The organism is Paenibacillus daejeonensis DSM 15491 (assembly GCF_000378385.1).
GTDB lineage: Bacteria > Bacillota > Bacilli > Paenibacillales > Paenibacillaceae > Paenibacillus_D > Paenibacillus_D daejeonensis.
Window position 1 is genome coordinate 1 of the sequence record NZ_KB899659.1, and the last position, 89317, is coordinate 89317.

General features: G+C 50.7%; 79 protein-coding genes and 2 pseudogenes. 14 read left to right on the top strand and 67 right to left on the bottom strand.

The genetic code is table 11. The annotated features are described in order from the left end of the window. The 9 genes and pseudogenes from F556_RS38510 to F556_RS0100045 all read right to left on the bottom strand — a co-directional run. A pseudogene (locus F556_RS38510) lies at positions 1 to 187 on the bottom strand (transposase); the annotation flags it as partial. A 273-nt stretch (positions 188 to 460) separates the two neighbouring features. Further along, positions 461 to 1177, bottom strand: coding sequence for a 3-ketoacyl-ACP reductase (locus tag F556_RS0100010; RefSeq protein WP_020614814.1), 717 nt, complete (start codon positions 1175 to 1177; stop codon positions 461 to 463). Positions 1178 to 1279: 102 nt separating this feature from the next. Continuing rightward, a complete protein-coding gene (locus F556_RS0100015) occupies positions 1280 to 2074 on the bottom strand; it encodes an SDR family NAD(P)-dependent oxidoreductase (RefSeq protein ID WP_020614815.1) in 795 nt (264 codons plus the stop codon). Between the two features lie 54 nt (positions 2075 to 2128). After that, the gene (locus tag F556_RS0100020) at positions 2129 to 3157 is read right to left on the bottom strand and encodes an AraC family transcriptional regulator (RefSeq protein WP_020614816.1); all 1029 of its coding nucleotides are present in this window, start codon (positions 3155 to 3157) and stop codon (positions 2129 to 2131) included. Between the two features lie 70 nt (positions 3158 to 3227). After that, on the bottom strand, positions 3228 to 4199 hold the full coding sequence (locus F556_RS0100025; RefSeq protein ID WP_020614817.1) for an aldo/keto reductase: 972 nt from the start codon (positions 4197 to 4199) through the stop codon (positions 3228 to 3230). 4 nt (positions 4200 to 4203) lie between these two features. Beyond that, positions 4204 to 4638: a MerR family transcriptional regulator gene (locus tag F556_RS0100030; RefSeq protein WP_020614818.1), complete on the bottom strand. Its 435-nt coding sequence runs from the start codon at positions 4636 to 4638 to the stop codon at positions 4204 to 4206. 175 nt (positions 4639 to 4813) lie between these two features. Continuing rightward, positions 4814 to 6442 (bottom strand): hypothetical protein, encoded by a 1629-nt coding sequence (locus tag F556_RS0100035; RefSeq protein WP_020614819.1) that lies wholly within the window; start codon positions 6440 to 6442, stop codon positions 4814 to 4816. After that, positions 6435 to 7169, bottom strand: a complete 735-nt coding sequence (locus F556_RS0100040; RefSeq protein WP_020614820.1) for an ABC transporter ATP-binding protein — start codon at positions 7167 to 7169, stop codon at positions 6435 to 6437. The genes F556_RS0100035 and F556_RS0100040 overlap by 8 nt, the downstream gene beginning before the upstream one ends. Positions 7170 to 7249: 80 nt before the next feature. Further along, the gene (locus F556_RS0100045; protein ID WP_020614821.1) at positions 7250 to 7723 is read right to left on the bottom strand and encodes a DinB family protein; all 474 of its coding nucleotides are present in this window, start codon (positions 7721 to 7723) and stop codon (positions 7250 to 7252) included. A 151-nt stretch (positions 7724 to 7874) separates the two neighbouring features. On the opposite strand from F556_RS0100045, the gene F556_RS0100050 reads away from it, so the two are divergent. Together F556_RS0100050 and map are read left to right on the top strand one after the other, a co-directional pair. After that, entirely contained in the window at positions 7875 to 8477 is a 603-nt protein-coding gene (locus F556_RS0100050) for a TetR family transcriptional regulator (RefSeq protein ID WP_020614822.1), read from the top strand. 5 nt (positions 8478 to 8482) lie between these two features. Beyond that, positions 8483 to 9229, top strand: coding sequence for a type I methionyl aminopeptidase (gene map, locus F556_RS0100055; RefSeq protein WP_020614823.1), 747 nt, complete (start codon positions 8483 to 8485; stop codon positions 9227 to 9229). Positions 9230 to 9828: 599 nt separating this feature from the next. On the opposite strand, the gene F556_RS0100060 is transcribed toward map, so the two are convergent. After that, on the bottom strand, positions 9829 to 10680 hold the full coding sequence (locus F556_RS0100060; RefSeq protein ID WP_020614824.1) for an aldo/keto reductase: 852 nt from the start codon (positions 10678 to 10680) through the stop codon (positions 9829 to 9831). Between the two features lie 171 nt (positions 10681 to 10851). Between F556_RS0100060 and F556_RS0100065 the strand changes: the two genes are divergently transcribed. Next, complete coding sequence (locus F556_RS0100065; protein ID WP_020614825.1) at positions 10852 to 11322, top strand: MerR family transcriptional regulator; 471 nt, start codon at positions 10852 to 10854, stop codon at positions 11320 to 11322. Between the two features lie 261 nt (positions 11323 to 11583). Here F556_RS0100065 and F556_RS0100075 read toward each other — a convergent pair whose 3' ends face one another. The 5 genes from F556_RS0100075 to F556_RS0100095 form a co-directional block, all read right to left on the bottom strand. Continuing rightward, positions 11584 to 12132, bottom strand: a complete 549-nt coding sequence (locus tag F556_RS0100075) for a P-loop nucleotide/nucleoside kinase family protein (protein WP_020614827.1) — start codon at positions 12130 to 12132, stop codon at positions 11584 to 11586. Positions 12133 to 12160: 28 nt separating this feature from the next. After that, on the bottom strand, positions 12161 to 12595 hold the full coding sequence (locus F556_RS0100080; protein ID WP_020614828.1) for an NUDIX hydrolase: 435 nt from the start codon (positions 12593 to 12595) through the stop codon (positions 12161 to 12163). Position 12596: 1 nt separating this feature from the next. Continuing rightward, positions 12597 to 13202, bottom strand: coding sequence for a histidine phosphatase family protein (locus F556_RS0100085; RefSeq protein ID WP_020614829.1), 606 nt, complete (start codon positions 13200 to 13202; stop codon positions 12597 to 12599). A gap of 96 nt (positions 13203 to 13298) precedes the next feature. Continuing rightward, complete coding sequence (locus F556_RS0100090; protein WP_020614830.1) at positions 13299 to 14177, bottom strand: pyridoxamine 5'-phosphate oxidase family protein; 879 nt, start codon at positions 14175 to 14177, stop codon at positions 13299 to 13301. After that, the gene (locus F556_RS0100095) at positions 14177 to 14614 is read right to left on the bottom strand and encodes a VOC family protein (RefSeq protein WP_020614831.1); all 438 of its coding nucleotides are present in this window, start codon (positions 14612 to 14614) and stop codon (positions 14177 to 14179) included. The genes F556_RS0100090 and F556_RS0100095 overlap by 1 nt, the downstream gene beginning before the upstream one ends. A 155-nt stretch (positions 14615 to 14769) precedes the next feature. Here F556_RS0100095 and F556_RS0100100 point away from each other — a divergent pair, with 155 nt between their 5' ends. Further along, positions 14770 to 15342 (top strand): CGNR zinc finger domain-containing protein, encoded by a 573-nt coding sequence (locus tag F556_RS0100100; protein ID WP_020614832.1) that lies wholly within the window; start codon positions 14770 to 14772, stop codon positions 15340 to 15342. A gap of 75 nt (positions 15343 to 15417) precedes the next feature. On the opposite strand, the gene F556_RS0100105 is transcribed toward F556_RS0100100, so the two are convergent. Then, positions 15418 to 15897 carry a hypothetical protein gene (locus tag F556_RS0100105; RefSeq protein ID WP_020614833.1) on the bottom strand — a complete coding sequence of 160 codons (480 nt, stop codon included), beginning with the start codon at positions 15895 to 15897 and terminating at the stop codon, positions 15418 to 15420. Positions 15898 to 16041: 144 nt separating this feature from the next. Here F556_RS0100105 and F556_RS0100110 point away from each other — a divergent pair, with 144 nt between their 5' ends. Then, positions 16042 to 17088 (top strand): CobW family GTP-binding protein, encoded by a 1047-nt coding sequence (locus F556_RS0100110; protein ID WP_020614834.1) that lies wholly within the window; start codon positions 16042 to 16044, stop codon positions 17086 to 17088. A gap of 198 nt (positions 17089 to 17286) precedes the next feature. Here the strand turns inward: F556_RS0100110 and F556_RS0100115 are convergent, their stop codons facing one another. Together F556_RS0100115 and F556_RS35960 are read right to left on the bottom strand one after the other, a co-directional pair. Then, on the bottom strand, positions 17287 to 17868 hold the full coding sequence (locus F556_RS0100115) for a YdcF family protein (RefSeq protein WP_020614835.1): 582 nt from the start codon (positions 17866 to 17868) through the stop codon (positions 17287 to 17289). A 313-nt stretch (positions 17869 to 18181) separates the two neighbouring features. Beyond that, positions 18182 to 19084: a helix-turn-helix transcriptional regulator gene (locus tag F556_RS35960; protein WP_020614836.1), complete on the bottom strand. Its 903-nt coding sequence runs from the start codon at positions 19082 to 19084 to the stop codon at positions 18182 to 18184. A 106-nt stretch (positions 19085 to 19190) separates the two neighbouring features. On the opposite strand from F556_RS35960, the gene F556_RS35965 reads away from it, so the two are divergent. Next, entirely contained in the window at positions 19191 to 21068 is a 1878-nt protein-coding gene (locus F556_RS35965; RefSeq protein ID WP_020614837.1) for an ADP-ribosylglycohydrolase family protein, read from the top strand. 189 nt (positions 21069 to 21257) lie between these two features. On the opposite strand, the gene F556_RS0100130 is transcribed toward F556_RS35965, so the two are convergent. Further along, on the bottom strand, positions 21258 to 21812 hold the full coding sequence (locus F556_RS0100130; protein WP_020614838.1) for a hypothetical protein: 555 nt from the start codon (positions 21810 to 21812) through the stop codon (positions 21258 to 21260). Positions 21813 to 21983: 171 nt separating this feature from the next. Further along, entirely contained in the window at positions 21984 to 23213 is a 1230-nt protein-coding gene (locus F556_RS0100135) for an RNA polymerase sigma factor (RefSeq protein ID WP_020614839.1), read from the bottom strand. A gap of 413 nt (positions 23214 to 23626) precedes the next feature. On the opposite strand from F556_RS0100135, the gene F556_RS32925 reads away from it, so the two are divergent. Next, positions 23627 to 24007: an NUDIX hydrolase gene (locus F556_RS32925; protein WP_020614840.1), complete on the top strand. Its 381-nt coding sequence runs from the start codon at positions 23627 to 23629 to the stop codon at positions 24005 to 24007. A gap of 229 nt (positions 24008 to 24236) precedes the next feature. Here F556_RS32925 and F556_RS0100145 read toward each other — a convergent pair whose 3' ends face one another. Beyond that, on the bottom strand, positions 24237 to 25127 hold the full coding sequence (locus F556_RS0100145) for a LysR family transcriptional regulator (RefSeq protein ID WP_020614841.1): 891 nt from the start codon (positions 25125 to 25127) through the stop codon (positions 24237 to 24239). 131 nt (positions 25128 to 25258) lie between these two features. On the opposite strand from F556_RS0100145, the gene F556_RS0100150 reads away from it, so the two are divergent. After that, the gene (locus F556_RS0100150; protein ID WP_020614842.1) at positions 25259 to 26281 is read left to right on the top strand and encodes an alpha/beta fold hydrolase; all 1023 of its coding nucleotides are present in this window, start codon (positions 25259 to 25261) and stop codon (positions 26279 to 26281) included. A 41-nt stretch (positions 26282 to 26322) separates the two neighbouring features. Here F556_RS0100150 and F556_RS0100155 read toward each other — a convergent pair whose 3' ends face one another. The 15 genes from F556_RS0100155 to ppsA form a co-directional block, all read right to left on the bottom strand. After that, a complete protein-coding gene (locus tag F556_RS0100155) occupies positions 26323 to 27675 on the bottom strand; it encodes an FAD-binding oxidoreductase (RefSeq protein WP_020614843.1) in 1353 nt (450 codons plus the stop codon). 585 nt (positions 27676 to 28260) lie between these two features. After that, positions 28261 to 29997 (bottom strand): Rieske (2Fe-2S) protein, encoded by a 1737-nt coding sequence (locus F556_RS0100160; protein WP_020614844.1) that lies wholly within the window; start codon positions 29995 to 29997, stop codon positions 28261 to 28263. Positions 29998 to 30123: 126 nt separating this feature from the next. Next, positions 30124 to 31467 (bottom strand): purine-cytosine permease family protein, encoded by a 1344-nt coding sequence (locus tag F556_RS0100165; protein ID WP_020614845.1) that lies wholly within the window; start codon positions 31465 to 31467, stop codon positions 30124 to 30126. 48 nt (positions 31468 to 31515) lie between these two features. After that, positions 31516 to 33132, bottom strand: a complete 1617-nt coding sequence (locus F556_RS0100170; protein ID WP_020614846.1) for an ABC transporter substrate-binding protein — start codon at positions 33130 to 33132, stop codon at positions 31516 to 31518. Positions 33133 to 33179: 47 nt separating this feature from the next. Beyond that, positions 33180 to 34199, bottom strand: coding sequence for an ABC transporter ATP-binding protein (locus tag F556_RS0100175; RefSeq protein ID WP_020614847.1), 1020 nt, complete (start codon positions 34197 to 34199; stop codon positions 33180 to 33182). Continuing rightward, on the bottom strand, positions 34162 to 35193 hold the full coding sequence (locus F556_RS0100180) for an ABC transporter ATP-binding protein (protein WP_020614848.1): 1032 nt from the start codon (positions 35191 to 35193) through the stop codon (positions 34162 to 34164). The genes F556_RS0100175 and F556_RS0100180 overlap by 38 nt, the downstream gene beginning before the upstream one ends. 39 nt (positions 35194 to 35232) lie before the next feature. Next, complete coding sequence (locus F556_RS0100185) at positions 35233 to 36156, bottom strand: ABC transporter permease (protein WP_020614849.1); 924 nt, start codon at positions 36154 to 36156, stop codon at positions 35233 to 35235. Positions 36157 to 36173: 17 nt separating this feature from the next. Continuing rightward, a complete protein-coding gene (locus F556_RS0100190) occupies positions 36174 to 37091 on the bottom strand; it encodes an ABC transporter permease (protein ID WP_020614850.1) in 918 nt (305 codons plus the stop codon). A gap of 43 nt (positions 37092 to 37134) precedes the next feature. Next, positions 37135 to 38487 carry an LLM class flavin-dependent oxidoreductase gene (locus F556_RS0100195; protein WP_026297013.1) on the bottom strand — a complete coding sequence of 451 codons (1353 nt, stop codon included), beginning with the start codon at positions 38485 to 38487 and terminating at the stop codon, positions 37135 to 37137. A 253-nt stretch (positions 38488 to 38740) separates the two neighbouring features. Beyond that, positions 38741 to 39562 carry a FadR/GntR family transcriptional regulator gene (locus F556_RS0100200; protein ID WP_020614852.1) on the bottom strand — a complete coding sequence of 274 codons (822 nt, stop codon included), beginning with the start codon at positions 39560 to 39562 and terminating at the stop codon, positions 38741 to 38743. 432 nt (positions 39563 to 39994) lie between these two features. Then, positions 39995 to 42052: an alpha-amylase family protein gene (locus F556_RS0100205; protein ID WP_020614853.1), complete on the bottom strand. Its 2058-nt coding sequence runs from the start codon at positions 42050 to 42052 to the stop codon at positions 39995 to 39997. Positions 42053 to 42082: 30 nt separating this feature from the next. Continuing rightward, positions 42083 to 42757, bottom strand: a complete 675-nt coding sequence (locus F556_RS0100210; RefSeq protein WP_020614854.1) for an LrgB family protein — start codon at positions 42755 to 42757, stop codon at positions 42083 to 42085. After that, complete coding sequence (locus F556_RS0100215; protein ID WP_020614855.1) at positions 42750 to 43109, bottom strand: CidA/LrgA family protein; 360 nt, start codon at positions 43107 to 43109, stop codon at positions 42750 to 42752. The genes F556_RS0100210 and F556_RS0100215 overlap by 8 nt, the downstream gene beginning before the upstream one ends. Before the next feature lie 210 nt (positions 43110 to 43319). Next, entirely contained in the window at positions 43320 to 44177 is an 858-nt protein-coding gene (locus tag F556_RS0100220; protein ID WP_020614856.1) for a PhzF family phenazine biosynthesis protein, read from the bottom strand. A gap of 20 nt (positions 44178 to 44197) precedes the next feature. Further along, the gene (ppsA, locus tag F556_RS0100225; protein ID WP_020614857.1) at positions 44198 to 46801 is read right to left on the bottom strand and encodes a phosphoenolpyruvate synthase; all 2604 of its coding nucleotides are present in this window, start codon (positions 46799 to 46801) and stop codon (positions 44198 to 44200) included. Positions 46802 to 47095: 294 nt separating this feature from the next. Here ppsA and F556_RS0100230 point away from each other — a divergent pair, with 294 nt between their 5' ends. The 3 genes from F556_RS0100230 to F556_RS0100240 all read left to right on the top strand — a co-directional run bounded on the left by F556_RS0100230 (position 47096) and on the right by F556_RS0100240 (position 49169). Then, positions 47096 to 47623: a GNAT family N-acetyltransferase gene (locus F556_RS0100230; protein ID WP_020614858.1), complete on the top strand. Its 528-nt coding sequence runs from the start codon at positions 47096 to 47098 to the stop codon at positions 47621 to 47623. Positions 47624 to 47648: 25 nt separating this feature from the next. Further along, on the top strand, positions 47649 to 48461 hold the full coding sequence (locus F556_RS0100235; RefSeq protein ID WP_020614859.1) for a MerR family transcriptional regulator: 813 nt from the start codon (positions 47649 to 47651) through the stop codon (positions 48459 to 48461). A 132-nt stretch (positions 48462 to 48593) separates the two neighbouring features. Beyond that, positions 48594 to 49169, top strand: coding sequence for a sugar O-acetyltransferase (locus F556_RS0100240; RefSeq protein ID WP_020614860.1), 576 nt, complete (start codon positions 48594 to 48596; stop codon positions 49167 to 49169). Positions 49170 to 49220: 51 nt separating this feature from the next. On the opposite strand, the pseudogene F556_RS32930 reads toward F556_RS0100240, so the two are convergent. The 8 genes and pseudogenes from F556_RS32930 to F556_RS0100280 form a co-directional block, all read right to left on the bottom strand. Then, a pseudogene (locus F556_RS32930) lies at positions 49221 to 49828 on the bottom strand (FMN-binding negative transcriptional regulator). Between the two features lie 67 nt (positions 49829 to 49895). Then, positions 49896 to 50879 carry an alpha/beta fold hydrolase gene (locus tag F556_RS0100250; protein WP_020614861.1) on the bottom strand — a complete coding sequence of 328 codons (984 nt, stop codon included), beginning with the start codon at positions 50877 to 50879 and terminating at the stop codon, positions 49896 to 49898. A gap of 108 nt (positions 50880 to 50987) precedes the next feature. Next, entirely contained in the window at positions 50988 to 52346 is a 1359-nt protein-coding gene (locus F556_RS0100255; protein ID WP_020614862.1) for a sensor histidine kinase, read from the bottom strand. Next, a complete protein-coding gene (locus F556_RS0100260) occupies positions 52343 to 53017 on the bottom strand; it encodes a response regulator transcription factor (RefSeq protein ID WP_020614863.1) in 675 nt (224 codons plus the stop codon). The genes F556_RS0100255 and F556_RS0100260 overlap by 4 nt, the downstream gene beginning before the upstream one ends. A gap of 168 nt (positions 53018 to 53185) precedes the next feature. Continuing rightward, positions 53186 to 54847, bottom strand: a complete 1662-nt coding sequence (locus F556_RS0100265) for a type 2 periplasmic-binding domain-containing protein (RefSeq protein ID WP_020614864.1) — start codon at positions 54845 to 54847, stop codon at positions 53186 to 53188. Between the two features lie 48 nt (positions 54848 to 54895). Further along, positions 54896 to 55789: a carbohydrate ABC transporter permease gene (locus F556_RS0100270; RefSeq protein ID WP_020614865.1), complete on the bottom strand. Its 894-nt coding sequence runs from the start codon at positions 55787 to 55789 to the stop codon at positions 54896 to 54898. Positions 55790 to 55805: 16 nt separating this feature from the next. Then, on the bottom strand, positions 55806 to 56768 hold the full coding sequence (locus F556_RS0100275; RefSeq protein ID WP_020614866.1) for an ABC transporter permease: 963 nt from the start codon (positions 56766 to 56768) through the stop codon (positions 55806 to 55808). 245 nt (positions 56769 to 57013) lie between these two features. Then, the gene (locus F556_RS0100280) at positions 57014 to 59284 is read right to left on the bottom strand and encodes an AraC family transcriptional regulator (RefSeq protein ID WP_020614867.1); all 2271 of its coding nucleotides are present in this window, start codon (positions 59282 to 59284) and stop codon (positions 57014 to 57016) included. A gap of 484 nt (positions 59285 to 59768) precedes the next feature. Between F556_RS0100280 and trhO the strand changes: the two genes are divergently transcribed. Beyond that, positions 59769 to 60680, top strand: a complete 912-nt coding sequence (gene trhO, locus F556_RS0100285) for an oxygen-dependent tRNA uridine(34) hydroxylase TrhO (RefSeq protein WP_020614868.1) — start codon at positions 59769 to 59771, stop codon at positions 60678 to 60680. A gap of 67 nt (positions 60681 to 60747) precedes the next feature. Here trhO and F556_RS35970 read toward each other — a convergent pair whose 3' ends face one another. The 12 genes from F556_RS35970 to F556_RS0100345 all read right to left on the bottom strand — a co-directional run bounded on the left by F556_RS35970 (position 60748) and on the right by F556_RS0100345 (position 75545). Then, positions 60748 to 61743, bottom strand: a complete 996-nt coding sequence (locus F556_RS35970; RefSeq protein ID WP_020614869.1) for a VanZ family protein — start codon at positions 61741 to 61743, stop codon at positions 60748 to 60750. A gap of 25 nt (positions 61744 to 61768) precedes the next feature. Next, positions 61769 to 62458, bottom strand: coding sequence for a ferredoxin--NADP reductase (locus F556_RS0100295; RefSeq protein WP_245582996.1), 690 nt, complete (start codon positions 62456 to 62458; stop codon positions 61769 to 61771). 34 nt (positions 62459 to 62492) lie between these two features. Then, positions 62493 to 64748 (bottom strand): ATP-binding cassette domain-containing protein, encoded by a 2256-nt coding sequence (locus F556_RS0100300; RefSeq protein WP_020614871.1) that lies wholly within the window; start codon positions 64746 to 64748, stop codon positions 62493 to 62495. 22 nt (positions 64749 to 64770) lie between these two features. Further along, entirely contained in the window at positions 64771 to 65169 is a 399-nt protein-coding gene (locus F556_RS0100305; RefSeq protein WP_020614872.1) for an SRPBCC family protein, read from the bottom strand. Then, positions 65166 to 65435: an ArsR/SmtB family transcription factor gene (locus F556_RS0100310; RefSeq protein ID WP_425413999.1), complete on the bottom strand. Its 270-nt coding sequence runs from the start codon at positions 65433 to 65435 to the stop codon at positions 65166 to 65168. The genes F556_RS0100305 and F556_RS0100310 overlap by 4 nt, the downstream gene beginning before the upstream one ends. A gap of 223 nt (positions 65436 to 65658) precedes the next feature. Then, entirely contained in the window at positions 65659 to 67443 is a 1785-nt protein-coding gene (locus F556_RS0100315) for a glycoside hydrolase family 2 protein (protein ID WP_020614874.1), read from the bottom strand. A 40-nt stretch (positions 67444 to 67483) separates the two neighbouring features. Continuing rightward, the gene (locus F556_RS0100320; protein WP_020614875.1) at positions 67484 to 69850 is read right to left on the bottom strand and encodes a family 43 glycosylhydrolase; all 2367 of its coding nucleotides are present in this window, start codon (positions 69848 to 69850) and stop codon (positions 67484 to 67486) included. A 106-nt stretch (positions 69851 to 69956) separates the two neighbouring features. Continuing rightward, entirely contained in the window at positions 69957 to 70793 is an 837-nt protein-coding gene (locus F556_RS0100325) for a carbohydrate ABC transporter permease (protein WP_020614876.1), read from the bottom strand. A gap of 11 nt (positions 70794 to 70804) precedes the next feature. Beyond that, positions 70805 to 71698: a carbohydrate ABC transporter permease gene (locus tag F556_RS0100330; protein WP_020614877.1), complete on the bottom strand. Its 894-nt coding sequence runs from the start codon at positions 71696 to 71698 to the stop codon at positions 70805 to 70807. A 72-nt stretch (positions 71699 to 71770) separates the two neighbouring features. Then, positions 71771 to 73144: an ABC transporter substrate-binding protein gene (locus tag F556_RS0100335; protein WP_020614878.1), complete on the bottom strand. Its 1374-nt coding sequence runs from the start codon at positions 73142 to 73144 to the stop codon at positions 71771 to 71773. A 96-nt stretch (positions 73145 to 73240) separates the two neighbouring features. Then, positions 73241 to 74326, bottom strand: a complete 1086-nt coding sequence (locus tag F556_RS0100340) for a substrate-binding domain-containing protein (RefSeq protein ID WP_020614879.1) — start codon at positions 74324 to 74326, stop codon at positions 73241 to 73243. Positions 74327 to 74456: 130 nt separating this feature from the next. Beyond that, positions 74457 to 75545 (bottom strand): GntR family transcriptional regulator, encoded by a 1089-nt coding sequence (locus F556_RS0100345; protein ID WP_020614880.1) that lies wholly within the window; start codon positions 75543 to 75545, stop codon positions 74457 to 74459. 140 nt (positions 75546 to 75685) lie between these two features. On the opposite strand from F556_RS0100345, the gene F556_RS0100350 reads away from it, so the two are divergent. Continuing rightward, positions 75686 to 77722: an RICIN domain-containing protein gene (locus tag F556_RS0100350; RefSeq protein ID WP_020614881.1), complete on the top strand. Its 2037-nt coding sequence runs from the start codon at positions 75686 to 75688 to the stop codon at positions 77720 to 77722. A 57-nt stretch (positions 77723 to 77779) separates the two neighbouring features. On the opposite strand, the gene F556_RS0100355 is transcribed toward F556_RS0100350, so the two are convergent. The 5 genes from F556_RS0100355 to F556_RS0100375 all read right to left on the bottom strand — a co-directional run bounded on the left by F556_RS0100355 (position 77780) and on the right by F556_RS0100375 (position 84032). Beyond that, positions 77780 to 78151 carry an iron chaperone gene (locus F556_RS0100355; RefSeq protein ID WP_020614882.1) on the bottom strand — a complete coding sequence of 124 codons (372 nt, stop codon included), beginning with the start codon at positions 78149 to 78151 and terminating at the stop codon, positions 77780 to 77782. A gap of 439 nt (positions 78152 to 78590) precedes the next feature. Continuing rightward, complete coding sequence (locus tag F556_RS0100360) at positions 78591 to 79529, bottom strand: NADP-dependent oxidoreductase (protein WP_020614883.1); 939 nt, start codon at positions 79527 to 79529, stop codon at positions 78591 to 78593. 39 nt (positions 79530 to 79568) lie between these two features. Beyond that, positions 79569 to 80591, bottom strand: coding sequence for an NADH:flavin oxidoreductase/NADH oxidase (locus F556_RS0100365; RefSeq protein ID WP_020614884.1), 1023 nt, complete (start codon positions 80589 to 80591; stop codon positions 79569 to 79571). A 183-nt stretch (positions 80592 to 80774) separates the two neighbouring features. Further along, complete coding sequence (locus tag F556_RS0100370) at positions 80775 to 81206, bottom strand: MarR family winged helix-turn-helix transcriptional regulator (RefSeq protein WP_026297014.1); 432 nt, start codon at positions 81204 to 81206, stop codon at positions 80775 to 80777. A gap of 432 nt (positions 81207 to 81638) precedes the next feature. After that, complete coding sequence (locus F556_RS0100375) at positions 81639 to 84032, bottom strand: ABC transporter ATP-binding protein/permease (protein WP_026297015.1); 2394 nt, start codon at positions 84030 to 84032, stop codon at positions 81639 to 81641. A 223-nt stretch (positions 84033 to 84255) separates the two neighbouring features. Here F556_RS0100375 and F556_RS0100380 point away from each other — a divergent pair, with 223 nt between their 5' ends. Further along, a complete protein-coding gene (locus F556_RS0100380; protein ID WP_245583020.1) occupies positions 84256 to 84594 on the top strand; it encodes a ribosomal protein L7/L12 in 339 nt (112 codons plus the stop codon). Between the two features lie 99 nt (positions 84595 to 84693). Here the strand turns inward: F556_RS0100380 and F556_RS32940 are convergent, their stop codons facing one another. Genes F556_RS32940 through rpsN form a run of 6 tightly spaced genes read right to left on the bottom strand, consistent with a single transcriptional unit; the run spans position 84694 to position 88905 of the window. Continuing rightward, positions 84694 to 85212: a GNAT family N-acetyltransferase gene (locus F556_RS32940; RefSeq protein WP_020614888.1), complete on the bottom strand. Its 519-nt coding sequence runs from the start codon at positions 85210 to 85212 to the stop codon at positions 84694 to 84696. A gap of 15 nt (positions 85213 to 85227) precedes the next feature. Continuing rightward, positions 85228 to 86847 carry a nucleoside recognition domain-containing protein gene (locus F556_RS0100390; RefSeq protein ID WP_169447537.1) on the bottom strand — a complete coding sequence of 540 codons (1620 nt, stop codon included), beginning with the start codon at positions 86845 to 86847 and terminating at the stop codon, positions 85228 to 85230. A 20-nt stretch (positions 86848 to 86867) separates the two neighbouring features. After that, complete coding sequence (locus F556_RS0100395) at positions 86868 to 87995, bottom strand: NAD(P)/FAD-dependent oxidoreductase (protein ID WP_020614890.1); 1128 nt, start codon at positions 87993 to 87995, stop codon at positions 86868 to 86870. Continuing rightward, positions 87982 to 88263: an AbrB/MazE/SpoVT family DNA-binding domain-containing protein gene (locus F556_RS0100400; protein ID WP_020614891.1), complete on the bottom strand. Its 282-nt coding sequence runs from the start codon at positions 88261 to 88263 to the stop codon at positions 87982 to 87984. The genes F556_RS0100395 and F556_RS0100400 overlap by 14 nt, the downstream gene beginning before the upstream one ends. 34 nt (positions 88264 to 88297) lie before the next feature. Beyond that, positions 88298 to 88630 carry a DUF3024 domain-containing protein gene (locus F556_RS0100405; protein WP_020614892.1) on the bottom strand — a complete coding sequence of 111 codons (333 nt, stop codon included), beginning with the start codon at positions 88628 to 88630 and terminating at the stop codon, positions 88298 to 88300. A gap of 5 nt (positions 88631 to 88635) precedes the next feature. Beyond that, positions 88636 to 88905, bottom strand: coding sequence for a 30S ribosomal protein S14 (rpsN, locus tag F556_RS0100410; RefSeq protein ID WP_020614893.1), 270 nt, complete (start codon positions 88903 to 88905; stop codon positions 88636 to 88638). Between the last annotated feature and the right edge of the window lie 412 nt (positions 88906 to 89317).

Consider the following 89317-nt stretch of genomic DNA (forward strand, 5'->3'; position numbering starts at 1 on the left):
TCAACGAAGGGGCGTAGGGATGCTGTCCACGCCCTGAGTAGAGAAAAGCGCATAGTGCATCAGCAAAGGTGAAATCAATCTTTTCTTCGATCGCGCTCCAAAACGGGTGCCGGGGTAACCTCGAATAGACCATATGATCTGCAATGCTTAGTTGGTCAAAGGTTTTGTAACGGACACTCGTTTTCATTGAGCTTCACTCCTAAGTTGGTGATTTTTCTCTATTATAGCGAATGAGACTCTTGCTTGCAGTTATTCACATTAAATCGACAGTCACGATATGGCCGTTAAAATTTCAAAACACCGATTTTAGCTCAAATAGCAGCTGTGGTGGCCGTTAGAATCTGTAAGTTCCCTCTTTCCTCATTTCGCCCCCTTCCCCCCATCCCGTCCATACGACCGTTCAATAAAAAAAAGGCCAATCAAGCGCGATTTCGCGCCCGAATGACCTTTTCATTCGGTGTTATGGATTATTGGACCACAATCCTGCATGCTTCAAGACGACGCGCGGGTGCAGCTTCAATTGCGCCACAACCAGGTCAGCCAGATCCTCAGCCTGCATCACCTTGTCGGGATTACCATCGGTCAGCTTCAGATCAAGTGCCATATCCGTAGCGACCGTACTCGGGGTCAAGGTAGATACCCGGATATTCTTCTTGCGGACCTCCAGCATCAAGGACTCGCTCAAACCAATGACCGCGGCTTTGGAAGCGGTATACGCACTAGTCAATGGCGCTCCCTTCTGTCCTGCTGTCGACGCAATGTTGATAATATCACCGGTATTACGTTCCATCATCTCTGGCAGCACTGCCCGAGTGGTGTAATAGACGCCTTTTACATTCACATCGATAATATTCGTCCACTCTTCTGGTGTCAGATCCATGAATCCGCCGAACTTGGCAATGCCCGCATTATTGACGAGAATGTCAATCGCACCGAGCTCACCCCGGATGCTCTCTGCTGCTGCTGTGATCGATTGGAGGTCTGCCACATCCGCTGTCGCGACGGCAGTTTTTACATTATATTGTTTCAGCTCTTCCGCTACCGATTGCAGATGCTCCAGTGTACGGCCTACCAGCCCGACATGCACACCTTCTTGGGCAAGGGCAATAGCGATGGCACGGCCGATCCCTCTGCCTGCTCCTGTGATAAACGCAACTTTTCCTGTAATGGATTGCATACGTCATTCGCTCCTTTCGAAGAACAAGATCCACTCCATTTTACCGTTCTCCGTTGCGAAAGGAAAGTGCGTCCCGTTGTCCCCTGCCAGCCATCATTCATCTTAGTAAATTGTGGGTACCATGCCCCCATCCATCCGGATCGGTGAGCCTTTGAATGCCGAGGCATAGGGACTGCAGAGAAAGGCGGCCAAGCGTCCAATTTCTAATGGTCTGATGAAGCGCTGAATTTCGGATTGCGGCAGGTTTTTGCTCATAAAATCCTTCTCTTTGTCCTTAAAGGTCATGTCAGTCTGTGAATAGATACCGTCGATGATCTGCTGCACATTCTCGGACAAGGTTGGTCCCGGCATGATGGTGTTCACGGTAACCTCCGAACCCTTCGTTAACTTCGACAAGCTCTTGGCCAAAGAGAGCAGCATCGATTTCGTCACAGCATAATGCGGCATCTGACCGGATGGCATGACGGCCTCCTCACTGGCAATAAAGAGGATTCGTCCATCATTGTTGCTGAGCATGGAGGGCAGATAGAACTGAGTCAGGCGATTGGCAGCGAGTACATTGGTACGAATGTAATGCTCCCATATGTCATCGCTTAGATCATCATAAGCTCTGATCTCATAGATCCCCATGCTATTGATCAACAGGTCGACTTGAGGAAATTTCGCCAAAAGCGCCTCTCTTTGCTGATTATCCACGAGATCTGCAGCTGCATTCTGAGGCCGGGTGTCGGGAAACTCCGCCTGGATCTCCATCACGGTAATCTCGACCGCTTCCCTGCTCCTGCCATTGATTAAGACATGAACGCCTTCCCTCGCGAGCTCGATCGCTATCGCTTTACCAATCCCTTTCGTCGAACCGGTTACAAGGGCGGTCTTGCCCTTTAATCCCATATCCATTGTCCTTATCCCACTCCCTACTTCTAGTATAGGAATAAGGATAGCTTGTTCTGACTACTCAGTAACTAGCGGGGAGCGCCAATGATCTTGCGAGGCGCGCCAATTGGCGGGCGTGTCCCCTTCCCACGAGCGAAAGGCGCGATAGAATGAATTCTGATCTTCATAGCCTACAAGGAAGGCAATTTCTTTGATCTCCAGCGACGGATCTGCTAAGTAGTGTAAGGCTTGTTCATGTCTGGTTTGCGTGATCAACTCTGTGAACCTTATCCCTGCTTCCGCCAAACGTCGCTGCAAGGTACGATCGCTCATTCCCAGTTCACTGGCAATGGTTTGAATATCATATTGGCCACGGGATAGGTTACGGGAAAGAATATATTTTACGTTCTCCGTGATGCTGCGTGCCTTCGGCAGTTCGTGGAGGGAACGATCCAGAGCAGGCGTAAGAATCGCTAGCATTTCTTCGTTATAGGTAATAAACGGCCGATCCAAGTCCCTCCGATGCAGGATGATCCGGTTGCCAGACGCGCCGGTATGCACAGAGCAGCCGAAATAAGCTTGCAGCACGTCCTTGTTGCCCATTTCGTCCATGATTTCTACTGCATGAGCCACAAGCTGGGTTCCCGTTCCCCGGCGGCCCAGCTCGAGCAGATTAGCCAGAGTCACGCCTACCAGGATTGGTGGTCCAGGCTCCCCCGGGTTCTGCCAGGCCAGGTCGATGACAGCATAGGCTCCTTCTTCGTGCAGACGTAAGTATTCCGGCGGACACATCTGCTTATACCGTGTCATACGCAGGAGAGCCTCCCGAAAATCCGGGGCGTGAAAGGTCGCTAATACCGCAGGTGGATAGTGGGCCGTGTCAAAAGCGGTCGCCAGCTCGATCAATCCTGTTGCAGCATCGCCGGCAAGCTCAGCGTAGCTCTGCCAAATCGCATAGTATTGGGCTGTAGTGACAATCGGTTCCTCAAGGATGGCCATCGGGAGATTAGCATGGACCACGACCTCTTCGGGGGAATGGTCTAACGAGCGCAGACTGGACCAGAACCCGGGTGCAAGCTTGACTCGATCGGATGCTGAAGCATTCATGATGATTAACCCTCCCGGACATTCAAACAAGTAATTGGCCCACGGGGACCGTGGACCATTACATTATAGCCTAACCTTCAAGTAAGGTCATTTGTTCTTGCATATATCTGGCCCCTTGCGCTGCGTTCTTCGGACTCACGGCCTCAATTCGCATCATTTCGTCTTGCGTAAGGATAATATCCGCGGCAGCGGTGTTCTCCTCCAGATATTTGATTCGCTTCGTGCCTGGGATAGGCAACGCCCCGTTTGCGATCGTCCAGGCAATGGCTAGTTGTGAGGGAGAACAATTCTTTTCGTTAGCAATCTCTTTAATCTTGTTGACGATTTGGATATTTTTGTCGAAATTCTCTCCCTGGAAACGAGGCATCCACCTGCGAAGATCATCTGCAGCCAAATCTTCAAATGAGCTTAGCTCACCAGAGATAAACCCTCGGCTGAGCGGGCTATAGGCTACATGGGTAATCCCCAGTTCTCTTAAAGTCGGGAGTATCTCTTCTTCGATGTCCCGACTCCAGAGGGAATATTCGCTCTCTAGCGCTGAGACGGGATGCACGGCATGAGCCCGGCGAATGGTGGAAGCCGAAGCTTCCGACAGTCCGATTGCTCGAACCTTCCCTGCCTTGACGAGATCTGACATTGCCCCTACTGTCTCTTCAATCGGCACTTGCGGATCTACCCGATGCTGGTAGTATAAATCGATATAATCCGTATTTAATCGACGCAGGCTATCTTCTATTGCCTTCCTTACGTAATCTGGGTGGCCGCTGATGCCTTCGTAATTAGGGGTGTAAGAAAATTTGGTCGCAATGATCGCTTGCTCTCGTCGACCCTGAAGCGCTTTTCCGAGCAACTCTTCATTATGCCCGTTCCCATATACGTCTGCTGTATCAAATAAGGTGACGCCTAGCTCCAACGCACGATGGATGGTCTGAATCGACTGCTCGTCATTCGTTTCCCCGTATATCCCTGGAGACATGCCCATAATACCAAGTCCGATGGAAGACAAGCTAATCTTGCTATTCCCCAACGTAATATTTTTCATTTCATTATCCCTCATTTTTGTTTAATTGGTTGTGCTGATCTTCCATTTGATGGAGAAGACTGCTTTCGGAAGGTAGCCTCCCTTTTTCGATTTCCTCATAGATGGCCAATTTGTTATTTACACCATCAAGAGCTTCAGCCAGCTCATTTTGACGGCGGTACAATTCCTCTTTGTACTGGTTTAGGATCGCTTTTCTCTGCGGTATCGTAGCATCGCCGTCTAACGCCAGGTTAACCATTTGCTTCATGACTGAGATTTTCATTCCGGTGGCCCGGAAGCAGGTCATTAACCGAATCCAGTCGAGATGATCTTGTTCAAACAAACGATTGCCATGTTGATCCCTTTTGATATAAGGGAGCAATCCCTCCTTTTCATAAAACCGGATGGTGTGAGCCGGGCAACCTAGCCGCTCTGAGGCTTCTTTTATCGTAAATGACATCGGGAATGGCTCCTTTACAACTCATTTTTAAGTAAGACGGCTGGTTGTTGAATAGCCTAAACCTTAAAGTGTACTTTAAGGCAAGAATTATTTTGTGCGCATCACAAAAGAGTGCCTCATGGGCGTAACGGTGTAGCAGGTTCCGTTTCACACATGAGGCACTAGAGGGTAAGGATTACTTTACACGAAAGCGCCGGTCTGCAAATTTTGTGACAAGGGGTCCTGTCATAAACACGTAGGTCAGGGTCAAGACAACCACGATAACAGCTAGAACCCATAGATTCGGACGGATCAGCATCGTTGCGACAAAGGCGCCGGAGAACACGCTATTGATCAGAAAGAAAAATGGATTCTTCGTATTCAGTTCAGTTGTATAGGGCTGCAGCACATAATAGAGCAGCAGATGATGTACTGAGAAGAACACAGCGAGCGACAGAGTCAGCAGCCAGAGCGGCAGTAGAAATCCGGGGATTTCTCCTCCAGACACAATCAGAACAGACACAGTTAATACCGCTGCCAGACTCGTTCCGATTAGAACATTCATCCGCAGCAGTTGTCCCAGCCGCAGGCGGAAATGCTGCACGGCATCCTTCCGATAGAAACGATAGCGCATGAGCGGCATATCGCAATGATAGAACCAGGTCTTGCACAGATGATCACCCATTGCAAAATACAGCATAGCGAGGATGACGAAAGGAACAAATTCTCCGAGCCATGCAACCTCCAGTGTATTGGACATGGTCAGGGCGACGGCCGCAAGCACAACGCCGAGTACACCGATGATGGACAGCCGCTTGCGGAGTGGTGCACGGATCAGGCTCCGATGACGTGTCATAAAAATCTGATGCGTATAGGCATAGCCCTTTTTCCTGGTAGCCTCATCTGTATCGCTTGGCTCAAACGTCCGGTTTTCCGAATAGTCCTTGTCGCTGGCCTGCACACTTTTTTGCTGAGCATCAGCGATTAGCTGCTGCATATTCAACAACGGATCATCGCGGTTTGTCGATTCTCGTAAGGCAGCTGTATAATCTGTCTTGCGAAGCAGCAAATAACCGGTAACTAATCCGAACACCAGGAGAAGTGCCAACATGAATGGCTGTCCGAGGATTGCATCACCGAATGCCGGTATGACATCAAGTGGCGTCAACGGCAGATAGGCCAGCGCAGCTGCAAGCAACGTGATGAGCATAACCGTCCCCGTTTTCTTGACCAACACAATCCCGCTCCATCGGTACAACGCCAGGTGCAGCCATTCCGTTCCCACTCGCCATAGGGTCACAGCCCCCACCAGCAGAACAGCTTGCAGTAAGGTGATACCCAGACCGCTACCAATCACGAGCATGGCAATCAATTGATACAAGAAGAACGTCGCATAGCGGTATAAGATCGTTGCCCGCATATACCGAGTCGGCGCAATTCGCATCAGCCGGACGGCGATGTATTTTATCTTGGTCGGCTCTAGTACCTTCGCACTCGATACGCCTGCTAATAGAACACTCAGACAGAAATACATATGCACAAATAAAGCACGACGCGCATCATCTGCCCATTCCCCTGCCCACACTTGCAAGGGTAGAGCTATCATCACGCCTAGGTATAAAAAGCTGCTCGCCAGGCCAGCCATGATCATTAAGACGACCGCTGCAATGCCTGCCACTCGTTTGGCGCCAACAGCGGCATAAGCCCGCTCATTGACCAATCGATTAAGCAGAGGCAGACGCTGTGCATAATAGATCAAGCGGTTAGCCCATGTTGTTGCCTGCAAGCGCCACATGGTGGTGATCGTGCTCCACACCTCAGTCATTCGATGGCTCCGTTCCGTCACGCAACAGCTCGATCACTTGCTGCTCGACATCAGGCCGACTCAGCAGCTCGGTGGATACCCGCGATAACTTTCCGTTATGGAGAATAACCAGTTCATCGCATAAATCTGCAGCTAATTGCAAAATATGCGTGGAGAAGATCAGCACATGATCCCCTTTCATCTCTCGCAGCAATTGCTTCATCTCCAAGGCAACAATGACATCAAACGACGTCAGCGGCTCATCCAGCAAAATAATGGGAGGCTTCATGAGCAGAAAGAGCAGCATTTGAATCTTATTCTTCATGCCGTGTGAATAATGCTTGATCAGGTTGTGTCGGTCATCCTTAGCGATTCGCATCATATCGAATAATCCATCGATATCGTCGCCGCGCCCAGCAATGGCTGCTTCATTAACATCGATATAAAAACGTATGAATTCGTAACCGGTTAGGAATTCCGGCAAGATCGGCAGGGAATATACATACCCGACATCACCATCCTGCACATCGCGAACCGAAGATCCATCTTCCAACTGTATCTTACCGCCGTCTGTGTCCGTCTCCCCGCCAAGACAATTAAATAAGGTCGTCTTGCCAGCCCCGTTTCGGCCCAGCAACCCATAGATTTTCCCCTGTTCAAAACGAAAATCTGCACCAGCCAGCACCTGTTTTTGACCAAAGCTTTTTCTAAGGTCCTCCAGAACAAGTGCCTTCTTCCCTGTTGTCATGCTGTTATCCTGTGGTTCTATCGTGCGTCACACTCCCTAACTTATTGTTTGTGTCCAATATTGTCCATTATAGCATAATCCTATAGCCCTTTAGAAAGGTTCATCTTACCGGGAATGTATCCGAGTTGTCTACCAATTTTCGAGATTTGACCTCTATGATGGAATTCGTGTGTAATGCAGTGCGTAAATAACCATAATTGGGTGGCCTCCGCACTACTACTCATCCACGGTTCTTGAACGGCAGGTTTCCATTTGTCCTTAAAATCTCGCAGGAATTCGTAGACCAAGGCATCTGTTCTCTTAAAAACCTCTCGCATCTTCTCTACACTGTCAATAGACTGGGGTTTTAGTCGGGGTGTCGATAGCCCAAGCCCACGTTTCCCCATCCAGACAAGATAACAATCCGCCACATGAGCATGTAGACTGCGAATCGAACTGTCGCCTAGAGGATCTATTGCTTTTATGTAATCTGCAGCGGTCATGCCTTCACAAAAACGGAATAAGGACTCACGGGTACGCTGGATCATTTCATACTGGCTTTGAAGAACATTCATTGCAGTTAACTCCTTTACGACGTGATATAGACTATAGATGTCTATGATAACTACAATTATGATGTACGTCAATATTAGACTTGATCCTTTTGACCTCATGCTGTATATTATTTTTACATTGACATTTCTGCAGGTCTAAAAAGGAGGCGCCATGTCCCCACGTACGAAAGAACAGAATGAAGCCATCCGTGAAATGCGTATGAATCAAATTATGAACGCGGCGGCGGCGGTCTATCTGGAGCAAGGCATTCAGCTGGAAATCCGCGATGTGGCTGTCCGCGCAGAGCTCGGGTACGGAACCGTATACCATTATTACAAAAACAAGCACATGCTGTTGGAAGATATGCTGTGGGATGCGCTCGATCGAACAGAGTTGGCTATACGTCCCGCTTTGACAGAGCATGACAATGGTGTGCTACAAGCCGAAGTGTTTTCTAATCTCCTCTTGCGCACCTGCATGGAAGACTCTTCCGTGTTTATTTTACTTAAATCAGTGGCAGATAATTTTCATCACTTTCCAGGGAACCGGTTCAGTAAGCTATTTGCCGAATTTCAGGCCCGCATTTATTTACCGTTTGTGAATATGATTCGTGAAGGGACGGCCTCCGACACACCGGAGAAGATGGCTAACCTGATCTTCGGCTCACTTGTTGGTTACGCTACCTTAAACATTCACCACCATATGCGGGAAGAGATGGGTGTTCAAGACATCATAGATTTGATTTTTTCGGGTATACCCGCTAAGGAGAGATGAACAGGATGATTATCCTGAAATCCAGAACAGAAATTGATGAGATGAGAAAAGCTGGGCAAATCGTTGCTGCGTTTCACAAAGCGATCGCGGGCATGATTCGGCCGGGTATAACAACCCTTGAGATTGAGAAATTTGCTGTGCGTTTTCTGAAAGAGAACGGCGCCAAAGCGCACACGATTGGCTACAATGGCTATCCGTATGCAACATGCGCATCGGTCAATGACGTCATTGCACATGGGTTTCCGAGCGACAAGCCACTCCAGGAAGGTGATATCGTCACCATCGATATCGTCGCAGAGGCCGATGGCTGGATTGGCGATTCGGCTTGGTGTTATGCAGTTGGCCAGGTGTCAGATGAAGCACGCCGACTGATGCAGGTCACCAAGGAATGCCTGGATATTGGGATTCAGCACGCGGTTGTCGGAAACCGGATCGGCGATGTCATGCATGTCGTTCAGACCCACGCAGAGCAACATGGCTTCTCAGTCGTGCGTGATCTGCTAGGTCATGGCGTAGGACGGGAAATGCATGAGGAGCCCAACTATCCGCATGTCGGCAAACCGGGCAAAGGGCCGCGCCTGAAGGAAGGCATGGTGCTAACCATTGAACCAATGATTAATGCAGGCCAGTACCATATGAAAATGGATGCTGACGGCTGGACGGCCAGAACCGTTGACGGCTCGCTGTCCGCTCAATACGAGCATACACTCGCCATTACGGCGGACGGCCCAATTGTATTGACTGCGCAATAGGTAAGGTGTTAAAAAAACCAGAAACTCCGTACATCGGAAGTTCTGGTTTTTAGAGCTAAGTGACGATATATTCGCAGCCAGAGGAATTGCTATGGTTTTCAAATAATAGGTCGCTTTTTTTCCGCTAAACCATCCATATCGCCTATGCAATCAAGAATAGGGCTTCTATTTTACGTTATTCGCTAGAAATGCAAAGGTAACCAATGGTTAGTAAGCCGATAACGGAACAAATGCTCCACAAAACCGGCAGAACCGCCCGTTATACAACGAATAACGGAACATATGCACCATAACCACCTATCTACGATCCGCCATGCTCGCCTATTCGCTCATCCTCGCCGGGACTTCGCTAGCAGACTTGGGATTCGATTCCCCGTCCACCCTAAACAAACTACGTGTACTGATAGCCGAAGAGGCACGGAATCAAATCAGGTCAACGCTTTCTGGAAGAAAGCGACTTCGAAAGCATACGCTGCGTAGCGTTCGCCTTTGTCCCCGGATTTCTACCGCTTAATCGGTTAAAAATCAAGAAATCTGGGGACAACAGCGATCGGAAGATCAATCCGTGACCGTAGGATTCTATTTTTCAATCTTATTAGTTAAAGCTCGACTCTTAACGTACCCAATGCCTTGGCAATCGCCGGGTCATGATAGGACAAGAACACACTTTCCTTCGTATCGAGGGCGGTGATTTGCGCCACATCCTCTGCGCTCAGCTCGAAATCGAAAATATCAATGTTCTCAACGATTCGTTCCTTGCGCACAGATTTCGGGATGACGACAACGTCCCGCTGAACCAACCAGCGCAGCACAACCTGGGCGATCGACTTGTTATATTTCTCCCCAATGGACCCTAACACTTCGTTAGTAAAGAGGTTATTCCGTCCTTCGGCGAGCGGCCCCCAAGACTGATGCTGAACTCCCTGATCTTTCATGAACGCGGCACTCTCGAATTGCTGATAGAACGGATGTGTTTCGATCTGGTTGACCGCTGGCACGATGTCGTTATGGACGATGAGATCCATTAGACGGTCCGGATGAAAATTACTTACCCCGATGGCCTTGATTTTGCCCTCCCGGTACAGCTCCTCCATGGCCCGCCATGCACCGTAGTAGTCACCGAATGGCTGATGAATCAGATATAGATCGAGGTACTCGAGCTGCAGCTTTTTCAACGATTTGGCGACTGCCAGCTTGGCAGCTTCATAACCCGCATCTTGAATCCAGAGCTTGGTTGTAATGAATACGTCCTCCCGAGGAATACCACTGCGCTTAATCGCACGTCCCACCGCTTCCTCATTCAGGTATCCCGCCGCGGTATCGATCAATCGATAGCCAGCCATTAACGCTTCGTATACGGCATTTTCGCATTCGTCCGCATCGGGAATTTGATAGACACCAAAGCCGATAATCGGCATTCTCACTCCATTGTTTAAGGTCACAGTTTGCATTGTCATTCCTCCTAGTTTACTTGTTGTACAGCAAACGTCCATGCCTCTAAGAATTTCTCTCCATGGCGAGGATTCCGAAGTGGGCCGATTTGCGATACACTTAGTCTACTCCCTTCGTGTAACACGAAGGCAAGCCGACTTTTTATTTTTTTTCTAAAAGGGGAATGACATATGCATACGGTCAAAGAAGCCGCCCAGCTGACGGGCCTCACGGAGCACGCAGTACGCTTTTATACGGACAAAGGATTGGTACCAAGTGTGCAGCGCAATGAGCATAATATCCGGCTGTTTGATACAGAGTCCATCAATTGGCTGCACGGCGTCAGATGCCTCAAGCAGTCAGGCATGCCGCTCGAAGTGATCAAAACCTACGTTGATTTGTGTATGGAAGGAGACTCAACTGTTCCAGAACGAAGCAAAATCATGATGGAGCAAAAAGAAGCGGCGCTTGCTCAGCTCGAAGAAGCCAAACAACACGTCGCTCACTTGGAAGAAAAAACGGCATTATATCAGGCCATTCTCGAAAATCGCTCACTGGACACGACCAATCCTGCGAAATGGGAAGAACTCCGGCATTATCATGCAGATGTGTTCTACTCCCCCTCTGAGAAAACGCCTGACAAATCAAAAACCCACGCCTAGGCGTGGGTACACGGGGAGAACTGTAAATAGGTTTAAATGACGCCAAACAATCGAAGAAACCAGTCATAGATCCTCACAATTGTGGAGAAGACAGTATCCATGAAACGTTCTAATCCGTCTGATGCAAATGAATTTGTGGATGCCAATATCACAATAATCAGGGCCACCACTACGCCCAGTCCTATGTATCGATTCTTTTTTCGCAAGACCATACCTCCAGCCTTAGTGTCTCAGAAGTCACCCGCGGGTCGTTCAGCCCATTTAAGGTGATGGTATCATGGCCTCATCGTTAAGTCTTGCTATAATTTCAAGAACGGTTTCTTCGGGGGACAGCTCTGTTGAGTCCAGCCACATCCCTATTCTTGCCGTTTCCTGCTGCAGAACATGATCTAACCCCTCGACCGTCCAGATCCCATAGCCTGTTTTGGGACGTGCAGCTTCTCTGGCCGCAACGGCTGCTGTGCTTGGGCTGAGGACAACGAGGTATAAGGGGCGGTGATTGAGCAAGGCAATAAATTCGGTCAGCATTGGACCGACGATAACATCCTGAACGACCACGTTAAACCCGGCCCGATGGTACATCTCCGCTGCTTGAACAGTGAGCTGGTAACGCAGACGCAGCTGATCTAGCTCATCCTCACTAGCATCGGGATGCACCTCTTGCCGGTTATTGACGATCATTTTTCGGAAGATATCTCCCCGTAAATGGACGGAAGGATTCAACTGTTCGGCTAACAGCTGGGCTACGGTCGATTTACCACTGGCCATAATGCCCGTAATTACAATAATACTAGGTTCTTTTAAAATCATGGCATGACCACCCTCCCCTTGCTCGGATTTACTTTAACCCTTCAAATGCGTAGAAAGCCATTGTCTTGTTATCCTCTGAACTCAATTTTAATTGCTCGAAAAGTGACGGCATCAGCGTTCTTGCGGTGTCCGCATTCGCCCATATTGCTTCAAGAATTTCTTGGTCAGGATCAGCGATTTCTAAGTCTCCACTAATGACTCTGGCATAGAAGGTGACAATTAACGCGTGGTGTTCTGACTTCCTGAAGAACATTTCCCGTACGGAGTTCAAGCCAGTAATAGCGATGCTGTATCCCGTCTCTTCTTGTACTTCACGGATAACCGCTTGTTCCAACGTTTCTCCTTCTTCGACAGCCCCACCGGGAGGCCCCCAATAAAAGGAATCACCGTTTTTATTTTTTACGAGCAATAGATTATCTTGATCATCATAGACTAAGGCTGAAGCCACATCTACTCTTCTCACCTTAAGCCCTCCTGTTATCCAACTCATCCAAATGTGACACATTGTTAAGGAAATGCACGAGCTGTGTATTTTCACTGATTTCAATGAGATGGAGCGCAGTATCTCCATTTTTGAACCAAAACTCTTGATTGACAGGCATTTTGAAAAATGAACGAAGGATATTATTGATTACACCGCCATGTGCGACAATTGCGATTCTGTTATCGTTGGATGAGGTTATGATCCTTGAAAAAACACTCTCGATTCTCATGCGGAATTCAATCGCAGATTCCCCTTGTTCAACTTGTTCGTGGAGAAACTTGGGAATTGGAGGTTTATTGGTGGCTTCGTATGATAAACCAGCGAGCCTACCATTGTTGTATTCCATTAGATCGTCTTCATATTGAACCGAGCAGCCTATAGCGGCAGCAAGCGTTGAAGCCGTCTCACTTGCTCTTTTCAGAGGGCTTGCCCAAATAGAGTCAGGTGGAAATTCCGATTTCACGCGTTCGGCCATCAGCTTCGCTTGTTGCCGACCTCGATCAGTTAGCGGGAAATCTGCTCTCCCCTCATGAACCTTCAATAGATCCGCTTCCGACTCTCCATGACGAATGAGTAAAATTTGCATCGTCGCACTCCTTTCACGTTTAACCTCTTCACATAACCATTTCGTCATGGTGGATAGAGATTCCTCGTTAGGTTGCTGAGCAAGAAAAAAACCACGCTAGGCGTGGTTCGGATTAAACGGTGAATAGCTCCCAAACTCCCACCGCAACGGGAAGCCTCCGGCAACTCGTCTTATATGATTCACATGGAAGGTGAGCCATTTCTCGGTCCCTTGCCATTGTATGGTTGTGTGACCATTCATCTGTGTAAAGTCTCCTGTCTCAAAATCAAGAAACAAAAGCCCTGTTTGTGAATGCAGCTTGATATTCCCCAATGTGTTGAACATCGCATTGCCTGGATAATCTGGGATGACCAACGTGTGCTCATCTATTTGCTGAACGAATCCTGGTGGCCCGCCGCGGTGGCTCATATCGGTCCCCCGTTCCTCGTGATATGTCGCAATGAACAGCGTATCGCATCGCTGAAGCTTCGCTTGGAGCTCCTGATCTATCTCTGTAGAGTGAGTAGTAACCAATGAGCGCTTCTCCATGAAGCCGAGAAAGGTCCGGGCTTGAATATATTTCGGACAATTCGAGTAGACCTCACGGGTGGTCACGTGGAATCCATCCATGTGAACTTGAGAAATGACTCCGTTGACACGCATACGTTTTCTTGTGGCGAATTCAATGGCCAGTATGCCGATTGGTTGACCGTTCCGGATAGCCTTCATTACAGGATCGGACGGGTGAGGCAGCGTCGACACGAATAAGGTTTGCGCATCCAACGCTTTTACAAACCCTGGTTTCCCATACATGACAGTGGACCAGACCAAACCTTCTTCATCTACGACGCCCAAGAGAACCATGATCTGTTGTTCCATGAACCTGGCAGCAACATCGGGCATGTCTTCTCGAATGATTTTACTTACACGTTTGGCTTCTTCCCGCACATTCGCTTGGACTTGCACCTCAATTTCTCCAGTGTGATAATCCATCATCAAAAGAACCCACAGGCTGGGCCTTCTTCGGTATGCGCCTCATGTGATGCTATGTCTGCAGGCGTGTAAATTTCCAATCGAATGCCATCCGGATCCAGGAAAAACAGTCCTCCCGATTGCGCTCCCTCCTCGTGCGCGGTAATACCTGGATAAATCAGGCTTACACCAAGCGCTTTAATCTTCTCCTCCATGCGTTGAACAGCTTCACTTGAATCAACTTCAAAAGCCAGATGATGCAAGCCGGCATGAGATGTTGAAAAAGTGGTGTCGCTTTGTTCCCATAAGGTAACCGTAACCGCTCCGTTATGTCCCAGGAAAGCAAATTTCTTGCCCTTCTCGAAGGATTCACGAACCACCTCGAGTCCGAAAATCTCCTTATAAAAAGCTAAAGACCTCTCCAGATTGCTTACATTTAGTCCCACATGTCCTGTTTTCATGTTTAGATCCTCCAATTTGTGTGATTCATTTACAAACGAAAAACTAACCATTTGAATGATGTTTATATGGTTAGTATGATAATGTCTTTTATTTAACCTGTCAATGGGGTATTATAGGGTTAGTTAGAATTCGGACGAGATTTGGAGGGAAAGAGATGTCATCACCACGAGCATTTCCATTAATCACTGGACATCTTGGATTGGATCTGGTTAATACGGAAGTGGTTAAACGCGGGACCCGTCATGACCTACTGGTTTCGGAGTCGGATTTATCAGACTGGCTCCACGCCGTTCCAGAAACGGCACAAGGGGTTGCCGCTCCATTGGATGAACAGCGCATCTTCACTCATGGGTTTTCGGCGTTGAAGGAGCTTAGGGTCTTGCTGCGTCAAGGTTTCGAGAGGATTGCAGACGGGAACCGACCCGCCCCCGATTGGATTAGCCAACTGGAGGAAATCATTGAGCGTTCGCCGTTGGCTTTTCGATATGTTGAGGGCACGCTCTCTCCTGCGCCTACAGGTCTTGCTGAAGCTGCAATTCAATCACTGATTGCCTATGATACGCTCCAGCTATTGGCAAGCGGCGAACTGATGACACTCCATCGTTGTGCCAACCCCGACTGTGTCTTGTTGTTTCTTGATACTACCGGACGCCGGAAATGGTGTTCGATGAATCTCTGCGGGAACCGTACCAAGGTAGCCCGGCATCAGCGTCGCAAAGAAAACTAAGTTTGGCTAGATAAGCAACACAAATAACCCACGCGAGGCGTGGGTTGTTTCAGTTCAAAGATGAGTTTGGACCGATTAGATGCACTGCTCCCTAGCTAGGAAAACCTTCGCGCATTGCTCCATCAACAGGCAAAACGAACGGTTATGCTGAATATAAAAAGAGGAGACATCATAACGACTGCGTGCAGGCTCAAATGTGACGAGCAGCCGATGCCGCATGGTGTTCATGGCAAACTGCACAAAAGCTTCCGTCTTCTCGGACGCAATGAAGGTAATATAGGCATAGAGGGAATGATCCTCCGGTTCGTCAAGTATACTGACCCCAGCACAAGAATATTCCGTTGGAATGCCCATGCGTTTGCATAACGCGAGTGTCGTCAGCAATTCTGCATCGATGTGGCTATTTCCGAAAATGACCGTTTGTTTGGCTCGTTTTTTGGGTTTGGGTCGGTTCGCCCATGCAATCAACTCTGCTTCTCTGCGCTGCCACCGCTCTTTGGAATGAAGACTGATGATATGCTCTTCCATTTGTGTCGCACGGCCAGATGGGTTCATTCGCTTCTCCTTTCTAGCTCTTGTACTTTGACAGAACAAGGATAGAGCAACTATACTTATTCTATTCGTAATATTTACGATTATATACGGAGTTGTTGGCATATACAAGAAGTAGTCCCATTTCTATTGTGAGGAGCGATACTCATGAGTATACCGGTTATCATTCTGAGTGGATTCCTTGGCAGTGGCAAAACCACCTTGCTGCTCAGACTGCTCCAGGAAGCCAGCAATCGCGAGCTTAAGGCTGCTGTTCTGATGAATGAGCTAGGCAAGTCGGATGTGGATGGCAGCCTCATTCGCAAGCAAATGTCCGGACAGGCTCTCGAGAAATTATTGGATGGTTGTATCTGTTGTAGCAAAAAGTCTGAGGTGGCCGCTTCTGTAAGAAAGCTTATTGATCAGCAACCGGATGTTCTGCTCGTTGAACTTACGGGTGTCGCTAATCCGGAAGAAGTGGTTGATGCCTTGTCGGAGCCTTACCTGCTTCATCGGGTCCAACTGAAACAAATCCTAACCGTACTAGATGCCGAAGGGGTGCTTGATTACAATAGCTTTTTTAATACGGATCAGGCCTTGAAGCACACCTTCCGCCGTCAGATGGAGGTGGCAGATACAATTCTTATTAACAAAACTGATCTCGTCTCCCCTTCCCACTTGTCGAAGATTGAAAAAGTGGTGAAAAAACATAACGATCAGGCCATCCTACATCATACGATAAACAGTGAAATGCCCTTGACAGACCTATTCACAGGTCTCCAGTCGTTGGTTCATCACTCACCTGTTGTGCGTAAGATGGGCTCAGGCGGTACAGCCGTCCGGAAACAATTGTCAAGGGCTAATTCATCTGTACATCATCATGAATCTCAAGCACATCCGGCATCCCCGTCGCAACCTTCATTCAGCAGAGTCCAGAGCATCACCCTATCCCTGCCTGAGCAACTACTGGTCACCAAGAAGCAAATCGAGCAGTTCTTGAACCATTGGAAGAAACAGCTGCTCCGTGCAAAAGGTTATGTAGCGGTGGACGACCGATCTTATCCAAACCAGGTCGTTCAATATGCAGGCAAGCGAATGTATTGGGAAGCAGCAGAAGAGCCCAGCCCCGCTTATCTAGTCCTGATCGGGATCGATCTGAATCAGGAGGAGATTGAGCAGGATTGGGCCCAGCTGATGGGATTGACGAGTGTTTAGTAACTATTTTCCTTTGTGGGACATCACGAAACCACTAATAATATATACGATACTAACGATGTACATTAAGGCTGCAAAATACTCATTAGGCCCTCGCCCGTCTAATCGACTGGCGATATAGCTTAGATAGTAGGTGAGCATCAGTAACAGAATGCCAAAGGACAAGAAAACAGGCTTTTCATCTGGTCTCACCTCATTTCATCCATTCAAGAGATATTTATAGTAAGCCGGGAACTCACGAATGGTGGAGTAGATATCCCTCCACTCGAAGATACGAGCGTGGGCTCCATATACGTCTTCCACGCCTTCGTTCTTGAACGCTAGTTTCGTTCGGGTAATGTGGAAATATTGCGTGACAACCATCACGGAATCGAGCGCTCGCTGGTCCATCATCTGCTTGGTGTTATGTGCGGTCATGCCGGAGTCGTACCCGTTGGGGTCTTCAATGATGTGCTCCTCGGGTACGTCCTTACTTACGAGATAGGCTTTCATCACCTCGGCTTCGTCAAAACCCTCAATTCCGATTCCCCCGCTCACAACAATAAGTGGAAAATATCCCTCATGATACAGCTCGACTGCCTTATCCAATCTCGCTTGCAACCGCTCGGACGGCTGCCCATTCAATTCCACTTTATTGCCCAAGACTACGGCTACATCCACGGGCTGCAGCTCATCGTTTAGGCCATCTATAAGAATGATTGCTGTATGTATGATAAACCAAGCAAATAGAACGCCAATAGTAACAAGTATGCTCTTAAGCAATTTCGTTTTCAATTTCACACCTACTCTCACTTCTCTCACTTCATTGTGCAATATCGTGTTTACTATACCAGCCCTGCGATTTGTTGAAAAAAATATGTGCTAACGAAACGTCATATTCTTATTCTCTTAAAAACAGGCGTTTACGAAGTCTAACGAAACGACATCACCTTATCTACATCAAAACCAGCAGAAACCACATCTCAGAGGCCGAATAAGACGCTGTAGTTTCCTTAGCTCTGGCAAAAAGCCGTATCCGTGGACATAGCGTTACCACGTTTCCTTAGCCCAACCATCTGATGATATGATTTGGGCTGTAATGCATTCCCGTACGTTACCTCTCCTCCCCATCCCCTTGCTGTGCTAACCGATAATTCAGTGGCGACATTCCCTCCTGCCGTTTGAAGACGCGGCTGAAGTAGAAGGCGTCCTGGAAGCCGACCGCGATGGCGATTTCTCCGACGGACTGTGTAGAATGGCTCAGGAGATGCTTGGCCCGCTGGATGCGCAGCTGATGTAAGTACTGGACCATCGTCATGCCGGCATATTTCTTGAACACCTGACAGAGATATTCGTAGGTTCGGTCCAGCTGACGCTCGAGCCGTTCCTTGGCGATTTCTTGGGCGTAGGCGTTATTCAGGAGATTAACGAGTCGGCGATAGGTCTGATAGGACGGCGAGAATGAGCTGTCATACGCACTTTGGGTTAAATAATCGCTCGCGATCAGCCGCAGGATCTCGCCCAATAGCAAGGTTTGCTGGAAGCGAAAGTACCCTTTCGGCTCCTCCGCAAGCTGGACTAGCTCGGCGAAGCGGCTCAACAACCGAAACCGGTCTTTGGCTAAATGCAAGCGTGGAATGATCAGTTGATCCTCATCGCTGGCCGGGGCGGTTTGCAGTTCTGGCCGGTCGGCATGGATTTTTTTAAGCCCATCTCCTGCGTCCAGGTCAACAGGATGAATCGCTGGATGACACGCAAATTGAACCCAGTAGAAGCTGCCCTGCTTCTCGGGTAGCTGCCAGCCCCGGTGCTGCTCCCAAGGCTGCAGGAGCAACGATTCTCCCGTGCGGAGCTCGTAGCGGCCCGCATCCGTCTCAATCCATACCGGGGCATCACTTGCGACAATGAGCTGATAATAAGGGTTGGCATGATGCCACCGGAACGAATCTGAGCTCGCATGGAACAGATCGGCCCACCGGACATCGAGCGCAGACAACCGGGCAAGTGAATAGTACATGGCAGCCTCCTTGAATCAATGAGATTAAAATCGCAGCATCCTGCATGGCTAACGTCGCCAAGCCCTTCTATAATGAGGTGGAAATCAACAATTGGAGGGTGCAATCATGCGTACAACCATTTTAAATGAAAAGGATTACTACCGTCGAGTCTATGGTGGATGGCTGGGCAAAAATATTGGCGGGACGCTCGGCGCTCCCGTAGAGGGTAAAAAAGAGCTACTGCAGTTGGACTTCTACCCTGTACTTCAGGACGGACCGCTTGAAAATGACGATCTGGATTTGCAATTGGTGTGGCTCCATGCGTTGGAACAATACGGTCCGGGACTGACCAGCCGTGAGCTGGGGCAGGAATGGCTGGAGCATATTTTCTTCCCATTTGATGAATACGGTTACGCGCTGACGAATTTGCGAAAGGGACTGATCGCGCCGCTTACCGGATCGTTCAACAATCCGTTTGCCGACTGTATGGGATCGCCAATCCGCTCCGAGATCTGGGCCATGACGGCCCCGGCTGCACCGCACGTCGCTGCCTATTATGCTTACCAGGATGCAGTGGTGGACCATGCCGGCGGAGAAGGTGTATATGGTGAGATGCTCTTCGCAGCCATTGAAAGCGCGATCTTCATGGAGCAGGACCGGGACCGCCTAATTGACATTGGCTTATCCTATCTCCCTCCTGCCAGCCGCACCGCAAAAGCGGTTCAGGATCTGCTGAAGTGGCATCGCGAGGGCAAAGACTGGATCGAAGCTCGCTCCCTCATCTTGGAGCATCACGGGCATGACAACTTCACGGATGCGCCTCAGAATATTGCCTTTACCCTGCTTGGCTGGCTGTATGGCACCAGCTTCGAGGATGCAATCCTCAAAGCCGTCAATTGCGGGTACGATACGGACTGCACAGCAGCTACGTTGGGTGCGATATTGGGGATGATCAGCGGACCCGAGGGCCTGCCCGAGCGCTGGGTTGCACCTGTAGGAGACCGGGTCGTTGTCAGTCCACCAATCAAGGGCTTCCCTGCTCCAGCAGATCTGGATGAACTTACGATGCGGACCATCCGGATGGGCAAGCAAGTGCTAGCGGCCTGGGATACCGGAATTCTCGTTCATCCCGAACTGGAGACAGATATGAATGCATTGACTGCGGTATCCAGCGAAGCTGTCCGAGAGCTGTGGGACCTCGACGTGACAGCCGATCACAGACTGCTGCCCAGTGGTTCACTTCATCGAACGGGTCTCGAGCTAATTATTGATTATGGCAGCGGCAGACCGGCGATTGCCCGCAGGGAGCACAAGTCGCTCGTGCTCACGCTCGTGAATCATTCGCAGATCCAGATGCACGGTCAGCTATCCCTGGAGGTACCGCCGCAGTGGGCGTGCGAAGGCAGTCCATCCTTTCAGTTAAATCCAGGCGAATCCTGCTCGTTTACATTCCAACTCGTATCTGGTCCCGACGTGACGTCTACCTACGAGCTGAATGCTGTCATCGCTCGGACGCATGACCATTCACCCTGGTCGCAAATGAAGGAACGATTTGTCCTGGTTCCGGCTGCAGAGTGGACGGTGTGGGGGCCAATGGGCGAGCAAGGCAAACCCGCAAGCTTCGGGGGCAACCGGATCGAGTGGGAAGCGATATACCCGGATAGCGCCGATGGCGTATATCGCGCGACGACGCAAGTGCACAACCCACGGGCACGCGAGCTTCGACTGCTTGCAGCGGCTAACGGACCAGTCAAGGTCAGGCTGAACGGGAAGCAAGTGATCGACTGTCCAGAGCCCCCATCGTTCATGCCAGCATACCACCGCACCCCGGAGAGCCAACTGGTTCAGCTCCTTCTTCCCGAAGGAACGCATGAGCTGGAGGTTATTGCGGAGCGCCGCGGCGAGCCCCTCCTGGTCTACCTGCTGCCCGTCGCCACCAAAGTTACGTCCGAACCCGGATCATGTTACTATATGACGGATATCCTGCTGTATCCGGCAGATTAGTTGCAGCTTGTATTAGTAAAAAGGAGCCCGACACGGCAAACTCGTGTCAGGCTCTGCTCTTGCGGTCCTTGCACAAAATTACATTGTTGCTTGGCCATACCCATAACCAAACACAAGGCCTGAAGCGATAAAAAAGGCGTGGAATAGCATGGAATCTGGTGCGAAGAGGTTAATTGAAGGATACCACACTTACACCTTCCATATTGACACCGCGCTTCCCCACAAAATGAAAGCCGATCCGAAGCCGATGACCGTCATGGTTGAGGTTATTGTGTACTCCCCTAATGGGAACGATGCCGGGACAAACAGCCAAGTTATGGCTGCGAGCAAACAGAGTAGCGACCCTGTCCAATAATAAAGCTTCATTTTAAATATAGACGCTAAAGGAAAAAAATGAAGGCCAACAACCAGAGCGATAATCAGCGGAATGAACTCATTAGTTTGTGTAGCAATACAGATGGCGATCGTGATAGCGATAGCTAATCCTTGCGCGGCAAAGACAAGGTTGAACCTTCGTTTCATCTCCTTCTTGTCAGTCAGGCTAACTTCTTGACCTTCGTCAGTAGACAAAAGAGTATTTTTGTTCATGAATATCCCACCTACAAGCAATCCTGCACCTACGATCAAGGGCATAAATAGCATAATTGAAGGCCATGGCCCTTGAATGCCAAAAAGGCCAGTGTACGCCCACATGGTCCCAAAAAGTGTCATGAAAATGATCCCCGCTTTCCGGTTACTCATCATTAATTATTCCCTCCCCCTCAATGTATCTCTATTGTAATTGGCAAAAGCATGCACAGTAACCTTCCCTAGCCTGATTATAGATTCAGTCTTAAGACGTAGTCCGAAACCGTCCTGAGCATGAAAAAAAACGCACCCTCAGTAGCGAGAGTGCGCAGTTAATTCTTCTATTCCTTAGTTCGAGCTTTTCAAGTAAGAGACCCATTGTTCATGCAATTCTGCTTCTGTGCAGCCAAAGATATTTTGGAATCCCTTGGGATTTCGGATCAATTGGTTTAGAGCATCGAGGCCATATTTATCAAGAATGAACGCCACAATTAAATACGAGAACTGAAATCCTCTCATCGTTTCGAAATCCCATGTGTCATTATCGAGCTCTTGAAAGGCAGGGATAGTAAGATCAACCAGGACATCTAACGTGCTGCTTTTGATGTAGGCTTCACTCATGCCCTTGGCCTCATAGCCCCCAATTCCCTGTTGCAGGTATCTGGGACTTTCAGAGTTAATGTCCGAGATCAACCACATGGTGAACAAGTGTATGGTCGACGTTAGAATGGATTGATACGTGTGCTCGGGACCCGGGTCCAATGGGGACACAATCTTTAATACATTGCCTTCGAACGTGCCCATGAACCAAGGAGGAGCATCCTCTTCTCCCACTGCTTGATGAAAAGTCGGCTGATCGGGATAGATTTCAATGATAATTTTCTTTGAAGGCTGGTGGTTATATTTGTTCGTTATGCGTTCTACATGATCTTTTAGCGTTTGGAATACGTCTTGATGCACTTGTTTCACAGGTGCAGTCACATCCTGGGCTTCATGCTTGTCGACAATCGATACCATATCTTGAATAGACATAATCGCAAGGTCACCCCAATCTTTTAATTCAATTTTCAATTTCTCTAATGACCGGTATAGTCGATTCTTCACCGCACTCTCTCGCATGCCCACGATCTTGGCCGTTTCCGATAAGGTGCAGTCCCCGAAAAAACGTAAAGCAATGATCTGCTGGTCGATCACTTTTAAGGTTTGTAAGGCGGCGCTGATATCCATTCGAATCTCAACATGCTTTGCAAAGTCAAGGGAGATCGTCAATGATTCATAACCTGCAAAGTCAAAAGGCATTTCTTTTTTTCGGCTTAAACTCCGATATTCATTTTTGACGACATTTTGGGCAATCTTGAAAATCCATGTGAAAAGCGCGGCATTGTGCTTGAAATGAGTCAGGTTTTCAAAAGCTTTTAGAAAGACCTGTTGGGTGAGATCCTCAGCCAATGTGGGATTTAACTTCAGCGCTAGATAATTGTAAATCCTATGGCGGTATTGATGATATTCCAGTTCGAATTGATGAAGGTTGCTCTGTTTCTCCGGATAAACAGGGCAATTGTCTTGAGCTCCAGACATGGTATGAACCTCCTCTTGACCTTACCTTCCATTAGACACCGCACAGCATAAAAAAGCCACAGGACACCGAAAAAAATGTCCATGAAAAAAGCCCGGACACTTCTGTTCAGACGACCGTGAGAAAATTTCTTTTTTTGGCTTTTTGGTCTCATACGTAATCGGAATAAGAATTGGAGGAAGCGATTGGCGGTCATTTATCTTAGCATGGTTTTGATACTTAGACAGCAAGGAATAAGAGAATACATTTTTAAAAAAATATGTTAGTTCCATCCTGTCTGTTTCCCCTAAAGGTGCCTAACTTGTATTTTCGCCAAGCGTCATCTACTTGTTAAAGGTTATGGACGACAGTTATTTTCAATAAACTTAATCATTTAATATATAATAATGGATATTCATGAGTCGGGAGGATTTCTATGGGCAATAGAAGTTGTGCAGCCATTGTAAGCAACGATTCAGTTCTCATGGTTCGCCAAACATACAAAGGTAGCACCTTTTGGACTTTTCCTGGTGGAAGAATTGAACAATCGGAAACGCCAGAAGAATGTGCAATCAGGGAGACTTTGGAAGAGACAGGATTAGAAATCGAAATTACTAAAAAAGTCTGCGAATTTTTCAATGACAGGATAAACGGTCTTTATTTTTGTTACTTAGGTAAAGTTTTAGGTGGAAACGCCCGACTAGGCTCGGACCCTGAATTATCAAATGACGCTCAGGAATTACTCGAATTAAAATGGTTTCCCATTAAAGAGATGCAAGAGCATCCTGAAGTGAGTAGGATATTACCATATTTATAGGACAAAAAGAGGCACGGAATCGAATCTGGTCCACGCTTTCTGAAAGGAATGCGACATCGGGAGCATATGCTGCGAAGCGCTCGCCTGAAAGCTTTTCGCAAAAAAGCTAGCTTCGGAAGCATATGCTGTCACCGGATTTCACCTCTGATAGGGGTAAAATCAAAGAAATCTGGGGACAACAGCGACCGTAAGATCGATCCGTGACTGTAGGCTTTCTTTCTCACGAGCCTCAAGAAACGGACATAACCTCCCGTGACGCCTCAATGAAAGCCTCAATAATTGGAGATACCCATTTATCCTTGTGCCAGGCCATCTGCGTGTAAACCTCCAAATCCGCTACCGCCCAAGGGAGTGTGATTAATTCGCCCCGTGCAACCTCCGCCTTCGTCGTTACTTCCGGCAGAAAGGCAATCCCGATCCCGGCCATCGCGCATTGTTTGATGGCTTCGGCATTTTGGAACTCCAGGTACGTGATGCTATCAATCCCCTCTTGTTCAAACCCCCGATCAAACATCGTCCGATACGTGCAGCCCTTCTCATTTGTAAGAAACACTTCATGATGAAAATCCCCTAGCTCCAGCGCTGACCTTGCGGCTAGTGGGTGGTCTGGTGCCACAAACAGACGAAATGTCTCTTCAACGAGCGGCTCAACGGTAAGCCCCGTGGAACGAACAGGCTCGTCCAGGAGAAAAACGACATCGGCAGTTCCTTCATATAGAGAAGGCTTAAGCAACTGGTTAGGCACAGAGCGAAAAATAAGACGCACGCCGGGGTGTCGTGAGCGGAACAACCGGAAGACGCCAGGAAGCCGATACGCACACAACACTTCATTGGCGCTGATCGTCAATGTACCGCTTAGCTCTTCCTGCCGGTGAACCGCGCTGCGGGCTTCCTCCAGCTTGTCCAGCACATCCTGAACATGCGTCAAAAAGCGCTCCCCTGCAGTCGTGAGTGACAGCTGTTTGCCCAATCGGTCAAATAAGGGAACGCCAAGCTCCCCTTCCAGCGCTTTAATCTGCATGGTCACATTGGAGGGAACATAACTCAGCACTTCAGCTGCTCGAGTGAAGTTTAACGTGGTGGCAACTGTGCGGAAGGTAAGTAAGTGTCTCAGTTCCATGGAGCATCCCCCTTTACGCTATCAATAAAATTGAACGTCATCTTGAATTCTATTCACTTTTATTGATCGTAGCACACAACTATACTGACAACAAGCAACCCAACTTGCACATGAGAAAGGGAGTTTGATCAATGAACGACTATGAATTGTTCCGTGCAGGAGATGTCACTTTACAATCAGGAGTAACGCTGCCAAACACGGTTTTGGCTTACAAAACGTACGGGACCCTAAATGACACCCGAGACAATGTCATTGTGTACCCTACCGCTTTTGGAGATATCCACGTTCAGAATGAATGGTTGATTGGCGAAGGAATGGCTTTGGACCCCCGAAATTATTTTATTATCGTTCCGAATCTGCTGGGCAATGGCTTGTCTTCGTCACCGAGCAATACCCCGCCGCCCTTTGACAAAGCGAACTTTCCGCAGGTCAGTATGGAAGACAATATTACCTTGCAGCATAAACTGCTGATGGAGGTATTTGCAGTTCGCAAGATTGCTTTGGTCGTGGGATGGTCTATGGGCGGGATCCAGGCTTACCAATGGGCTGTCAGTTATCCGGAGCTTGTCGAGCGGATCGCGCCGATTGCAGGCCAAGCCAAAACCTGGCCTCACACCCATGTCGTTCTGGAAAGCTTAAAATCTGCACTATTGGCTGCCATTGGCTTCGATAACAGCAAATTGAACCAGTTAACTGCCGTAGACCTCCGAGCTGTTGGCCGAGTCTATGCCGGTTGGGGATTGTCACAGGCCTTCTATCGGGAAGAAGGATATCGCCTGTTGGGATTCGACTCACTCGAGGCATTTAGTACGGGTGTCTGGGAAGCCAGCTTCATGAAGATGGACCCGCACAATGTCCTCGCGATGTTGTCGACAGGACAACAGGCTGATATCAGTGCGAATGCCAGGTATAACGGAGATTTTGATCAGGCATTGGCAAGTATCCAGTCCCTCGCGTGCGTCATGCCGGGCAGCACAGATTTGTTTTGTACAGCAGAGGATAACCGTTACGAAGTAGAGCGAATGCCCCATGCCGAGCTGCAACCCATTCCTTCTGATTGGGGCCATTTTGCCGGGCGGGGGATCAATCAGGCTGATAATGAGTGGATTGATAGTCACTTATCGCGGTTGCTGGCGCTGCAGCCACACCAGTAGCAGCAGCGCTTGGCTTCCGAGGGGGATTATCTACCCTTCCATCAACGTTTTTTGGCGGGCGGAATACTCTGAGGGTTGTTGAATACATTGCCCGGATCGTACTTGGCTTTTACTTTACGCAGGCGGCTATAGTTTTTGCCATAGTAGACGGGACCGGAACACTTGATTCCCTGGTCGGGTACGTTAATATACGAGCCAATGATGTAAGGCTGCAGCTTCTTCCGGGTATTGCGGGCCAGGGCAATATTTCTGGCTGCATGGGACGGCTTCACCCACGAGCTGTTCCATTCCACATAGTATTGAGCCTTGCGCCAGTAGAAGGCGGTAGCTCTTGGCGCGATCCGGCTGATGGCTCCGCCCCAATTGAGAAAGAAGAAGCCTGCGGGGGTGCCGCCCTCCGCCTTCTCCAGAAACTCGCGCATGACGCGATAAGCACGAGCTGGAAAAGGACGCTTGCCAAAGCCGCTGGAGAATTGATTGCTGAATCGTTGGGTGAGCAGGGGATCGGGAGCCAGCATAAACTTTGTTGCCTTTAGGTAAGGCAGGTACCGCACAGTGATTTGCGTCGGTGTGCCGACACTCAGGATCGGCTGCAATAATCGGAGCGCTTCTTGTTTGGAGCCCAGGTACATCCCGAGCATACTGACGTTGCCGCCCTTTTTCGGACCGACACTTAGCTCACTCCCCAGCTTGGTACTGGTATGCGGAGCCCAGTCTTGCCAGCGTCGAACCACTTTCTCGAACTGCTCCCACGGCCAGGTCACTTGGAACACTGTAGCTCTGACGGGAGCTCGTCGGACTTTGAATTTGTATTTGGTGTAGACGCCGAAATTACCGCCGCCACCGCCGCGCGTAGCCCACAACAGATCAGCATTACGCTTCTTGCTGGCGCGAATGACTGTGCCCTTGGCATCGACCATTTCCAGAGCCAGCAGGTTATCGCTGATCAGACCTGTCGTCCGCTGCAGCGGTCCGATTCCGCCGCCGGGTGTGATACCGCCGATACCGACCGAAGGACTATCGCCGAACGGCGCAATGAACCCTTGGCGCCCCAGCGTATTAACAATCCGTCCGACCCGGTTGCCGGTTCCAACAACGACCGTACGCTTATTTTTATTCAAATGAATCGTGTTGAGATTACTTACGTCGATGACAAGCCCGCCGTTCACCTGCGAAAGATTGACCTCCAGCGCATGTCTCCCGCCACGCGGCCGGATTGGCACGTTGTTTTGGCGGGCCCATCGTATCGCATTCACGACATCCGCAGTGCGTTTAGCAAATACAAACACCTTCGGATATCGATCCGTATGTGGATCCCAGTTTTTTCGAGCTTCTTCATACCCGGGGTCCCCTCTGAAAATAACCCTTCCCGTAAGCTTTGCCTTTGTTGTCACCTATTCCACTCCTTATGCTTGATTTACGCGATTTGCATCCATGGTGGGCATTACGCTATAACATATGAATGGGAACGGGTGTAGGCATGGGCTGCGGCTGAAAACAATCAAAAAGGGGCTGTCCAATAAGTTAGTGAAAGCTGACCGATGGAAGGCCCCTTACTTTTTAGAGAACTTATCGACAGAAGCCGACCTACTGCTAGGTATCGCCTACCCTACGCGTCCTTACTGCCCTCCCGGCTAACGGCCATATATACGCTTATTTGCCCTGAAAAGGTAGCTCATCATTTCTAACGGCCATATATGCGCCTATTGTGGCCAAACAGACCACTGGAGCCTCAAAAACCCTCCAATAACTGCGCTGGTGGCCGTTAGAATTCAAAGTGACTCGATTTGGGCGAAATAGCGGCTGTGGTGACCGTTACAAAATTTCTAATCGACACGCTCATGGTGTCCGTTAGAGCCCCAGCGCGCTTCGTTCCGTTGATGTTCAAATCAAAAAAGGTTGGGCGGAATACCTAACGGTTTCTCGTCCAACCTTTTTGTTTGGGGACTTATTGGACATCCCCCTCTTCGGCGTTTAAATTACTCCGCTTCAAACAGCTTCTCGCCGCGGTGAAGGCGCCAAGCGATCTTGGCAGTATGCGGCGTCTCCCTGGAAGTAGGCGCATGGGCCGCAAGATAGCGGGTTAAGGCGAGTATGAACGTTTCGCGGGCTTGCTCGGCCAGCGGTCCGGATTCATCAGACCAACGATCATATTCTGTGACCGCTGCCTCGTACATCTGGAAGGAATGGAATTCAGCATCCTCCCGAAGCAGCGCATGTCCTAGCGTATTGAATAACGGCACCGGATTGCCGCCGCTGCGAAGATATCCTACAACCCATGCCCCTGCAGCTGTGACTTGCTGCTGCTTATCCAGCAGCTCCAGTAGCTCTGCCGGATCCGGCACTTTCTCTTCTGTAACCGAAATAACCGGCCGGGGAGCGCTCGGGATATTCAAGAATCGGTCAAGATAGATGGCGGCCGCGGTGTGGAAAATGGCGCGAACCAGCCATGGATTAGTCGAACGAATTAGTCCTTCATGCACCGCATGAGCATGTGTGAATGTGTGAAGCACCGAGATCCAATCGCCAAAATCATTTTGCGTATGAAACCGGACCACCCGCTCGGCTGCAGCCAATGCCGTAATTTGAGCGAGACGAACCGGTGAAACACCATCGAGCAAAGCTTCTTTTAGCAGACCGATGGCCCGCAGCGGTTCATCTCCCAGTAAGGCTTGATGCAGCTCCTCTTCATTTACTTCACTAGTGCCGTTCACTGCCGGAAGTCCTTTATCTTCTAATTCCGCAAAGACAGCTCGTAACGGTTGGACCAAGTCAACTGGAGACTGCCAGCTATACATCTCTTCACTGCGCGACGCGTCTGCGAACATGGGGAGCAACGAGGCGAGCACTTCTGTTCGCCGCTCCGGAGCTACATAACGCAAGCTTTCAAAAGCTTTATTATGGAAATCCAGCGTATGCCCTCCGTTAAGGTAGAAGTGATCGGTAGCCGCCATGCTCATCATAGCGAACAACTCATCCGATTCAGCACCGGCTTGCACGGCGCTCAGTAGTACGCGTTCCGCGCCACGTGTATCCCGGACCTCAATACAATCCCTGTACCACTTCATCAAGCGTTCTGTCGTGACGCCTTCCGGCAGCGGATCGAGCAAGAAGCGTGTGCCGCTGCCCGCGGAATCCCGCGAGGTATGCAGCATCCCTTGATAGAGTGCCAGAATTCGCCCTTGCTTATCTAATTTGGACAGCACATTCGTCATCGCAGTGAGGATGGTTAAACCGGACCCCCAACCTTGCCTGCGCTGTCTAAGACCAAATTCGATGCCAATCGCTGCGATTTCCGTTTCGGGAACCTCCGCCTCCACCAAGCCTACAATAGCCTTGGCTATCACGAGACCAATATTTTGTTCCAGCCCATTGAGGAGACGATCCTTGTAGAGCTGGACTTTATTGCCACCGCGGGCATTGGGGTTGACCCACAGCACTTCATCTTCAATTATAATCTCATGCAGCGGGACATCGTCTGCCCAAGGGTCGAGCGTGCCCCCGCTACACACATCAAACCGTGCATGATGCCAATGGCAGGTCAAAATTCCGTCACACAGGCTCCCCATGTGGAGGGGGAATCCGAGATGAGGGCAACGGTTATCCAGCGCATGCCATTCATTCTCGTGATGGAACACAACAATGCCGCCTTTGATGACTTTTGGGCCTTGTACACGCAGTTCCTCTGTCTTACCCGCTTCGATCCAACCCTTCATGTAAACGCCTCCAATTTATTGGGTTATCTAGGTTGAATGCTATCTAATGGTGGTACGCTTGTCAATCTGAGAGTTTTGAATCTCTTCAAAAGCATGAAAAAAAGCCGCCATCTGCTGATGGCGGCTTCATCCTTGAACTCTTGATTTCTTGAATATCCTTCCAGCAGATGAGGACGATCGTGTGAACAGCAAATGTAAAATACCTGCAATCAAACATGAACTGAGCCCAGGCATCAGCTCGTCCGGTACCGTGTAGAAGTAAACAGCTGCGAGTGCCACTGCGAAAATGGCAGACAGGTTGAAACCATGCCAATACTGGTAGATTCCATCCCCACGCACCAATGCCTCCACATCAATCTGCTGCCTGTGCACAATTAGATAATCGACGACCAGGACCCCTGCCAGCGGGATTGCAAGCCCGCCCAACGCGTGAATATAAACGGCTGCGTGATCGATAATCCCCGGATACAGACATATTCCGCCCGACACGAGACCGAAGATCCCTGTCGTCTTCATACGGTTCGTAGCGGGAAACGTATTAAGCAGTGACATGCCTCCCGTGTAGGCATTATTCAAATTAATCGCACACAAGCTGACCAATACACCTGACAACATGAGTAACTGAATCAAAAGCGAGTCATTCAAAGGACTGGCTGCAAGATAGGGATTCCATTCACCCGAAGCGATTGCGCCATAAGCGACCAGACTTGCCGTCACTGCCATACCAGTTGTACTCCCGCTGACCAGACCGAGGAAGGCGTCTCTCCGGTTCCGAGCGTACCGGCACAAGTCAGAGGAGCCGGTTATCGCAGGCACATATTGGGCGAAGGCTAGCCCGGTATACAAAAGAAAGGTTCCTAGGGATCGTTCCTCGCCAGCAGCGACAATGCTGGACCATTGGTAGGCAGTGTTATCAGTCGTCAAAAACTGCCAGAGCAGTACGATCATGACGAGCAGCATCACTGGGAAGATCAGTCGTACTGCCAACTGCACTGTCTTGTAGCCGGCGATCGCAAGTACGGTCATGACGGCCGCGAACAGAAACGACAGCCACATGAGATTCATAGTGACACCAGTCAGACGCTCTAGCATGAAGCTTACAACAACCGCGGCTCCAACGGTTTGCACGGAGAACCAATAGACGGCAATTACGGCTCTCAAGAGAGAGCCAACGTAACGCGAGCCGTTGACTCCGAGAATCATCCGGGATGCGAACTGGCCGGGAATGCCATAGTCAACGCCGGGAAAGGAAAACAAGGCAACCAGTATAAAGGCAAGTACATTGCCGACAACCATGCTGGCGACTGCCCACCAAAAAGGTAAACCTCCTTGCAGAACGGCCAATGCCGGCAGCAGGAAGTTGCCGGCATTGAATGAGAACGAAAACTGGAGTAAGAAATAATCGCGCCAGGTCGACGTACGTTGTCCAGCGGGGACCGGTTCTAGTCCGATCTTCTCGATAAAAGCCAAATCTTTTCCCTCAATTCGTAGGATCCGTGTATCATCGGATGTGCTGCGTTACTTGGTCTTGATCTCATCGACATGGAACATCTGATCAATCCGTGGGTCGTAATCCAGGCTGTCGCTCATGCCCATGAAGCTGACGTCCTGATACAGATAAATATAAGGCATCTCCTCGGCAACGATTTGCTGCACCTCTTTGTACTGCTCGGCGCGAGAATCTGGATCCATGTTCACGGCAGCTGCATCCAGCAACTCGTCAACGCGAGGATTGCTGTAGCCGAAGGCTGCAGGCTGGTAAGTGGAATGGAAATGACCCAGCGCATGAGAGCTATCAAACAGCGTGTTGTTCCATCCGGTGAGCAAAAGCTCTTTGTTCTCACCGTTCGTGCGGACGCTGACATAATTGCTCGCTTCGAGTAGTACCAGGTTCACTTTGATCCCCACCTCTTCCAGCATGCCGGCAATGACCTGGGCTGTATCGCTGTCCGCATAAGAACGGCCTTGGGATGAGGTCAGCGTAATCTCGAGATTATTGGTATAGCCCGCTTCGGCCAGCAACTCACGTGCCCGTTCGGGGTCATAGCGATAGGTATCGTACAGAGTCTCGTCGAATCCGAAGGTACCGGGCACAGGACGCGTGCGCGTCGGTTTGCCTTCGCCGTCGGCGAATATATCGCTCAGCACCTGATTGTCGATCGCGTAGTCTATGGCCTGTACCACGCGCGGATCCGAGGTCTTGAACGCGTCGTTCTGGTTAACATACAGCATCCTCACCGTTGTTGTATCCGATTTAACGATGGAGGTGCCGTCATTACTATTGACCCGCTCCAGATCGGTCGGTGGAATCGAAGCGGCGATCTGCACGCCGCCGGTCATGAGCTCGGCAACGCGGGTCGAGGTCTCCATAATCGTCCGGAAGATGACTGTGTCCCACTCGGAGACGTCTCCTTCGAAATAGTCATCGAACTTTTTCATCGTCATTCGGTCGCCCTTCAGCCATTCGACGAATTCATAAGGGCCGCTGCCTACGGGGTGCTGCTGGAAGGCGTCCCAGCCGTTCTCTTCAATATAGTTCTTGGGGAAGATGCCGGCTGCCTCTCTTGCTAGACGATAAGGCAGTGCCGGGTCAGGGCCGTCAGTGATGATCTCGAAGTTCAGAGGATCCAGCACCTTGACTTCCTGAATTGTTTTGAAATTGGCATGCTGCACCAGCTTGTTATCCTGTGCGACACGCTCCAGCGAGAATTTCACATCCTCCGCAGTCAACTGATCGCCATTATGGAACAGGATGTTGTCACGCAGGGTAAAGGACCAGGTTGTATCATCCAGCGCTTCGTAGGACTCCGCCAGATGGGGATGCAGCGTCCCCTCATTGTCGCGTTTTAGCAAATAGCTCTGCAGATTGACCATGACGCCCTCTGTGGAGATAGCTGTCGTACCATGAGTGTCCAAGGTATCGATATCCTGCGATAACGCGATAACCAATGTCTTGCCCCCAGCCGAGTCCCCCTCCGTTGTCGTACCATTCCCTGTCTGTGCCTGGGTATTGCCCGTTTGCCCTGCTCCACTGGTCGTATCATTTCCTCCGGAGCATCCCGCCAGCAGCAATAGCGCCATTGTGGTCAGGAATACAGAGCTGATTCGTTGAACCTTCTGTTTTCTCTGTTGCATGTTGCTTCTCCCCCTCCGTTGATCGCCTGCTTCTCTTCATCCGTTCCTTAATAGGAACCGGCAACCTTCAAGTCTTTTTGGCGTGGATAATGGCAAGCCGCGAGATGGCCTCCATATTCTCCGGTTTGAAGCGTTGGCGCCTCACTCTTGCACAGATCAGTCGCATAAGGACATCGGGTATGGAAGGTACAGCCGGGCGGCGGGTTGACCGGGCTCGGCAGATCGCCTTCCAGGATAAACTCCTGCCGGTCAGACCGCTGTGTGGGATCGGAGATCGGGATGGAAGCGAGCAACCCCTCGGTATAGGGATGCATCGCTTGGTGGAACAGCTGTTCCTTGGCAGCAATCTCCACGATCTTCCCCATGTACATCACAGCGATGCGGTCGCTGATATGCTTGACGGCGGGGAGCCCGTGTCCAATGAAGATGTAGGTGAGCTTCAACTCCTTCTGCAGACTGGAGAGCAGATTGAGGATCTGCGCCTGGATCGAGACGTCGAGGGCAGACACCGCTTCGTCGCAGATGATTAACTTGGGTTTGAGAGCCAAGGCCCGGGCAATACCAATTCGTTGACGCTGACCTCCGCTGAACTCATGCGGATATCGCTTGGCATATGCCGGGCTAAGGCCAACCATATCCATCAGCTCCGCAACTCTCGCGTCAATTTGCGCCCCTTCCAGCATGTGATGAGTTAACAATGGCTCGGCAATCAAGTCGCGTACCTTCATCCGTGGATTCAGTGAGGCATAAGGGTCTTGGAAGATCATCTGGATATCTTTGCGCCGTTCGCGCATCTGGTGATTGTTCAGCTTCAGTAGATCCTCGCCTTCGAACAACACCTCTCCAGCAGTTGCCTGCATTAATCGGAGGATCAGACTGCCGGTCGTTGATTTACCGCAACCGGATTCGCCCACAATACCGAACGTCTCCCCTCTATGGACTTTGAAGCTGATTCCGTCAACAGCCTTAAGCTGGGCGGGTTTGCGGTTGAACCATCCCTTCCCGACATCGAAATGCTTGGTTAAACCTCTAACCTCCAGCAGCGGCTCTTCTTTTAAACTCCTCATTTAACTCCACCTCTCCTTCCTGATGCAGCCAACATCGCACTTGAACGCCTGGCCTCAGCAGCTTCATTTGGGGTGCTTCTGCCCGGCATTTGTCCCGGGCAACCGGGCAGCGGGGGTGAAACCGGCAGCCGCTTGGCATGTTGGACAATACGGGCACTGTACCGGGTATCGACTCCAGCTTCCTCCTGACCTCTTCGATCTTGGGCGTGCTGTTCATCAATCCCTTGGTATAGGGATGCTTGGGCGAACGGTAAATCTCGTAAACATCGCCCTCCTCGACGACCTGGCCAGCATACATGACGATTACGCGATCGGCCATCTCCGCTACCACACCAAGGTCATGCGTGATGAGCATAATCGACGTGTTCAGATTATCCCGGAGCTCCTTCATAAGTTTCAGGATCTGCGCTTGGATCGTAACGTCGAGCGCAGTCGTCGGCTCATCCGCGATCAGCAGCTTGGAGCCACAGGAGATGGCGATAGCAATCATCACGCGTTGCCGCATTCCTCCGCTGAGTTCATGCGGATAGGCGTGGTACACTTGCTCAGGGCGTGGGATACCCACCTGGCGAAGCATCGCTATACTCTGCTCCTTGACCTCACGCTTGGACAATCGCTTGTGCCGGGTGAGCACTTCGGAGATCTGCAGTCCCACTGTAAGCAGAGGATTGAGCGAGGTTAGCGGCTCTTGGAAGATCATCGCCATATCCTTGCCTTGCAGCTTGCGGAGCTGACGCTTGGAGAGCTTGGTCAACTCCTGTTCTTCCAGCCAGATTTCGCCGCCGGCAATCTCTCCCGGCGCTTCAATCAGCCCCATGATTGAGAAAGACGTTACACTCTTGCCGCAGCCAGACTCGCCGACGATGCCCAGAATCTCACCCGCATCCAGCCGGAAGGAGACATCATCTACTGACCTTACAATGCCGTGCTCGGTTCGGAATTGCGTCTGCAAATGCCGGACCTCCAGCACCTTTTGCCGATTGATCACCGTCATTCCCCCATGTCGTCGATTATTGTCCTTCTATCGCATGTCTCAACGGCGCCCTTGGGCCTTGGGATCGAATACATCGCGCAGCCAATCTCCGAAGAACAGAATACCGAGCACTGTTACCGCAATAGCAACCCCAGGGAAGGTAGCGATCCACCAGGACGTGGCTATATAGTCCCTGCCTTCATTCAACATGTAGCCCCATGTAACGATTGGAGGCTGAATTCCAAGTCCGAGGAAGCTAAGTGAGGCCTCCAGTACGATATTGCCGCCGACACTAAGCGTGGAGACCACGATGCATGTGGAGATCAGATTGGGCAGAATATGCTTGCGCATAATCGTCCGGTCGCGTGTCCCGATGGAACGGGCGGCCCGGATGAACTCCCTCTCCTTCAAGCTCAGCACCTCGGCTCGAATTAACCGTGTATAGGCTATCCATCCCGTAATCCCCAGGACGACAATTAGCGTAGGCACGCTGGTACCGAAGACACCGACGATGACCAACATGAACAAGATATTGGGAATCGCCATATTGGCATCGACGACGCGCATCACAATGGCATCAAACCACCCGCCGCCATAATAACCACACACAACGCCCAGCGTGATTCCGATTACCGCAGAAATAATGACGGAAGCGCCGCTGACGAGCAGTGTAATCTGAGACCCGTAAATGATCCGGCTGAGAATATCCCGTCCCAGATGATCAGTGCCCAGGATATGGGCCATCGAACCGCCGTCTGACCAGAACGGTGGCACTAGACGATTACGGGCATTCAACAGGGTGGGATCATAAGGGGCGAGCAGGACGGAGAGCAGCGCTGTTAGTGCGACCAACACCAGGATGACAAAGCCGAAGGTGCCTGTCTTGCTGCGGAGCAGCAGCCGCATCCAACGGGTGATCGGATGGATGGTCCGTGCCACCTCATAGCTCATTTCCGGCTTAAGTGCCTCGGTATGTGAATGCACCACTGACCCCTCCTCTCCTATTCGTATTTGATTCTTGGGTCGATGAGACGATAAGCCACGTCTGCGATAAAGTTGAGCAGAATGATCGCAAATGCACTGACGAAGACCACTGCTTGAACAACGGCCATATCACGCAGACTGATGGCTTTGACGAGCAGCTGGCCCATGCCTGGCCAAGCAAATACGGTCTCCGTAATGATTGCGCCGCTGACGATAACCGAGGCCTGCATCGCTGTAATGGTGATAACAGGAGCGAGACAATTGCGGAAGGCATGCCGATACGTAATTAAGGATCGGGACATCCCTTTGCTCTTGGCCGTCCGGATGTAGTCCTGTCCAAGAACTTCCAGCATGCTGGAGCGGATCAGACGTGTCAGCTCTGCAGCCGTTCCCGTTGCCAGCGTGAAGGCTGGAAGAATCAGATGCATCACCGTCCCGCTGCCAGACACAGGGAACAGCTGGAATGTGACGGAGAAGATCAGAATGAGCATAATGGCGAGCCAAAAATTCGGAATCGCCTTGCCAATGACGGAAGCGCCCGAAATCAGCAGGTCCCATGCCGTATTTTGACGAGTTGCCGACAGAATACCGAGCGGGATGGCAATGATAATGGCAATCAGCATCGCAAGCGAACCAAGCAGCAGTGTGTTGGGCAGCTTCTCCAGCACGATCTGAAGTGCATCCTGCTTATAAGAGAACGATGTGCCGAAATCACCTTGCAGCAGACCCTGCATATACAAGCCATACTGGACAAAGAAAGGCTCGTTCAGGCCCAGAGACTCGCGTAACTCCTCGATTTGCTGTGGAGTAGCATTGTCCGAGATCATCAGTGCCACGGGATCGCCAGCGATGAAGATCAGGAAGAAGACAAGAAAAGAAATGATAAACAAGACGGGGATGACCTGCAGCACATATTTGAGAAGATAGCTTTTCATTGGTGGCCTCCTCCCCTTTCTTCAGTTGGCTGTCAAGGCTTGGTTACGCATTTTTGGCTGGCTTAGCCATCGAGGCATAACGATTCTCCGGACGATTGAGTCCCAGATGATCCCGCAGTGTGGTCCCCGTGTATTCTGTGCGGAACAGTCCTCTGCGCCGCAATTCAGGCAGAATATGCTCCGAAAAGGACGTCAGATCGGCAGGCAGGTGAGGCGCTAGCAGGTTAAAGCCGTCGCAGCCTCCCTGTGTAAACCACTCTTCCATATGATCCACAATTTGCTCCGGCGTCCCTGCGAATGTATCATGTCCCCGTCCGAAGGCAATCCAATGGGTCAGCTCACGAATCGTCAGATTTTCGCGTTTGGCCAGGTCAACATAGACTTGAAACCGACTTTTGCCGCCGTTGATCTGTTCTACCGGTGGAAGCTCCGGCAGAGGTCCGTCAAGCGGATAGGTGAATAGATCCAAATTCATGGATTGCGATAATTGGTGGAGACCGTACTCGGGAACGAGGTATTCATTTAACTCTTGCTGCTTCTCCTTGGCTTCCGATTCTGTCAGACCGACGATGGGGGCCAAGCCTGGCAGAATACACAGCTGATCAGGAGTTCTTCCGTACTTGAGCAGACGTCCTTTGACATCGGAGTAGAACTCCTGCGCGTCCTTCAGGTTATTCTGCGCCGTATAGATGGCTTCAGCGAAGCGCCCGGCAAATTCCCTGCCATCCTTGGATGAACCGGCCTGCACGAGAACCGGATACCCTTGCGGTGGCCGGGGGATATCGATTGGACCGCGGACTTTGAAATGTTTGCCTGTGTAGTTGAGGGCATGAATCTTGCTCTCATCGACGAACCTTCCTCCTGGGCGGTCTGCAATTAACGCATCGTCCTCCCAGCAATCCCATAGCCCTGTCGTCACTTCCAGGAATTCATGGGCTCTCTCATAACGCTGGCTGTGTTCAAGATGTACATCTCTGGCAAAATTGTGTGCGGACTTCTCGTTGCCCGTTGTGACGATATTCCATCCCGCGCGGCCACGACTCACGTGGTCAAGCGAGGCAAACTGGCGTGCAATATTATAGGGTTCACTGTAGGTGGTAGATGCGGTGCCGATGACGCCAATATGCTTGGTCACTGCAGCAATTGAGGCAAGCAAGGTGAAGGGTTCGAAGAAATTGTTGAAGGGGCCGTACTTAATATTGGAGTTAATTGCCAATCCATCGGCAATAAAGATGGAATCAAATTTTGCTGCTTCCGCCTGTTGCGATAACCGCTGATAGTATGCAATATCCAACATGTTTTGGGGATTCGTGTTGGGATGCCTCCATGCTGCCTCATGATGTCCAATTCCCTGAATAAACAGGTTCAAGTGCATTTGCCTCGGTGCTTTACTCATCCTTCTATCACCCTTTCTGAATTCATACCATCATCCACTCTTTGACCTGCTCATCGATGATGAGGAGGTGAGTAAATCTTATCACGGTGTTATATATGGGTCAATATAATTAACACTTATTCTTCAAATTATTTATTGTAAACGATATCAAATTAACATATACATGACTAACTATGTTGTTAATGTGTGATATATTGCGTGTTCACGTCAAAAAACCGGCCATCCGTGGCCGGTCATTGTCATATTTGAAGCGTTATCCTATTATGAGTGGACTTACCTTGTCATCCGCTTCCACCGTTTGGTTAGACTCGCTAGCGATTTGTTGATTCACATCGTCAATAACGACTTGCATATGCATCTTCATCAATCGTTCCGCTTCGTCCGCATCCGCTTGCATGATGGCTTCGACGATGCTTCGGTGTTGGTGGGCATATCCCGCTCCCCTTTTACGGGTGATCAACTCGTGAATCTGTGACTCCAGCCTCCATTGTTCAAAGAAAAGAATGTCCAGTGCGGCAATCAGGAACTTGTTCCCCGATGCCTTGGCCAGCGTGGCATGAAAATCCAGTGCTGCTCTGGAAGGATCTGCGCGCTCAGTCACACATTGTTCATGACATTCCAAATGTTCTTTCAATGCAGCCAGCGCGGCATGGTCCGCACGTTCGGCAGCTAGTCTTGATGTTTCGCACTCCAGCGCTTTTCTTGCATGCAGCACATCGAGCAGCTCCTGCAGGTTTTCAGGTTGTGCGGCATGGATCAAGTTCTTTTGCAGTCGTTCTCGCTCCAGCCGGTTCGTCTGTTCTTCAACATAGCTGATGCCGTCCTCGGTGATGACTCTTCCTTGGGCACCGACTAGTCTCGTGTAGCCTTTGGCGTCCGTATCTTTCAAAATACGTCCGATCGTAGCCGTGCTTACCGCAACATTTTTTTCGTCCAGTACGACTTTGAGCACCCAGGAGCCGACGGGCTCGAGGTTTTTGAGCAGATATTGTAGCAGCAAGTATTCGATGGTTTCGACACGTGTTGAAAAAAAATGACTCATTTCCGAAATGGATGCCTCGACTTGCTTCTCCATATCCATTTCTCCTCTCTTGTTGCCGTTCAGGATTGATTTTATTATAAATCCCCCTCTACTTCAACTTAATAAAGAACTCTAGCGCTCCTTAAAGACAAAAATACAGTTAATAGCCGACGCTACTAGCTAGAGGACAACTTTAAAGTCAAAAGTACAACTAATTAGCTGATAAATTCTAAAATCTGGATATTTCAGTTAGATTAACTGCATTTTTGTCGTTACAAGCCGGATTGTCAGCCATGAGGCTAAATTTAATTGTACTTTTGTCGTTAGCGCAGAAGGGTACTCAGCTACAAACAAAGCTACTCGTTCTCCGCCCGGCATAACACCCACCATGCAGCTAGAGCACAATTCTTTCGCAGCTTGCTTATAGACAACAATAGCAGTCCACGGATGCCAATGGCTTCCCAAGGGGGCTGCTCTCTTGTGCTTCTATTCTCTTCCGTAATCCAGAACCACTGTCTCAAACAGCTCCACCTTCGGCACAGTAAAAGACAATGGGCCCTCACCCTTGCCCTCGCCAGAGTAAGTGAATTCGAGGTCCTGTTGGCCGCGCAGCGTATGCACCCGCAAGGGCTTGCGGTTCGTGGTCAACGTACAGCTCACCTCGTGTATAGGGATTGGCGCATGAAAGGCTGTGCCCAACTGACCGCTATGGTTGACCAGATGAACAAGCTCCCGGCTCTCGTCCCTGCTGCGGTAGGCGGCGAGTTCAATCAGGGGCGAGGTCGTTGTCTTTACGCTACGACTAACGTCTAATACATCGCGAAGGACAGCCTCCAGCAGCATGGCATGTCCATGATTGCTTAACCGTTCGTAATGCTGGCCGATACCCCATGGCATCAGAACCGTGCGACCTTGACCATACGCTTGCCGAATGATACCTGGAACGTCGCTAATCTCGGTATAATAGCACTTCTCCGGCGGGCCAAACATGCATTCGTCGATCAATCCCAAATACGTCTCACTCTCCGGCTTGGTCTCGCATATGAGCAGTTCCCCAAGGAGATACACAAGATTGACGTCTTCAAAGCCGCGGAGCACTGCACGATCCTGATCTTGGAGCGCAAAATAATCGCCTTGTCTTGGTGTGCGGTGTTCCAGGATTCGGCCCGCGCCGAGACTCTCAAGCTGCACCTGTCTCAACGGGCTACCCTTCTCATCGCATGTTGCGGATGCGCCCGATGCGAGCAGCTTGCCGCCCTGGTGTACATAAGCATCCAGCGTAGCTCGCATCTGCTCTGACACATTACGAACATCCGGCAAGATGACAGCTTGGTACCTGCGAAGCCGTTCAAGTATATGGTCCTGATTCAGCACATCATCACGAATGACATCGAATAACACATGACTCTCTGACAACATACGGAACAGACCACGGAATTCCCGTTCACTGCCATGCATGTAGCTAAGATACGGATCGATCAGTGCGATATCTGCGATAGAAACTAGGTCGCTGTAGTAATGTTCATGGTCTGCGTGGTATCGGAAGATATCCTTGACGATATCCATCACCAGCCGGTCATCCTGATTCATGAGCGTGCCGATGACATAATAGTCGAGCCATCCGCCCTGCACGAGATCTTCAGCTAGTCTAAGCGCAGTAAAGTGAGGAGATACGGCTGTATGGCGCATGGCAAAATCCACGAAATGTACCGCAGAGTTGCTAACGGCCATACCCGGCCAGGAGCCTAAAACCACCTTTACATTGCGGCTGGATAAATAATTGAACTCCGGAAGCTGTCTGTGAATTCCCGTGTTCGATTCTTTCCTGAAAATATCCGTGCCTTCCGCGGTGTAATTGCAAATGGCGATCTCCTGGCGAATACCCTTCACGGCTGCGGAACGGCGGTAGAATAGCTCAGCCACCGTCTTCTCTTGAAATTGCACATAATCCCGGTAGATGGGATCGGCAGCGTCCTTCTTCTTGGGCAGCGTGGGATGACCATACATCTGCTCGAACCTCAAGCGGCAATTGTCACATTGGCAGATTCCATGGTGATTATAACTATAATCCTCCACAACATAGCCATGCATATTAATGAAAACGCCATCAATTAAATAGTTGCTGGCACATTCCTTCAGGATTTCAATGGACTTCTCCTGCTGATAGAGGCCATTGATACAAGTATGCACCTGGCCATTATAATTGACGATCTGCCCCTGCGTGCTTTTGTACAGCCACTGGGGGTTGTTAAGGGCAATCTCCTCATTCAGACGACTAAAATCAAAGCGAGCAATGAGGCGAATGCCAGCTGCATGCGCCCTGCCAAGGATCTCACCTAGAAAATCGTTTTTGAGATAAGGGTTTTTATAATGAAAGGATAGCTTGGTATCATAATTCGCTGCGATGCCGCCAGCGTTGAAGAGCAGCACATTGCCACTGTAAGCCTGGATACTGTCAATGAATTCGTCGGGGTCCAGCTGGGCATCAATTTCTCGAAGATTGGTCTGAATCAGTCGCATCGGTTGCGTCGTCCACCACGTCATATGTCACTCTCCTCACTTATTAGGTTGGGTTCAGCCCCAGAACATCGCAGCCACGGAGATCAGAATGCCTGTCAGACCCATGGCCAGACTGCTATACGCGCCTTGCCGCTCGGAGTCTCGCAGGACCTTGGCTGTGCCGATCCCATGCGCGGCTGTCCCCATGGCAATGCCAATCGCCAGGTCCGTGTGCACGCCAATTTTTCTTAGACACCACGTCCCTACCATACTGCCGAACAAGCCAGTCAATACCGTCAGCACGGCCCCCAGCTCGGGAATGCCTCCCAAGCGAGCGACAATTTCAATGGAAATGGGAGCGGTTGCCGATTTGGGCAGTACGGTGAACAGCAGCTCATCGGACCCGCCAAATGCTCGGATCAAGAATGCATTGGACGCAAACCCAACGGCCACTCCAACGGTGATGCCTGTCGTGATCGGCAGCAGCTGATTGCGAATCAGCTCCCAATGCTTGTGCAGAGGAACGGCCAGTGCGACGGTCGCCGGTCCGAGCAGGAAGGTAATCCATTCGCCACCAGCCATATAATCATCATAAGGAATGTCCAGCAGCAATAAGATGGCGATGATGAGAACTGAGCAAGTGAACAGCGGATGAAGCCAGCGCAGCCTGCGGTTTGCTGTGATTGACAGCATATAAATGCCTACGGTCAACGCCACTCCAAAAACAGGAGCCATCCACCATTCATCCATGAGATTCCTTCTCCTTGCCTTTTCTTCTCTCGATTAAGAATGCGGAGCCGCCGCCCGCCAGTAACACCATCAAGGTTCCCGCAATCACAACAGAACTGATGGCTAACGGATGAGCCAGCATGATGTCGGCATACACCATGGTGCCCACAACAATTGGCGCAAAGAACAGCATCATATGGGATAGTAGGAACTGTGCAGTATCCTGTAGCCATTCTAGCTTGACCCAGCCGAGCCGGAGCCCGGCCAGAAGCATCACCATACCAATGACGTTGCCGGGCAGCGGAACACCAAGCACATGCTCTATCCCTTCTCCTGCCAGCAAGAAGCCCATCAACCATGCAAATCCTAGCATGTCTGGCCTCCTCCCTGTAACTTCCGATCACATGCAACGTTTTTACTATAGCATTTCTTTCCATCAGGTGTCCAAGTCAGAGCTGCCAAAAAGCCGGCTCGCACACTTCGCGAACCGGCCTATACACTACTATTCCAACCCAAAACATATCAGGCCGCAATTGACCTAACGTGCGCCGACAACCTGGTGTGGCACATATAATGTATTGAATTAAGGGGCGTAGATCGAACCTTCTACACAAGTTACAGCTTCACCGCCGATCAAGATGGAGCCGTCCTCTGTAAACCGGACTGCGACCTGTCCATTGCGACCGACACACTGGCCTTGGGCAGCAACATAACTTTTAGCATCGATTAATTCATTCGCTCTGACGAGCGCAGCCACGCAGCCATTGCCGCTGCCACAGACCGGGTCTTCATCCACACCATCCGTAGGTGCAAAGGAACGAACCTCGACCTGAGCAGTTGGATGGTCCGGGTCCAGCCCAAACACAGTAATACCAGTTGCGCTTGGCGGCAGTGCGGAAGCGAATGCAGCAAAATCTGGCCGTAATTCTCGCACCATAGACGCATGCGGCAACTGTATCGTAACCCAGACCGGACCAACGTCAATGGTTGCACTAACCAAAATATCATGCGGTTCAATACCAAGTGCCGTCGCGAGCTGTTCTTGTTGAGTCGCAGTTATGCTGCTGATCTGAGGCTCCGGCAGGGTGAGCCACAAGGTCTCCTGCTCCATGAAGATGGTGATGAGACCACTGCCGCATTCCTGGATAAGTACCCCGGCAGTCTTCGGTTTAATTCCATGACGCAGCACGGCATAGGCCGACCCAATGGTCGGGTGACCGGCAAAAGGCAGCTCGCTGAGCGGTGTGAAGATCCGCAGCCGATAGTCCGCCCGCGGATCTTGAGGCTCGCAGACAAATGTGGTTTCCGATAAATTGGTCCAATTGGCGATCGCTTGCATCTGTTCTGTGGACAGATGATTACCATCCAGTATGACTGCTACAGGATTGCCTTGATAAGGCACGGAGGTAAAAACATCGACCTGTTGAAAAGGTACGTTCATTCGAAGACACTCCCTCTCTATTAGGATAAAATTTCGACCCAGCCTTCGGCTCCGTTCACCCGGATGCGCTGGCCGTCTTGGATCCGCGTAGTTGCTCCAACTACGCCAACGACAGCCGGCAGGCCATATTCCCGGGCTATGACAGCGCCGTGTGTCATCAGTCCGCCCACCTCAGTGACCAAGCCTTTGATAGACACAAACAGTGGCGTCCAGCCTGGATCTGTAAAGGCAGTCACCAGAATATCCCCTTCCTCTGGCAGCGCGTCTTGCATTCCCATCATAACACGAGCTCGCCCCTCAATGATCCCTGTTGATACGGGCAGACCGGCTAATGCGCCTTCTGGAAGATGCTCGCGACGGTATTCCCCGGTGAGGATCTCCCCATCTGAGGTCATGACGCGCGGAGGCGTCAGTTTCTCGTACCGAGTGTAATCCTCTATGCGGTCATGAATCAACTGTAGATTCAATTGCTGTGTACGGACGGTATCTCGTAATTCTTCGAACGTGAGATAGTAGATGGCATCCTCGTTCGGAATCATTCCCGCCTGCTTCAGGTGTCCGGCTTCCTGCAACAACGCTTGCTTATAAACAAAATAACGATTAATCATACCGTACTTGGGATACTCACGGTATCCGCTAAACAGACGGATCTGGTCCATTCTTTGTTTCGTTTCTAATGCTTTGCGCTCGCCATCAGGCTGTTCTCGTAGCCGGTCCAGCAGTTCCTTCTCCTTCGCCTGTGCTTCCTGCAGCCCTTGCTCGAACCGACGCTTGCTGGCATGGGGCTCTTCGTTTTTAATATGTCCAAGGAGTACGGGGACCAAGGCGAAGGGGTTCTCGCTCCAGCGCCTCCGTGTCAGATCGATCTCCCCGGGACAGCGCATGCCGTATTTCGCCAGATAGGCTTCGATTGCTTGCTTGGCCTGGACTCCACCCTCCAGGGAAACCAAGTCTTCCATGAAACCATCCGTAGCTGCCTGCTGCAAATAGTGGACGACTTCAGGATAGGGCCGAATGACATCAGCTACGTCCATGAGGGCCAGACCCATTTCAGAAGTCACATTGTTAGCCAAGGACTGCGAGAGCTTATCTGCGGCGTGTTGTTCGCCCAGCCATTCTAGCATATGCTCATTGATCCATGCGGTGGCCCCCATTCCGGTCATAATAACTGCCGAGCTGCTTGCGTCGAACAACAGGCGTTTTAATTCCTTCATATCCTGCAGGATAAAGTCGAATAAAGCTGTACCCGTTTTTGTATGAATCGTCTGCTGCAGCTCTGCCAGCGATGCTTCCCAGCTATGAATCAGTTCTGGCACAATGGACGCATCCGGCGCTGCTCGTTCAGCAGTTTCCCTTCTAGTGCCAGCCATTCGCGGCCCATGTTCGTTGTCCTGGGCCATGTTGATATACCCTTCGCGTGCAACAACTGTCATGAGCGCATCTTTCATAAGAGGGTCGGACGTACCTAACGCTCCAATCATCTGATCCCGGCTGGCAGGTGAAGCGAGATGGGCCGTTACATCAACAAATAACCGACCGCCAGCGACCCTCATCGGGGCTGGAGTCGTCATCAAGAAAAAGGACAAGCCCAGCGGCTTAATGGGATCGGTCATCATCTGTTGATGACCGACTGAGACATAGACCCGGTTCCCCTCTTCCGGGCTCTCGGGTATGGGGAACAGGGTCGTAATGGGACGGCTCTGTACAATATAGAAGTTGTCGTCCATCAGACACCATTCGATATCCTGTGGACCGCCCATATCGGCTTCAATCTGTCTCCCCAGTGTAGCCAGGTTCAGAATCTGCTCATCCGTGAGCGCCGGGAGCTGCGGTCTGGTGGATTCAAGCGGGCGGATTATCGTCCCTCCACCGGGGCTGCCATAAACGGCCTCATGCTGCGAACCATATCGCTTGCTCACAATCTCTCCTTCTTGAACTATATACTGGTCAGCAGTAACCTGGCCCGAAACCAAGGCTTCTCCGAGACCCACCCCTGCATCGATAGAAATCCGCTTGCGATTCGAGGTCAGTGGATCGGCGGTGAACAGAATACCGGATGCCTGTGCGTTAATCATCTGCTGCACGGTGACAGACATGAACACCTGGTTGTGGTCGATGCCTTGCTGCATTCGGTAGAACACGGCACGATCCGTATATAACGAGGCCCAGCACGCGCGTACGTGCTGCAGCACAGATTCGCGGCCGATGACATTAAGATACGTATCATGTTGACCAGCAAAAGAAGCATGTGGCAAGTCTTCAGCTGTTGCACTTGATCGTACAGCGTAAGCTTGGTCGTCATCGAAATGGGAGAGCGAATGGCAGATCGCTTGCTCGGTATCAGGCGGGATGGCTGTGCTTAATATAGTTTCCCTGATGGCGCGACTGAGATTCATGACCTCCTCCCGCTCAGCAAGAGACAACCTGGATAACCGGTCTAGTAGCTCAGTATAGGAGGCATTGGAGTCCATCGCTAGTCGGAAAGCAGTCGTAGTTACAGTAAACCCATCAGGTACTCGTATCCCCCTTAGCTTCGAGAGTTCCCCGAGATTGGTCCCTTTGCCACCTGCCAGCAGAACCTGCGTACGGTCCACTTGCTTCAAATCGAGCACTAAATGATTCATTCTCCATCGCTCCTCACCATGCATTCAAATTAATCATTGACAGGTAGTATTGCGCCGTGATAAGATTTAATTATAAGATAGAATAAATTCGTCCAATTACATAGACTCGCAGGCGCGTTCACTGATTCTAACACGCCTTTTAAGTGATTGCAATAGGAAGAACCTGGTCATTGACCAGGTTCTTTTTTTTGCTGACATCGTTCCCTTTTTACTCGCAGAGCGCTTGACCTTGGTACGATACCAGGGTTTATAGTGGTCTGTAACTACAACAAGGGAAAGTAAGGTGCAGACAACATGACCGATCAAGTATTTAATCAGATTTATCAGATGATGGAGCTATCATTTCCGAAGACGGAATTCAGGGGCTATGCTGCGCAACGGAGTTTGTTATCCCGTTCCCGATACCGTATGCTGGTAGAGAGAAATGAACAGCAGGAAGTTATCGGATTCCTCGCAGGCTGGGAGTTTGACCAATTCCGGTATGTCGAGCATATTGCAGTCTCCCCTACCCTTCGCGGTGGAGGCGTCGGCAAACGGCTGATGCAGCGCTTTATGGCGGAATCGGAGTTGCCCGTCATTTTGGAGGTCGAGTGTCCCGAGGGTGAAGAGCAGCGCAGACGAATTGGTTTCTATGAACGGCTGGGCTTTAAGTTAGAGGATTACGCATACGTGCAGCCATCGCTTCGAGCGGGGGAACCCGCGGTGCCGCTGCGGATTATGAGTTACCCGCAAGCTCTGACGCCCTCCGTATTTAACGAAATGAAGAGGACGTTGTATGCGGAGGTGTATCAGGTCCCTTTAGCAACAGCCACCAACCTCTAGGTTATAGACAAAGGAAGGGTATCCGATGAAGAGTGAGTTCAAAATCAATGAAATTGCCAAGCTGTACGGAATCGGTGCAGACTCGCTGAGATACTATGAGAAGCTGGGGCTGCTGCAGCCCAGGCGAGCCGCGAATGGATACCGCCAATATAGTCTTAGAGACATGTACAAGCTAACCATTATCCGGGATCTGCGCCAGCTGGATTTCACGATGGAGCAGATCAAAGCCTACCTGGACCATCAGAGCATCGAGAATACGCTTGATCTGTTGCGGCAGGAGCATGAGCTTGTGGAGAAGCAAATCGCGAGACTGCAACACACGCAGCGTAGTCTAGTGGACCGGATGAACATATTGACAGAATCCCGAACCATCCAGACAGAACAGTTCACGATCAAGACCTATCTTGACCGTCCATGTCTGCAGCTGCGTCTCCGCATTACCAGAGACGAGGAAACGGATTACGCGGTCAAAATGCTGCATCAGAAGCATCGTCATCATCAGCTCGACCTGGGCAACCAGTGGTATGGAGCCTCCGTGTCCCTAGAGGCCTTGCAAGCCGGAATTCGGGATGAATTTAATGCCGTATTCTTCATCTTCGATGCTGACGAATCGAGGACGATTGAGTATGATTACACCTTGCCTGCAGGCAAGTATCTGTCCTTCCACTACCGTGGGAGTTATCGACAGAGCTATGACCATATGATGGCGCTGATCGCCCATGCCAAGGCTCACGGACACCGGATTACAGGAGATCCGTTCGAGATTTATGCTATTGATAACCGGGATACAGCGGTGACAGAAGAATTCCTGACCGAAATCCAGGTACGGATCGACTGAAGTTACTCAACACCTGTTTCCCATTAGTTCATTACGCGACAGGATGGCTTCGATTGTTCATTGAGGTTCAGGGACAAACGGGTATAATGAGGTCAAACGAACAGATGGGATAAGAACAGGAGGAATGTTGTCATGCAGTTGAGCGAATTTCTAGCCCATATGGATCGAGGGCTGGCGGTGGAAGGCGGCTCGGAGCTTCATGACTACATGATTGAATTAAGTCAGGAGGCCTTGCGCATTACAGCCAAGCTTAACGGGGCATATCACGAGCCGGCCGAGATCCGCCGTCTAATGACTGCGCTGACAGGTCGACCGATCGATGATTCCTTTGCCATGTTCCCGCCCTTCTACACGGATTGTGGCAAGAATATAAGGATTGGCAAGCAGGTCTTCATCAACTCCGGCTGCCGTTTCCAGGATCAGGGCGGCATTATCATTGGAGACGAAGCGTTAATTGGACATAACGTGGTGCTTGCAACCCTTAACCACGACATGGATCCCCGGAAACGAAGCACCACAATCCCTGCCCCAATCGTTATCGGCAAGAAAGTCTGGATAGGTGCCAATGCTACGGTCCTCCCTGGTGTTACCATCGGCGACCATGCCGTCATCGCCGCAGGTGCTGTCGTCACCAAGGATGTCCCGGCCGACACAGTAGTGGGTGGAGTGCCGGCCAAGATGATTAAGACGATCGGTGATTTGGAGTAACCTACCACTGAGTTCACTGTTTCTCAAATGTTCCTTAATGGTGAGAACAGGCTATTGAACAAAGTTATCTTTCATCAATGCTGCGATTTGCCGTTGATTCTCGCCTGATCCCGCTCTAGGTGGTCAATAACTAGTTCCTGTCGCTGTGGCGAATGGTTTTGGCTAAGCTTGGCTTTGCCTTCAACGCGTTCAATATGGAGTCTGAAGGCCTGGATGCCTTGAGTCAGTCCAGCCACATACTGCGGATCAACCTCCGGCAGCTGGTACGGACTATCTTGGGCTTCATATTGGTCTACCATCGCTTGCAAGGAAGCTGCGACTTGGATCTCGTCGTTGATCAACTCCACCGTATCATATACGTGAACGGTTATATAATTCCATGTAGGCACTGCGGTCATTGTTTCGTACCATGAAGGAGAAATATAGCTGTGTGGCCCTTGAAAAATAGCGAGAACCGTTTGATCTGCGATGTCTTCCCATTGTGGATTCGGACGTGCAAAGTGTCCTTCCAGCCATTGCTTCTCTTGATTCACAATCAAAGGCAAGTGTGTAGCAAAGGGAACCCCCTTATGTTGAGATACCAAAGTCGCAAAACTGTAATCTTTCATAACCCCATATGTACTCTCTTCGTCCATGCGAAAATAACGTGGTATATACACGCTGCCCCCTCCTCATCCTGGAAAGAACCGCAAGCTAGTGCGGTTCTTCCTAGAACTTCATTTTTAACTATTTTTGTTGCATTTGCAACAAAAATACCCGAGTAGCCTCAGCAATTTCTTGAGCATGGGTATGATGCAAATAATGCTCGCCATCCATTGTAATCACTTGACCATTATCTACCGTTGCGGCTTGCTCCTCATGCAGCGGCACCCACTCCGGGAAGCTTGAGTTGTCAGCCTGAACCATAAGCAGCACCGGAAGCTGAGCCGGGAAGGTCAAGCCTTGAGCGGCCTCGAAATTGGTACTAATATGTCTCATCTCATTCAGCATAGTGGGACTGCTGGCATTCTTGTTGGATATCAGATTCATCTGTTCCTTGGTTGCTTCATCAAAAGACGTAGAGGCATAAGGATCTCCGCTAAATTGCTTGACGAGCCTCAACAATCCGGACCGGTTGAGCAGGTCAAATGTGCGGACAGGCAGCTTCTCATTCATACCGGGCTGATTGGGCACACTGCTATCAATACCGATAAATGCCCTCACATTCTCCGGGTAGGCTTGGACATATTCCAGGCTGTAAATACCCGCTATAGAATGCCCCATGAGCACAAAATCATCGATACCCAGTTGCTGCAAAGCTTCGTGAATTTCGCGCACTATATTACTGCTGGTCCGTTCCACATCGGTTCCATCACTTAAACCATAGCCGAAAGGCTCAACTGTAATAACTCTGTAATCAGGTGCCAATTCATCAATCAACAGCTTGAAATCCAAGGCTGGAGCAGCCGTGCCGTAGCCAGGAAGAAGTACGATCGTCTCCTCGCCGCTTCCTTGCATGTAAATGTTCATTGATTGACCATCTACGGGGACGAGCTGACCATAAGAGCGTATATTGTCTTTCTCCAGGTGCAGACTGACCCGGTTGACCGTAAATACGACTGCCACAAAGAGTACCGCTACGACAGTAAGACCAATCAAGCCCCTCCAAATTAGACGAAGCCCTTTCCGCTTGCCGCTGTTTTTTTTATTCTGCTTATCCTGATGTTCCATTTCTTCCACTCCTATCGCTATAGTGACTCCACCTGAGGACGTCTAGGACAAGCATAAAACACCAAGATGGACCGCTTATGAAGCCAATATGAACGGAAGATGAACAACTTATACTGATTGGGGTAGATGAATGACAAGGCTTGTCCCGCTCCCCAGCTCGCTTTCGACTGTAATATGACCGTGATGCAGGGACACGATTCGCTTGACAATTGCCAGTCCCATCCCGCTGCCACTGTGCTTACCGCTATGGGCACGATCCGCTTTGAAGAATCGCTCGAAGATCCGCTCCTGATCATCTAGCGGAATTCCAATCCCGTGATCCGTAATTCGGACTACCCAGGATGCGGCATTTTGCTCTGTACTCACTTCAACTAAACTTTCATCTGGAGAAAACTTGATGCTATTGCCGAGGACATTGGTCCAGACCTGAACCAGCAAATCGGGATCGGCCGTAATTTCTCCCTCCTCCAGGTCGAATTCAAGGCTGATTCTACGTTCTCTCCATTGCGGCTCGAGCGTAATGACGACCTGTCTAATCTGTTCTGCGAGACTATAGGAAACTGGCTTCAACTGCTGCGATTCTGATTCCAACAGGCTAAGCTTAAGCAGATTATCACTTAACTTGGACATGCGGGCGGCTTCATCAACGATAATACCGAGATAGCGGACGCGTTCACTTTCGTCAGCCGGCAAATGTTGGAGCGCTTTGGCATAGCCAGTAATGGAGGTCAGTGGCGATTGGATTTCGTGTGAAACATTCGCAACAAATTCTTTTCTGAGCTCCTCCAATTGACTCAAATCACGCGCCATTTTCTCAAAGCTCCGCGCTAGCTCGCCCAGCTCACCTCGCTGCTTGATATCCAATTGAACCTCGAAATCTCCACCTGCGATTTGGCGTGTGGCTCGGGTCAGCTTTTGAATGGGTCTCACCAAAAAAAACGCGGATAGCAAAACCACGAGACTGCCCACAATCAACGCGTAGACCACAAAGTTAAGCATCCAGGTCATGATAAACGAGGAAGATGGCGGTCCCGTGGATTGTATAAACAGGGCATAGCTCTGGGAGTCCAAAGAAAAAGGCAGTCCCAGCAGACTTGTAGAGACCCCTGTCGGATTGAGCTGCAGCAGCTCACCGTCCAACACTTGGCGCACCTGATCTGCCGTGGCTTCAGCAGCCTGGAAGCCTCCTGCCTTGCCATACGAACGATAGTGGTCAGGCGACTCATAGATACGGATGTGATAGGCGTGTAACTGCTGCATGCCACTCACGTAAGCTTCAGCTTCATCCGCTGGCAGCGTCTCATAGAGCCGGATCATATCTTGTCCAATGTACAGCAGCGGAAGCAGCAGATTCTCGTTAAGCTGCTCTCTGTGCAATCTAGTGGACAGCAGAAATGAGATGACCGTCCCACCAATGACCGCTGCCAGGAAGATCAGCACCACACGTGTATAGAGTGACCGGGTCATCGCGAGACCTCGATACGGTACCCGAGCCCCCGTATTGTCTCAATGCGAAAATCTCCAGAGTCCACGAATCGTTCCCGCAGCCGTTTGATGTGGACATCAACGGTGCGGTTGTCACCTGCATAATCCATTCCCCAGACGGCTGCGATGAGCTGTTCGCGCGTAAATACTTGGCCTGGGCTATCAGCGAGCTTGCATAGTAGTTCAAACTCTTTGAGTGGCAGGGATAGGGACTGCTCGTCTTGGAGAACCTTATACGTCTGCCGATCCAGAACCGTCCGTCCAAGTCGAATGGTCTTGGCGGCGAGATTTCGGTGCCGCTTCAGTAAGGCTTTCACGCGGGCAGCAAGCTCCAGTGGATCGAACGGCTTGGTGAGGTAATCATCGGTCCCCAGCTCGAACCCCTTCACCTTCTCCCAGGTTTCGCCCCTTGCAGTCAGCATCAACAACGGCAATGACGCATCTGCTCTTCGGAGCTCCTTGCACAAGGCCCAGCCATCCATGACCGGCATCATAATGTCCAGCACTACCAGATCGACTGGCTCTGATGCATACACAGACAATGCCTCCCTCCCATCGGCAGCCTCCAGCGTCTTCAGCCCTTCATTGCGCAAAAATAATCCAACGAGCTCGCGAATATTCGCATCGTCGTCAGCGATAAGTACAGTAGTCATGGCTTCGATCGACTCCTTGCTAACTCTTGATTGTGGCTCCATTATACCCTATCGGAGGGGCGATCCTACAACTGTGGCTATAGTCATATAAAAAGGCATCAGGATACGATATCCTGATGCCTCTTTCAACATTATTCCTACATTTCAACGCTTGATAATTTGTTATTTTCAGTTAGCAAACTGCCCGGCATCAATGGCCTGCTGCTTCTCGTCCAGAATTTCCTGGTAGCCCGCACTCAGGTAGCGCTGTTTGGCTGCCTCGTATTTGGCATCAAACTCTGCTTCCGGTGCAAGGGCAACTTCCAGATACAGTTCTTGGAACAGCGAGTTCAGGTCGGCTTTATAGTCGTTGACTTTCTCAAGCACGACAGTAAACAAGGCATCTGGTGTCCGGTACTCGGCTGTTTCGTCACGGTATCTGAGCATGTCTTCGGCGAGCTGCTCATAGCCGGCTGGAGCCCAGTTCCGCAGATTGTACTTCACCGTCAGCTCAGGCGTTTCGAACACGGGCGACTCGGTCACAAGTGCCCAATAGTCTTTGTTATTGTTCTGGGCCAGGACTGATTCACCCGTGAAGTCTGCATTTCGAACAGGCAGTCCCTCTTCATCGAGGGTATAGTTCTCGCCTTCTACCCCGTTTTGCAGGGTGAACAGATTCTCATGCTGGCTCATCCACTCAAGGTACATCCAGACAGCAGCACGCTCTTCTGGCGTCGACAGATAATTCATTCCCATGATGAAGCCAAATGGCCAGTACGCACGTGCTTGTGGCACATTGCCCTCAGGCACACCTGCTCCAGGTGGCACAACAGCAAATTCAGCTTGCGGATTGTTCTTCAGCGTCGCTTCGAACACATCTGTGTTGCTGGCGAGATAGAAACCGTAAGTTCCTGTACGGCCAGCTACGAACTCTGACTTGATTTTACCGTCGTCATCACGCAGATAGAATTCTTTGTCGATCAGACCGTTATTAAACTGGTAGTTAAGGTTGCGCAGCCAAGCTTCGGTGTCCTTGGTTGTGAAATCGGCTACTCCCAGATCCGAGTAGAGTGCGCGGTATTCCGGATCGACTGGCCAATCTCGGAAGCCGTAGCTGTACACATAGTTATTCCGAGTCAGGGCACCGCCTGTTACGCCAAGCCCTGCTTCTTTCCACTTCACGAGCATTTCATTGTATTTCTCGAGCGAGGTCAGATCTTCAACCTTCATCCCGACTTGCTCCACCCAGTCCTTACGAATCAAATTAACAAAATTGTCGGTATCCGGACGTGCCGCAAAGAAGAACACATTTTGATCATTGACTACACCATATTGCTGGATCGTCTCGCCCATATTGCTCCAATACGTTGGAGCGTAGTGCTCAATCTCATTCCAATCGAGCGGTTGCATGACATCCTCGCCATAGTAGGCCAGCGCTTGCGGCATATCGTAGTGGAAGATAATATCCGGAGCCCTGCGAGCCGCCAACAGCTGCTCATAGTCCGTTACTTCGTTGTTGCGCGTAATGGGGACAAAATTAACATTAATATTGTGCTTGTCGCCAAATTCGTTCTGTATCCAGCGAGTATAATAGTTATCTGTTACGTTCCAGCCTTCAAAGGCGCGCTCATAGACCGGAATGTCCAGGTCAACTGTCTCTGGAAAGCCTTGTGAGTAATCCGGGAAGCCATCGGCTGTTCCTGTATCGCCAACATTTTCAGTCGTGTTATTCGTCGGCGGCGGGTCGTTGTCAGGCACGTTGTTCCCACCACCATTATTTGTACAGCCTGCGAGCATACTGGCGCTCATCATGACGGCCAAGAACATCGTCATTTTTTTTCTTTTGTTCATCCTATATTCCCCCATATGATCATAGTTACGTGAGCCCAATTCAGTGGATTATCCCTTCACCGATCCGAGCATGACGCCTTGAACAAAGTACTTCTGGATAAACGGATAGACGCACACAATCGGCAATGTCGCAAAGACGACGACCGAGGCCTTCAACACCTCTGGATTGGAGAGCTGAACAGTCGTAGCCTCCAGTTGGAAGCTTTCACTTGCTTGCACGACCAAATAATACAACTTGAGCTGCAGCGGTCTTAAATCGATATTGAACTTGATGTAGAACAGTGCATCCTGATACGCGTTCCAGCGTCCCACAGCATAGAACAGCGATAGTGTAGCCAGAATCGGTTTACATAGTGGCAAAACGACACTAATCAGAATTCTAAAATGTCCTGCCCCGTCCATCCGGGCCGACTCCTCCAGACTAAGTGGAATCGTGCTCATGATTGAAGTACGCAATATCAGCATATTGAAGGCGCTGAATGAAAGCGGCAGTACGAGCGACCAGATTGTATCCAGCATGCCAAGACTATTGACCAGCATGTAGTCCGGAATGATTCCGCCGCCGAAGTATAAGGTAAACACGCAGATAAAAGTAAGTACGACACGGCCTTTGAGCTGCGGCCGGGATAGTGGGTATGCCGCGCAAATTGTCACGATCATGCCGATGATCGTAAACAGCACTGTGACAATAACGCTTACATAGAGTGAGCGAACGATACTGGCATCGGCAAAGATTTTTCCGTACGCATCAAATGTAAGTCCTTGTGGAATCAAGAAAACCTTCTGGGCAATGACATAAGCATCGTCACTCAACGATTTGGCTACGACATGTAAAAATGGAAGCAGACATACAAGTGAAGCGACAATCAAGACAATATGAATGATGACATCCCACACATCAAATCGGAACCGGCGGGGAGCAGTATAGGCTCTTTCCTTCATTAGACAAGTCTCCTTTCTACAGCAAGCCCTCCTCCCCTAGTTTCTTGGCGATCCGGTCGGCGAGGAGTACGAGGATCAGGCCGATGATCGCTTGGAACAGACCGAGTGCCGTGGCGCGGCTGAAATCGCCGCCTTCAATCCCCCAGCGGTATACCAGTACCGGAATGGTGGTGGTATATTCTGTCGTAGCTTTGTTGGTCAGGGCCATAATGCGCTCGAATGATCCGCCCATCACGCTACCCAAGCTGAGGATCAGCAGCATAACGATTGTCATCCGAATCGATGGCAAGGTGACATTCCACATCTTGCGCCACCGTCCCGCACCATCTACGGTTGCAGCTTCGTAGAGCTCGGGGTTGACCGAAGTGATGGCCGCGAGATAGATAATGGTTCCCCATCCCATACTCTGCCACACACCGATGGCAAGGTAAGTAAACAGCCAATTTGTATTTTCTTGCAAGAACGGTATACGGTTGATTCCTATTTGCTCGAAGAGATTGTTAACCATCCCACTGCCGTGTCCGAGGAGTTGATACGCAATGGCGCCAATGATAACCCAGGACAAGAAGTGAGGCAGGTAGAGCAGCGTCTGGTTCAAGCGCTTGAAGAAAACATTCTTCACTTCATTAATCAGCAAGGCTAGAACGATCGGCGCCGTAAAGCTGAACAGCAGATCCAGTACATTGAGAAGCAGCGTATTGCGAACTGCACGAAGGAATTCAGGTCGTGCAAATAAATCGATGAACACCTGAAACCCTACCCAATCACTTCCCCAGAATCCCCTCGCAATTTTATAATCTTTGAACGCAAGCATAAGGCCCGACATCGGCGCATATTTGAACAAGAGAACAAAGGACAAGGGCACAAGCAGCAGAGCGTACAGCTGCCAGTCGCGGCGAAGATAATAGGAGAATCCACGTGATGGTTTTATGCGTGTAGCAGATACAGTATCGGCCTTCGCCGTTGGTCCAGCTTTCATAGTCTCACCTCCTTTTTGACCCGGTGGTACCAGTTGGCTCCACTTGGAATGGAACCGGGTTGCTGCACTTATCATAGCGCTTACATTTTGAATTGGTAAATCCTGAACTTTGATTTTCACCCTTCATTTTTGCTAATTCCCTTGATTTGACGGGGTTTTTCGCAGGTTTGATAATCAAATGTGATGGGTAGGATCAAAAGTAAAGCTGCCCCGATCTGATGATCAGACCATTAGGGCAGCGCAAGTTACGATTCATTCGTCCGGCATTTCGCTTTGTAACTGCTCGGCGGCATACCCTCGAATTTTCGAAAGAAGCGGTTGAAGCTTTGGACATTGTAATAGCCGACATCCGAAGCAATCTGTGTGATAGACAGGTCTGTATCCTGGAGCAGTTCCTTGGCCTTCTCAATGCGTAACAGATTCAGATAATCACTTAGACTCTGTCCGGTCATCTCATACACAATTTTACGCATGTAGGAGTAGCTGATACCGATTTCCTTGGCCATGTCCTGGAATACAATCTCTTCTCGATAATGCTCGTGCAGGTATTGAACGATCCGCTGGCCATACTGATTGCTATCGCCTGGTGTCCGGGCCAGATATTGAACAATTTCCCTGCAGAAATCATACACATAATCCTCCAGCTCGTCCAAGGTATCAATGGATGACAAGGCCGCGTAGACATTGCCTCTGCCTGCGAAGATGCGGGCGGTGCTCACATTATTTTCACGCAGATGCTTGATGGTTACACCTACCAACTGGTAATAGACGAATAATATATTGTCATAAGATACGTACTCGGCGGAACGAATCTCGTCCCCGATTAGCTTTAGTTCCTTCGCGATACTCTCAAGATCACCCTGATCCAGGAAATTGAGGATTCGCCTTTCACTGTTAGCCGGATAAATATATTTTTTATCGAGATCATTTTTGGTCTCATAATGGATGCCGCCGCTCCCGTCTATCATACGCTGCTTAATCGCTTCCATCGCTTCGGCTACGCACTCCGGGATCTCCAGTCTGTCATCTGTGGGACTGCTTACGCCTATCGTAACGGAATGGTTGAGCAGCTCTGCCGCCTTGTCCCGGGTTTGAATCAGCGCATTGCGGATGTCCGTGCTTGCTCGTTCACGGTCGGTCCCCTTGAAATTAAGGACAATGGCAAAGCAGCCTTCTCCCTGATACACACATTCTGTGCGTATGCCTTGCGGAAACAGGTTGTCGCAATGGGTGATCAGCAAATAACGATGATACGTACGGGTCTCGGGATTCGTCTCGCCAACATACGAGCGGTATCTGTCGATCGACAGAATGGAGACGATGAAGGATCCCCAAGGAAACACATCCGCAGCCTCGGGCGTCTGAACGCCCCGCAATAACTGGTAGACCGCCAAGCTGCGGGCATCTTGCTCCCGTTTCTGAAGAAGCTGGTTCAATCCCTCCTCTTCTTCACGCATTCGTTTAAAGGCCGCATCCAAAAAATCAAGCTCATTTTTGCTTTGGACGCCCAGATTGCCCCGCATACGCATTGTACGAACGAGCTCTCTTGCCGGCTTGGAGACCCATGTGGCCAGGAAGACGGTCAAGATGGTACCTGCCAGAATAATAGCAGCGGTCAGAATAATAATATTGCGTAATCTTGCTTGGGAGCTGGCCATCAGTTCATCGACGGAATGCACACTCATGCTGGTCCAGCCAAAGTGGTCGGACTTGGCCCAAGTATACAACATCCGCTCACCATCCACCTTATGGAACTCATACCCTTCCTGCGCAGGATTCTGGAGAATCTCTGCCAGGATGGGATCTTCAGTCGTGTTTTGGAGTAGCATTGCTTTATCTTTATGTGAGATGACCGTGCCGTCGGAATCCAGTACCATATAGCCACGCTGGCCTGAACCAGAGGAATCATACGCTTGTTCAATTTCGCGTTCTTTTAAATTGACTACGATGGTGCCCCGCGTCGTGGTGGATAATCGATTCAGTGACAATACATAGGAGAGGACGTGCTCCCCCGAATCAAGCTGACGGGGAACCCAGATGCCGCTAATCCCTCGATGGTCCTCAAGCGCTTCTGTGATCCAGTCCAGGGATTCTGGGCGGGTTAACTCAACGATGCCTTTCTCCGTCGAAATTTCGTAATCGGAGTCGGCAAGGTGAAAGAAGGAAGAAGCCACCCCTTCCCCCATCCGATTCAAGTTCAGCAGCTGATACAGCACAGCTCTCGCATTGTTGATTGTCACAAAATTCGCATTCAGCTCATTGTATGTTTCATAGGGACGTATACGGTCGAAAATATGGGTAGCCGTGAGACGCACGGTATTCTGAGAGAGATTATTGAGCAAGCTCTCATTGAGTTTCAGACTGGCTTCCAAGCCGGCGAGCGAGGAATCGGCAATGGCCTGCTCGGAATGGTGCATCATTTGTTGACCACTGTACCAGGTCAGGATTGCCGTCGGAACAGCCATGACGCAGAACAAGATCACAATGAGCTGCAGCATCATTGACGTACGTTTCATTCAGAACCCCCCAATTAAACAATCTCTTTTTCAGGCTTTTGAAAAAAAGAAGCCTACAGTCACGGATCGATCTTCCGATCGCTGTTGTCCCCAGATTTCTTGATTTTTAACCGCTCTAGCGGTTGAAATCCGGGGACAAAGGCGAACGCTTCGCTTCTCCAGATTCGATTCCGTGCCTCTCCGGCCTTTCTCCAACAGCCTTTTTATTGTGAACGCTTTCAATATGTAGCGAATAAAAAATGACTACAAGGTCAGAAATGAACTTGCACCATTATATTACAAAAACCGATGGGAAATGGTCAATATAAGTTTTACGTCGTTCGATATAATTAAATTCCGTTCAGTCATGAGGTTGTCGTCAAACCACTCCGTAATACTACAAAAGTATAGTGACTTAAGGTATAATAGATATGTTTCGTTGTCATGCGCTAGAGGAACGGCTGCCCTTCCTCTTCTATAATATAGAGAAGTCAGGAGAATCAACATGGAAAACCTTAATTATCGCATTTTGCTGTACTATAAATATGTTCCTATTGAGGACTATGAAACGTATGCCAGTGAGCATTTGGCTTACTGCAAGGAGCTGGGCGTGAAAGGCCGAATTCTAATTGCTGCGGAAGGCATTAACGGAACCCTGTCCGGTACCATTGAACAAACGGATGCTTACATGGCCCACATGCATGCTCAAGACGAATTCAAGGATATGGTATTCAAGATTGATGAGCATGAAGGTCATGCCTTTCAAAAATTGTTCGTTCGTCCCAAGAAAGAGCTTGTTACCCTTCGCTACGAGAAGCCGCTTGATCCCAATGTTCTCAGCGGCAAGCGGTTGTCTCCAAAAGAATTTCACGAGCAGCTCCAAAGAGATGACGTCATTATTGTGGACGGACGCAATGATTATGAATATGACTTGGGTCATTTCCGTAATGCGATCCGACCAACTGTGGAGTCGTTCCGTGAATTTCCGGAATGGATTCGCAAAAACCTCAAGGATGCAAAGGACAAGACCATTCTAACTTATTGTACGGGCGGCATTCGTTGTGAGAAGCTGACTGGCGTGCTGCTAAGCGAAGGTTTCAGCGATGTAGCGCAGCTCGATGGCGGCATCGCTACCTACGGTAAGGATCCTGAGGTGCAGGGCCGGTTGTTTGACGGAAAGATGTATGTCTTCGACGAGCGGATCTCCGTTCGCGTCAATCAGACCGATGAGAATATTACAGTCGGTAAGTGTCACCACTGCGGGACACCAACGGACGAATATATCAACTGTGTGGACGATACCTGCCATCTGCAGCATCTGGTGTGTGAGGAGTGTCTGGATACGCATCAAGGGTACTGCTCCGATGCGTGCCATACCCATGATACGGGTGCTGAGACCGTCCCTGCTTCCAACTGATCCACAACTATATAATGAAGAAAAGCATGTTCCGTCCCGTTCGGGGCAGGAACATGCTTTTCTTTTTTTATTGGAACAATTGCTTCAAGCGTTGAATGAGCTTTTGGCCTGCATTTGCTTCTGTGAGCGTGACATCCCATAGCGCAATATTTGCCTGGGGAGCTAAGCTTTCATTAATGACAGTAATGGTCAACTTTTCTTTTCCATGCAGTGGCGCTCGAAACGATAACCATTGATTGTCCTCCGCGTTTACGGAAAGTTCTACGGTGTAAATAACTTCGCCGTCCGCGCTAAAAATCACTTCACTCGTATTATTTCCCATCTGTTCAAGTACGTCATCAGGTATGGCTGCATAACCATGGATTTCTTTATATTCCCCATCTAGCCACACGGTAAACTCATTGTGCCTTGAATTACCCACACTGTAGAGGTTCATATCCGGTTCTATTGATTCCTCGCCAACCGATAAGCCTAGTGGCGGCTGCTCCCATATCACTTGACCAGACTCCAATTCGATTTGATCCATTGGAATCGTGTCCCCTTGACCGCGATCGAGGTATCGATTGATCCCACTCACGGTAACATAAGTAAGTAAAGTGAGGATGACGGTAGAAATCAACAGCTTAACCCATACACCATATCCCACCTTGTCTCTGACGACCAGGCGCTGTGCCGCATAGCCAACAGTTGCCCCCAAGGAATTGATCACAATATCATTCACATCGAAGGACCCCAGACCTGTAACCATCTGGATTAGCTCTACGAGTGTAATGCCTAGAACGAAGAACAAGAGAAACGTGAGGAAACGGCAACGTACCAGTAGCGGAATGAGTAGTCCAAATGGAATGAATGCCAGAAAGTTCCCGAGGTCAAAAAACCAGATACTAAAATTCCGGTTGGTCGGAAACCGTAGAGGAATCCCTTCAAAGGTCAATAGAAAGCGAAAACCGGAATGAGATAACTCCGGCGTTCTATTAAATCCGACAAACAAAAAGAAAAAGGTTAAGACTGAGTAAAGACTCAGCACAATCCAAGCTATCGAACGAGACTTCCCTTGTAACATCCATGCAAATCCTCTCTGAGCCACTTTACAAATATCCGAAAAAGGCATCCTTCTTCATTCTGCTTTTGGCAACTCCCTGCTGCTGGAGGCCGGAGGCAAGCGAATCGACGAGCGGCTTGGGTCCGGCAATGAGGAAACGGCCCTTCTCTTTATTTTGCTGCACGAAGGCATTTCGCTCAAGTTCAAGTTTATCCAAAGATTCGACAGTGGTCAATTGCACGGAAGCTTGAGCTGCCAGGGTTTCCAATTCTTCCTTAAACGGATAAACCTCGCTGCTGTCCAGATAGAGAAGCTGCGTGGGCTGCGTTGCCTTGATTCGCTCCGCCACCATCTGCTTGAGTATCGCGCGAAACGGCGTGATGCCGATGCCCCCGGCAATCATAAGAGCTGGTTCGGCCTTATCCAGACCAAATGAACCGACCGCTCCGCTCACCCTGACCGTCATCCCTGGCTTTAGACTCAAGAGGGCTTGCTTGAATTCACTCGGTGTTGCGCCTATGCGTGTGGTGATCCGAATCGCGTTCTCCGCTGGAGCTGACGATAGACTGAATGGCTTGGTGCCGGGTTTCACCTTGGCATGCGTTATACTGAACAAAGCATACTGTCCCGCTCGCCAGCTGTAATCAGCAGGCTTCTCAAAACTGAAGGTATACACATCGTCTGCTTCTTTGGTCATGCTTTGCAGCACCACGGCACGCTTCTTCATAATAGACATAAAATCTCCGAAAAACCCCATACCCTGCTCCCCTTTAACTTAAGTATCTTCCCGTAATCGACCCTCTGGCATGCACGATCTCCGCAGGTGTTCCTTCATAGACAACCTGCCCACCGCGGCTCCCGCCATCTGGTCCCATATCGATAATCCAATCCGCCTGGCTAATGACCTCCAGATTGTGCTCGATGACAACGACCGTATTCCCTGCGTCTACCAAACGGTTCATGATGGCGACCAAATGACCGATATCCGACATATGCAAGCCGGTGGTCGGCTCGTCCATCACATAGATACTCCCCTGCTTGTGCAGCTCGCTTGCCAGCTTGATACGTTGACATTCTCCTCCGGACAATGTGCTGAGCGGTTGACCGAGCGTTATATAATGAAGCCCCACATCATGCATGGCCTGCAGCTTGCGGCGCACTTCCTTGAGCTCAAAAAAAGCCAGTGCTTGCTCCACAGTCATCTCCAATACATCGGCTATCGATTTGCCGTTCAGTTCATAAGCAAGAACTTCTTCTTTAAACCGACGGCCTCCGCACACATCGCAGGGCAGCTTGACACTGTCCAGGAATGACAAATCGGTATAGATTACGCCCAGACCCTGACAATTCTCGCACGCTCCCTTGGAGTTGAAGCTGAACAAGCCCGGGCTGACCTTATTGGCAGAAGCGAAGGCTTTGCGAACATCATCCATAATACCGGTATAGGTTCCCGGGTTGGAGCGTGTGGATACGCCTACCGCCGCTTGATCAATCACGATGGCCTCGGGATGCTGCTGCAGGAATACATCATGGATAAGCGTGCTCTTGCCCGAACCAGCCACCCCAGTGACGACAGTTAACACACCTGTCGGAATGCTCGTACTCACATGCTGCAGATTGTGCCTGGTGGCATCCTGGATGGGGAGCTGGCCGGAAGGCTGACGGCAATCCGATTTCAATATCAGCGGACGCCTCATATGATTCCCCGTCAATGTATCGGTTTCCAGCAGTCCTTCGAAGCTTCCTTCGTACATAATCTCACCGCCCCGGCTTCCTGCGTGGGGTCCGACATCCACAATATGATCGGCTACCTTGATGACGTCAGGATCATGCTCGACGACAATAACCGTGTTGCCTTTGTCACGGAGCTTCTGGAGCAGCTCATTCAGCCGGTGAACATCGCGTGGATGCAAACCCACACTTGGCTCATCGAAAATATACGTGACATCGACAAGGCTGCCGCTCAAATGCTTCACCATCTTGACACGCTGGGACTCCCCGCCCGAGAGCGAATCGGTCTCGCGGTCCAGAGTCAAATAGTCCAGACCAATGTCGATCAGATGCTGCAATCGTTCGGTGAGCGACCGGATGATAGGAGCCGCTGCCGGCTCATTGATTTCACGCAGTATCCCGATCAACTGTCCAACCTCCATGCCAGACAATTCCGCGATATTCCGTCCGTGAATCTGACAGCCGAGTGCGGCTTGGCTGAGTCTTGCCCCGCGGCAGCTGGTGCATTGTCCTTCGGTGATATAGGGCAGGACCGCTTTTTGTGTGCGTTCCGACTTCGCTTTCAGGTCCTGTTTAATATACTTGTTGGTGAATTTTTCGATGACCCCTTCGACGGTTATATTCGTAGGCTTGCCTGCAAAGTCCATTTTTACTTTTCTGGCCTTGCCATAGAGTAATTGATTACGTTCTGCTTCGTCGTAATTACTAAGCTTCTTATCGGGATCAAAAGGTCCGGACTGCACAACAATCGACCAGTCCCAGCTCTCAACCGAGTAATCTGGCAGTTTCAGCGCGCCTTCACGAAGGGACAGCGCGGGATCAATCGCCTTGTCCAGATCAACGCCCAGTCTGCGGCCCAATCCGTTACAGTCCGGACACATGCCTTGTGGATCATTAAACGAGAAGAGATGAGGCTCGCCAAGATGAGGCTGCCCCGCCCGGGAGAACAACAGGCGCATGAGTGGGGCGATATCTGTAATGGTGCCCATTGTCGAATGGGAACCGCCACCCAGCCGCTTTTGATCCACGATGACGGCCATACTGAGATTCTCGATCCCGTCTGTGTCGGGCTGCGGGACCTTAGGCAAGAAGCTTCGTACGAACATGCTGAAATTTTCATTCAGCAAGCGCGTTGACTCTGCCGCAATCGTATCGAACACAATGGAAGACTTACCTGAGCCCGATACGCCGGTGAAAATCGTAATTTTGCGTTTGGGTACCCGTAACGATATGTTCTTAAGATTGTTTTCTCTGGCACCTGTGATGACGATATATTCTTGATTTGGTTCGTACATGCCGATCTCCTTTCTGGTGTAGTTAAGCCAACACCTTGTCCAACTCGCTGCACCAGGCCGTCCAGCCATGCTTGGCTCCCGCCAAACCGTACGGATTGGAGAATCCAGTTTGGTCGAGGTGAAGGTTGACTTGACCGTTCCCCAAATCCTGCAGCGTCCAGGTGACCGTGTGCTTTTCCTCGCCAACCGCCCATGTGTAAGACAGCCGATGCGGGGGATCGACGACCAGTACTTCCCCATCGATCAAGCCATCCCAATATTCATTTGGCTGATTGCGGAATTGGAATTGATAACCGACGACCGGCTTGAAATTATTAGGCAGTACCCATTTTTCCAGCTTATTTGAATCCGTTATGGCTGCCCACAGCTTCTCCAACGACGTTTTGTACTGAAAATCCAACTCCAATTTCAATTCACTCATTCTTCTTCTTCCTCCTCCAGTAGTTCACCCAAGCGCATCAGATTCGACCGCCAGAATTTATCATAGAAAGCAACCCAATCCTGAACCTCCCTAAGTGGCGCGGCATTCAACCGGTATCTGGTCTCCCTTCCGACCTTGCGGTCATGGACCAGATCGGCCTGCTTCAGCACCGTGAGATGTTTGGATACGGCCGTTCGTCCCATGTTGAACTTCGGCGTCAGCTCATGCAGCGGCAGCTCTTCAGCTACTGCGAGCAAATGAATCATTTGTCGCCGGGTCGGGTCCGCGATGGCATCGAATACGTCCCGTACAGCTAGACTCTGGCTCACATGACTCTCCTCCGTTCCATTGTTGTCTTGAACACGTGAGTAACAAATAGGACACCATTTAGTGACTAATTGATTATAGGACACCATTCGGTGTCGTGTCAATCCCTCTATTGAAGTACAAAAAAACTGCACCTCACGGTGCAGTTCCAGCTACTCTTCATTAACGGTCAGAAATCTGCTTCATGCTGTCTGTTCCAAAATTCCCCTCATTGAGCTTGCGGATCACTTCCAGCGGCAGCTTGGGCTCACGGTTGAAGGTGAGCAGGCCATTGATCTCCTGCTCCACATCGGTTAGTTGCGTATAACAGTAGCCTTGAATGGCGCGGGATTCGGCAACGGGTTGCATAACGTCGATCAAGCGCCGTAAGTAGTCTTCGCCGTCCACCGCGGCAGAGTACCCCCAGCCGCTCGCTTCACTCTTGCGGTAGGAGATGCCTCCGAATTCCGAGAGGTGAATCGGTTCCCCGCCGTAAGCATAACCTGGCACGTAGATCCATCTATTCTGAGCGATGCTATCAATAGCAGATTCTACGGTGGCATACCGTTCTGCCAGGACCTCACGCCGATGCTCGTAATCATGAATGGTGGCCAGGTCAGAATGCGTATGCTCCCAGCCATCATTGGAGAGCACCAGGCGTGTATCATCCAGCGATTTGGTCAGATAATACATAGCCAACGTATGCTGCTGTTGTTTCTTGTCGATCAGCATATTAGGGACGCCCCAGCTCTCGTTGATCGGCACCCATGCGACAATACAGGGATGGTTATAATCCCGCAAGACGGCCTGCTGCCACTCCTGCGTGATTCGCTGTACGTACGTCTCGGAGTATTGATAGGCATTCGCCATTTCGCCCCATACCAAGAGACCGAGCACATCGCACCAGTACAAATAGCGTGGATCTTCAATCTTCTGATGCTTGCGGGCACCGTTGAAGCCCATGGCCTTAGTCAGCTCGACATCTTGCCGCAGGGCTTCACCGTTGGGTGCGGTTAACAGCCCCCCGGGAAAATAGCCTTGATCCAGAACAAGCTTCATGTAATAAGGCCGGTTGTTCAAGCAGACTTTACCGTCCACTATCGCAATCTTGCGCATCCCAAAATAACTATCCACGTCATCTATAAGCTGCTCACCGTCAAATAGTGCAAAAGAAATATCGTACAGATGTGGATGCTCGGGAGACCACCAGCGGCCCATGCCATGATCGTTAAAGTCATGCAAGCCAATGGTCCGCGTCTCCTCAGGCGCATGCAGGATAAACACATCCTCACTGACTAGTTTGCCTTCAAAGGATATGCGTGCACGGACTCGCAGGCCGGGATGCCAGCCCTGGGTGACAAGCCGGATGCGAATATCGTTGCGATCGATATCCGGTGTCAGATAGACCGCACCAAGATAACTTTCATAGACCTCCTCCAGCCACACGGTCTGCCAAATGCCAGTCGTTCCGGTGTAGAATACTTGCTCGGGCTGCTCCTTCCAGAATTGCTTGCCCCGGGGCAATGTAACGTCCGTGCTATAATCACGTACCTTGACAACGATTTCGTTGTCCCCCTCCCGCGCGGCATAAGTAATGTCGGCTGTGAAGGGGGTATGCCCTCCCTCATGTTCAGCTACCAGAATACCGTTGACCCACACTCTGGCGCTGTAGTCTGCAGCCCCGAAGTGCAATAATTGCCGGTAATGAGCTCGCTTCGATGTCAAATGGAGCGTCCTTCGATACCATACGGTATCGTGTATCGCTTTCTCTCCGATCCCGCTTCGTTCGCTCTGGTAGCAGAACGGCACAAGAATCGTCCGGGACAGCTTCTTGCCGCTAGTCCAGCCCTGCTGTTCACCCAGGTTTTCATCATCATATTGAAATTCCCACTCACCGTTAAGATTCTGCCAGTCCTTACGAACAAATTGAGGTCTGGGATAATCCGGGCTGCATTTCAGTTGCTTCATTATTCAGGCTCCTTGCCGATCCATGGGATCGCTTGATGGTTTAGGGTTCAGGTAAGGGTGTAACCGACAGGTCGCCAATGGTTAATTCTTCCGCATAGACGGATCGGATACCGACACGTCCCTGCATAAAGGCATGCGGGTCGTGATAGGTTAGTACAGGCTCGGGCTCATCTGCCCAATAGGCACGGAGGGTCCCACCCTCCACCTCAACAGCTAAGCGGACCGGTTCATTATGCGGAATGTCCAAGCGCACAGCGTGGAGCAGCGTGGAATCGTAGTTCAGCTTATACAGGTTCAGCTTACCTGAGCTGATGGATACATAATAGCCCAACATGGCATCCCGTACTTGGTGTTCGAAATCCGATTCTTGCGTTACACGCACCAGAATGCCTGTCTCACCGGATGCATCCTCACCAACTTCGACCGTCGACTCGATGCGGTAGTCTGTCCAACCCGGGTCACCGCCAAACCATTTGACATCACGGTCTGCAGCTCCAATATAACGATCTGCTTCTCGGCTCCAGGCACCATGAACATCCGTTGCACTGGAATGTTCCAGCAATTGGTCCGCTTGAGCAGGTTCAGTTGCGGTGTACCGGAACTCGGCTGATACCCATTCCAGAGGGCCGTTCAGCAGCTTAATCTGGATATCGCGAATTCCTTTCTCCAAATGCAGTGCTCCAGCATGTACCTTAACCAGCGGCTCATCTAACAACTCGTCTTGGCGTCCCAGATTGAAAATGCCAGCCGACTCGCCATCGACCAGAATTTCGAACTTTGCGGAAGCCGCTGCATCTCCGATGGTGAAGTCCAAAGCATAGTTGCCGGTGCGAGAGATATTAGCGGCATAGCGTACCCAGTCCCCCTTTGTATGCAGGGTAAGGGAATGGCTACCATCTGAGATCTGACGGATGTTCGTTCCGTCGGATACCCGCATGTCGGAGTCTGACGTTTGCTGGTCCATATGATAGCCTCTGCCTGCCTCCCGCAGATAATGAACAGCTTCGATGATACCGGGTAGCGGCTTAGCTGTCTCAAAATCACTGCTGCCATCCACTGCATTGGCAAATGCGATATAGGAAAAACGGGGCTCTCCCCCTTCGTACCGATAGCCGATCGCGCCTCCATCAATTGTTAAAGGCATAGGGGCCTCCAGCATTTGGCGGCCATCCACATATAGCCGAATCTGAGCTTCCGCCCGTTCCAACCGGATCGCATGTAGCTTGGTCCAGTCGATGTCGGGTGGCAATACAGCCTCTGCTAGCGTCTGGGAACTGCCGTTCTCCACATATTGCACGTCTGCAATTCCAGTCTCCCAATTAAATGTAATCCTGCCAAAATGATTTTCATTCTGGTAACCAAACAACAGCTCTACTTGCGTCCTGTCGTCAGCTTGGCTTAATGGCTGCAAATTGTACTCCGCTGTGAAATGGTCTGCTGTAGCAGCCAAACTGATAGCCTGAGATCCTCGCTCTGTTGGCGTAACGAGCCATTTGTCTTCTGCATGGCCCTCATCCAATCGGTCTGCAAAATCTGGCAGACGCGGCACAGGTTGATCGTAATTGGTGGGTCCCAGCAGGGACATCTTCTGTCCGTTGAAGACCAGCCTGTCTATGTTCATCCGCCTCACCGGGGGGCCTTCAGCCGAACTCCCGACCAGATTGTGGTACACGAGATAATAAGAATCCAGATCGGGCCCCATTACAGTGGAGCTATGACCTAATCCGAAGAATTCCGAATCGACACTAATGGCCAAGAGGTTATTGGCTGGCATGTGGTATGGGCCGAGCGCCGACTCTGTGGAGATCGCATAATGAACCCTGTATCCTTTGCTAAACACGTGATTGCCTGTAAGGGTCATGTAGTAAACGCCGTTCCGTTTGATAATCATGGAGCCTTCCGTCCAATGTCCCAGGAACGTCCCATCAATCGCTCGTCCATAACCGAACGTAACAGGATCATTCATGGGCACGCCAACGATCCCCTCGGTTCCAGCGTGGGTGAAGAACCAGCTGCCGTCATCATCGATAAATACGGACCCGTCAATACTCATACCGAGATTGTCCGTAATGCGCTCGAAGGGACCCGTTGGAGATGTGCTGCGGAACACATAGTGCCCCGCACCTGCAGGAGAGGTATAAAGATAGAAGAACCCATTATGATAGACCACCTCGGGGGCGTATGCCCCCGTCGTTACGGGATCATCTGCTACCAGCCCGGCGTACCGCCAATGGACCAGGTCATCCGATTCCCAGGCTTTGATGCCCACCCTGTGATCCTTGGTACTCACATACAGATAATAACGGCCATCGTATCGCAAGACATATGGATCGCCATTTCCATAATCGTCCCACTCCTCTTCTAGCGAAGGGAAGGGATTGGTATAGACGGTTTCATAGCTGCTCATATCCAATGCCTCCGGTTTCATAGTAGACTCGCACCCAACGATTAACGCTGCTACCAGCAGGAACAGTAGAGTAACTCTTGCTAAGTTAAGAATGTATTTCATGCCATTAACCTTTAATGCCACTAATCGCCATGGATTCAATGAAATAACGCTGACAGAAGAAGAACACAACAATGACTGGCACCATGGCGATGACGGCAGCAGCCATAATCATGGGATAATTCGACTGCCCAATGTATAAGGCTTGCATGGAGGCAATCAATACCTGGATCGTTTGTTTCTCTGGCGTATGAAGATAAATGAGCGGACCGAGAAAGTCATTCCAGATTCCCATAAAACCCAAGGCCGCTTGCGCCGCAAGCGCAGGCTTCATCGTAGGCAGCGCGATACTCCAGAAGATGCGGAAAAAGCCGCAGCCATCGATTTTGGCCGCTTCAATCAGATCATTGGGCAAGGCCCCTTGCAAATACTGACGGATGAAGAAAATGACCACAATATTGCCGAACAGGCCTGGCACAATAAGCGGCAGCAGCGTATCTACCCAGTTCAATGTGGAGAAGCCGATATATTGCGGAATCATGACGACCGAATAAGGAATCATCATGGTCCCCAGCAGCCCCATAAATAGAACACCTTTGAAAGGAAACTCAAACTTGCCAAAAGCATACGCCGACATAGCGGAAACTAACATGCCCACAGTCAGCACTACAGCTACAATAATTAAGCTATTGGCAAATCCGTTCAGAAGCGGTGACTGCCCCCACACATCGCGATAATTATCCAGCGAGATGGGATCAGGGATCCATTTCGGCGGCATGTCGAAAATCATGCGCTGATTTTTCAGTGATGTTGACACGGTCCAGATGAATGGCGCAATCATAAACACAGCACCAGCCAGCAGGATCAGAAAGGACCAGAGGTCCGCGATTTTTTCTCTTTTCACTGGTACACCTCCTAATCCTGATAGACCCACCGCTTGGATAATTTGAATTGCAGCAGGGTGATGATGAAGATCATGACGCCCAGCAGCCAAGCCGCCGCACTGGCGTAGCCCATATTGAAGTACTTGAAGGCATGCTGGAAGATATAAAACACAATCGTTGCACCGCTGTATTCAGGACCCCCGTCGGTTGCCAGCACATAGATCTGGCTAAAAGTCTGGAAGGCGCCAATCACGCCCATGACGAGGATGAAGAAATGAATAGGCGAGAGCAACGGTACAGTAATTTTGCTAAACTTGTGCCATGCGCCTGCACCATCGATTTCTGCTGCCTCGTAATAGGTGGAGGATACCGATTGCAAACCGGCCAAATACAGCACCATATTCGCGCCCAATCCTCCCCATAATCCAATCAGGATTAGCGACGGCTTCACCCAGTTCGGATCGCCCAGCCAATTGGGCCCCTGAATGCCGAATACATCCCACAGGTAGTTGTTGAGCAACCCGTAATCCTGGTTAAGGATCCACTGCCAGAGCAGAGAGATCGCGATAATCGGTGAGATGACGGGCAAGTAATAGATGGTGCGCATGAACGAAATACCCTTGAATTTGCGATTCATCAGAATCGCAAGCAACAGTGACAAGAGCATCCCGATCGGAATGCCGATCATCAGATAGACGGTATTGTACATGGAGATGAAGACTTTGCCGTCATTCAGAATGTCATTATAATTTCCCAACCCCACCCACTGTGGCTCGGTCAGCATATCCCATTTTTGAAAGCTGATATAAATCGAGAAAACAATCGGAGCAAGTCCGAACAGCAAGAATCCCAAAACTGGAGGCGCAACAAACAGATACAGCCAAGCAAGCTCCTTCCTCCGATAACCTGTGAGCTTCGCGTTCATAGTCGTCCACCCTTTGCCTGAATTCGTCCCCGGGCAAGCGGCAGGTACCCCCGCCGCTCCCGGACGCTTGTATTACTTGTTGCCTTTATCGTAGAGCTCCTGCATCTTCGGCTGAATTTCAGCTGTGAAATCCTTGGCAGACATGTTGCCGTTCCATACCTTGCTCGCATCCTGCCAGAAGGTATCGATCCATTGTGTGTCTTTGGATAAAGCAGGCACATCGGGACGTCCGTAATCCTCAATGATATCCAGAAATACTTGACGACTGGCTGGCGCCTTGTCTTGCTCCAGGAACTCTCCTCTGGCCATATCAATCAGATTCGGCACCGCCTGGCCAAGCTGGTAATTCTCTCTCTGCCCGTCTTCATCCAGCGACAGGAAGGCGGCGAGATCGAAGGCCTCTTGTGGATGATCGGACTTGGCGGAGATTGCAAGGCCCATCGACCCAAGCCATGTAGCTGTCTCGCCTGTGTTCGGACTGGCTGGCCAGGCTGCAATATCCCACTCGAATGGCAGCTCCCAGAATGCTGGCTGATCCCACGGGCCCATGGCAAACATCGCCAGCTTGCCATTCAGAAAACGGGTATAAGCATTCAGCGCCTGTTCAGCCTCCTGATTGGGACTTACACCATGCACAAGGGACAAATCGGCAACGTATTGCATCGCTTCGTAGAATTCAGGCTGATCCACCATGACGGTTCCGGTGTCATAATCGATGAACTGGCCGCCATTCCCCCACACTGCGGATTCCAAGCTGTACGCGCCGACTCCGTACTGATCCGGTTTGCCGTCCCCATTCTCATCGATTGTGAGCTGCTGTGCCGCCTCGAGCAGATCATCCCATGTCCATGCTCCTGCCTCGGCTGGCGGCGGTGCTACCCCTGCCTCTTCGAACAGCGTCTTGTTGTAGACGAATGCCCAAGGACCAACATCCTTTGGTAGTCCGTAGAGATCTCCGGCACCTACATTCGAACCATCATACCGGTACCGATTGAGCGCCGTCTCCCAGACATTATCAGGATGGAACAGATCGGTTTGATCCAAGAACGATTGAATGTTGAGGACTGTACCAGCCTCGGCGAATCGATAAAACTCGGAACCGCCCACATAGAATACATCCGGTGCCTTACCCGAGCTCACGAGTGTGGTCAACTTTTGCGAATACTCCCCGGGCGGTACAGAGGTGTACTTGACCGTCACATTCGGATATTCTTCCTCAAACGCTGCAATCAAGGCCTCGAAGATTTTCTTCTCATTCGGATTGCCATGACCCATAAATTCAATCGTTACCGGCTCTTTGTTCCCTTCTGTGGCTGTGTTCTCCTGATTGGACGGGGTGGTTGGTGCATTAGGTGCTTCTGCCGGTCCATTGTTCCCGCTGCAAGCAGATAATACCAACATGCCAGATAAGACCACCGTGCCTACCCAAGGTTGATTACGCTTCACAAGAATCCCCTCTTCTTTCCGATTATATTGAAAGCGCTTTACAATTGAATTTTATTATAAGTTAGTATAATTTAATATCTTATATTTAGTATAAAATCAACGATCCACAGCTTCTATGTAGGAGACAGGCACAATCAATTGACGGTAGTCCAGTTCTCCATTCATCTGTTCGATCAGCAGCTCCATGGTCAATCGGCACATCTCCCCTACATTTTGATGGATGTACGATACCTCTGGCAGATCCGGCAGATCGAAGGTCACCAGCTCCATGTCTTCGGGGATGCTTTTGCCAGCGGCTTGCGCCGCCTTCCAGACATAGCGGCACAGCTCAGTGTTCGCAGTGACAGCTGCTGTTACGTGCGGTCGCTCCTGGAGAAAGGACGCAATAACAAGCTCTGCAGCTCCAGAGGCAATGAGCTCCAGCGGCAGCAGACACCAAAGATTCTTGTCGATGGAAGACTTACGCTCAAGAAATACCTGCTCAAACCCGGATGCCCGCTCATCCGTCACGGTATTCGTAATTTCCGGAGAGACCAGAGCAATCGACGTATGACCTTTGTCCAGCAAGCGTTCCACGGCCTGCCTCATGCCTCCTACATTGTCAGCACCGACGCTGCAGCATTTGATTCCCTTCAAATAGCGGTCGATGAACACAAACGGAAACCGGTCCAGCGACAGACGCAGAATCGAATCGTTATAGGTTTCATTCTCCACCGGAAAAATAATGATGCCATCGACTCCTTGCTTCAGAAACGACGCAATAACGCGAGCTTCCTCCTGCTGCGACTCGCGAGTAATGCGGAGCAGCACCTCATATCCAGCTGCGGTTGCATGCTTCTCTATGGCATCCAGAATCAGCTGGTCTACCTTCGTTTTCATGGTGGGCAGCACCAGACCAATCCGTCCGCTGCGATACGTAAGCGTTCCCAAACCTGTGCGCATGGGGAGCTCTGACTTACTATCCGACCGGTTCATGACAAAGGTACCCTTGCCCTGGATGCGGACAAGCAGTCCCTCTTCCATCAAACCCAGCAATGCGTTCTTACTCGTAATTTGGCTCACACGGTATTGCTCTGCCAATTCTTTTTCCGAGGGAACCCGATCCCCCTCCCGCAACCGTCCGATCGTAATCAGACGGCGGATGTCGTGTTGGATTTGCTTATACAGCGGCAAAGATTTCACGTTACATCACAACCTTAGAATGTATAGTATATTTAGTATATATTATTATACTTAATTTTGAGCTTGTAAAGAGCCACACAACAAAAAACGTCTACCGTGGGGGTAGACGCTCAATACGTTGGCTATTTTGTTATTGTGGTGGAGAGAGAATGGAGTCCTCTGTGTGCAAATGAACTGGGACGATGACGCGTCTCGGCTCATACCTCTCTTGCAGCTGTTCGCCAAGCAGCTCAATCGCAAGACGCCCGATCTCATCCTCCTGTTGGCGCACATAGGGCACGCCTGGAAGATCGGGATCATCAAATGCCGCCAGGACCGGACGTGGAAAGCGCTGATTGGTCAGATCCTCTCTATGCAAGCGATCCAAGGCTTGTCTGGCGTAGCGCGCTAGTTCTGCATTGGCAGCAAAAACTGCGGTCGCCTCCTTATGCTGCTGAAGAAAATGGACAATTTCCTCCAAGGCCCTGCCCTCGGCAATCGTCGGCAGCGGCAGCAGGCACCAGAGTGCCTTGTCAATCGGCAGACCATGTTTCATATACGCGGATTCGTAACCTTTTGACCGTTCTTCCGTGACCGTATTGGCTATTTCAGTCGATAAATAAATAATGCTGCGGTGACCTTCAGTCAGCATCGCCGAAATCATGGATTCTGTACCGCCGCTATTATCCGAGCTCACACTGTACGTCCGGATTTCCTTCAAATAGCGATCCACGAGCACCAGTGGCACCCGGTCCAGGGAGAGACGAAGAATCGCGTCGTTGTAATTCTCTTGCTCGACCGGAAACACGATAAACCCCTGCACGCCCCGCTCTCGGAAGCGCTCGACGGCCCGCGCCTCTTCCTGCTGCGATTCTCTGGTGATTCGAATTAGCAGCTCATAGGATGCGGCGGAGGCATACTTCTCCAGCGCATCCAACAGCCGTTGATCGACCTTTGTCTTCATCGTTGGCAGGATGAGTGCTACGGAGATCATGTCATCACCCTCATCTGGCTCCGTTATCAGGTCTCTGGATTGTTTGACAAAGGTACCCTTCCCCCGAAAGCGTACGAGCAGCCCCTCTTCCACCAGGCCGTTCAGTGCGTTTTTCGAGGTAATCTGACTGACATTGTATTGCGCCGCCAATGCTTTCTCAGATGGTACCATATCCCCCGCCCGCAGTAAGCCCGAGGCGATCTGCTGCCGGATGTCATCTTGGATTTGCTTATATAAAGGATGCATAGCATAACTCCTCGTTGTCTTCTCATTTCATTCATCACAAAAAATATCCGCTATTTAGTATATCTTATTTTCATTACTTTGGGATACAATCCTCAATAGTAAGCGCTTACTAAATGATCCTTAGGAGGTAATCAATTGTGATGAAGAAGGCGTTCCGCATTCCTCTGGCCGCGCTGCTAGCAATGGTATGTATGATCTGGCTGGTGCCTTCCCCGCAGGCTTTTGCATCGTCATATGGCTTGGCCTGGTCAAGCGATCCAGTCACCGTGTACGCCCCGCCGTCCGGGGGTGTATGGTACCCACGTCTGGCCAAGCGCAGCAATACAGAGTGGCTTCTGTCCTTCGATACGAATGCTGGCGGCGGCAATACCCGCATTGTTGTCACTCGGACAACAAACGGTGGACAGAATTGGAGCTCACCGGTGACAGCCGTCAGCCACTCCGGCGGGAATGTCGGCAACGGACAAATGCTGGTCTTGCCAAGCGGCGAGATCTGGCTGGCTTACCGACTTGTCATCCAATCCGGTTCTGTCTACACGACATCGCTTCATGTGCGTCGAAGCACAGACGGCGGACTGACGTGGAGCGACCTGCCCGGCGGCACCATCGCCTCCGCAACCGCGAACTCGTTCAAAGGCGTCTGGGAGCCGCACCTGGAATACATTAACGGCACCATTCATGTGTTGTACGCAGATGACAGTCCAGCAGCAGTCGGTACGACCGGCTTGCAAAATCTGTACATGAAGCCTTGGACCGGCAGTGGCTGGGGCTCGCGGATCACGCTCAGCGATGGCGTTGCCGCCGGTTCCAGAGATGGGATGCCAGTTGTGACTCGCATGAATGATGGACGCTACATGATGGTATTTGAATCCTCCGATGTACCTGGCCATCCGTTTGTCATCAAATTCAAGATTTCGGCTGATGGACTTAACTGGTCCGTCCCCCGGCAAACGCTGTATGTACCGAATGGAACAGGCAAAAAAGCTGGCGCTCCGTTCGTTGCAAAGCTGGCTGACGGCCGCTTGATTGCTGCTTTTCAGACCGATGAGAGCAGCGCAAATACCGGAGACCCCTTCACCTCCATGCATACGATGATTAGCGCCAATAATGGGGCAACCTGGGAGCACAAGACCAACGTCTTCCCAGTCTCGGACACTAGATCCTCGAACTGGAACGCTCTGATGACGGTCGATTCAACACGCATCGTCGCCGTGACAAGCGCTGATCATCCCGCAAGCGGCATCTATTTGAAATTCGGCCACACACTGACGCCCGCCAATGTGAACTTGGTCAATAACCCCAGCTTCGAGACGGCTAATGTCACCGGCTGGACGACTTATGGCAATGATTATCCGCAACGGATCTTGATTCATGGCGCCAATGACGGAGTTGGCGTACCTGCAGCGCATGGCTCATATTTTGTTGGACTGGCCGGAACGAGCGGTCCAGCCAGCGCATATCTCGGCCAGACGATTACGGGGCTCGATGACGGTGACTACACGATGACAGCAAGGATGCGGAGCAGTGGCGGCCAGAGCAGCTGTGTGATGGAGGTAAAAGACTATGGCGGAGCTGTTCGCCAAGCTAACTGTCCGGTCACCACGTCCTGGACAACAGTTACGATCCCGACAATTCAAGTCACAAACGGCAGGGCGACCATTGGCTTTTATGTGGCGAATACATCCGCTAGCCAGTGGGCGGATGTGGACCAAGTGACCTTTACCCGCAACGCCTTGACTCTGGCTCCCGGCAAAACCTATCGGCTCATGAACCCGGCTAGTGAGAAAATGCTGGAGGTGGACGCCTGGGGAACCGCAAACGGAGCGAATGTGGTCATCTGGGATGATCATGGCGGCGCGAATCAACAGTGGACGCTCGTCTCTGCAGGGAGCGGATACTTCAGGCTCATTAACGTACACAGCGGCAAAGCCCTGGAAGTCGACGGCTGGAGCACAGCCAACGGCGGCAATGTAACCATCTGGGACAATCTTGGTGGAGACAACCAGCTATGGATGCCTGTCAGTGTTGGCGGCGGCAGCTATAAACTGATCAACAAGCATAGTGGTAAGGCGCTCGATGTCGCGGCAAGCGGCACCGCTAACGGGACCAATGTGCAGCAATGGACGGATCTGGGCAATAGTGCACAGCAATGGAAGCTGATTCAGCTCAATTCCTAAATGGTCAAGAAAGAAGCTGCTCCCCCTTCACATCATTGAAGGCAGGAACAGCTTCTTTTATTTTCGCCAGAACGTGGTACAGTCTGCCTTGTCTTCAATATTAAATGCGATCATCTGCTTCAGTAGTTCAAAATCAAATGGCTTGTCCCAACGAAACCGAACCAATTGGTTGGTGTGGCTGTGTCCCGCTTCTTTGATGACTTCAGTGAAATGCTGAATACCCGCAGCCTCAGGTGCAACCGCCATATGCTGCTTGGCCACACTGAATCCTATGATGTAGGTGTCATGATCTGTGAACATGGGCTGGTTCCAGGCAACTTTTGGCTGCAACTGGGGAAACGTCTCCTGCACCCAAGTCAGCACTTCCGTGACACGTTCGCGATGGTCTGGATTATCGATGGATGCCAGATAGGATGAAAACTCGTCCATGATCGACCTCCTTACAGCTTTAGATTCATCTTTTACTATAATGGGGAGGAGTGATGAAAACAACAGCTTTTTTAGTTAACATAATTATGTTTATGTTAAGCTAAACCACTTAGATCTGTTAAAAGATAAAGCCTACAGTCATGGATCGATCTTCCGATCGCTGTTGTCCCCAGATTTCTTGAATTGTTACCCGCTCTAGCGGTTGAAATCCGGGGACAGCGTATGCTTTCGAAGTCGCTTTCTTACAGAAAGCGTTGACCAGATTCGATTCCGTGCCTCTTCGGCACATTTTCAACAAACTAATGATAAACATTTAAATAATTGTTAATGGCACATATATTTAATGTGATTAAACGTTTTAACAAAGATACATATTAACACTTTGGCAAAAAAAGATCTTCATCACCATGCAAAAGTGAAGAAGATCTTTTTACTCACTTTATTTAAAGGTAATGACAATCTTACCAACAGCATGGTGAGTTTCACTCAACGCATGTGCATCATAAATCCCTTGTCTGCTAAACGGAAAAGTGGCCCCTACAATGGACTTAAGCTTTTTCTCTTCCATCAGCTCCGCCATTCTCTGCAATTGCTCACCATCAGGCTGCAGCCAAATCCCCTTGGCAGATACGTTGTATGCCTTAGCAGTATCCTGATTGGGTTGACCAACAATGGAAATCAATCTACCGGTGTTTGGTTTTAGTACCTTATAGCTATTCTCAGCTACCTCTCCACCCATCGTGTCGAACACTAAATCAACATCTTTTATGACTTCTGCAAAGTTTTCTTTTTTGTAATCAATGACCTGATCAGCACCTAAGGAATAGAGAAGCTCATGGTTTTTTTCACTTGCTGTTGTAATCACATGAGCGCCAGCATGCTTAGCTAATTGAATGGAGTAAATACCTACCCCACCTGCGCCAGCGTGAATAAGTACCTTTTCACCCTCTTTTAGATTACCATGCGTGAACAAGGCCTGCCATGCCGTTAAACCAGCTAAAGGAACAGCAGCCGCCTCCTCAGATGTAATGGAATCGGGTACTTTTGCCAGTAAGTGCTCATCAATGGCCGTATATTCAGCATACGTTCCGAGACGAGTTGTGTCAGGACGGCTAAAAACTCTGTCCCCCACCTTCCACTTCGTCACGTGTGAACCAATCTCTGAGATGACTCCTGCCGCATCCCACCCCAAGATAATGGGAAATTCCCAATCGAACATTTGTTTCAAGTAACCTTCTCTTAATTTCCAATCGATTGGGTTGATGGATGTCGCTTCAAGTTTTACGACCACTTGATTGGCTTCTGCATTTGGTTTATTTACTTCCTGCTCAACTAATTCTTCTTTACTTCCATATTGATTGATCACAACTGCTTTCATGACTTTAACCTCCTTTATAAACTGATTTTATGCACAGAATCAGTATGCTCTTGAATATTGCTTCGGTATGGAGGTTTCTTTTTTAAGCTCGACTGCAGCCTCCAGCGCCCAGTGCGGATTGCGCAGCAAACCTCTACCGATGGCTACCAGATCTGCATCGTTATTGCCGACAACACTATCGGCCAGCGCAGGATCCTCCAGGCGGCCTACTGCCATAACCGGAATGTCCAAGGCTTGCTTGATCGCACGGGCCAAGGGAACTTGGTAACCGCCATGCGCGCCTGGACGTTTGGCCGCTGGGATCGCACCTTCGCCCCCGGAGGATACATCAAACAGGTCTACGCCCGCTTGCTGATAAGCCTTGGCCGCTTCGATACAAGTATCGAGGTCATAGCCTCCCTCCTTGTATTCAATCGCCGAGAGACGCATCATCAACGGCATGTTCTCTGGCAGCTCCGATTTGACTGCATGGATGACGTCCGTACCGAACCGGGTCAGCTCCAGTCCGTACACATCCTCCCGTTGATTGGTGAGCGGCGACTGGAATTGATGGAGGAGGTACCCGTGAGCGCCATGCAGCTCAATCGCATCAAAGCCGGCAGCAACCGCGCGTTTGGCAGCAGCTCTGAACTTTTCAACCATGCCTTGGACCTCTTCAGTTGTCAGTGCACGGGGCTGCTTATACTTCTCGTCAAAGGCAATCGCAGATGGTGCGACCGGCACTTCTGCATCTTCTGCTTTTCGTCCCGCATGCGCAATTTGGATGGCAACTTTGGCCCCGTGACTGTGACAAGCATCGACAATCCGTTTTAGTGCTGGAATGTGCTCATCCGACCACAACCCCAAATCGTAATCTGAAATTCGGCCATCGGGTTCGACATCCGTCATTTCGATAATAATCAGGCCAGCACCTCCGATGGCGCGGCTGACATAATGCGTATAATGCCAGTCTGTGGCTATACCATCCTTGGCTTCTACGGAGTATTGGCACATGGGCGACATGACAATGCGGTTTTTCAAGGTTAAGCCCTTAAGGGAGAAGGGAGTGAATAAGTCGTTCATGGTTTACAAGCTCCTCTCATCGTCCAAAATCTAGTATGCGATGCTCTATTATGTGCATGTGAGCACAAAAAAATAAAAACATGCGCATGCATATAAAAGTACAGGTAGACTTAAGATTTGTCAAGCTTGACTCCGGAAACGCGAGCGGCAAAGCGGCCTGCGTTCCCTTATCCACGTGAGCGGTTATTCCTTAAGCAGCAGTGTGGTCAAACGTTGCATTTCAGCACGCACTTCCGATCGTTCCAGCTCCGCACGGAGTGCCGCCTGGAATGTCTCTAGCGCACGTTCGTATTTCGCCTCTCCACTTGCCGTAATGCGCGTGTAGATGCCTCTGCGGTCGTCCTGGCAAATGTCACGTTCCAGAGATCCGCAATTTTTGGCCTCCATTCGTAAGACGAGACGGGAGGTGGCACTTTGACTTAACCCCACTTTGTCCTGCAGCTGCTGCAGTCTCAGTTTTTTGCTCTCGGTTTGCATAATAAAATGAAGCACGTAAAATTCTTTTAAAGATAAATCATGCGCCTCCAGCAGCGCCACTTCGATTCTTTGGTTTGTCTCGGCATGAATTTGCGAGAGACCCAGCCAGCCCAACAAGTGCTCTTGTTCGTATGGCATGATGACATCACCCCGCTTCATTGTAGCAAGTTGCCACGCAATGGTCAAAAACGGAGAGTTCGTCTTATGGCATGAGATTATGTGGGCTCAATATTCTCATTCTCTCCCCCGTAAGGACATAAGTACAATTAATATCTCGTGAAGCTAGCTAAATTAAGTAGCTAAAGTCAAAAGTACAACTAATTCACTCCAATATAGAAATATATGGATATTCCTGCAATATTAACTGCACTTTTGACTTTACGAGTCCAATTTTCAGCCATTAGGCTAGATTTAATTGTACTTTTGACTTTATTAGCACAGGGAGTCACCCATCCCGTTCCTCTGCTAGCCTGCGAGAATCCCTCCCCCTGCTACCAGCGATGATCCAACGAACGACGACGAGAAGCCCAGCACCTCTCAAAGGAGGCCTGGGCTTCGACAGTGCTTCTATCATTCTGTTCGCAGCGCAATCACGGGGTCCTTCTTGGTTGCTGCACGTGCCGGGATCAGACCGGCAATCAGGGTCAGCAGCATGCTGCCTGCAACCAGAGACAGGGCGTGCACCGCTGTGAGCTGGGCAATCCCCTCGATCTCGACGATGCCGGCGATAATGCGGCTGATGACGAGTGACAACACATAGGCGATCCCAATACCCAGCGAGCCGGCCACCAGACCTACAATCAGCGTTTCGGCATTGAATAGTCTGGAGATGTCCTTCTTGCGGGCACCGATACTGCGGAGGATTCCGATTTCCTTGGTACGCTCCAGCACGGAGACATAGGTGATGATGCCGATCATGATGGTTGAAACGACCAAGGAGATCGCTGCAAATCCGATCAGAACGTAGGATACCGTGTCCAGGGCCGTCTGGATGGCTGTCCCGATCATCTCCGACATATCCGTATAGAGGATCCGCTCGCCCTCCTCGCGCCCGGTGTTGTAGGCGTCCAGATGCTGCTTAATGACGTCCTTGCCGGCAAAATTCGCGGGGTAGATACTAATGCTGGTTGGTGTCGTGTCTGCACCGAGCATACGCAATCGCTGCTGCTTGGCCGCGTCGTCCGCAAACGGCACGTTGCTCACCACATCCCGGTCAGATGCCAGCTGGGCGGCAGCAATTTCGGACGCCTCTGCATTCTCGACTACGGCTTCGGCAAGCTGCGGTGTATACGCCAAACCTTCGGACAAGAATCCACTGGATGACGCGGCATCCTCTTTGATCCGCAGGATCCCGGTGATGGTGAGCGTAGTACCTTCATCTCCATCAAAGAGGGACGTGTATGCATCCGGACCTGCAGGTGTAAACAAACCATTCTCCTGCGCGGTGTAAAAGCTATCGTTGGGTACCAGCTTCATCACTGTCTTGTCGATCCAGTCCTCCAGTGGCAATGCTTCGCCGCCCGGGGCCATTCCCAGCTTCTCGAAGAAGGATTGATCCAACTGGTTATAGGAATTCACAACAAGTGCGATTTCTCCTGCCTCAGCAGGGTAGCGGCTGCCTTCGCCGATCAGGTCATACATGGATAGGATAAAGGAATCATCCTCCGGCAGCTCCTGCCAATAGGTTGGTGTCTCGCCGAATCCCGGCGGGAGCTCCATAGGCATGCTGGTCGAGGTCTCAAACTTGACGACGTCCGCCCCGCCCCTGGCCAGCAGGTTCATCTCCACGTCTCTGCTATATGTTACCGCATTGGTGGAATTCGGGTATAGCTGTGTCAGTTCCGCAACATGGTCGAAGTATTCTTCGGTCAGTTGATTCACATGCATCCCGGGGTCAACGCTTCGCTCATGCGGCCGCAGAAGATTGTCCGTTGGAAACTCCTCTCCCTCGCTCCCGTTCTCTGCAAAGGGGGAGCCTGGCGGCGGTTCCGGAGGACCCTGCATAAACTGTACGCCCTCGGACACAGTGACCGGAAAGCCAGCCAGTGTGTCGGACTGCACATTGCCAATGTACGTGGACAAGCCGTTCGAGAGCGCCAGTACAAGTGCGACGCCGATAATACCTATGCTCCCCGCAAAGGAAGTGATGAGCGTGCGTCCTTTTTTGGTGAGCAGGTTTCGGAAGGAGAGAGATAAGGCAGTCATCAAGGACATGGAGGTTTTCCCCACATGAAGCTCGCCATCCCCGTCACTTCCTTGTCCAGACACAACGGTTTCTTCATTAGCCAACGGATGGCTGTCGGACTGCACTTCCCCATCTCGTAAATGAATGATCCGGCTGCTGTACGCTTCTGCCAAATCAGCGTTGTGTGTCACCATGATAACCAGCTTGTCGGCTGAAATGTCCTTGAGGATCTCCATTACCTGGAGACTGGTCTGGCTGTCCAGGGCGCCTGTCGGCTCATCTGCAAGAATGATGTCGGGATCATTCACGAGCGCCCGGGCGATTGCGACCCGCTGCATCTGTCCACCGGAGAGTTGATTCGGCCGCTGATTGAGCTTATCGGCGAGCCCTACCGAGGTTAATGCCTGCTTGGCTTTCTCCCGCCGCTCGGTTGCAGACACCCCGGATAGGGTCATAGCAATCTCTACATTTTGAAGGATCGTCTGATGGGAGATCAGATTATAGTTTTGAAAGACGAACCCGATGGAGCGGTTCCGGTACGCATCCCAATCCCTGTCCTTGAAGCGCCGGGTCGATTTGCCGCCGAGCGACAGATCCCCTTCGTCATACCGGTCCAGACCGCCAATGATGTTGAGCAGCGTCGTTTTTCCGCATCCAGACGGACCAAGGATGGATACAAACTCGCTTTCCCTGAATTCCAGGGAGACACCTTTTAGCGCGTGGACAACTTCGCCGCTATGGTACGATTTTTTGATGTCGGATAGCTTTAATTTTGACATATAGACCTCCTGTGCTGTCGTGTCCAGATCAACCATTCTCCTATAGCTTAACCGAACGGGACACACAGAAGCAAAAGTAGGCACCTAGCAGCTATATAACCTCGGCAGGACTTTTTGTAATGACGCCTTATACGATAGGCCCTCCTTTATTGCTTTGGCATTCTCGTTATCCTATACTTAATGTTTAATAGAGTTCGAGAGGAGATATGCGATTGTGGAAACAATGGACTATGTAGCAATTATAGCGATGGGGCTGGGCGTCCTGCTGCTCTTCCGCGTCATTAGCCTGCAGAGCCAGATCAACGAGCTTCGTTATGAGCTTCGGCAGTCGGGCAATCAGCCGGTTGGGTTGTCTACTCGCAATACGATCGCTGCCTCCGATAATACTGGCCGAACACTGAACCCGTTAGAAGGGGATCAAGATGCTGCGCTCGAGGCCAGAATCCGGGAGCTGTTGGCAAGCGGCAGCAAAATCCAGGCCATTAAGGAAGTGCGAGAAGCCCGCAGTCTTTCCTTGGTGGAGGCCAAGAGGCTGGTGGAGCAGCTGGAGCGACAATCTTAGCTTGGAACAGCCTAAGCCCTGTTCGTATGCCGGTTGCCGGACTTACGAACAGGGCTCATTTTGTCTGACAGGAAGATCCATTAAGGCGCCTCCCTCCAATCAGGTTGTCCTTGCCAAAGGCTTCGCCATATGTACGATCTCGTCGGTCTCCCACTCCAGCTCCTGATAATGTCGAGAGATCCAGAAAGACAGTCCCCCTGGCAAATAACTGGAGGTATGCAGATAACTGGTCGTATAACCTGCATCGCTTGCAAAGGCCTCTGCCCTTTTGTACAGCACGCTGCCGATGCCCTGCCGCCGGCACGCTTCGTCGATATAGAGTCTGGTCATCTCACACGCTTCAGCCTTCTCTAACTGTGGCTGCAACATTGGGAACCGGTGATCATACGGGCGGATCGCGACCGTGCCGATTATCCGACCTTCCGCGTCTTCTGCTATATAGAAGTTGGCATTAGGCGCCTCCAGATACACCTGGGCGAAATTCGTTAAATCGTAAGGATTCTTGTAGTACTTGCCTTCCGGATAGAGCTGACCCATGACACGTTGAACGAATGCGACGACATCGGCGATCCGGTTCGGTGTCACCTCAGCTACAGTATAGGATAGATTCAATGTCATGTGTTAGCCTCCTAGTTAGCATAGCCTAAGCAATAATAGCATGAATCCGGTTGATACAAGTGAAGTGATTGCCTGCCGTCCGGCCATCATGCTGGCAAATCGCCACCCGAGCTCCTGCCGTACCGTCCATAAAGTAACCAGACACGCCGTGAGTGTGGACGCCAGATAAACTAGAATAAACACTTGTCCGGGCTGCATCGCCTGCAGCAGGCTGCCCTCTCCTTGGTTGAGGATCAGCAAGCCGTCCTTGCGCAGCACCGAGAAGACCAATGCGGCGGAGGCATCGGCAGGCAATTGGAACAACTGGAGCACTGGCGCAGCCGCTGTCGCAAGAGTGGACATGATTCCTGCCCACTCCAGTAAAGCGGCCGTCAAGCAGATCCCCAGAAAAATAGGCATAGCCTGAAGCACGAATTGCTTGCTGACGCCCAATACCCGCCAGTGCACAGCCCGAATACCAGGGCGCTGCAGGAAGGTGTCGGAGCGGTAACCGATCGCTAGAGGTGTGTGGTGCTCCCGATGCCAGATCCGGGTATGCAGTGCGCCGAACAATCCCAATGCGAGCAGGTAGGGGACGAACAGCCACGGATGCCCGGCGGAGGAGAACAGAGACAGTGACGCCCCGATCTGATAGCTGCACGCAGAGACGAAGGCAATCATCGATACACAGGCTTTACGCGAGCATGCACTGCAGGAACGGCTCTGGAACACAGCGACCACATTACAGCCGAAGCCGCTCAGCACAGGGATCAGATCTCTGCCGTGCAGCCCGATTCGGCGCATCCAACCATCCAGCGCGTCAGTGACCCGGTCCTTGAGCCCGCTCTCCTCTGCCACTGCCACGCTAAGACCGAGCAGTACCACTACGGGAAACGCCCAAAGAAACGAGTACCAGCCCAGAGTGATCAGGCCGTAATCGCCGACAAGGATGGATTGCGCCAGGGGCGGCGTCCAGGTCAAACGGTTTCGGATAGGTTCGAGCATGTTCATGTCGATGATCGGCTGCAGCCACGTTGAGAACAGATAAGCCAGCAGCACAGGCACGGCAAATAGCAAAAACGTCATAGCGAGCGCTGCTCCTCTCCCCCATCGGTGGTGTTCAAACCAATTGGGCGAGGGTAAAACTGCGCTACAGCTCGGAGGCTTCAAACGCCGGGCGGGCATTCGCAGATTAGATGCCTCACGAATCGCTTGCAGCAGTTGATCGCGTTCGGTCCCCTGCAGGTCGCGGGCATCCAGAGCAAACGTGGCGATGCCTAGCCGTTCTCTGCAATATCGCTGCAAGGTTTCTGTAGAACCGTTAATTTTGTCTGTGAAAGTCAGTACAAGAACCGCACGTTTTCCCCCTGCATCTGCCGCATCCAGAAGCAGCGGCAGCTCGGCCTCTGCATGCGTTGCCCGAACGACCAACACAGCTATATCTGCCGCAACAGCCGTGCGCAAGGCATCCTTTGTGGAGCGGCTGTCATCCTCGGTGCGTATACCGGGCAGGTCAGCAAGCACCATGCCGGTGGGCAGTCTGCCCATACGGGCGCTTACCGTCGAACCACGAACATTGGCAACCAGCCCCGTTTTATCCCCGGTCAATCGTCTGAATAAGGCCGACTTTCCCGATGACTCAAAACCCAGAAGCACCGCAGTTTGTGATTCCGGCGTCAGCATGTGCAAGTCTCGCCACAGCAGCTCAGATCATCGAGCAGGAGCCCTTCCTTGTGGTACGTCTCGAGGATCTTGCGGTCCAATTCGAATCGCCTCGCGATAGCATCGCCTATCACGCCAAACCGCTGGCGGAATTTATAGATAAAACAAAATAAAAGTTGACCATGGATCACACTTGGTCCCGTCAGGAACAAGCCTGGTGTGACTGTCGACTCATCCGACTCCGTCAGGCGTGTCTTGCCCTGTTCGTCTCTGGCGAAGAGGGACTCGATGATGCCGAGACTGCCCTTGAAGCCCGTCGCCAGGATCGGTTGCGCCATCGTTGTTATCATGCGGGATTGCCCTTCTGCATCCTCGCAATAGATCAAATAGCGTTCATGCTCGTCAGCTTCAATCCATTGTACCTCATACCCGCCGATCCAGTCGATGCGGCCCTCTTCTACTTGACGCAGCCGGTCCTTTGTATAAGGCGATAGCTCAACGCTGGGGTCGCTGCTGCCTTTTTTCAAACCATGGCCCTTACGGTCAATGATCGTCACATGTTTGCCCAAGTGGGCCAGATGAATCGCCGCATCTGCGCCGCTCTCATAGCCGCCGACAATGACAATATCATCCCCTTCGATGTGCTTCCATTCCTGAACCAGACTGTTATGAATGCCATACTCTGCACCTGGAAAGCTGCCGAGATCGGGATATTGAAACTCGCCAGCTGCCCAGATCACGGTCTGTGCGGTTAATTTGCCTGCTTGCGTCTGTACTTCAAAACCGCCGCTATCCACAGGCTCAATGCCCGTCACATCGATGCCGCACTGCACAGGCAGCTGCTTGTAGGCAGCCACGGCGTGCAAATAGTTCGCGTAGTCTTCCCCGGAAGGGTGCTCTGTCCCCAGTGTATAGGCAGGTGACGTGTTCAGGGCGATGGCATTGAGATCCATCATGCCGTAGGCGTTGCTAGTGAAGGAGGGGGTGATCATCCGCACCTCACGCGGCCACATTGCAAAGGAAGCGCCGATATCCGCACGCTCCAGGATGCTGAAATGGCGCACACCAAGGTCCTGCAGCACACTCCCCATGCCAATGCCGGCGGGGCCTGCGCCGACAATCAGACAATCATAGGTCGGCATAGGCTTGCTCCTCGGACTGGGACAGCAGCTGCTTCAACTCCGCCAGGCAGTCTTTGCTGACGACTTTGCCGCGGTAATGCATCAGGTTCTCCGCACTGCCGGTGAAGATGCAGGTGGGCTCATATTTGCGGAGCATGATCCGTTCGTCGTCGACGAAGATTTCCAGCGGATCCTTCTCGGAAATACCCAATGTTCGCCTTAGCTCAATCGGAATGACAATGCGGCCTAACTCATCAACTTTTCGAACGATTCCTGTTGCTTTGATCATCGTGATGTATGCCTCCCATTGAATGTGCGTTAAATTAAGAAATCCAGAACAGCCCTTCCCGGTCCAGCTCCACTTGCTCCAGCAAGCATTCAAAGTCCGGGTGTGGAAGGATGGACGGCACCGGTGCCCACCCTCCACTCTCATTCCGAGCTTGTACCAGCCATCTCTGCTCTGCCTGCCGAAACCGGGCGATCGCAGTGCCCGTCCACGCGCGTGTCCCGTCATCCGGACGCTCCTCATAGAGCGTTAACCCCTCATCATCCCACCGATAGATTAGCCTGACGGAGGCACGCACCTGGCCCGGTACCTTATGCGCGATGTACCCATCGAGAATGCGCTCCAGTCGTCGGATTGTAAAAAGGTCCATGGCGGTTACCAGCTAGATTTTTTGATGCCCGGAATCTGGCCTTTGTAGGCTAGTTCACGGAACACAATCCGCGAGACCTTGAACTTGCGCAGGTAGCCATGCGGGCGCCCGCTGACTTCGCAACGACTGTGCAGACGGGTCGGCGAAGCATCACGCGGCAGCTTGCTGAGTCCCTCATAATCCTTATTGGCCTTCAGCTGCTTCCTCAGCTCCGCGTAACGCGCAACCGTCTCCTGCCGCTTCTTCTCTTTCACAACCTTCGATTTCTTAGCCATCTTGTTCCCTCCAATTCGTAATGATTACTATAATAGGGCGGGGCTGTCCGCTCAGGTGCAGGAAGCCACAACATTGTCCATGTGATCAACGTGGAGCCAACACAGCTTAATAGTAATCGTTACTATTATGGATCAGAAGCGGCGGAAAGTAAAGTCCCCCCTCCCCATGTAACTCCGAAGACAGCAGCTTGCTCAGACACCAATCCCATCAACACAGCACTTATGCCAGCTCTCAGCATTCCTTCCCCATTCTAACGGACACCACAGCCGCTATTTCGCCCAAATCGAGTCACTTTGAATTCTAACGGCCACCAGCACAGTTATTGGAGGGTTTTCGAGGCTCCAGCGGTCTGTTTGGCCACAATAGGCGCATATATGGCCGTTAGAAATGATGAGCTACCTTTTCAGGGCA

Bases quoted from the DNA above. Each gene is read 5' to 3' on its own strand.
- F556_RS0100010 (WP_020614814.1), bottom strand. From the start codon at position 1,177: ATGCAATCCATTACAGGAAAAGTTGCGTTTATCACAGGAGCAGGCAGA.
- F556_RS0100015 (WP_020614815.1), bottom strand. From the start codon at position 2,074: ATGGATATGGGATTAAAGGGCAAGACCGCCCTTGTAACCGGTTCGACG.
- F556_RS0100020 (WP_020614816.1), bottom strand. From the start codon at position 3,157: ATGAATGCTTCAGCATCCGATCGAGTCAAGCTTGCACCCGGGTTCTGG.
- F556_RS0100025 (WP_020614817.1), bottom strand. From the start codon at position 4,199: ATGAAAAATATTACGTTGGGGAATAGCAAGATTAGCTTGTCTTCCATC.
- F556_RS0100030 (WP_020614818.1), bottom strand. From the start codon at position 4,638: ATGTCATTTACGATAAAAGAAGCCTCAGAGCGGCTAGGTTGCCCGGCT.
- F556_RS0100035 (WP_020614819.1), bottom strand. From the start codon at position 6,442: ATGACTGAGGTGTGGAGCACGATCACCACCATGTGGCGCTTGCAGGCA.
- F556_RS0100040 (WP_020614820.1), bottom strand. From the start codon at position 7,169: ATGACAACAGGGAAGAAGGCACTTGTTCTGGAGGACCTTAGAAAAAGC.
- F556_RS0100045 (WP_020614821.1), bottom strand. From the start codon at position 7,723: ATGAATGTTCTTCAAAGCCAGTATGAAATGATCCAGCGTACCCGTGAG.
- F556_RS0100050 (WP_020614822.1), top strand. From the start codon at position 7,875: ATGTCCCCACGTACGAAAGAACAGAATGAAGCCATCCGTGAAATGCGT.
- map (WP_020614823.1), top strand. From the start codon at position 8,483: ATGATTATCCTGAAATCCAGAACAGAAATTGATGAGATGAGAAAAGCT.
- F556_RS0100060 (WP_020614824.1), bottom strand. From the start codon at position 10,680: ATGCAAACTGTGACCTTAAACAATGGAGTGAGAATGCCGATTATCGGC.
- F556_RS0100065 (WP_020614825.1), top strand. From the start codon at position 10,852: ATGCATACGGTCAAAGAAGCCGCCCAGCTGACGGGCCTCACGGAGCAC.
- F556_RS0100075 (WP_020614827.1), bottom strand. From the start codon at position 12,132: ATGATTTTAAAAGAACCTAGTATTATTGTAATTACGGGCATTATGGCC.
- F556_RS0100085 (WP_020614829.1), bottom strand. From the start codon at position 13,202: ATGCAAATTTTACTCATTCGTCATGGAGAGTCGGAAGCGGATCTATTG.
- F556_RS0100090 (WP_020614830.1), bottom strand. From the start codon at position 14,177: ATGATGGATTATCACACTGGAGAAATTGAGGTGCAAGTCCAAGCGAAT.
- F556_RS0100095 (WP_020614831.1), bottom strand. From the start codon at position 14,614: ATGAAAACAGGACATGTGGGACTAAATGTAAGCAATCTGGAGAGGTCT.
- F556_RS0100100 (WP_020614832.1), top strand. From the start codon at position 14,770: ATGTCATCACCACGAGCATTTCCATTAATCACTGGACATCTTGGATTG.
- F556_RS0100105 (WP_020614833.1), bottom strand. From the start codon at position 15,897: ATGAACCCATCTGGCCGTGCGACACAAATGGAAGAGCATATCATCAGT.
- F556_RS0100110 (WP_020614834.1), top strand. From the start codon at position 16,042: ATGAGTATACCGGTTATCATTCTGAGTGGATTCCTTGGCAGTGGCAAA.
- F556_RS35960 (WP_020614836.1), bottom strand. From the start codon at position 19,084: ATGTACTATTCACTTGCCCGGTTGTCTGCGCTCGATGTCCGGTGGGCC.
- F556_RS35965 (WP_020614837.1), top strand. From the start codon at position 19,191: ATGCGTACAACCATTTTAAATGAAAAGGATTACTACCGTCGAGTCTAT.
- F556_RS0100130 (WP_020614838.1), bottom strand. From the start codon at position 21,812: ATGATGAGTAACCGGAAAGCGGGGATCATTTTCATGACACTTTTTGGG.
- F556_RS0100135 (WP_020614839.1), bottom strand. From the start codon at position 23,213: ATGTCTGGAGCTCAAGACAATTGCCCTGTTTATCCGGAGAAACAGAGC.
- F556_RS32925 (WP_020614840.1), top strand. From the start codon at position 23,627: ATGGGCAATAGAAGTTGTGCAGCCATTGTAAGCAACGATTCAGTTCTC.
- F556_RS0100145 (WP_020614841.1), bottom strand. From the start codon at position 25,127: ATGGAACTGAGACACTTACTTACCTTCCGCACAGTTGCCACCACGTTA.
- F556_RS0100150 (WP_020614842.1), top strand. From the start codon at position 25,259: ATGAACGACTATGAATTGTTCCGTGCAGGAGATGTCACTTTACAATCA.
- F556_RS0100160 (WP_020614844.1), bottom strand. From the start codon at position 29,997: ATGAAGGGTTGGATCGAAGCGGGTAAGACAGAGGAACTGCGTGTACAA.
- F556_RS0100170 (WP_020614846.1), bottom strand. From the start codon at position 33,132: ATGCAACAGAGAAAACAGAAGGTTCAACGAATCAGCTCTGTATTCCTG.
- F556_RS0100175 (WP_020614847.1), bottom strand. From the start codon at position 34,199: ATGAGGAGTTTAAAAGAAGAGCCGCTGCTGGAGGTTAGAGGTTTAACC.
- F556_RS0100180 (WP_020614848.1), bottom strand. From the start codon at position 35,193: ATGACGGTGATCAATCGGCAAAAGGTGCTGGAGGTCCGGCATTTGCAG.
- F556_RS0100190 (WP_020614850.1), bottom strand. From the start codon at position 37,091: ATGAAAAGCTATCTTCTCAAATATGTGCTGCAGGTCATCCCCGTCTTG.
- F556_RS0100195 (WP_026297013.1), bottom strand. From the start codon at position 38,487: ATGAGTAAAGCACCGAGGCAAATGCACTTGAACCTGTTTATTCAGGGA.
- F556_RS0100200 (WP_020614852.1), bottom strand. From the start codon at position 39,562: ATGGAGAAGCAAGTCGAGGCATCCATTTCGGAAATGAGTCATTTTTTT.
- F556_RS0100205 (WP_020614853.1), bottom strand. From the start codon at position 42,052: ATGACGTGGTGGACGACGCAACCGATGCGACTGATTCAGACCAATCTT.
- F556_RS0100210 (WP_020614854.1), bottom strand. From the start codon at position 42,757: ATGGATGAATGGTGGATGGCTCCTGTTTTTGGAGTGGCGTTGACCGTA.
- F556_RS0100215 (WP_020614855.1), bottom strand. From the start codon at position 43,109: ATGCTAGGATTTGCATGGTTGATGGGCTTCTTGCTGGCAGGAGAAGGG.
- F556_RS0100220 (WP_020614856.1), bottom strand. From the start codon at position 44,177: ATGAACGTACCTTTTCAACAGGTCGATGTTTTTACCTCCGTGCCTTAT.
- ppsA (WP_020614857.1), bottom strand. From the start codon at position 46,801: ATGAATCATTTAGTGCTCGATTTGAAGCAAGTGGACCGTACGCAGGTT.
- F556_RS0100230 (WP_020614858.1), top strand. From the start codon at position 47,096: ATGACCGATCAAGTATTTAATCAGATTTATCAGATGATGGAGCTATCA.
- F556_RS0100235 (WP_020614859.1), top strand. From the start codon at position 47,649: ATGAAGAGTGAGTTCAAAATCAATGAAATTGCCAAGCTGTACGGAATC.
- F556_RS0100240 (WP_020614860.1), top strand. From the start codon at position 48,594: ATGCAGTTGAGCGAATTTCTAGCCCATATGGATCGAGGGCTGGCGGTG.
- F556_RS0100250 (WP_020614861.1), bottom strand. From the start codon at position 50,879: ATGGAACATCAGGATAAGCAGAATAAAAAAAACAGCGGCAAGCGGAAA.
- F556_RS0100255 (WP_020614862.1), bottom strand. From the start codon at position 52,346: ATGACCCGGTCACTCTATACACGTGTGGTGCTGATCTTCCTGGCAGCG.
- F556_RS0100260 (WP_020614863.1), bottom strand. From the start codon at position 53,017: ATGACTACTGTACTTATCGCTGACGACGATGCGAATATTCGCGAGCTC.
- F556_RS0100265 (WP_020614864.1), bottom strand. From the start codon at position 54,847: ATGAACAAAAGAAAAAAAATGACGATGTTCTTGGCCGTCATGATGAGC.
- F556_RS0100270 (WP_020614865.1), bottom strand. From the start codon at position 55,789: ATGAAGGAAAGAGCCTATACTGCTCCCCGCCGGTTCCGATTTGATGTG.
- F556_RS0100275 (WP_020614866.1), bottom strand. From the start codon at position 56,768: ATGAAAGCTGGACCAACGGCGAAGGCCGATACTGTATCTGCTACACGC.
- F556_RS0100280 (WP_020614867.1), bottom strand. From the start codon at position 59,284: ATGAAACGTACGTCAATGATGCTGCAGCTCATTGTGATCTTGTTCTGC.
- trhO (WP_020614868.1), top strand. From the start codon at position 59,769: ATGGAAAACCTTAATTATCGCATTTTGCTGTACTATAAATATGTTCCT.
- F556_RS35970 (WP_020614869.1), bottom strand. From the start codon at position 61,743: ATGTTACAAGGGAAGTCTCGTTCGATAGCTTGGATTGTGCTGAGTCTT.
- F556_RS0100295 (WP_245582996.1), bottom strand. From the start codon at position 62,458: ATGTCTATTATGAAGAAGCGTGCCGTGGTGCTGCAAAGCATGACCAAA.
- F556_RS0100300 (WP_020614871.1), bottom strand. From the start codon at position 64,748: ATGTACGAACCAAATCAAGAATATATCGTCATCACAGGTGCCAGAGAA.
- F556_RS0100305 (WP_020614872.1), bottom strand. From the start codon at position 65,169: ATGAGTGAATTGAAATTGGAGTTGGATTTTCAGTACAAAACGTCGTTG.
- F556_RS0100310 (WP_425413999.1), bottom strand. From the start codon at position 65,435: ATGATTCATTTGCTCGCAGTAGCTGAAGAGCTGCCGCTGCATGAGCTG.
- F556_RS0100315 (WP_020614874.1), bottom strand. From the start codon at position 67,443: ATGAAGCAACTGAAATGCAGCCCGGATTATCCCAGACCTCAATTTGTT.
- F556_RS0100320 (WP_020614875.1), bottom strand. From the start codon at position 69,850: ATGAGCAGCTATGAAACCGTCTATACCAATCCCTTCCCTTCGCTAGAA.
- F556_RS0100330 (WP_020614877.1), bottom strand. From the start codon at position 71,698: ATGAACGCGAAGCTCACAGGTTATCGGAGGAAGGAGCTTGCTTGGCTG.
- F556_RS0100345 (WP_020614880.1), bottom strand. From the start codon at position 75,545: ATGCATCCTTTATATAAGCAAATCCAAGATGACATCCGGCAGCAGATC.
- F556_RS0100350 (WP_020614881.1), top strand. From the start codon at position 75,686: ATGAAGAAGGCGTTCCGCATTCCTCTGGCCGCGCTGCTAGCAATGGTA.
- F556_RS0100355 (WP_020614882.1), bottom strand. From the start codon at position 78,151: ATGGACGAGTTTTCATCCTATCTGGCATCCATCGATAATCCAGACCAT.
- F556_RS0100360 (WP_020614883.1), bottom strand. From the start codon at position 79,529: ATGAAAGCAGTTGTGATCAATCAATATGGAAGTAAAGAAGAATTAGTT.
- F556_RS0100365 (WP_020614884.1), bottom strand. From the start codon at position 80,591: ATGAACGACTTATTCACTCCCTTCTCCCTTAAGGGCTTAACCTTGAAA.
- F556_RS0100370 (WP_026297014.1), bottom strand. From the start codon at position 81,206: ATGCCATACGAACAAGAGCACTTGTTGGGCTGGCTGGGTCTCTCGCAA.
- F556_RS0100375 (WP_026297015.1), bottom strand. From the start codon at position 84,032: ATGTCAAAATTAAAGCTATCCGACATCAAAAAATCGTACCATAGCGGC.
- F556_RS0100380 (WP_245583020.1), top strand. From the start codon at position 84,256: ATGGACTATGTAGCAATTATAGCGATGGGGCTGGGCGTCCTGCTGCTC.
- F556_RS32940 (WP_020614888.1), bottom strand. From the start codon at position 85,212: ATGACATTGAATCTATCCTATACTGTAGCTGAGGTGACACCGAACCGG.
- F556_RS0100395 (WP_020614890.1), bottom strand. From the start codon at position 87,995: ATGCCGACCTATGATTGTCTGATTGTCGGCGCAGGCCCCGCCGGCATT.
- F556_RS0100400 (WP_020614891.1), bottom strand. From the start codon at position 88,263: ATGATCAAAGCAACAGGAATCGTTCGAAAAGTTGATGAGTTAGGCCGC.
- F556_RS0100405 (WP_020614892.1), bottom strand. From the start codon at position 88,630: ATGGACCTTTTTACAATCCGACGACTGGAGCGCATTCTCGATGGGTAC.
- rpsN (WP_020614893.1), bottom strand. From the start codon at position 88,905: ATGGCTAAGAAATCGAAGGTTGTGAAAGAGAAGAAGCGGCAGGAGACG.